General features: G+C 34.2%; 105 protein-coding genes, 6 tRNA genes and 1 pseudogene (1 of these 112 only partly in view). 66 read left to right on the forward strand and 46 right to left on the reverse strand.

Annotated features, from left to right (window positions below; translation table 11 throughout):
• Positions 1-73 (reverse strand) — tRNA-Met (locus ABEB18_RS06535).
• Between the two features lie 35 nt (positions 74-108).
• A tRNA-Met gene (locus tag ABEB18_RS06540) sits at positions 109-181 on the reverse strand.
• A 116-nt stretch (positions 182-297) separates the two neighbouring features.
• Between ABEB18_RS06540 and era the strand changes: the two genes are divergently transcribed.
• Complete coding sequence (gene era / locus ABEB18_RS06545) at positions 298-1182, forward strand: GTPase Era (protein ID WP_348798383.1); 885 nt, start codon at positions 298-300, stop codon at positions 1180-1182.
• 288 nt (positions 1183-1470) lie between these two features.
• Positions 1471-2781: a ribosome biogenesis GTPase Der gene (der, locus tag ABEB18_RS06550; protein ID WP_348798384.1), complete on the forward strand. Its 1311-nt coding sequence runs from the start codon at positions 1471-1473 to the stop codon at positions 2779-2781.
• A gap of 39 nt (positions 2782-2820) precedes the next feature.
• Here der and ABEB18_RS06555 read toward each other — a convergent pair whose 3' ends face one another.
• Complete coding sequence (locus ABEB18_RS06555; RefSeq protein ID WP_348798385.1) at positions 2821-3576, reverse strand: DUF2490 domain-containing protein; 756 nt, start codon at positions 3574-3576, stop codon at positions 2821-2823.
• Positions 3577-3777: 201 nt separating this feature from the next.
• Here ABEB18_RS06555 and ABEB18_RS06560 point away from each other — a divergent pair, with 201 nt between their 5' ends.
• On the forward strand, positions 3778-6555 hold the full coding sequence (locus ABEB18_RS06560) for an outer membrane beta-barrel protein (protein ID WP_348798386.1): 2778 nt from the start codon (positions 3778-3780) through the stop codon (positions 6553-6555).
• A gap of 279 nt (positions 6556-6834) precedes the next feature.
• Positions 6835-7365 (forward strand): Spy/CpxP family protein refolding chaperone, encoded by a 531-nt coding sequence (locus ABEB18_RS06565; protein ID WP_348798387.1) that lies wholly within the window; start codon positions 6835-6837, stop codon positions 7363-7365.
• A 94-nt stretch (positions 7366-7459) separates the two neighbouring features.
• Here ABEB18_RS06565 and ABEB18_RS06570 read toward each other — a convergent pair whose 3' ends face one another.
• Positions 7460-10021: a TonB-dependent receptor gene (locus tag ABEB18_RS06570; RefSeq protein ID WP_348798388.1), complete on the reverse strand. Its 2562-nt coding sequence runs from the start codon at positions 10019-10021 to the stop codon at positions 7460-7462.
• A gap of 386 nt (positions 10022-10407) precedes the next feature.
• Here ABEB18_RS06570 and ABEB18_RS06575 point away from each other — a divergent pair, with 386 nt between their 5' ends.
• Positions 10408-12867 (forward strand): mechanosensitive ion channel domain-containing protein, encoded by a 2460-nt coding sequence (locus ABEB18_RS06575; protein ID WP_348798389.1) that lies wholly within the window; start codon positions 10408-10410, stop codon positions 12865-12867.
• A 58-nt stretch (positions 12868-12925) separates the two neighbouring features.
• Here the strand turns inward: ABEB18_RS06575 and ABEB18_RS06580 are convergent, their stop codons facing one another.
• From ABEB18_RS06580 to ABEB18_RS06625, 10 genes and pseudogenes are all read right to left on the reverse strand, one after another.
• Positions 12926-13339 carry an RrF2 family transcriptional regulator gene (locus tag ABEB18_RS06580; protein WP_348798390.1) on the reverse strand — a complete coding sequence of 138 codons (414 nt, stop codon included), beginning with the start codon at positions 13337-13339 and terminating at the stop codon, positions 12926-12928.
• 125 nt (positions 13340-13464) lie between these two features.
• Positions 13465-15723, reverse strand: coding sequence for a glycoside hydrolase family 3 N-terminal domain-containing protein (locus ABEB18_RS06585; RefSeq protein WP_348798391.1), 2259 nt, complete (start codon positions 15721-15723; stop codon positions 13465-13467).
• Positions 15724-16107: 384 nt separating this feature from the next.
• Complete coding sequence (locus ABEB18_RS06590; RefSeq protein ID WP_348798393.1) at positions 16108-16413, reverse strand: helix-turn-helix domain-containing protein; 306 nt, start codon at positions 16411-16413, stop codon at positions 16108-16110.
• A complete protein-coding gene (locus ABEB18_RS06595) occupies positions 16397-16735 on the reverse strand; it encodes a type II toxin-antitoxin system RelE/ParE family toxin (RefSeq protein ID WP_348798394.1) in 339 nt (112 codons plus the stop codon). The genes ABEB18_RS06590 and ABEB18_RS06595 overlap by 17 nt, the downstream gene beginning before the upstream one ends.
• Positions 16736-17375: 640 nt before the next feature.
• Positions 17376-18209: pseudogene (locus ABEB18_RS06600) on the reverse strand (RHS repeat-associated core domain-containing protein); the annotation flags it as partial.
• A gap of 27 nt (positions 18210-18236) precedes the next feature.
• Positions 18237-19079: a TPM domain-containing protein gene (locus ABEB18_RS06605; protein ID WP_348798395.1), complete on the reverse strand. Its 843-nt coding sequence runs from the start codon at positions 19077-19079 to the stop codon at positions 18237-18239.
• 4 nt (positions 19080-19083) lie between these two features.
• Entirely contained in the window at positions 19084-19521 is a 438-nt protein-coding gene (locus ABEB18_RS06610; RefSeq protein WP_348798396.1) for a TPM domain-containing protein, read from the reverse strand.
• Positions 19522-19562: 41 nt separating this feature from the next.
• On the reverse strand, positions 19563-20144 hold the full coding sequence (locus ABEB18_RS06615) for a LemA family protein (RefSeq protein WP_348798398.1): 582 nt from the start codon (positions 20142-20144) through the stop codon (positions 19563-19565).
• A 34-nt stretch (positions 20145-20178) separates the two neighbouring features.
• Positions 20179-20511, reverse strand: coding sequence for a MerR family transcriptional regulator (locus ABEB18_RS06620; RefSeq protein ID WP_348798399.1), 333 nt, complete (start codon positions 20509-20511; stop codon positions 20179-20181).
• 77 nt (positions 20512-20588) lie between these two features.
• Positions 20589-21566, reverse strand: coding sequence for a M23 family metallopeptidase (locus tag ABEB18_RS06625; RefSeq protein WP_348798400.1), 978 nt, complete (start codon positions 21564-21566; stop codon positions 20589-20591).
• 350 nt (positions 21567-21916) lie between these two features.
• Here ABEB18_RS06625 and alaS point away from each other — a divergent pair, with 350 nt between their 5' ends.
• The 3 genes from alaS (at position 21917) to ABEB18_RS06640 (ending at position 26244) form a co-directional block, all read left to right on the forward strand.
• On the forward strand, positions 21917-24547 hold the full coding sequence (gene alaS, locus ABEB18_RS06630) for an alanine--tRNA ligase (RefSeq protein ID WP_348798401.1): 2631 nt from the start codon (positions 21917-21919) through the stop codon (positions 24545-24547).
• A 120-nt stretch (positions 24548-24667) separates the two neighbouring features.
• Positions 24668-25621 carry a GSCFA domain-containing protein gene (locus tag ABEB18_RS06635; RefSeq protein WP_348798402.1) on the forward strand — a complete coding sequence of 318 codons (954 nt, stop codon included), beginning with the start codon at positions 24668-24670 and terminating at the stop codon, positions 25619-25621.
• Positions 25622-25623: 2 nt separating this feature from the next.
• Complete coding sequence (locus ABEB18_RS06640; protein WP_348798403.1) at positions 25624-26244, forward strand: DUF4230 domain-containing protein; 621 nt, start codon at positions 25624-25626, stop codon at positions 26242-26244.
• Positions 26245-26302: 58 nt separating this feature from the next.
• Here the strand turns inward: ABEB18_RS06640 and ABEB18_RS06645 are convergent, their stop codons facing one another.
• Entirely contained in the window at positions 26303-28066 is a 1764-nt protein-coding gene (locus ABEB18_RS06645; protein WP_348798404.1) for an aromatic amino acid hydroxylase, read from the reverse strand.
• A gap of 300 nt (positions 28067-28366) precedes the next feature.
• On the opposite strand from ABEB18_RS06645, the gene ABEB18_RS06650 reads away from it, so the two are divergent.
• Positions 28367-29704: a pectate lyase family protein gene (locus tag ABEB18_RS06650; RefSeq protein WP_348798405.1), complete on the forward strand. Its 1338-nt coding sequence runs from the start codon at positions 28367-28369 to the stop codon at positions 29702-29704.
• Between the two features lie 49 nt (positions 29705-29753).
• On the opposite strand, the gene ABEB18_RS06655 is transcribed toward ABEB18_RS06650, so the two are convergent.
• The 6 genes from ABEB18_RS06655 to ABEB18_RS06680 all read right to left on the reverse strand — a co-directional run bounded on the left by ABEB18_RS06655 (position 29754) and on the right by ABEB18_RS06680 (position 35690).
• Positions 29754-30146: a group III truncated hemoglobin gene (locus ABEB18_RS06655; RefSeq protein WP_348798406.1), complete on the reverse strand. Its 393-nt coding sequence runs from the start codon at positions 30144-30146 to the stop codon at positions 29754-29756.
• Positions 30147-30215: 69 nt separating this feature from the next.
• Positions 30216-31460: a threonine ammonia-lyase IlvA gene (gene ilvA / locus ABEB18_RS06660; RefSeq protein ID WP_348798407.1), complete on the reverse strand. Its 1245-nt coding sequence runs from the start codon at positions 31458-31460 to the stop codon at positions 30216-30218.
• 214 nt (positions 31461-31674) lie between these two features.
• Entirely contained in the window at positions 31675-32226 is a 552-nt protein-coding gene (locus ABEB18_RS06665) for a DUF4136 domain-containing protein (RefSeq protein WP_348798408.1), read from the reverse strand.
• 100 nt (positions 32227-32326) lie between these two features.
• Positions 32327-34306 carry a urocanate hydratase gene (gene hutU / locus ABEB18_RS06670; protein ID WP_348798409.1) on the reverse strand — a complete coding sequence of 660 codons (1980 nt, stop codon included), beginning with the start codon at positions 34304-34306 and terminating at the stop codon, positions 32327-32329.
• A 209-nt stretch (positions 34307-34515) separates the two neighbouring features.
• Complete coding sequence (locus ABEB18_RS06675) at positions 34516-35490, reverse strand: 2-hydroxyacid dehydrogenase (protein ID WP_348798410.1); 975 nt, start codon at positions 35488-35490, stop codon at positions 34516-34518.
• Positions 35491-35507: 17 nt separating this feature from the next.
• A complete protein-coding gene (locus tag ABEB18_RS06680) occupies positions 35508-35690 on the reverse strand; it encodes a C1orf53 family protein (protein WP_348798411.1) in 183 nt (60 codons plus the stop codon).
• Positions 35691-35794: 104 nt separating this feature from the next.
• Between ABEB18_RS06680 and ABEB18_RS06685 the strand changes: the two genes are divergently transcribed.
• From ABEB18_RS06685 to hemL, 7 genes are all read left to right on the forward strand, one after another.
• On the forward strand, positions 35795-36139 hold the full coding sequence (locus tag ABEB18_RS06685; protein ID WP_348798412.1) for a hypothetical protein: 345 nt from the start codon (positions 35795-35797) through the stop codon (positions 36137-36139).
• Between the two features lie 69 nt (positions 36140-36208).
• The gene (locus ABEB18_RS06690) at positions 36209-37099 is read left to right on the forward strand and encodes a 1-aminocyclopropane-1-carboxylate deaminase/D-cysteine desulfhydrase (protein WP_348798414.1); all 891 of its coding nucleotides are present in this window, start codon (positions 36209-36211) and stop codon (positions 37097-37099) included.
• Between the two features lie 55 nt (positions 37100-37154).
• Positions 37155-37988 (forward strand): glucosaminidase domain-containing protein, encoded by an 834-nt coding sequence (locus ABEB18_RS06695; protein ID WP_348798415.1) that lies wholly within the window; start codon positions 37155-37157, stop codon positions 37986-37988.
• A 322-nt stretch (positions 37989-38310) separates the two neighbouring features.
• On the forward strand, positions 38311-38526 hold the full coding sequence (locus tag ABEB18_RS06700; RefSeq protein ID WP_348798417.1) for a hypothetical protein: 216 nt from the start codon (positions 38311-38313) through the stop codon (positions 38524-38526).
• Positions 38510-39280 (forward strand): HNH endonuclease, encoded by a 771-nt coding sequence (locus ABEB18_RS06705; RefSeq protein ID WP_348798418.1) that lies wholly within the window; start codon positions 38510-38512, stop codon positions 39278-39280. The genes ABEB18_RS06700 and ABEB18_RS06705 overlap by 17 nt, the downstream gene beginning before the upstream one ends.
• A 38-nt stretch (positions 39281-39318) precedes the next feature.
• Positions 39319-39501, forward strand: coding sequence for an HpaII family restriction endonuclease (locus tag ABEB18_RS17470; protein WP_369077089.1), 183 nt, complete (start codon positions 39319-39321; stop codon positions 39499-39501).
• Between the two features lie 180 nt (positions 39502-39681).
• Positions 39682-40968, forward strand: coding sequence for a glutamate-1-semialdehyde 2,1-aminomutase (gene hemL, locus ABEB18_RS06710; RefSeq protein ID WP_348798419.1), 1287 nt, complete (start codon positions 39682-39684; stop codon positions 40966-40968).
• A gap of 77 nt (positions 40969-41045) precedes the next feature.
• Here hemL and ABEB18_RS06715 read toward each other — a convergent pair whose 3' ends face one another.
• Positions 41046-41534, reverse strand: a complete 489-nt coding sequence (locus ABEB18_RS06715; RefSeq protein WP_348798420.1) for a DUF4890 domain-containing protein — start codon at positions 41532-41534, stop codon at positions 41046-41048.
• Between the two features lie 213 nt (positions 41535-41747).
• Between ABEB18_RS06715 and ABEB18_RS06720 the strand changes: the two genes are divergently transcribed.
• A complete protein-coding gene (locus tag ABEB18_RS06720; protein WP_348798421.1) occupies positions 41748-42917 on the forward strand; it encodes a molybdopterin molybdotransferase MoeA in 1170 nt (389 codons plus the stop codon).
• A gap of 31 nt (positions 42918-42948) precedes the next feature.
• Here ABEB18_RS06720 and ABEB18_RS06725 read toward each other — a convergent pair whose 3' ends face one another.
• The 6 genes from ABEB18_RS06725 to ABEB18_RS06750 form a co-directional block, all read right to left on the reverse strand.
• The gene (locus ABEB18_RS06725; protein WP_348798422.1) at positions 42949-43464 is read right to left on the reverse strand and encodes a GNAT family N-acetyltransferase; all 516 of its coding nucleotides are present in this window, start codon (positions 43462-43464) and stop codon (positions 42949-42951) included.
• 49 nt (positions 43465-43513) lie between these two features.
• Positions 43514-43876, reverse strand: coding sequence for a DUF2200 domain-containing protein (locus ABEB18_RS06730; protein WP_348798423.1), 363 nt, complete (start codon positions 43874-43876; stop codon positions 43514-43516).
• A gap of 21 nt (positions 43877-43897) precedes the next feature.
• Positions 43898-44290 carry a DUF1801 domain-containing protein gene (locus tag ABEB18_RS06735; RefSeq protein ID WP_348798424.1) on the reverse strand — a complete coding sequence of 131 codons (393 nt, stop codon included), beginning with the start codon at positions 44288-44290 and terminating at the stop codon, positions 43898-43900.
• 97 nt (positions 44291-44387) lie between these two features.
• On the reverse strand, positions 44388-44819 hold the full coding sequence (locus tag ABEB18_RS06740) for a VOC family protein (protein ID WP_348798425.1): 432 nt from the start codon (positions 44817-44819) through the stop codon (positions 44388-44390).
• A gap of 197 nt (positions 44820-45016) precedes the next feature.
• Positions 45017-45304 carry a YciI family protein gene (locus ABEB18_RS06745; RefSeq protein WP_348798426.1) on the reverse strand — a complete coding sequence of 96 codons (288 nt, stop codon included), beginning with the start codon at positions 45302-45304 and terminating at the stop codon, positions 45017-45019.
• A gap of 35 nt (positions 45305-45339) precedes the next feature.
• Positions 45340-46431 carry an AI-2E family transporter gene (locus ABEB18_RS06750; protein WP_348798427.1) on the reverse strand — a complete coding sequence of 364 codons (1092 nt, stop codon included), beginning with the start codon at positions 46429-46431 and terminating at the stop codon, positions 45340-45342.
• A gap of 274 nt (positions 46432-46705) precedes the next feature.
• On the opposite strand from ABEB18_RS06750, the gene glgA reads away from it, so the two are divergent.
• The gene (glgA, locus tag ABEB18_RS06755; protein WP_348798429.1) at positions 46706-47932 is read left to right on the forward strand and encodes a glycogen synthase; all 1227 of its coding nucleotides are present in this window, start codon (positions 46706-46708) and stop codon (positions 47930-47932) included.
• Between the two features lie 5 nt (positions 47933-47937).
• On the opposite strand, the gene ABEB18_RS06760 is transcribed toward glgA, so the two are convergent.
• Genes ABEB18_RS06760 through ABEB18_RS06775 form a run of 4 tightly spaced genes read right to left on the reverse strand, consistent with a single transcriptional unit; the run spans position 47938 to position 50998 of the window.
• Positions 47938-48753: a DUF5995 family protein gene (locus ABEB18_RS06760; RefSeq protein WP_348798430.1), complete on the reverse strand. Its 816-nt coding sequence runs from the start codon at positions 48751-48753 to the stop codon at positions 47938-47940.
• Positions 48754-48807: 54 nt separating this feature from the next.
• Complete coding sequence (locus ABEB18_RS06765) at positions 48808-49821, reverse strand: DUF481 domain-containing protein (protein ID WP_348798431.1); 1014 nt, start codon at positions 49819-49821, stop codon at positions 48808-48810.
• Between the two features lie 32 nt (positions 49822-49853).
• Positions 49854-50390: a hypothetical protein gene (locus ABEB18_RS06770; protein WP_348798432.1), complete on the reverse strand. Its 537-nt coding sequence runs from the start codon at positions 50388-50390 to the stop codon at positions 49854-49856.
• Positions 50391-50422: 32 nt separating this feature from the next.
• Positions 50423-50998: a hypothetical protein gene (locus ABEB18_RS06775; protein ID WP_348798434.1), complete on the reverse strand. Its 576-nt coding sequence runs from the start codon at positions 50996-50998 to the stop codon at positions 50423-50425.
• Between the two features lie 314 nt (positions 50999-51312).
• Here ABEB18_RS06775 and ABEB18_RS06780 point away from each other — a divergent pair, with 314 nt between their 5' ends.
• From ABEB18_RS06780 to ABEB18_RS06820, 9 genes are all read left to right on the forward strand, one after another.
• Positions 51313-51642, forward strand: coding sequence for a winged helix-turn-helix domain-containing protein (locus ABEB18_RS06780; RefSeq protein ID WP_348798435.1), 330 nt, complete (start codon positions 51313-51315; stop codon positions 51640-51642).
• A gap of 33 nt (positions 51643-51675) precedes the next feature.
• On the forward strand, positions 51676-52248 hold the full coding sequence (gene mobA / locus ABEB18_RS06785; protein ID WP_348798436.1) for a molybdenum cofactor guanylyltransferase: 573 nt from the start codon (positions 51676-51678) through the stop codon (positions 52246-52248).
• Positions 52245-52487 carry a MoaD/ThiS family protein gene (locus tag ABEB18_RS06790; protein WP_348798437.1) on the forward strand — a complete coding sequence of 81 codons (243 nt, stop codon included), beginning with the start codon at positions 52245-52247 and terminating at the stop codon, positions 52485-52487. The genes mobA and ABEB18_RS06790 overlap by 4 nt, the downstream gene beginning before the upstream one ends.
• A 76-nt stretch (positions 52488-52563) precedes the next feature.
• Positions 52564-53619: a ThiF family adenylyltransferase gene (locus ABEB18_RS06795; protein ID WP_348798438.1), complete on the forward strand. Its 1056-nt coding sequence runs from the start codon at positions 52564-52566 to the stop codon at positions 53617-53619.
• Positions 53620-53681: 62 nt separating this feature from the next.
• Positions 53682-54125, forward strand: coding sequence for a molybdenum cofactor biosynthesis protein MoaE (locus ABEB18_RS06800; protein ID WP_348798439.1), 444 nt, complete (start codon positions 53682-53684; stop codon positions 54123-54125).
• A gap of 121 nt (positions 54126-54246) precedes the next feature.
• On the forward strand, positions 54247-55161 hold the full coding sequence (gene moaCB, locus ABEB18_RS06805; protein WP_348798440.1) for a bifunctional molybdenum cofactor biosynthesis protein MoaC/MoaB: 915 nt from the start codon (positions 54247-54249) through the stop codon (positions 55159-55161).
• A 25-nt stretch (positions 55162-55186) separates the two neighbouring features.
• Complete coding sequence (gene moaA, locus ABEB18_RS06810; protein ID WP_348798442.1) at positions 55187-56173, forward strand: GTP 3',8-cyclase MoaA; 987 nt, start codon at positions 55187-55189, stop codon at positions 56171-56173.
• Positions 56174-56264: 91 nt separating this feature from the next.
• Positions 56265-57281 carry a 2-hydroxyacid dehydrogenase gene (locus ABEB18_RS06815; protein ID WP_348798443.1) on the forward strand — a complete coding sequence of 339 codons (1017 nt, stop codon included), beginning with the start codon at positions 56265-56267 and terminating at the stop codon, positions 57279-57281.
• A 10-nt stretch (positions 57282-57291) separates the two neighbouring features.
• Positions 57292-58818 (forward strand): glycosyltransferase family 39 protein, encoded by a 1527-nt coding sequence (locus tag ABEB18_RS06820; RefSeq protein ID WP_348798445.1) that lies wholly within the window; start codon positions 57292-57294, stop codon positions 58816-58818.
• A gap of 69 nt (positions 58819-58887) precedes the next feature.
• Here ABEB18_RS06820 and nadB read toward each other — a convergent pair whose 3' ends face one another.
• Both nadB and nadA read right to left on the reverse strand, forming a co-directional pair.
• On the reverse strand, positions 58888-60423 hold the full coding sequence (nadB, locus tag ABEB18_RS06825) for an L-aspartate oxidase (RefSeq protein ID WP_348798446.1): 1536 nt from the start codon (positions 60421-60423) through the stop codon (positions 58888-58890).
• A gap of 3 nt (positions 60424-60426) precedes the next feature.
• Positions 60427-61353 (reverse strand): quinolinate synthase NadA, encoded by a 927-nt coding sequence (gene nadA / locus ABEB18_RS06830; RefSeq protein WP_348798447.1) that lies wholly within the window; start codon positions 61351-61353, stop codon positions 60427-60429.
• A 245-nt stretch (positions 61354-61598) separates the two neighbouring features.
• Between nadA and ABEB18_RS06835 the strand changes: the two genes are divergently transcribed.
• On the forward strand, positions 61599-63413 hold the full coding sequence (locus ABEB18_RS06835) for a hypothetical protein (RefSeq protein WP_348798448.1): 1815 nt from the start codon (positions 61599-61601) through the stop codon (positions 63411-63413).
• A gap of 75 nt (positions 63414-63488) precedes the next feature.
• Here ABEB18_RS06835 and ABEB18_RS06840 read toward each other — a convergent pair whose 3' ends face one another.
• The 8 genes from ABEB18_RS06840 to ric all read right to left on the reverse strand — a co-directional run bounded on the left by ABEB18_RS06840 (position 63489) and on the right by ric (position 70184).
• Entirely contained in the window at positions 63489-64217 is a 729-nt protein-coding gene (locus tag ABEB18_RS06840) for a hypothetical protein (RefSeq protein ID WP_348798449.1), read from the reverse strand.
• Between the two features lie 50 nt (positions 64218-64267).
• Entirely contained in the window at positions 64268-64702 is a 435-nt protein-coding gene (locus ABEB18_RS06845) for an RrF2 family transcriptional regulator (RefSeq protein ID WP_348798450.1), read from the reverse strand.
• A 34-nt stretch (positions 64703-64736) separates the two neighbouring features.
• On the reverse strand, positions 64737-65918 hold the full coding sequence (locus tag ABEB18_RS06850; protein WP_348798452.1) for a hypothetical protein: 1182 nt from the start codon (positions 65916-65918) through the stop codon (positions 64737-64739).
• Between the two features lie 78 nt (positions 65919-65996).
• Positions 65997-66446: a CopD family protein gene (locus ABEB18_RS06855; protein ID WP_438861437.1), complete on the reverse strand. Its 450-nt coding sequence runs from the start codon at positions 66444-66446 to the stop codon at positions 65997-65999.
• 18 nt (positions 66447-66464) lie between these two features.
• On the reverse strand, positions 66465-67181 hold the full coding sequence (locus tag ABEB18_RS06860; RefSeq protein ID WP_348798453.1) for an anaerobic ribonucleoside-triphosphate reductase activating protein: 717 nt from the start codon (positions 67179-67181) through the stop codon (positions 66465-66467).
• Positions 67135-67302, reverse strand: a complete 168-nt coding sequence (nrdD, locus tag ABEB18_RS06865; protein ID WP_348798455.1) for an anaerobic ribonucleoside-triphosphate reductase — start codon at positions 67300-67302, stop codon at positions 67135-67137. The genes ABEB18_RS06860 and nrdD overlap by 47 nt, the downstream gene beginning before the upstream one ends.
• 10 nt (positions 67303-67312) lie before the next feature.
• Positions 67313-69424 (reverse strand): ribonucleoside triphosphate reductase, encoded by a 2112-nt coding sequence (locus tag ABEB18_RS06870; protein WP_348798456.1) that lies wholly within the window; start codon positions 69422-69424, stop codon positions 67313-67315.
• A gap of 28 nt (positions 69425-69452) precedes the next feature.
• Entirely contained in the window at positions 69453-70184 is a 732-nt protein-coding gene (gene ric, locus ABEB18_RS06875; RefSeq protein ID WP_348798457.1) for an iron-sulfur cluster repair di-iron protein, read from the reverse strand.
• A 424-nt stretch (positions 70185-70608) separates the two neighbouring features.
• Here ric and ABEB18_RS06880 point away from each other — a divergent pair, with 424 nt between their 5' ends.
• From ABEB18_RS06880 to ABEB18_RS06935, 12 genes are all read left to right on the forward strand, one after another.
• Entirely contained in the window at positions 70609-71574 is a 966-nt protein-coding gene (locus tag ABEB18_RS06880) for a DUF438 domain-containing protein (RefSeq protein WP_348798458.1), read from the forward strand.
• A 553-nt stretch (positions 71575-72127) separates the two neighbouring features.
• The gene (gene nirK, locus ABEB18_RS06885) at positions 72128-73591 is read left to right on the forward strand and encodes a copper-containing nitrite reductase (RefSeq protein ID WP_348798460.1); all 1464 of its coding nucleotides are present in this window, start codon (positions 72128-72130) and stop codon (positions 73589-73591) included.
• Between the two features lie 35 nt (positions 73592-73626).
• Positions 73627-74004 (forward strand): c-type cytochrome, encoded by a 378-nt coding sequence (locus tag ABEB18_RS06890; protein ID WP_348798461.1) that lies wholly within the window; start codon positions 73627-73629, stop codon positions 74002-74004.
• A gap of 29 nt (positions 74005-74033) precedes the next feature.
• Complete coding sequence (locus ABEB18_RS06895) at positions 74034-74795, forward strand: formylglycine-generating enzyme family protein (protein ID WP_348798462.1); 762 nt, start codon at positions 74034-74036, stop codon at positions 74793-74795.
• A 107-nt stretch (positions 74796-74902) separates the two neighbouring features.
• A complete protein-coding gene (locus ABEB18_RS06900) occupies positions 74903-75472 on the forward strand; it encodes an SCO family protein (RefSeq protein ID WP_348798724.1) in 570 nt (189 codons plus the stop codon).
• 11 nt (positions 75473-75483) lie between these two features.
• Positions 75484-76761 carry an alginate export family protein gene (locus tag ABEB18_RS06905; protein ID WP_348798464.1) on the forward strand — a complete coding sequence of 426 codons (1278 nt, stop codon included), beginning with the start codon at positions 75484-75486 and terminating at the stop codon, positions 76759-76761.
• Positions 76762-76950: 189 nt separating this feature from the next.
• Positions 76951-78438 (forward strand): MFS transporter, encoded by a 1488-nt coding sequence (locus ABEB18_RS06910; RefSeq protein ID WP_348798466.1) that lies wholly within the window; start codon positions 76951-76953, stop codon positions 78436-78438.
• Between the two features lie 172 nt (positions 78439-78610).
• On the forward strand, positions 78611-79660 hold the full coding sequence (locus ABEB18_RS06915; RefSeq protein WP_348798467.1) for an MFS transporter: 1050 nt from the start codon (positions 78611-78613) through the stop codon (positions 79658-79660).
• Between the two features lie 48 nt (positions 79661-79708).
• The gene (locus tag ABEB18_RS06920; protein ID WP_348798469.1) at positions 79709-81925 is read left to right on the forward strand and encodes a molybdopterin oxidoreductase family protein; all 2217 of its coding nucleotides are present in this window, start codon (positions 79709-79711) and stop codon (positions 81923-81925) included.
• Positions 81926-81942: 17 nt separating this feature from the next.
• A complete protein-coding gene (locus ABEB18_RS06925) occupies positions 81943-82512 on the forward strand; it encodes a 4Fe-4S dicluster domain-containing protein (protein ID WP_348798471.1) in 570 nt (189 codons plus the stop codon).
• A 10-nt stretch (positions 82513-82522) separates the two neighbouring features.
• Positions 82523-83044: a Rieske (2Fe-2S) protein gene (locus tag ABEB18_RS06930; RefSeq protein ID WP_348798472.1), complete on the forward strand. Its 522-nt coding sequence runs from the start codon at positions 82523-82525 to the stop codon at positions 83042-83044.
• A gap of 20 nt (positions 83045-83064) precedes the next feature.
• A complete protein-coding gene (locus ABEB18_RS06935; protein WP_348798473.1) occupies positions 83065-83319 on the forward strand; it encodes a DUF6755 family protein in 255 nt (84 codons plus the stop codon).
• A 69-nt stretch (positions 83320-83388) separates the two neighbouring features.
• Here ABEB18_RS06935 and lysS read toward each other — a convergent pair whose 3' ends face one another.
• Positions 83389-85089, reverse strand: coding sequence for a lysine--tRNA ligase (gene lysS / locus ABEB18_RS06940; protein ID WP_348798474.1), 1701 nt, complete (start codon positions 85087-85089; stop codon positions 83389-83391).
• 242 nt (positions 85090-85331) lie between these two features.
• Between lysS and ABEB18_RS06945 the strand changes: the two genes are divergently transcribed.
• On the forward strand, positions 85332-86084 hold the full coding sequence (locus tag ABEB18_RS06945; RefSeq protein ID WP_348798475.1) for a hypothetical protein: 753 nt from the start codon (positions 85332-85334) through the stop codon (positions 86082-86084).
• 171 nt (positions 86085-86255) lie between these two features.
• Here the strand turns inward: ABEB18_RS06945 and ABEB18_RS06950 are convergent, their stop codons facing one another.
• Positions 86256-87479 (reverse strand): hypothetical protein, encoded by a 1224-nt coding sequence (locus ABEB18_RS06950; RefSeq protein ID WP_348798476.1) that lies wholly within the window; start codon positions 87477-87479, stop codon positions 86256-86258.
• A 214-nt stretch (positions 87480-87693) separates the two neighbouring features.
• Here ABEB18_RS06950 and lipB point away from each other — a divergent pair, with 214 nt between their 5' ends.
• The 3 genes from lipB to ABEB18_RS06965 all read left to right on the forward strand — a co-directional run bounded on the left by lipB (position 87694) and on the right by ABEB18_RS06965 (position 91564).
• Entirely contained in the window at positions 87694-88395 is a 702-nt protein-coding gene (gene lipB, locus ABEB18_RS06955; protein ID WP_348798477.1) for a lipoyl(octanoyl) transferase LipB, read from the forward strand.
• Between the two features lie 144 nt (positions 88396-88539).
• Complete coding sequence (locus ABEB18_RS06960; RefSeq protein ID WP_348798478.1) at positions 88540-89121, forward strand: Crp/Fnr family transcriptional regulator; 582 nt, start codon at positions 88540-88542, stop codon at positions 89119-89121.
• A gap of 67 nt (positions 89122-89188) precedes the next feature.
• Positions 89189-91564: a TonB-dependent receptor gene (locus ABEB18_RS06965; protein ID WP_348798480.1), complete on the forward strand. Its 2376-nt coding sequence runs from the start codon at positions 89189-89191 to the stop codon at positions 91562-91564.
• Between the two features lie 160 nt (positions 91565-91724).
• Here ABEB18_RS06965 and rnhB read toward each other — a convergent pair whose 3' ends face one another.
• A complete protein-coding gene (rnhB, locus tag ABEB18_RS06970; RefSeq protein ID WP_348798481.1) occupies positions 91725-92384 on the reverse strand; it encodes a ribonuclease HII in 660 nt (219 codons plus the stop codon).
• Between the two features lie 330 nt (positions 92385-92714).
• On the opposite strand from rnhB, the gene ABEB18_RS06975 reads away from it, so the two are divergent.
• The 4 genes from ABEB18_RS06975 to ABEB18_RS06990 all read left to right on the forward strand — a co-directional run bounded on the left by ABEB18_RS06975 (position 92715) and on the right by ABEB18_RS06990 (position 96835).
• Entirely contained in the window at positions 92715-94679 is a 1965-nt protein-coding gene (locus ABEB18_RS06975; RefSeq protein WP_348798482.1) for a putative porin, read from the forward strand.
• 8 nt (positions 94680-94687) lie between these two features.
• The gene (locus ABEB18_RS06980; RefSeq protein WP_348798483.1) at positions 94688-95170 is read left to right on the forward strand and encodes a 3'-5' exonuclease; all 483 of its coding nucleotides are present in this window, start codon (positions 94688-94690) and stop codon (positions 95168-95170) included.
• 82 nt (positions 95171-95252) lie between these two features.
• Complete coding sequence (locus tag ABEB18_RS06985) at positions 95253-96524, forward strand: DUF2851 family protein (RefSeq protein ID WP_348798484.1); 1272 nt, start codon at positions 95253-95255, stop codon at positions 96522-96524.
• Between the two features lie 83 nt (positions 96525-96607).
• Entirely contained in the window at positions 96608-96835 is a 228-nt protein-coding gene (locus ABEB18_RS06990) for a PspC domain-containing protein (protein ID WP_348798485.1), read from the forward strand.
• A gap of 79 nt (positions 96836-96914) precedes the next feature.
• Here the strand turns inward: ABEB18_RS06990 and ABEB18_RS06995 are convergent, their stop codons facing one another.
• Positions 96915-98366: an amino acid permease gene (locus tag ABEB18_RS06995; RefSeq protein WP_348798486.1), complete on the reverse strand. Its 1452-nt coding sequence runs from the start codon at positions 98364-98366 to the stop codon at positions 96915-96917.
• A gap of 457 nt (positions 98367-98823) precedes the next feature.
• On the opposite strand from ABEB18_RS06995, the gene ABEB18_RS07000 reads away from it, so the two are divergent.
• The 18 genes from ABEB18_RS07000 to rpoC form a co-directional block, all read left to right on the forward strand.
• Positions 98824-99525, forward strand: coding sequence for a ComEA family DNA-binding protein (locus ABEB18_RS07000; RefSeq protein ID WP_348798487.1), 702 nt, complete (start codon positions 98824-98826; stop codon positions 99523-99525).
• Between the two features lie 18 nt (positions 99526-99543).
• Positions 99544-100686 (forward strand): acyl-CoA dehydrogenase family protein, encoded by a 1143-nt coding sequence (locus ABEB18_RS07005; protein WP_348798488.1) that lies wholly within the window; start codon positions 99544-99546, stop codon positions 100684-100686.
• A 118-nt stretch (positions 100687-100804) separates the two neighbouring features.
• Positions 100805-101002: a 30S ribosomal protein S21 gene (rpsU, locus tag ABEB18_RS07010; protein ID WP_348798490.1), complete on the forward strand. Its 198-nt coding sequence runs from the start codon at positions 100805-100807 to the stop codon at positions 101000-101002.
• Positions 101003-101076: 74 nt separating this feature from the next.
• The gene (locus ABEB18_RS07015) at positions 101077-101976 is read left to right on the forward strand and encodes a tyrosine-type recombinase/integrase (protein WP_348798492.1); all 900 of its coding nucleotides are present in this window, start codon (positions 101077-101079) and stop codon (positions 101974-101976) included.
• A 35-nt stretch (positions 101977-102011) separates the two neighbouring features.
• A complete protein-coding gene (hpf, locus tag ABEB18_RS07020) occupies positions 102012-102314 on the forward strand; it encodes a ribosome hibernation-promoting factor, HPF/YfiA family (protein WP_348798493.1) in 303 nt (100 codons plus the stop codon).
• Positions 102315-102404: 90 nt separating this feature from the next.
• Positions 102405-102478 (forward strand) — tRNA-Thr (locus ABEB18_RS07025).
• 29 nt (positions 102479-102507) lie between these two features.
• A tRNA-Tyr gene (locus ABEB18_RS07030) sits at positions 102508-102588 on the forward strand.
• A 91-nt stretch (positions 102589-102679) separates the two neighbouring features.
• Positions 102680-102751, forward strand: a tRNA-Thr gene (locus ABEB18_RS07035).
• Positions 102752-102805: 54 nt separating this feature from the next.
• On the forward strand, positions 102806-103993 hold the full coding sequence (gene tuf, locus ABEB18_RS07040; RefSeq protein WP_348798495.1) for an elongation factor Tu: 1188 nt from the start codon (positions 102806-102808) through the stop codon (positions 103991-103993).
• Positions 103994-104045: 52 nt separating this feature from the next.
• Positions 104046-104116, forward strand: a tRNA-Trp gene (locus ABEB18_RS07045).
• An 18-nt stretch (positions 104117-104134) separates the two neighbouring features.
• Positions 104135-104332 (forward strand): preprotein translocase subunit SecE, encoded by a 198-nt coding sequence (gene secE, locus ABEB18_RS07050; RefSeq protein ID WP_348798496.1) that lies wholly within the window; start codon positions 104135-104137, stop codon positions 104330-104332.
• 10 nt (positions 104333-104342) lie between these two features.
• Positions 104343-104894: a transcription termination/antitermination protein NusG gene (gene nusG / locus ABEB18_RS07055; protein ID WP_348798497.1), complete on the forward strand. Its 552-nt coding sequence runs from the start codon at positions 104343-104345 to the stop codon at positions 104892-104894.
• A gap of 69 nt (positions 104895-104963) precedes the next feature.
• Complete coding sequence (gene rplK, locus ABEB18_RS07060) at positions 104964-105401, forward strand: 50S ribosomal protein L11 (RefSeq protein WP_115813558.1); 438 nt, start codon at positions 104964-104966, stop codon at positions 105399-105401.
• 13 nt (positions 105402-105414) lie between these two features.
• Positions 105415-106104, forward strand: coding sequence for a 50S ribosomal protein L1 (rplA, locus tag ABEB18_RS07065; RefSeq protein ID WP_281226531.1), 690 nt, complete (start codon positions 105415-105417; stop codon positions 106102-106104).
• A gap of 22 nt (positions 106105-106126) precedes the next feature.
• Positions 106127-106627, forward strand: coding sequence for a 50S ribosomal protein L10 (gene rplJ, locus ABEB18_RS07070; protein WP_348798498.1), 501 nt, complete (start codon positions 106127-106129; stop codon positions 106625-106627).
• A 94-nt stretch (positions 106628-106721) separates the two neighbouring features.
• The gene (rplL, locus tag ABEB18_RS07075; protein ID WP_025572412.1) at positions 106722-107093 is read left to right on the forward strand and encodes a 50S ribosomal protein L7/L12; all 372 of its coding nucleotides are present in this window, start codon (positions 106722-106724) and stop codon (positions 107091-107093) included.
• Between the two features lie 254 nt (positions 107094-107347).
• Positions 107348-111160, forward strand: a complete 3813-nt coding sequence (rpoB, locus tag ABEB18_RS07080) for a DNA-directed RNA polymerase subunit beta (RefSeq protein WP_348798500.1) — start codon at positions 107348-107350, stop codon at positions 111158-111160.
• 263 nt (positions 111161-111423) lie between these two features.
• Positions 111424-115343, forward strand: the 5' portion of a protein-coding gene (gene rpoC / locus ABEB18_RS07085) for a DNA-directed RNA polymerase subunit beta' (protein WP_348798501.1). 388 nt of this gene lie beyond the right edge of the window; the window shows 3920 of its 4308 coding nt (coding positions 1-3920); its start codon is at positions 111424-111426; the stop codon falls past the right edge of the window.

The following is a 115343-nucleotide window of genomic DNA, read 5'->3' on the forward strand; positions in this document are numbered from 1 at the left end:
TAGCGGGAACAGGACTCGAACCTGTGACCTTCGGGTTATGAGCCCGACGAGCTGCCTACTGCTCTATCCCGCGATGTGCGTTTTGTAATCTCAATAAGGCTATCTTAGTAGCGGGAACAGGACTCGAACCTGTGACCTTCGGGTTATGAGCCCGACGAGCTGCCTACTGCTCTATCCCGCGATGTTTCGGGTGCAAAGATACGTTGAATTTATAGAAAAACAAGAAAAACTTTAAAAAATGTTTTATTTCTTGTATTGACTTGATATAACTACCTTTGCGGAATAAATTTTATTCAAATGTCACATAAAGCAGGTTTTGTAAATATCATAGGGAATCCAAATGTTGGAAAATCAACCTTAATGAATGCCTTTGTTGGGGAAAGATTATCAATTATTACTTCAAAAGCACAAACGACTCGTCATCGTATTCTTGGGATTGTAAATGGAGAGGATTTTCAAATGGTATTGTCGGATACTCCTGGGATCATAAAACCAGCTTACGAGATGCAAGAGGCTATGATGGATTTTGTGAAATCGGCCTTTGAAGATGCAGATGTCTTGATTTACATGGTCGAAATTGGTGAGCAGGACTTAAAAGACGAAGCTTTTTTTAATAAAATAATCCATTCTAAAATTCCAGTTTTGTTGTTGTTGAATAAAATTGACAATTCGAATCAAGAACAACTAGAGGAGCAGGTGGCTTTTTGGACGGCTAAAGTACCAAATGCCGAAATTTACCCAATATCGGCTTTACAGAATTTTAATGTTCCTGAGGTTTTTCAGAGAATCATTTCGTTATTGCCTGAATCACCAGCATATTATCCGAAAGATCAATTGACGGACAAGCCAGAACGTTTTTTTGTTAACGAAACCATTCGTGAAAAAATTCTTTTGAATTACAGTAAAGAAATTCCGTATGCCGTAGAAATTGTAACCGAAGAATTTTTGGAAGATGATAAAATTATCCGAATCCGTTCGGTAATTATGGTGGAGCGCGATACGCAAAAAGGAATTATCATTGGACATAAAGGCGCAGCTTTGAAGAAAGTTGGAACCGATGCCCGTGCTGATTTAGAGAAATTTTTCGGAAAACAAATTCACATTGAACTTTATGTAAAAGTGAACAAAAACTGGAGAAGCAACGCCAATATGTTGAAACGATTCGGGTACAATCAGAAATAGTTTTTGTTAAATTGATTAATAAAAATTTATTGTAACCGTGATGCCTTAGCCCAGATGGGAACGGCATCCTTATGTGGCGGGGTTCGCCACATAAGATAGAGTGGACAGCTGGAAATAGCTCCTAAAAAATATGAAAATCTAGGTACTTAGTCTTGATAGTTATCGGGATAGCAAATAAGTGGTTTTTTTAACTACCTTTGCAAAAAATTTAAAGAAAGTATTTTGGATTTATAAATTAATGTGAATTAATTGATAAAATCTAAAAATCGAAATCTAAAATTCAAAAAAATGAATAACATTGTTGCGATAGTAGGAAGACCTAATGTGGGGAAATCGACCCTGTTTAATAGGCTGATACAAAGAAGAGAGGCTATTGTAGATTCAGTATCTGGGGTGACCCGTGATAGAAACTATGGTAAAAGCGAGTGGAACGGAAAAGAGTTTTCTGTGATTGATACCGGAGGATACGTTCGCGGGTCTGATGACGTTTTCGAAGGCGAAATCCGTAAACAAGTGGAGCTTGCTATCGACGAAGCCGATGTTATTATTTTTGTGGTAGATGTTGAAGAAGGTATTACACCTATGGATGAAACGGTTGCCAAATTACTTCGTAAAGTAACAAAACCAGTTTTATTGGCTGTAAACAAAGTTGACAACGCCATGCGTGAGAAAGATGCTGTGGAGTTTTACAATCTTGGTTTGGGTGATTATTACACATTCGCCAGTATTTCTGGAAGCGGGACAGGGGATTTATTAGATGCTTTGATTGATGCTTTTCCAGAAAAACCAGAACCTGTAAAAGAAGAAGTTGCTTTGCCACGTTTTGCAGTTGTAGGTCGTCCTAATGCTGGGAAATCTAGTTTTATCAATGCGCTTATTGGTAAAGATAGATTTATGGTTACCGATATTGCGGGAACTACTCGTGATGCTATTGATACTAAATTTGACCGTTTTGGTTTTGAATTTAACTTGGTGGACACGGCTGGTATTCGTCGTAAAGCTAAGGTTAAAGAGGATTTAGAGTTTTACTCCGTAATGCGTTCTGTTCGTGCCATTGAGCATGCTGATATTTGTATTTTGGTAATAGATGCTACTCGTGGTTTTGAAAGCCAGGACCAAAATATTTTTTGGTTAGCTGCTAAGAACCGAAAAGGTGTGGTGGTCTTGGTTAACAAATGGGATTTGGTCGAAAAAGATACCATGTCAACTCGTGATTATGCTGAAAAGATTAAAAAAGAGTTAATGCCATTTACCGATGTGCCGATTTTGTTCGTTTCGGCATTAACCAAACAACGTTTGTTGAAAGCATTGGAAACTTCGGTTCAGGTTTTTGAAAACAGAAAACAACGTATTTCAACTTCAAAATTCAACGAATACATGTTGAAGGTGATAGAGTCTTATCCGCCACCAGCCACTAAAGGGAAATATGTAAAAATTAAATATTGTATGCAGTTACCAACTGATACACCGCAATTTGTGTTTTTTGCCAACTTACCACAATACGTAAAAGAACCTTACAAACGTTATCTCGAAAATAAGATTAGAGAAAATTGGGATTTTGCAGGAGTGCCAATTGATATTTATATTAGAGAAAAATAAAAATTTTAAAGTCCCCGATAGGGGATTTTTTTATGGTATTTAGTTAGTTTGTTCTTTAGGTTTTCCTTTTAGATTTATTTTGTGGTACAAACTAAAACGCAAAATATCTCGGTCATAATAATCAACTCCGCTGGCCCGTTGTTGAAAACTATTGAGATACCCCAATTCTAAAGCGATATTTTTGTTAAGTCCATATTGAAATGCAGTATAAAAACGATTCTGATCAAAAGTGTTATGGGCTACATTTTTGCCAGCATTGATCATGATTTCGTCAGAAGCAATTGCTTTTAGGTATTGCTTGTCTTTTTTCCAAAACGTATATTCTCCATGCAAGCGGTATCGAAATCTCCAGTAAAAAGTTGTTCCAGGAAGCAATTCGGTTTTGTTTGCATTATGAATGAATCGTTCTTCTACTTGAAATCTCTGGTAAAGAGAAAAGTTATTGAAAATTTGTTTCCAAACTATATCTTGTTGGGCTCTGTATTCAGGGACTTGAAAATTGTAGCTAATTTCAGGATTTTGAGTAAATACTTTAAAATGTGCATATCCAGCCCCTATTTCAAAATTTTTATTGATTTTGTAACGCCCTTGAATTCGGAAAACATAAATATTTTCCTTAGTTGGATTAATGAAAATACGATTGTCAAATTCGGTATGAACTGACCATTTTTCAGTAACGGATAGTATGTTGTAGTAGCGGAACCAGAGTAGGTTCTGATGTTCAACGTTTTTTTCGGTTTGGGCTCTTGAAATAAAACAGACGAATAAAAAAAATAATAATTTGATGGTTTTCATTAAGGCAATTTCAAATTTTCGGCAAATGTACACAAACGCTATAATTTTTATAGAGTTATTAGTGATTGTGTTTGCAACATAATAGCTTTAATTTGTTGATAAAAGGAGAAATAAGCAATTTGCTTAAGAAATGTTAAAAAGACAATTAAACCTTTTAGGGAATTTGTGGTCTTATTCGCAATACATGCTTAAAATGGAATTATGAATAAGATTTACTTTTCTTTCTTTTTTTTACTAATTGTTTTTACTGTTAGAGCCCAAAATACAATTGTAATCAAAGGTGGTGTTTATGATAGTGGAACAAAAAAACCAATAGAATTGGCTACAGTTTATTTATCAAATGTCAAGGATTCGACAGTTATCGAATATGCTACTACAGATAAGGATGGAATCTTTAAGATAACAACCAGAAAATACGAAAAACCATTTTTTCTAAAAATAAGCTATGTGGGGTACCAACAGTATGTTGAGCAGCAAAATGGAATTTTGGCCAATAAGGATTTTGGAAAATTATATTTGACAGAAAATCCAAAAGAACTCAATGAAGTCATCATAAAAAGTGAAGCTCCTCCTATTAGAATTAAAAAAGATACGTTAGAGTTTAATGCTTCTTCCTATAAAGTGCGTCCAGATGCAAATGTTGAAACGTTGCTGAAACAATTGCCAGGAGTTGAGGTTGATACTGATGGAAATGTTACCGTAAATGGAAAAGGGGTCACGCAGTTTTTGGTAAACGGAAAAGCTTTTTTTAATAAAGATGGGTCTATTTTGTTAAAAAATATGCCAGCTGATATGATTAAAAAAGTGCAAGTATCCGACTTTAAAACCAAAAAAGAAGAACTGTCCAGACAAGAGGCAAGCTCCGATGATGCCAGTATCAATTTTACTGTTGATGAAAAGAAAAACAAAGGCTACTTCGGAAAATTTTCTGGCGGATACGGAACAGATGATCGTTATGAGGCGAGTTTTATCCTAAATTATTTTAATAATAATCAAAAAATAAGTTTACTAGGTTCTTCAAATAATATAAATTCAACTGGTTTTTCTATGGATCAAGTTTTTGATAACATGGGAGGCGGACGTAATACCAGTTCTAATAACAGAGCATCGGGAACAGGCAAGGGGATTACTACTTCTAATTTGTTAGGATTTAATTATACTGATGAATGGGCCAAAGGCTTAGATGCTTCGGCTAGTTATAATTTTTCGAATACCATCAATAAAAATGAAACCAAATCCAATCAGGCCAATTTTATGCCTACTGGAACTATTTTTACCGAAGCCGATTCGAAAGCCAGAAATGAAAACACTGGTAACAAAGCCAATTTTGAGTTCGAATACAAAATGAATCCTACTACACGAATAGTAGTTACTCCCAAAATAGAGCAAGGTCGTACCAATAGCTTGTCTGAATCTTCGAGTTTTTCTACCGATGAAAATGGAAATGATCTAAACGAGAGTTCTGCCAAGTCCTATAAGGAAAACTCATCTACCAATTTTGGTAATACGATAAACTTTAATAAAGCTTTTGAAAGAAAGGCTAGAAATTTGAGTTTCGTTTTTACTAACAGTAACAACAAAAGTGATTCTGAAGCTATAAATATTTCGAATACCACATTTTATCAAGGAGGTAAACCTAATGATGATCGAAATCAAAACGGATTGTCTAATAATACCGATGATTCGTATTCACTTGAAGTCGAATTTACCGAACCAATAACCGATTCGTTACGCATTCGTTTTGGTTCTGAATTTGGTTGGCAAAACGAGGTAAACGATGTAAAAACGTATGATTTTGATGATAGTTCGCAAACCTATTCTTTCCTAAATGATTTGCAAACCAATTATACAACCTCAAGTCAGAACTCGATTACTCCAAAAGTGGGACTTTCATTCGAAAAAAATAAGTTTACTTTCAATTTAAATTCGAGTACTTCAATTGTAGATTTTGATAATCATTCTTTGTATTTAAACAATACTACCGATTTGAATAAAAAGTATGTTTTGCCATACGGTAGAGCTCAAGTTCGATACAGAATGGATAAAACAAAATTCCTTGTTTTGAGATACGATTATTCCAGTACGCTTCCTTCAACTAGCCAGTTGCTGCCTGTGGCCAATTTGGCCAATCCGTTAAATACCATTATTGGTAATCCAGATTTAAATTTGAATAAAAAAAATAGTGTCAATATCAATTATAGAAATTTTGATATGCGCACTCGTTCTGGTTTTTTTCTGTTCGCAAGAGGTGATTTTTATGATAGCCAAATTGCTGTTACTTCAATTTACGATGATAGCGGCAAAAGAACCACAACCTATAAAAATGTTGAGGGAACTTATACTACTTCGGCAGGAGGAAATTGGAACAAAACAATAAAAAACAATGCACATGTTTTTAGATTTGGCTTTGGTTTAAACGGTTCTTATGCGCTAGACAAAGGATTTACCAATGCAGTTTTGTACGAAGCTAAATCTTTAGGAATCTCTCCGAGAGTCAATTTTACTTATGAGTATGGCGAATTGCTTATTCTTTCCCCAAATTATAGTTTGTCCTACAATGAATCTCGATATACCAATTCCTCCTTAAATGCCAGCTCCAATGTAGTGCACAGAATCAATTTGCAAACGACCAGTTATTGGCCAAAAAATTGGATTTGGGGCAATGATTTTGGCTATACTTACAATTCTAATATTTCGGGTGACTTCAAAAAAGATTTCTATTTATGGAACACCAGTTTGTCTTATGGTTTTTTTGATAAAAAAATGTACTTAAAAGTAAAGGTTTACGATATCTTAAATCAAAACCAAAGTGCCACAAGAACCATTTCGGCAACAACCATTCGTGACGAAGAAAACGTCGTTTTAAAACGATATGCAATGTTTTCTGTAACCTATGATTTGGGAAGCATTAAACCAAAGGACAGAAGAGGTGGCCCAAACGGTGGTGGATTTAGAAGAGGCCCCGATAATATGAATTAATTTTTTAGGAGCAGGAAAATAAGGCAATTTCAGAAAGAGGATTCCTGCTATCCGTTGCAATCTTTTGTAGAGACGGGTTTCAAACCCGTCTCCTGTTTCAAACCCGTCTCTACAAAAGGATTTTCACTGCTATCAGGGCTAGGGAGAGAGATAGTGTTTTTTTGTTGTGATTTTTAATTTTTGATATGAATAAAAATTTAGTAAAAAATTAAGTATTAATCTGTTAAACTATTTAATGTCTAAATAGTCTTATGCTTATAATCTTAAAAAATAAATAAAATGAAATCACAGATCTTAGTAAATCCTAAAAACAATTTCAAAATTGTGGGACAAAAGTTAATCGTTGCAGCATTGTTGGTCGTAGGTGTTTCATCTTTTGCACAAGACCAAGTTCAAGGAAACAAAAAGTTGGATAAACCTAAAAGAGAAAAAATGTCTCCAGAACAAAGAAATCAGGCACAGTTAGACCGAATGACCAAGGAGTTGAATTTGACTCCTCAACAACAAGAACAAATAAAACCGATTCTTGCAGAACAAAGTGCAAAAATGGATGCCTTGAGACAAGAACGAATGGGAGAGAAACCCAAAAAAATGACTGCTGAAGAAAGAGAAGCCTTGAAAGCCAAAAGACAAGAAGAAAAAAAAGCAAACGATGCTAAACTTCAAACGATTTTAACTGTAGAGCAGTATAAAAAAATGAAAGCCAATGAAGCTGCTGCTAGAGATAGAATGAGAGAATCTAGAGATAATTGGGGTAATGGCGACGGGAATAGAGGTGATGATGCAGGAGGCAATACCGATATGAATTAATCAAAATTATTTTAATTTGAAAACAAAGACCCAAACACTGTTAAGGAGTGTTTGGGTCTTATTGATTCAGATTTTCAATATATAAAATTGATAATTATAAGGAATATTTCAAAGTAACACCATATGTTAATTGATCTCCCAACACAGCAGCATATTGTCCTGCATTTCCTCCAGCGGGTAATAATTGCTCGTAATAATCTTTGTTGAACAAGTTGCGCCCCCATAAACTAACCGATAAGCCTTCGGACGCACGGAATCCTAAGCGACCATTAAAAATAGCATATCCTGGTACTATTAAATATTTTGATGCAGATGCACTTGATGAAAATTCAGAGCGAGCATAAGAGTCTATTCCTAAAAATATTCTACCCGAATTACCAAAGAATTTTGCTTTGTCTGAAAGTTCAGCTCCAAAACTTCCCGCCCATCTCGATACCCCTGGTAAATCTGTTCCGGAAACATCTTTATACGCTACCGAAGCACCAGTTTCTTCTAAAGGTAGTGGAGCATTTGTAAACTTTTGGTAAATACCTTCAGTATAGGTAGCAGCACCATTAATAGTTAGGTATTTGTTTACAACAAAACTAGCATCTAGTTCTGCACCTCTTACACGAACTTTATCAGCATTGGCAAGATATCCACGGTTTACACCTAATTCAGCCGCTTGAACATTAGTTTGATAATCTTTGATTTCAGTATTAAACAAGGTCAAGTTTAAAATAGAATTTTTGAATGGAGTTGTTTTGATTCCTATTTCATAATGATTTACATCTTCTGGTTTTATCACTGCAAGTTCTAGCATTGGTTGCCCTGCAAGAGTTGGAAGCCCAGCTACATTTACACCAATAGGTTTATAACTTTTGGCATAAGTAGCATAAGTGTTGATTTTATCCGAAACTTTATAAGTAACCGTTATGTTTCCAGAAAAGTCGGTGTCGCTTTTCCCAGTTACAAAAGCTTGATCGGAGTAAACCGATTTTTGTAATGCTATTAAAGCAGGATCTGTAGTTTGCAAGCCGCCGTATGTTTTACGGTTATAATCAGCATCTTTTTTGTCATAATTATATCTCAAGCCTGGTAATACATGCAAGCGTTCGGTAATAGCCCAATCCAATTGACCAAATACTGCAGCACTAGTCGATTTAATACTTGATTTGGTATTGATTCCGTAACCTTCAAATAGCCCTGGAGTTGACCATAATTCGGTATTGGTGGTGTTTTGTGAAAATCGCCATTGAGCATCTCCTGATTCTTCAGTTCCTCTTGTTTTTACTTCTTGGTCTATAAAGAATACTCCTGCAACACCACTTAATTTTGAGGTAATTTGTCCTGCATAACGAATTTCTTGGGTAAATTGTGTTTGTCTAGAAGGGTTTTGTGATTTGGCTAATACCTGTAAACCTGTAAAATCTCTATCATTTGATGGATCCCATGTCCAAAAACGCCATGCTGTTGTTGAAGTCAGGGTACCTTTTCCAATTTTGGTATCAACATTTAAAGAAGCACCACCCAAATCTTGTCCTGATCTCCAAGGTGTATCGTGGTCAATCTTACGATCAAAAGCGTTTAAACTTGGAAGTTGATAATTTAAATCGGCAATAATAGCATTAAACTGACGATAAGCAGCTCTTTGTGTAGGAGCAACTCCAGCTACTACTTGAGCATATCCGTCTGGGCGCTGTGTAGTAAGGTCGGCTGCCAATGTAAGGTTAGTGTTCTCTGTTGGAGTATAAAGTAATTGTCCTCTAAAACCCTGATTGTTCAGTGTGTTGGTAGGTCTTCCTGTAGCAATATTGTCTATTAAGCCATCACGTTGTGTACCCGAAAAGGATAAACGTCCTGCTATTTTTTCGGTCAATGCTCCTGTTACAGAGGCTTTGGCTTGTAGGTAAGCATAATTTCCATAACTCACTTCAAAATCAGCTCCTGAGGTAAAACTTGGCTTGCGTGACGTGATATTAAAAGTTCCTGAAGTTGTATTTTTTCCAAATAAAGATCCTTGTGGACCACGTAATACCTCTATTCGTTCTACATCAATAAAGTCTAAAGTGGTAGCTGCTGGTCGCGCATAATAGACACCGTCAACATAAAATCCTACTCCTGGATCGATACCGTCATTGGTAAGTCCGTAGGGTGAACCAAGACTACGAATGTTTATTCCTGTATTTCGTGGATTTGAAGAATAGAGTTGTACGGCAGGTATAAGTTCTTTGATACGATTTACATTAAAAGCTCCTGCTTGTTCAGCTTGTTTTCCGGTTACTACCGATACAGCAATCGGAATATCCTGCGCTTTTTCTATTCTACGTCTGGAGGTAACTACTACTTCCGAAAGTACTTTTTCTTCTCCTGTAGAAATAGTTATTTGCAACGGACGAGAATTAGCTGGTAACTCAGAAACTTTAATTTCTTTTGTGGTGTATCCTGCATATTGCACGATAATGGTAAACGGTAATTCTTTGGCATCAATCGTAAACAAACCATTTATATCTGATGTTGCATTATTGGTTGTTCCTTTTACGACAATATTAACTCCTTCTATTGGGGAGTCCTGATCGTCTTTTACAACTCCCTCCAAACGATTTTGTGCAAATGATGTTGCTGTTATGAATACTAATAGTAAGCTAGTAATTGTTTTGGTATAGATATTTTTCATTTTTATATAAATTATATGTAATTAGTAGAGTTTAAAATTATTTTTTTTTTTTTTGGCTTCTAATAACACATACACATATTATGAATATTTACTGTTTCAATTGATCCAATTTCTTTTTTTAAGGACACATTTCCTATAAAAGTAAATTTACTTTGGTACGTTTTCATACGTTTCATTTTTGATAGGTTGTTGTTTATTTTGATGCAAAAATATAATTAATTCTATGTAATTAGTAGAATTTAAAAATATTTTTTTAAAATAATCTATTTTATATTGATAATCAGTCATTTAAAATGTTTGTTTTGTTGTTTTTTTTGCATTTGAATTGTTTGCATTATTTTTTTTATTAATTTAATTTCAGCTTTCAACTAAATAACCGCTTCCTTATGGCTTCAATTCAGAATCAGTTTAGAATTGTTTTTGTACTATTACTACAAGTTTGTTTTTTTTCAGCTTTGGCTCAAAAGGTTGTACCTCAAAATGATACTTTGTCGAATGTTGAGAAAATTGAAGAATATTTGAGTTTGGGTCCCGAAAAAAGTAAGGAAGTTTTTTATGAAAATACAATACGCAGAAAGCAAAAAGTTGTTTTTGATGCCATAGAAAAAGAAATTCAAAATGCCGATTTCATTCTTAAAACAGGATTAGATTATAAGAGTTTCACCCAAGAGCTTGCTACAATAATTCGCTTGAAAAAGAAAGCAATAGATGGTGTAATAAATAATAGAAATGACTTTCAGACTATCAGAAATATAACCGTTACGACTGTAATGTTAAAAGAATTGCAGATACGTATCGATAAGCAAATGGCTAATATTCAAAATAATAATGCTGCATTAACTTTGGTACAAAATAAAATTGATTCTTTAACTCTCGATGAATCCATTTATGTTGTTCCAAAAGATACCGTGATTAAAGTTTTGTATTACAACAAGTTTAAATCGATGAGTCAAGAAACGGCACTTATCAATAAGAAATTTAAAGATGCTTTTGATAGTATCGCTAAACTTGAAGTTAAGGGGAATCAGCTTAAATTTTCCTTGCAAAATGATATAATCGAAATTGATAATATTCGAAAAGACGAGTTTACCCATTTATTTTCTACTTCTGATGATATTTTTGTTCGAGATCCGGGAGAAAAAACATTTTATGAATCATTTGTATATTCTTTTGAAAAGGAAATGATTAGTTTGTTGTTTTTTATTTCGAACCATATCGATGCAATTTCATTAATGGTTTTGTTTGTAATTTGTATAATTGTTTATTTGTTATTTTTAAGAAACAAATATCAAAGTGCTGGTATTTATAATAAAATAGAGCATTCTAAACAAATTTTTAGACATCCAATAGCTTCTGCTCTATTAATTTCATTTACTCTTTTTAACTTCTTTTTTATTTTCCCGCCTTTTGCTTTTACAGCATTTATATGGATGATTTCGATTTTTGCCTTAACGTTTGTAAATAGGGAAGTAAATAATAATAATGAGAAAAGAATTTGGAGAGTTTATGCTATCTTACTCCTTTTAGGGTTTTATGATAATAATATATTAATACATTCGGTAGTAGAGGTTTATTTTATTTTGTTTTTGGCATTGACCACCTTATTTTTTAGTTGGTTTTCATTTATCAAAAGTAAAATGGTTTTAAGCAACTTATATAAATGTACTCTTTATGTTGTGATTGGTTTTGAGCTGTTGTCCGTTGTTTTTATCTTATTAGGTAATTATAGTTTAGGAAAATTATTAATGGTAAATGGTTTGATAACGGTTTTAATGTGTTATTTGTTTACTAATACTTACAAGCTAATTATTTTAGTGATTAATTATTCCAAATATTTAAGCGAAACCGACGAGGAAAAGAAAATTGATATTAGAACCATTGAAGAGGTAAATCATTCCTCATTTATCATTTTTATTTTTGTTTTAGGATGGATAGTTTCTATTGGTAAGAACTCCTATTTGTTTCAATTAATTGTTGATCCCTTCGCAGATTTTTTTACGACCAACAGGTCATTAGGAGATATTACATATACATATTCAAGTATTTTTATTTTCTTTTTGATTTTAATCATTTCTGTTTTTTTGGCAAAGATTGTTTCTTTTTTATCCAGTAGCCATTCAATTTCTAGTACAGGTGTAAAAGGGAATCAGTTAGGAAGTTGGTTGTTGCTTATTCAAATTGTTATTTTTACGATAGGTATCATTATAGCTTTTGCATCGGCAGGAATCCCAATAGATAGACTAACCATTATAATTAGTGCTTTGGGAGTTGGTATTGGTTTTGGTTTGCAGGCATTGGTTAATAACTTAGTGAGCGGACTCATTATTGCATTCGAAAAGCCCGTTAATATTGGCGATATTATTGAGGTGGGTAGTCAAATGGGTAAAATGAAATCTATCGGAATACGAAGTAGTGTTGTGACTACTTTTGATGGAGCAGATGTAATTATTCCAAATGGAGATTTATTAAATCAGCATTTGACCAATTGGACATTAGGGAATAATAAAAGAAGAGTCGAAATAGCCGTGGGGGTAGCTTATGGTACTGATCTTGAAAACGCAAAACAACTGTTGTTAGATGTAGTCGAAAAACATTCTTTAATTCTGTCAAGACCTGCACCAATTGTTTGGGTTACTAATTTTAATGATAGCTCAATTGATTTTGCTGTAAAATTTTGGGTTGCTAATGTTGATTATGCTAATGATGTACGAAGTGATATGTTTATTGCGATTGATACTATTTTCAAGGAAAATAATATAGAGATTCCTTTTCCGCAACAAGATGTTTATATCAAAAAAGTTGTTACAGATAGTCAATTTAAAACAACGGAAGAGTCTAAGGAATAATGAAGGTATATAAAATAGAAAACCGTTCTTAGTAAAATTGAGAACGGTTTTCTGTTTTTTATTTATTTACCAATGAGGCTATTGTAATTCCTTGCATGGCTTTTAGGGTTTCATCTCTGATAATCATCAATCCATGGCGCAAATTGCACTCGGATTCGGTCTTGCAATCCGAACAAGGTTCGTAAAAATTTAAAGAAGCACAGGGTAGTAAAGCTATGGCTCCATCAAATAGGCGATGTATATCAGCTAATGTAATAGAATTTTTGTCTTTTAAGAGATAATAACCTCCAAATTTTCCTTGCTTGCTTCCTACCAAATGTCCTCTTTTTAAATCCAAAAGAATTTGTTCCAAAAACTTTTTAGGAATTTGGGCTTCTTCTGCAATTTCAATTGTTCTTGAGATATGGTTCTCATCTTGCTGAGCTAAATACAGAAGTGCTTTAAGGGCATATTTAGTTTTATGTGAAAGCATATGAGCAGATTAGTTTTTTGTGTTGTATATGATATTTGTAAAATTCTTACTAAAGAATTGTTTTACGGAATCAAATATAGCTTTTTTTTTATTTTAAAGGAGGAGTATTCTAAAAATTGGCAAAATTATTCAACCTTGAAATTCTCTTCTAAACCATTTTCAGCATGCGAAGCAATCCATATTTTAAAGTCACCAGGTTCTACTTTTAATTCCATTTTGTCGTTGTAAAAAGCCAGTTCCGAAACTGGAATGTCAAATTGTACCGTTTTCGATTCCTTTGGTCGTAATTCGATTTGAACAAAATCTTTAAGTTCCCTAATAGGTCTTACAATACTTCCTGCAATGTCTCGAACATATAATTGAACAGTTTCTACTCCTGTTAAGTCACCTGAATTGGTAATTGTTGCTGAAACCGAAACTGTTTCGTTACTTTTGAATGTGTTTTTATTGATTTTTAAATTTTCATATTTAAAGGAAGTGTAGCTCAATCCAAATCCAAATGGGAATTGCGGTTCATAACCAGCATCTAGATAATGTGAATTGTTGCCTAATGAGCTTTGCCACGCTTCGATAGGAATGTCTTGAATGGCCACAAAAGTTTTTGGATCTGCTGGTCGTCCCGTATTAGGATGGTTGTAATAAATAGGAATCTGCCCCACCTCTTTAGGCCAAGTAACTGGAAGTTTACCAGACGGGTTTGCTAATCCCAAAAGGATATCCGAAATTGCTGGCCCAGCCATAGTTCCTGGATGCCAAGCCATAATTACGGCATTTACTTTTGGTAGAACTGCACCCAAAGTGATGGGTCTTCCGGCCATTAGAACCAAAACAATTGGTTTGCCTGCTTTTTGTAATTCGGATATTAATTTTTCTTGTAATCCTGGTAAATTAATATTGGCTCTAGAATGTGCTTCACCAGATAAAATAGCTTCCTCTCCTCCAAAAAACACAATTATATCGGCTTTTTTGGCTTCTTTTATTGCCAATTCAAATCCTTCTTCAGATAATGATCTACTGTGCGAAAGTCCATTGGAATAGAAAATATTGCTAGCTCCAAAACTGTTTTGCAATGCTTTTAGAGGAGTCTGAGAATCTTCTTTATTACCATCAAATGTCCAAGTTCCCAACTGTTCACGAGGAGCATCTGCAAGAGGACCGATTACCGCTATTTTTTGATTCGATTTCAAAGGCAAAATTTGATTGTCATTTTTTAATAAAACACAACTTTTTATGGCTGCTATTTTAGACGTTTGTAAAGCATCGGCATTTAATAGTGAAAATTTTTCACGATCCTTGAAATAGGGATTTTCAAAAATACCAGCTTTGAATTTCATTCTAAGAATATTACGAACCATTTCGTCTAATTGTTTTTCAGAAATTTTATTTTCCTTGATTAATGTTTTTAAATGATGCGCATAAGACAAACTGGTCATTTCCATATCAAGTCCAGCCGAGGCCGATTTTAGAGCGGCATCTTTTTCATCAACGGCATATCCGTGATTGATCATTTCGGTAACCGAATTCCAATCACTAACCACAAACCCACTATATTTCCATTCGTCTCTTAATATTTTTTTTAGTAAAAACGAATTTCCAGAAGCTGGGACACCGTTGAGGTCATTAAATGATGTCATAAAAGTTGCTGCTCCAGCTTTTGCAGCTGCTTCAAATGGTTTTAGATATACATTTCGAAGTAACGATTCGGCCATACTAACCGTATTGTAGTCTCTTCCTCCTTCAGCGGCTCCATAGGCAGCAAAATGTTTTGCACATGCCAAAATTTGACCTGGGACAGAAGGATCGGAACCTTGAAACCCTTTTATATAGGCCTCTCCTAATCTTGAAGCTAATAATGGATCTTCACCTGGCGATTCTGCTATTCTTCCCCAACGGGCATCTCGGGCGATATCAACCATTGGAGCATATGTCCAATTGATGCATCGTGAGTAGGATTCGTTTGCTGCTATTTTTGATGTTTTCTCTACTAATTGCATATCCCAAGAAGCAGCTAAGCCTAACGGAATTGGGAAAATGGTTTTGTATCCGTGAATGACGTCTCTACCAAATAATAGCGGAATATGATTTGGACTTTCTTCGACAGCAATTTTTTGTATTTCAAATACAAGTGAGGGGTCTGTCAGGTTTAATATTGCTCCAACAAGACCTTGTCGAACCTCATTTTTTAGTTCTTCAGACAAACCTTTGCTTCTGCTCGAAGTCCCTTTTAAACAAGCTTGACCTATTTTTTGTTCAAGGCTCATGCTTTTTAGTAATAAGTCAATTTTTTTTTCGATTGATGGATTTAATTCTTGGCTATGACTGATAAACGATATGCTAAAAGTAATTAAGGTGTAAAAAATAATAGAGGGGGTTAATGATTTCATTATTAGTGGTTTTAGGTGCTAAATATATAAAAAAGTACAAAATATTTTACATGGTGTCTTTTTTTTGATTACCTAATAATCTTTTGTAAAATTCCTGTTATTGGATTAAAAACCAAAAGCCACTCCGTTATTGAAGTGGCTTTTTTGATTCTCTTTGTGTGCACAGATTGCAAATCTGCGCTATCGTTGCGTTGATATATCCGAGCCATCGGGCTTTTGCAAACCTGTCAATACTACATAGAAGCAGTGTTAAAACTAGCTAAATCCAATATATACAAGAACTTTTATCAATCACGAAAATAAGTTTTAGTTATGTTAATATCCTAATTGAAGGAATAAAAAAAGCTCTCAATTCGAGAGCTTAAAGAATTCATTTATGATTTATTATATCTTAATGGACAATTCCAAATGCCCACCCAAGCCAAGTTCTACAATCTTTTGAAGTGTTGAGAATCTTGCTTCCTTTACATTGTTTTCGATTTTAGAAATATACGATTTAGTTGTTCCCACTTTTTCGGCAAGTTCTTCCTGTGTTAAACCTTTTTGGATTCTGGCATCATGAATCATTGCCCCAATTCGAAAATTTTCATAACCAGCTTCCAATTCATCACGTTTGACAGTTCCCAATTCACCGTAATGTTTACTTTTAAACTGGTCTAATGTTTTGATGTTATTATTTTTCGTTTTCATATTCATTTTTAATTTTCATTGCTCTTTCAATTTCGTTTTTTTGCGTTTTCTGTGTTTTCTTTTGGAATCCATTTGCTAACACTACCAATTGCCCGTCATCGAAAAAACAAAAGATTCTAAAAATATCGCTACCCTGTTGAATTCTGATTTCAAATAATCCGTCTGTATTTTCAATATGTTTAAGATACGTTTCGGGAATTCTTTCTAGTTCTTCAATTACTTGTAACGTCCAGATAATTTTGTCTTTTACTTTATCTCGTTGTTTTACAAAGAATTCTTCAAAATAATCTTTATAAAAAATGATTGTTCTTTGTTTTTTCATTTTACAAATATACAAAAGTTGTACTAAAGTGAAACTTATGTCATTAAAATAAATTACAAAGGAAAAAATCTATTTATCATTTCCCGTTGCAGTAAACTATCCACTTTGATATATTTCTCCGTAGTCCCAGAAGATTTGTGTCCTGCTAGTTCCTAAAACTTCTCGAGAGGGAGTTTAAAGATTTCTTTCAGAAAAATGTAGCAACACTATAAAACCAAAAGCCACTCCGTAATAGAAGAGGCTTTTTTGATTTTCCTTGAATTTACTAGCGGGGAATATTTTAAAGTACAAGCATAAAAAGGACAATAGAAATTATCCAAAAAATAGCATTAAACCATCCATCAGTATACAAACTTCTGTCCATTGTCCAAAATGTATCATTTGAATTTCTTTCATATCTCATATAATACCATTTATTCATAAAATAGTATATCGATTGACTAATTAAAGGAATAAATAGTGATCGTATAGCTGTGTTAGAAGCTACGTTGCTTAATAAAAGTATTGATGTGATTAAAAACAATAATATATTAATAACTAATAATACATTAAAATACTTTTTTACATCAAGTATCCTCTTATCAAAGAGAAACACTATTGATACATTCATTCCGATAATAATAAAAATAATATTCATAATTTAATCAAATTTTTCATAAACTCCATCAAAAGCTCCTACACCATCTAAAACTCCTAACCCAACAGATAAAAATGGACCCACAACTGGAATAAATGCTGATCCTGTAATTAATGCAGCTCCAGCTAAGCGGGCTTTATCTGCACCAGAGCCGTCACTTTGATAATATGTATATAGAGAAGCTGCTGCTCCTGCAACTTGAAAAACTTTTCCTGTAGTTTTTAGGGTTTTTGTAAAACTAGTATTCAAATTGGCTGTTTGCATAGCCTTAAAAGTTTCCTTAAAGCGAGCCTTCATAACTGCATCTCCCACTGTACTTGCTAATCCAACGGCTCCCGCATGAACTGAATTAGGAATACCTTCGTCGTCATATTCTTGATTGTTAGAATATATTGTACCATCGAATGATTGGATTTTCTTTTGAGATTCCCCTATTTGTCCAAGAACATTTTCATGAAGATCATTTTCAGATTTTTTACTACCACTTTGAATTACAACTTCCTTTAGTTCATATGCAAATCCGTTATCTGCATCGAAAATATGCTCAGACATTTCATTAACAGATGCTTTTTGGTTATTTTTTAAATATTCCGTAAACATCTTAATCTCTTTTTTGTCTGTTATGGTAATGTTTCCATTTCCATCAACTTCATACAATCCAGTTGGATCGCTAAAAAAAATGGGATTATTATATGCAAAACGATAAGGCGTGATTGAGTGTGATAATTCAGCCAAGACATCGGGACTATAAAATCTACCTATTGCAGCATCATATTGACGGTAATCCATTGCTGTAACATTCAGTCCCAGCTCGTCCTGCAACTCTTTCCCGTTGTATTTATACTTGTAATCAGACCATCATAACTACCAACTTCCGCTAGAACCACCGCCAGAGAATCCGCCTCCGCCGAAACCTCCGCCGAAACCTCCGCCAAAGCCTCCACCTCCGAAGCCTCCGCCTGATGATCCTCCAAATCCTCCTCCTCCGAAACCGCTACCGCCTCGTCCGAGATTGCTAAGTATGATAACGTCAAGTAGGCTAGGACCACCGCCACCGCCATGATTGCCAGAGTTGCCACCGCCTTTGTTTCTGGATAATAGTATCAAAACAATGATTGCAATAAAAATTAAAGGAAAAATAGGGAAGCTATTTCCTTTGTTTTGTTTTCTTTCTCCTTTGTATTTTCCTTTGAAAACATCAAAAAGAGCATCTGTTCCTTTATCAAGTCCACGATAATAGCTGCCCGCTTTGAATTCGGGAATAATGATGTTTCGAATAATCTCACCACCAATACCGGCTGTAAGTCTGTCTTCGAGTCCGTATCCAGGGTTTATGGCTATTTTTCGTTCTTTTTTGGCCAAAAGAATAATAACGCCATTGTCGTCTTTTTGGGTTCCGCCAACACCCCATTTTTGCCCCCAATTGGTTGCTAGGATATTGATATTTTCATTTTGAAGGCTTTCTATGGTAATTACAACAATTTGGGTAGTTGTCGTATCGGCATATTTAATCAGTTTTTGTTCGAGTTGGGCTTTTTCTTCGGGCGCCAAAACATTAGCATAATCATAAACTGATGTTTGAAAACTGGGTTTTTCGGGAATGGTAAATTGAGAAAAAATAGGATTGCTCGAAAAAAGAACAATCAGCAAAAGTGTTAACTTAAAAATTCCTTTGGAATTTATTTTTTTTAAGAATGGAATTTTCATTTGTTTATCCTTTTGATATTTCGTTAGATAATTCGTCTGTATCGCCCTCTTGCCAAGGGAAATATTTTTTCAATCGTTCTCCTGCTCTTAGGATTCCGTCAACAAGACCTTGTTTGAAGTCTCCTTTTTTAAATTGGGATACCATTGCATCACGAGTGCAATCCCAAAAATCGGGTTCTACTAAATCGTTTATACCTTTGTCGCCACAAATAACAAAAGTCTTATCTTCTACAGCCACATAAATTAGGACACCATTTTGTAATTGAGTTTCATCCATACGCAAATCGTGAAAAACTTCCATGGCACGATCATAGGGATCGAGGGAAGTTGTTTTTTCGATATGTACACGGATTTCTCCAGAAGTGTTTTTTTCGGCTGTGCGAATCGCTTCAACAATTTCCTGTTCTTGTTCAGGTGTTAAAAAATCTTCTACCTTAGACATCGTATTGTTTTTAAAAACCCCGCCGAAGCGGGGTTTGGTTTTTAGAATTTTACTTCAACAGGTTTTTCTGCGCCTTCGACCGCTTTGAAATACGGTTTTTCTTTGTATTTGCCTAAAAAGAAACTTTGCGGCATTGCCAAGACATAACCGTTATAGTCTTGAACAGATTCGTTAAAACGAGTTCTGGCGGTAAGAATTTGATTCTCGGTACTGGCCAGTTCATCTTGTAATTTCAAGAAATTTTGGTTGGCTTTTAGGTCAGGATATTTTTCTACGCTTACTAAAAGTTTAGATAATGAACTGCTAACACCACTTTGAGCCGAGTTGAAGGCTGCCAATTGTTCTGGAGTTACATTTGCAGGATCTATGGTTACCGATGTAGCTTTTGCTCTAGCTTCGATTACAGCCGTTAAAGTGCTTTTTTCAAAATCTGCAGCTCCTTTTACGGTATTTACCAAGTTTCCAATAAGGTCATTTCGTCTTTGATAAGCTGTGTTTACATTTCCCCATTCTTTGTTTACCGCTTGGTCTTTTTGTAGTCCTTTGTTCATTACACCCATTACCCAAAAAGCAATGATTGCTATTATTCCAATTCCGATAATCCAAGGCAAAAATCTTCTCATGTTAATTTAATTTAAGGTTTGTTTTTTGTTTTAATTATAATTCGTTTTTAATACTAATAAGTTGTGATTTGATAGTTTCTAATTTACTGATAATTTCATATTTGTCTAAAGTTTTCTTTTGGCCTTCTTTCAAATGGATTTTGGCCCCCTCCAGTGTAAACCCTCGTTCTTTTACCAAATGGTAAATCAATTGCAGGTTTTTGATGTCTTCAGGGGTAAACATCCTGTTGCCTTTGGCGTTTTTTTTGGGTTTGAGAATGTCAAATTCACTATCCCAAAAGCGTATTAGCGAGGCATTCACATTAAATGCTTTGGCTACTTCGCCTATGCTATAATATCGTTTATCTGGAGATAAGTCTATGTGCATTTTTTTCTTTTGTAATTAGTTCTAAGTGATTAGCTCTTAGTTTTCTTCTATAATCTGTTTTCAGTAATCTAAAATCGTTAATCCAACGATTGATTCTCTTGGTTGGCAATCTTAGAAATCGCAACATATTCGACCGCCGAAATATTTCCGTAATAAAAATTAAGAGGATTCACCACTTTTCCGTTTTTATGAACCTCATAATGCAAGTGAGGAGCTTCAGATCTTCCCGTGCTACCCACATATCCAATAATATCACCTCTTTTAACGGTTTTTCCAGGGCGACAATTGTATTTGCTCAAATGCGCATACAAAGTTTGATAACCATAACCATGTCGTATTACAATATGGTTACCATAGCCCGAGGCTGTATTATCGGCTCTAGCCACAACTCCGTCGCCAGTTGCATATACTGGAGTTCCTGTCTTGGCCGTAAAATCCATCCCTTCATGCATTTTTCTGGCCTTGGTAAACGGATCTGTTCTGTATCCAAAACCCGAAGCCATTTGTTTCAAATTTTCATTTTTTACAGGTTGAATAGCTGGAATTGCAGACAATAACTTGCTTTTTGCTTTTGCTAATTTCAAAATCTCATCCAATGATTTAGATTGAACAGCCAATTCTTTACGCAACGCATCTATTCTCTTTGTAGTGCTTATTACTAGTTTCGAATTGTCATAGCCCTGTAACGATGCATAATGATCAATTTTAGAATACCCAACTTTTCGTTCCTCTATCGGGATAGCTGGAGTGTTAAAATAAACACGATAGACAGTATTGTCCCTTTCCTCAATATCTTCGATCACATCATCTACTTGATCCATTTTTTTGCTCAAAATGGCATAGTTCAATTTCAAATTTTCAATTTCTCGTGCCTGCAAACGCTCCTTTGGAGTATCAAAGTAAGGGGTGTTCAATAAAATCACAAAAGTCAAAAAACCAAAAAGCGCCGAAGCCAATAAAAACAGAACAGCATAGCCAAATTTCTTTCTTTTTCTAATTTTTATTTTCCTATAGGCCAGATTTACTGAATCGTAATAATATTTTACTTTCGCCATATTTTAAAATACCCTATTTTTGCAAACTAGTTATAAGGTAAGTCGAACAAATTTAATAAATGTTTCAAATGTTCGACTCTTTTTTTAATAATAAATAAAATAATGTGCCTTATCCAGCTAACCGTTACAAGTTCTCGTTTAGAAACCTTTTTTTTCTAATGAGCCGTCAGGAGCTTCCGTTGGTCGCTCTGCCTGCTCAAGAAAAAATAAGGTTCTAAATCTCGAAGCTTTCCACTTTTATCTGGGGCAAGAAAATAGATTGAAAGATTAAATGATTCAAAGATTGAAATATTCAATCCCAAAATCCTTAATCTTTAAATTTTTAAATCTTTAAATTTTTAAATTTCAAAATGAAATCACAAGACATTCGCAAGCAATTCCTAGATTTTTTCGAGAGCAAAGGACATCTTATTGTTCCATCAGCTCCAATCGTTCTTAAAGATGATCCAACCCTAATGTTCAATAACTCTGGAATGGCACAGTTCAAAGAATATTTTTTAGGTCTTGGAACTCCAAAAAGCAACAGAATTGCCGATACCCAAAAATGTCTTCGTGTTTCAGGAAAACATAACGACCTCGAAGAGGTAGGTATCGATACCTATCATCACACCATGTTCGAAATGTTGGGAAATTGGTCTTTTGGCGATTATTTCAAAAAAGAAGCCATTCACTGGGCATGGGAATTATTAACGGAAGTTTATAAAATACCAAAAGACATTCTGTATGTATCAGTTTTCGAAGGAAACCCTGATGAAAATGTTCCTTTCGATCAAGAAGCTTGGGATATTTGGAAAACATTAATCGATGAGGACCGAATTATCCTTGGTAACAAAAAAGATAATTTCTGGGAAATGGGAGACCAAGGGCCATGCGGGCCTTGTTCTGAAATTCATGTAGATATCCGTTCTGCTGAAGAAAAAGCGATTACTCCAGGAAAACAATTGGTAAATGCCGATCATCCACATGTGGTAGAAATCTGGAATAATGTATTTATGGAATTCAACCGTAAAGCCGATGGTTCTTTAGAGAAATTACCAGCACAACACGTCGATACCGGAATGGGATTCGAGCGTTTGTGTATGGTTTTGCAAGGTGTGCAATCAAATTATGATACTGATGTTTTTACTCCGCTAATTCGTGAAATTGAGACCATTACGGGTACAAAATACACGGTTAAAGCGGTAAACGAAGCCGAAGAAAAAATAAACATTGCCATTCGTGTAATTGCGGATCACGTTCGTGCGGTTGCTTTTGCCATTGCCGATGGACAATTGCCCTCTAACACAGGCGCAGGTTATGTGATTCGTAGAATCTTGCGTCGTGCCATTCGTTACGGATTTACTTTCTTAGATACCAAAGAACCTTTTATCTATAAATTGGTCGAAACCCTAAGCGCACAAATGAGCGGTTCGTTCCCAGAGATTAGAACTCAAAAAGCATTATGTTCTAACGTAATTCGGGAAGAAGAAAGTTCTTTCTTAAGAACATTAGACCAAGGATTGGTGTTACTTGATGCTGTAATCAGTACGACTTCAAGTAAGATAATCGATGGAAAAAAAGCGTTTGAGTTGTATGACACGTATGGTTTTCCGATTGATTTAACAGCTTTGATTTTATCCGAAAAAGGTTTGCAATTGGATGAGAAAGGTTTCCAAGAGCAATTACAATTACAAAAAGAGCGCTCTCGTGCTGCTTCAAAAGTTACGGCTGGTGATTGGAATGTTTTGGTTGAGGATGATGTACAGGAATTTGTAGGTTACGATAGATTGAAGCACACCGTTAAAATCACAAAATACAGAAGAGTAGAGAGTGCCAAAGATGGAGAAATCTTTCAATTGGTTTTCAACGCTACACCATTTTATGGAGAAAGCGGAGGACAAACGGGAGACAAAGGATATCTTGAATCACAAAACGGAGATATTATTTATATCATCGATACCAAAAAAGAGAACAATCAAACCATACATTTAGCACAGTCGTTACCAGATAATTTAACTGATAGTTTTACTGCTGTTGTCGATGAGAAGCAGCGTTTTAAAACATCGGCAAACCACTCTGCGACACACTTATTGCACCAAGGATTGCGTAAAATATTGGGTACTCATATCGAACAAAAAGGATCGATGGTGCGTAATGCTTCATTGCGTTTTGACTTTTCTCACTTCTCAAAAGTAACCGATGAAGAACTGAAAGAAGTAGAAGATTTCGTAAATGCCAGAATCCGCGAAAGTTTACCATTGGTAGAAAAAAGAGCGATACCAAAAGACCAAGCCCTTGAAGAAGGTGCCATGGCATTGTTTGGAGAAAAATACGGAGATTTGGTTCGTATGATAAAATTTGGGGACTCAGTAGAGTTGTGCGGAGGAACGCACGTGGCAAATACCAGTGATATTTGGCATTTCAAAATTGTTTCAGAAGGAGCTGTAGCAGCTGGAATTCGTCGTATAGAAGCGATTACTAGTGAAGCTGCCAAAGACTTTTTTGAATCACAATTGATAACGTTTCATGAAATTAAAGAAGTGCTTAAAAACGCCGTAGATCCTGTGAAAGCGATTCAATTGATGCAAGACGAAAACGCTTCACTTAAGAAACAGTTGGAAGTTTTATTGAAAGATAAAGCTAAAAATATGAAAGGCGAGTTGGCGGCAGCATTACAAGATGTAAATGGTGTTCAATTCTTAGCAAAACAAGTCGATTTAACTCCAGAAGGAGCTAAAGATTTGGCTTATGAATTGGGTAATTTAGGTACAAATTTATTCTTGGTTTTGGCAACCGCCGATGCAGGAAAGCCAATGCTAACGTGCTATATCTCGAAAGAATTAGTAGCTGACAAAAAACTAAACGCTGGTCAAGTAGTTCGTGAATTAGGAAAATACATCCAAGGTGGAGGAGGAGGGCAGCCGTTCTTCGCTACTGCAGGAGGTAAAAATGTGGACGGAATTGCAGAAGCTTTGGCTAAAGCAGTTGAATTTGTGAAATAGTGATCAATTAGGATTTGTTTTTCACAAATTATAATCAAAAAATAGGAGCCTTTTCAAAGTTCAAAACTTTGAAAGGGTTTTTTTATAATAATAAAATTAAATTTGTGTAAAACTATTCTAATGCAATTCACAACCAAAATACCCATTCTTAAAAATGAAATTCCAATCGAATATAATTCGAAAATACTTTCTTTAGGTTCCTGTTTTGCCGAAAATATAGGGGATAAATTCCAGTATTTTAAGTTTCAAAGCGAGACCAATCCATTCGGAATTATTTTTAATCCGGTTTCTATTGAGAAGATTATCAATCGAGTGGTCAATGGAGATTTGTTTACAGAAGAAGATATTTTTTTTCACAACGAACGTTGGCAGTCTTTTGAAGTACATTCGGATTTAAGTTGTTCCGATGCAGCGGAATTTTTGACAAGTTTGAACCGGGTTTTGAAAGAGACAAAAAATCACTTACAAGAAGCAACGCATATCATTATCACTTACGGAACTTCTTGGGTGTATAGAAATAATGAAAGCAACAAAATAGTTGCCAATTGCCATAAAGTACCTCAAAAACAATTTACCAAAGAATTATTGTCTGTTGAGATTATTCAGGAAAGTATTCAAAATACAATTGGGTCAATTCAGACTTTAAATCCAAATGTGAATTTCGTTTTTACAGTTTCGCCAGTACGTCACCTCAAGGATGGTTTTGTCGAAAATCAAAGAAGTAAATCTCATTTAATTACTGCAATTCACAATTTGTTATCTGAAAACTGTATTTTGCAATCGGATTACTTTCCAAGCTATGAAATAATGGTGGATGAGCTACGTGACTATCGTTTTTATGCGGAAGACATGTTGCATCCGAGTCAGGTTGCCATCAATTATATCTGGAAACGATTCAAGGAATCTAGTATTTCAGAAACGGTTTATAGTATTATGGATGCTGTAGAGGGTGTTCAAAAAAGTTTGCAACATCGACCTTTTGATCCAAATTCTGAAAGTCATCAAAAATTCGTTACTAATTTGAAAGAAAAAATCACGAAATTAGTAGTTCATTTTCCACATATGAAATTTTAAATATGATAAAAAAAATAATCATTGGTGCTATTCTTCTTGTAGGAATCCTTTTGGTATTCAAATTTTGTACATTTAAAAAAGATGATGATACAACAGTAGAATACAATACCAACTTGATTCAACAACAAATCCTGAATGTTGGGAAATTGGTGGTGACCGAAGGACATTTTGCAGAAGTGATTACCTATAAAAACCAACAAAAATATATGATGGATATGCTTTCGTTCGAGAAGAAAGCCATCGTGATTGTTAATGCTGATGTTACAGTTTCGTATGATTTGCATCAAATGAAATATGATATTGATGAGACGACTAAAACCATCACTATTACCAATATTCCTAAACAGGAAATAAAAATTAGTCCCGATATTAAGTTTTATGATGTACAGCAAAGCCAAATGAATGAGTTTTCAGGAGAGGATTACAATGCCATAAACAAGACAGTAAGAGCAAATTTGGCTAAAAAAATTAATAATTCTTCTTTAAAATCGAATGCTCAAAATCGTTTGATAAGTGAGCTTTCCAAAATCTTGATTCTGACCAATACGATGGGATGGAAATTACAATACAACGGGAAAGTCATTGGTAATGAAAAAGAACTGCAACGAGATTTGAAATTGTAGGCTATTAAGACACGAATTTCTCGAATTGTATTTATTTAATTCGTAAAATTCATATTTATTAATGTGTTGTGTTTTGTTTTTCAAAAATCAATTCCAATCCATAGTCGATTAGTTTGGTAATTTCGGGACGTTGTTTTTTAAGGTTTTCTAAATGTAAGAGTACTTCCTTCATTAAACTAGGTTCGTTTCTGGTATTTAAAAGTTCAATCAATTCAACCGAAAGCAACCAATCGGTTGGGTGATTTTCTTGAATTTTTTTAAAAATTGGTTCTAATGAAGTCGTTGAGTCGTTGGTTTCTCTAATGTTTCGGATGCTTTGGTATAAAATTTCCAAGTCGTCTCTTTCGGCTGTTTGTTTGGCTTTAATGGTTTTGGTTGAAGGAACATGTGAAATTAAATCGAAGCTGTTTACATCGGCAGGACCTGAGAAAGCCGAAACCAGTTTTTTACCTACCGCCATATCGTAATTTCCCCATTCTGGTTGGAACAAAACTGTTTCACCGTGAGTAACGGTGCAATTTTTGAAACAGATTAAAATAATTTCCCCGTGTAGATTTCTTTTTCCAGTGATAATTTCGCCAACCACCTTTATATCGCCTTCAAATTCTAGAGTAACACTAAGTCCTTCATAAATTCCATACGCTTTTAAGTCCCGTGGACTCATTTCTTCAATGGCTAAATTGATTCCTTTTAGTTTTCCAATCGGGCTGCCAAAACCATGAGGATGCGTTTCGATTCCGTGGCCTACCAATTCTTTTTCACGATAAGATAAAGCTGTTTTGCCTATGGTTTGAAAGTAAATAGGTTTTCCGTCCTGCTCAATCACATTGCTGAAAATCCCTGAAATTTGTAAGCCTGTACTCAACTCAATAGTTCCTAATGCTTTCGAATTTATGAGTTTTTGAATGCCAGACAAGCCACCTGTGCGAAGTGCCATAGTGTTGGCAAATTCTTCCAGTATCAAACTCAAATATGCAAAATCGGGTGTTACATACAATTGCGGTTGCAATTTGGTGATGTCAAAACTTTGATGTACAGCTGAAAAATCGTAAGGGATTTTCTTTACATTATCCGTCATACACCAAGCACTTTCACCTATCGAAGACAGCAAACCGGCTCCATAAATTTTTGGATTTTCCAAAGTTCCTATCAGTCCGTATTCTACCGTCCACCAATGCAGATTCCTGATTTGCGCCATTTCGGATAATTCGCCCATATTGTTTTGCAGATCTTCAACTGCTTTTTCGGCTGCTTCAATTTTGGATTGTGGTGTATCTTCGGCTTCTTTTAAAATAGAAAGTAACCGAATTGCCTCGTACATTTCATAATCTTTATGGGATGAAATTGCTTTACAACCTATTTCACCAAAACGGCGCAAATATTCGGCATACTCAGGATTGGCGATGATAGGGGCATGTCCAGCACCTTCGTGAATGATATCAGGAGCAGGTGTGTATTCTATATGTTCTAATTGGCGAATGTCTGAAGCAATCACCAAAACATTATAGGCTTGAAATTCCATAAATGCATTTGGCGGAATAAAACCATCTACCGCAACCGCAGCCCAGCCAATCTCACGCAATATGCGGTTCATTCCGTACATACTCGGAATGGTATCAATTTCAATCCCTGTTTTTTTCAATCCCTCTAAATAGGAATTATGGGCAACCTTTGATAGATAGTTTACATTTTTGCGCATCACATAACGCCAAACGGCTTGATTTATAGGAGTGTAGTTACTGTATTCCTGCGGTTTGATAAACTGTTTTAAATGCTTTGGTAAACGATCTAAAAGAGGATTGCTTTTTATTTTAGAGTTCATAGCGAAAACGATATAGTTTTAGCAAATTTACATTTTTTTGCTGTTTATAAAGCTATTTTGTATCGGATTTGTAAAAACACGCTTCTGGAGACTGTTTGTTTTAAGCAGTGTTATTCTTTTAATTTTAATTTTTTAGAGGGTTTTCGCTTCTAGTAGAAGTATTATGAATGCTTTTTGGGATAAAATAACACTAATTATGCGAATTATGTGATATAAAGTAAAAGTGGTTTTTTTAATTTGTTTGTAATCGATTACATTTAACTATCTTTAAATTAATTTAATTCATTTAATACCCCAATTATGAAACATAAATTACTAAACGGAATCTTATTGCTGCTTTGTTGTTTTACGGTAAAGACTTATTCTCAAACACCTGATTTTTCTTTGGTTGGTTTTGCGACCGAAAACGGAGGTACAACAGGAGGCCAAGGAGGTACAGAAGTTGTGGTAACTACTTTTGCAGATCTTAAGAAGTATGCTGAAACAAAGGATACAAAATACATTATTAAAATAGCTGGAACCATAACGGGTTCTGGTAGTGTTGCCGAAAAGAATTATGTTGGTTCTATCAAAGTAACATCAAATAAAAGTATTATAGGAGTTGATGATAGCGCTTTTCTTGATGGAGTTGGTTTTACGGTTAAAGATGCCAAAAATATTATTATACAGAATATCAAATTTTCATTGATCTCTGTGGCCAAAGCTATTCCTGCTAATTCTGAGGATATAGCAAACATATACAGTAAATTAGGAGATGAAAGACGACCACAGATTTTGGTGAATGGAGGAGATTTAATTTCAGTTTCTGGTGCAAGTACTAATATCTGGATTGATCATTGTGAGTTTTATCAGGAAGATCCTCGAGTACAAACAAATCAAGATTTGTACGATGGATTGGTAGATGTAAAGGATGATAGCGGATTTATTACGATTTCTTGGTGTTATTTTCATGACCATCATAAATGTAGTTTGATTGGTAGTTCCGACACAAATTTATTTGCGGATAGAAAAATCACTTTTCATCATAATTATTATAAAACCATTCAAGAACGCGTGCCTTTGTATAGAGGTGCAGAAGCTCATTTTTTTAATAATTATACGTATGATGTTTACAGTGGGATTGTGAATACTCGTGTAAATGCTTGTGTAAAAGTCGAAAGAAATTACTTTGAAAAGTCTAAAAATACGGTGTATTCTAAGAATAGTACAATTTTAGGAACGGCTGAAATTGTCAATAATAAAGAGGTAGATTGTACTAGTAGCGAAGCTTATCCTACAAGTTGTGAAGCTAATATTCCATACGATTATTCTACTGTTCTTAATTTAAATGCCGATGATGTAAAAAATATAGTGACTACTTATTCAGGAGTAGGAAAATTGAGCGAAAATTTAGGTATGGATGAGGTAAGGTATGTTAGTGATGATAAAATTGCTTATCCGAATCCATTCCATAAAACAATTACAGTAAAGCATTTAGGAGCTTTTGATTATTTAGTTTATAATATGGCTGGTGTTGAGATTGAGAGAGGAAAATCTATTGATTTGGTAACATTTGGAGCAAACTACCCTGATGGTTTTTATATCGTGAAATTAATTTCTGATGATGGCGTTTCTTTTCTTAAAATCATTAAACAATAAAATAAAATTCCTAACAGGATTATGTGGCATGTTAGGAATATAATGCGTCTTACAAAAGGGGATGTTTGCCTTCGTGTCTGAAATATTCAATTTTGTAATTGAACATTTCGGCCATGTTTTTGGCTCTAAGTTTAGCTTCTTCAGCTATAGATCCTGCGAACAAAGTGTCAACCGTTTGGGTAAAAATTTCCATCCAACGGGTAAAATGTTTTTTTTCGACAGGGAGCTGTCGGTGAGGCGGAAATGGGCTCCCAGAATACGTATGCTCTTCTAATAAAATGGTTTGCCAAAAGCGGTACATTTTCTCTAAATGTTCAGGCCAACGGTCTCTAATTTTTTCGTTGAAAATTGCCCCAATCAAATCATCTTTTTGAACCTTGGCATAAAAAGTATCTACTAATAATTTTATATCGTCAATATTTGAAATGTCTTTGTTAGTCATGGTTTTGAGTCTTAATAATGTATCAAAGATAGGCTATAATTAAAGAGTCGATAGAAAAGAATTGTTAATTTATCCTATCAGCTGAGTGAAAAGGTCGTGTCTTTCGTTGAGGTAACGGTATTCAAAACCTTTGGTATTCATATTATTTTTGATGGCATGAATGTCGTTTGGATTTTTCAATTCTAATCCCACAACTACAGATCCTACTTCGCGACTATTCTTCTTAGCAAACTGAAAATAAGTGATATCGTCATCTGGTCCTAGAATTTCATTTACAAATTCCTTTAGGGCTCCTGGACGTTGCGGGAATTGGATCATAAAATAATGCATTAAACCTTCATAAAGTAGTGAACGTTCTTTTATTTCGGCCGTTCTTTCGATATCATTGTTGCTGCCACTTACAATACAAACTACCGTTTTGCCTTTTATTTCTTCTTTGTAAAAATCTAAAGCAGCAATAGTCAATGCGCCAGCTGGTTCTACTACCATTGCTTCTTCATTGTACAAACGCAGAATGGTGGTGCATACTTTTCCTTCGGGAACTAGGATGATGTCTTCTAAGTTTTTTTGGCAAATATCAAATGTTAAGTCGCCTACTTGTTTTACGGCTGCACCATCAACAAATTTGTCTATAGATTGTAGTGGTGTGTTTTTTTTATGAGCAATAGAAGTTTTCATAGAAGGGGCTCCTTGTGGTTCTACACCAATTATTTTGGTGCTGGGACTTAATTGCTTGAAAACAGTAGATAAACCCGATGCTAGACCGCCTCCGCCAATAGGAATAAAGACATAATCGATAGGTTTGTGGTAAGTGTCGAGAATTTCTAGGCCAACAGTTCCTTGTCCTGCTATCACTTCAAGATCATCAAAAGGATGAATAAAAGGTTTATCGTTTTGAGAGGCATCTTCCAAAGCTTTGGCATAGGCATCATCAAAAGTATCTCCTGTTAAAACAATTTCGACATATTTTTTTCCAAATAATTGAACTTGTTTAATTTTTTGTTTGGGTGTCGTTTTGGGCATATAAATTTTGCCCATCATTTTTAATATTTGGCAAGAATAGGCCACACCTTGAGCGTGATTTCCTGCACTGGCACAAATAACTCCTCGTTCTTTTTCAGAATTAGTAAGGTTACTCATTTTATTATAAGCCCCTCTTATTTTGTAAGAGCGTACTATTTGTAAATCTTCACGTTTTAACAATACAGTCGCTCCAAACTCTTGCGATATATTTAAATTTTCTAGTAATGGAGTAGGAGAGATTACGTGTTCTAGATTTTTTTGGGCCTCTTGAATTGTTTTAAATAAATTCATTTTTGAAATTGTTTTATTGCTTTAGTCAAAAAAAAACCTCCCGCATTGGGAGGTTTATAAATATATTAATTACTTAATTTATGCAACACCTCGCCATAGTTATCAAATGATAATGATACTAATGATAATGATAACGATGATGTTGATTAAGTTTTTCATTGTTTTAATTGAATGCACAAATGTATTGATTTTTGAAATAGCAAAAGAAATCGTGTTATTTTTTCTTTTCTTTTTCTGGAGCAGGTGGATATTGTGCCAAAATTTGAGTCACGATATCATTGACAATTTCGTCTTTTCTGTTCATGTCTTTGCTAAGTGTTCCAGTTCCTTCTCCTTGCCAAATTAGTTCTTTCTTTTTAGCATCGATAAGGTCAATGTACAATGTCCCTTCGGTAGATGAAGTCACTGTTGTTTGTCCTCCGTACATGTAAGGATTCCAACCCCATCCCCATCCGTAGCCCCATCCAGCATTGAACTGGTTTACGCTTACTTCTTCACGAGATTTGGTAAAAATATTTACGAGTAAATCGGGATTTTCACTTTTGGTCAACCCTTTAGCTTGTAATTGTTGATCGATTGCGTTTAGAATTCTTTTTTTATCCAAATCAGAAATCTCTACTTTGTCTATGCCAGATTTCATAAAGGCAAAAGTTTTGTAGGGCGCAAAATTGACTGATCTGTCATAATCAGAATATACTTGTACTGAATCACAAGAAACAACTACAACTAGTAATAAGATGGGTAATAAGAATCTAAATGTTTTCATATTTTCGAGTTTTACGTTGAAAATTAACTGACTACAAAAATCATACCAGTTAACCCTGTGAAGTTAGCTGATTTTTTTTGTTTTTTTTCTTAAAAAAGAATTAATTTAAAAGGCCATCGTCAACAAGGTTTGGGAGTGTTACTTTTAATAATGGTTCTGCTTCCATGGCTCGTTTTATGGCAAAAATAGCTCCTTCATTTCGAGCCCAACTACGTCTAGAAATTCCATTATTGACATCCCAAAATAACATCGATTTTAAACGGCGTGAAGCTTCGGGACTACCGTCTAAAACCATTCCAAAACCGCCATTAATTACTTCTCCCCAGCCAACTCCACCACCATTGTGAATAGAAACCCAAGTAGCTCCTCGGAAACTATCTCCAATCACGTTGTGAATCGCCATATCAGCAGTAAAACGAGAACCGTCATAAATGTTGGAAGTTTCACGGTAAGGCGAATCTGTTCCTGAAACATCGTGATGGTCACGACCTAAAACTACTGGGCCAATTTCGCCTTTTGCTATGGCTTGGTTAAATGCTTCTGCAATTTTTATTCGGCCCTCGGCATCAGCATAGAGGATTCTGGCTTGAGAACCAACAACCAATTTATTTTCCTGAGCTCCTTTTATCCACTGAATATTATCCTGCATTTGCTGTTGAATTTCATTTGGAGCATTTGTTGCCATTTCTTCAAGGACATGACAAGCAATGTTATCTGTTTTAGCTAAATCTTCTGGTCTTCCTGAGGTACAAACCCAACGGAAAGGGCCAAAGCCATAATCAAAACACATAGGGCCCATGATGTCTTGGACATAACTAGGATATCTAAAATCGATATTGTTTTCGGCCATAACAGCAGCTCCAGCACGAGAAGCTTCTAGCAAAAAGGCATTTCCGTAGTCAAAAAAGTAGGTTCCTTTGGCGGTGTGTTTGTTGATGGCAGTTGCGTGACGGCGCAAGGTTTCTTGTACTTTCGCCTTAAATAATTCAGGGTTGTTAGCCATCATTTCATTAGCTTCTTCAAAAGAAAGATCAACAGGATAATAACCACCAGCCCAAGGATTGTGAAGCGAAGTTTGGTCGGAACCCAAATCGATATACAAATTTTCTCGGTCAAATCGTTCCCAAACATCCACCACGTTTCCGAGATAAGCGATAGAAACGGTTTCGTTATTGGTTTTGGCCAATTTAATTCGTTCTACCAATTTTTCTAAGTCTTCTATGATTTCATTTATCCAACCCTGACTGTGGCGTATGTGAGTGATTTTTGGGTTTACTTCGGCACAAACGGTAATACAACCAGCAATATTTCCAGCTTTGGGTTGAGCGCCACTCATTCCGCCTAATCCCGAAGTTACAAATAAACCACCTTTTGGACTGCGTTTTATTTTTCGAAATCCATTCAAAACGGTGATGGTTGTTCCGTGTACAATTCCTTGTGGGCCAATGTACATATAACTTCCTGCAGTCATTTGTCCGTATTGCGAAACCCCTAAAACATTCATACGTTCCCAATCATCGGGTTGAGAGTAATTCGGGATTACCATTCCGTTGGTAACCACAACTCTTGGTGCTTCTTTGTGCGAAGGGAATAACCCCATCGGATGTCCGGAATACATGGTTAAGGTTTGCTCATCGGTCATTTCCGATAAATATTTCATCGTTAATAAATACTGAGCCCAGTTCTGGAAAACCGCTCCGTTACCGCCATAGGTAATCAATTCGTGAGGATGTTGCGCCACAGCATAATCCAGATTGTTTTGAATCATCAGCATAATGGCTTTGGCTTGTTGGCTTTTACCAGGATATTCATCTATTGGGCGAGCATACATTTTGTAATCGGGACGCAAACGATACATATAGATACGGCCGTAAGTAGCTAATTCATTTTTGAATTCAGGAATCAACTCGGCATGATGTTTTGGATCAAAATAGCGAAGTGCATTTTTGAGTGCTAGTTTTTTCTCTTCGCCGGTCAATATTTCTTTTCGTTTTGGCGCATGATTAATGGAAGAATCATATGGTTTGGCCTGAGGTAATATATTGGGAATTCCTTGTTGTATTTGTTCTTGAAATGTCATTTTTTTTAAATTTTAAAGATTAAAAGATTTAAAATTGAAAAATTTATTGGAGATTTTTCTAATTTTAAAATCGACTTGTTTTTAATGAGAAATGACAAGCTAGGGATAGCGGATATCCGACCTATGATAGGACTTGTGGATTTTAATCCTAAACTTTTTTGAGTGAATATCCATTTTGTTATATTTTAAATTTATTGAGTGTTTTTTAATTAAAAATAAACTTCTTTATTTACACAAAACGGCATTTTTTTATTTTCAAAAAGGGCCAATAGGTTTTGTGCTGCGCAAATAGCCATTCCATTTCGTGCTTCATACGTAGCCGAACCTATATGTGGTAAAACACAACAGTTTGGTAATGATAATATAGGATTGTTTGGTTGCATGGGTTCTGGATTAGTAACATCAAGGCCAGCACCCCAAATTGTTCCATTAGTTAAAGCATCAAAAAGATCAGCTTCATTGTGAAATTTTCCTCTAGCGGTATTAATGAAAATGGAGTTGCGTTTCATTTTAACAAAAGCATTTTTATTGAAGATTTCGGTGTTCTCTGCGCTGAAATTAGAATGAACACTTAAAACGTCACTTTTTGATAGTAAAGTTTCAAAATCAACATATTTTGCATCTAGTTCTTTTTCGGCTTTTTCGTTACGAGAACGATTGTGATACATAATGTTCATCTCGAAAGCCGCTTTGCATTTTTTTGCCATTTCAAAACCGATTCTACCTAAACCGAAAATCCCAAGTGTTTTACCATAAAGTTCCTGACCTAAATTGGCCATTGGGTCAAAACTGGTCCAACCGTTGTTTAAAATTCTTTTATGATTGTAAAATGATTTTCGAGCAACGTTCTGCATTAATAAAAAAGCGACATCCGAAGTAGCTTTGCTTAAAACATCAGGAGTGTTTCCAATTGGGATTTTACGTTTGTTTGCTGATAGAATGTTAACAAAATCATATCCAACGGAAAATAATGCAATCCCTTTCAAATTAGAACATTGTTCAAAAAAATCTTCATCAAAATTGTTTGTGCCTACGTTGAGAATAGCGTCATTTTTTTTGCAAATTTCTATGAATTCAGTTCTAGATAAAATGTTTTCTGTTGGATTTATGGTAAGGTTGATCCCTTCTTTTTGAAGTAAAAGAATCCCGACTTCAGGAATATTTTTAGTAACAAAAACGTTCATTTTGAGTAATACTAAACTTATGATTTTTTTCTTATTTCACCTGTTTTTTTATCAAAACCATAAGGGCAATGCCTACAACCACTTTTGCAACAATACCCTCTTTTGAGATGGTGTTTTTCAGTAAAGCATTTGTAGCCTTCGGGGGTATAATAAAAATCTTCGCCCTCTATTAATTTATTTTCATTACTTTGTTCTGTCATTCTTTCGCTAGTTGTAGAAGGTTTTTTTGCTTTGCTGTTGTGGAATTGTGATTTTCTTTAATTTAAGCTAAATTGCCTTTACAAATCTATAAATTTTATAAACAATGTTTGTTATTGTTGCCAAATATTTAATTCCAAAGGGATATCGAGGGATGACTGTTTTTCCTTTTGTCTTTTTAAAATATGGAGATGATGTTCAGAACAATGCTTTGGTAAATCATGAAAAAATCCATATCCGACAGCAGTTGGAATTACTTTTGGCTCCTTTTTTTCTTTGGTATTTTATAGAATTTTCGATACGCTTATTTCAGTACAAAAATGTTCATTTGGCCTATAGAAATATTAGTTTTGAAAGAGAGGCTTACAATAATGAACTGGATTTGGATTATCTGATGAAAAGAAGATTTTTTAGTTTTTTTAAGTATTTAAATGAGAAAAGAAAAGTTTGAATAGTTAAAATGTTGAGAAAACTAAATCAAGAATTTGCGTATTCTGTGTGCTATTAATAAAATTAAAAATTGAACCAAAAACTCACCTACAATCTCCCTAACGGAATTTTACTCGAAATCAAGCGAGATGATTTGTTGCATCCCTTTGTTTCGGGAAATAAATTCAGAAAAATGAAGTACAATCTTCTTCAAGCTAAAACCGAACGCCAAAATACATTACTCACTTTTGGGGGTGCTTATTCTAATCATATTGCAGCTGTAGCTTATGCGGGAAAAGAACAAGGTTTTAAAACAATTGGGATAATTCGCGGTGATGAACTTGGAGATAAAATCACAGAAAATCCTACCCTGAAGTTCGCACAAGATTGTGGAATGCAATTTGAATTTGTGACTAGAGAAGCGTATCGAAACAAAACAGAGCCTGATTTTATCGAAAAATTGAAGCATAAATTTGACTCCTTTTTTTTGGTTCCCGAAGGAGGAACTAATAGATATGCAATAAAAGGGTGCGAAGAAATTTTGACAGCTGAGGATGCTCAATTTGATTTTATTTGTTGTGCTGTTGGAACTGGCGGAACAATTTCGGGGCTCATCAATAGCGCTTTGCCACATCAGAAAGTTTTGGGATTTCCAGCCTTAAAAGGCGATTTTTTAACAGATGAAATTCGTAAATTTGCCACCAAGCAAAATTGGGAATTAAATACGGATTATCATTTTGGAGGCTACGGAAAAATAAGCGACGAATTAATTCAGTTTATAAATCAGTTTTACCATCAAACTCAGATTCCATTAGATCCTGTTTATACAGGAAAAATGGTTTTCGGCGTTATGGATTTAATACATAAAAACTTTTTTCCCAATAACAGTAAGATTTTATTGATTCATACAGGAGGATTACAGGGAATTCAGGGAATGAATGCGCTTTTGAAAAGCAAAAACAAAACATTGATAGAGATTTAATGACTGTTAACTCTAAAATGATGGATACGATAAAACCAAAAAAATAGCATAATATATGGTCAAGAAACTATTTTTATTTCTTTTTATAGCCACTCTAACGAGTTGTGGTTCATCAAAATCAAAAATACAAACTACCAAAAAACCAGTTGGATGGAAATATTCTAAACCAATTCAAAACGGGAATACAGGCAAAACCATTTCGCAACCTTCTCAGGCTGTATCCAAACCAATGTCAACCAATGAAGCTGTAAAGGGATATATTGCCCAATACAATCAAGTAGCAATGGGAAATATGAATACGTACGGAATTCCTGCAAGTATTATTTTGGCACAAGGAATACTTGAATCGGGGGCAGGACAAAGTGATTTGGCTAAAAATGCCAACAATCATTTTGGAATAAAATGCCATAATGATTGGACTGGAGATAAGGTATATAAAGACGACGATTCGGCTAATGAGTGTTTTAGAAAATACGATCAGGTTTCAGAATCCTATAGAGATCATGCAATGGTTTTGACAGGTAAGAAAAGATATGCCAACTTGTTTACCTTGGCAAAAGGAGATTATAAAGCATGGGCAAAAGGATTGCGTGAAGCGGGATATGCCACAGATCCTAGATATCCCGAAAAATTAATTGGTTATATAGAAACCTATAATTTACATGAATACGATAACAAAGTATTGGGCAAAAAATCTAAAAAAGAGGAAACGAAAGTGTTAGTTAATGATGATTTTAGCACCCCCAAAAGCGATTGGTATGAAATACAAAAAGGAGATACTTTTTATTCGGTTTCTAGAAAATTCAATTTGACAGTTGAAGAATTAAAACAAAAAAATAATTTATCAGACAATACACTTTCTATTGGTCAGAAATTGAAAGTGAAGTAGTCTTTATCGTAATTAAAAATTAAGTTCAATTTTGTTAATTTAGACTTAATTTATCGTTGACTAAAATGTAACAATAATGCAATTAAAAGAGAAAATATCGCTTGAAAAAGTATTTGAGAGAGAATACAAAATAAAGCATGTTGAATGTGAAAACAACAAAGAGGCTGTTATCACTCATTTTTTGCATAATAGTAAACTTTTGAAAAAATATTTTTTGTAGGTATGAAAGAAAATGAATATTTGGACATTCACTTCTGCGGACTTTCCATTCTATTTTTTTAACTCGTTTCCTATAAAAAAAACTAAAGAAGAGTCGTTTAAAATGGAAAAATATCAAAAAATATCAAGAGAAGATTTTATGGGGTTTTTTCGTGATACTGAAAAAATAAATGAACTAACTGTTAATGATAGAATTGAAATTTTCAGAACAATTTTAGTTGGTAATTCAGATATAACTGCAGATTTATTAAATGAAATTTTAGAAGATTATTGTGTTAGTAATCTTGAAGTAATAGATAGAAATGATGAAAAAAAGTAATAATTGGACAAAAGAAGAAACGATTGTTGCTTTTAATGTTTATTGTAAAGTCCCTTTCAAAAATAGTAGTAAAAATAACCCTATAATAATTAAATATGCCAATATAATTGGTAGAAGTCCTTCAGCCCTAAATATGAAAGTTGGAAATTTTGGAAGACTTGATCCAGAATTGAGAAAAAAGGGAATTGTTGGATTAGGAAACGGAAGCAAACTTGATGAAATTGTTTGGAATGAATTTAATGGTAATTGGGAAAAATTAGCATATGAAAGCGAGTTATTGGTAGCTGAATTTCAAAACAAGAAAGTTGAAGAAATTATTGATGATGAAGTTTTTGAATTTCCACTTGGAACAGAAAGAGAAACGATAATTAGACAAAGAGTAAATCAGATTTTTTTCCGTTCTACAATACTTTCATCTTATAATTTAAAATGTTGTATTACAGGGTTGTCAATTCCTGAATTTTTAGTAGCAAGTCATATAATTCCTTGGAAGAAAGATGAAAACAATCGTTTAAATCCTCATAATGGTTTATGTCTAAATTCAATTCACGATAAAGCTTTTGATAAAGGATTTATAACCATTACACCTGATTACAAAATAAAAGTTTCAAAATGTTTTGATGATTTAAAAAAAGACGAAGCAGTTCCTGATTTCTTTTTAAAACATGAGAATCAAACTATTATTTTGCCTGATAGATTCATTCCTTCTAAAGAATTTTTAGAATGGCATTATACAAATGTTTTCATGAAATGATTGGAGAAACAGTATAAAAAAACATTGGAGAAAATGAAATTTACACGCTTTTAAAAGTCATTTCAGGTAAGGAACTTTACACAAGTGATAGCAATTTAAATAGAATAGAGGCTTTAATGTTCTTAATTATCAAAGTGCTTCACAATGAAACAAATGGAGTGTTTGAGTTTAGTTATGATAATAATTTAGTAGTTGTAAGAAATACAAATGGAGAAAGTTAAATATCAATTTTGAGTTCCTGAAACAATCTTATTTTTTGTTAACAAAGTTTTAAAAAACAAATGATGGTTTTTAAATTAAATTTGCAAATTCGATTTAAATAAAAACTAAATTAAAATAGAATTACTCTCTGTTCAAGGAGTGAGTTTGTTAAAATTAAAATAATAAATAGTAAATAAATAATGATTTATAAAAGAAGCAGTCAGCTTTTTGCTGAAGCAGAAAAAGTAATACCAGGGGGTGTAAACTCGCCAGTAAGAGCTTTTAAAGCAGTGGGAGGAACTCCAATATTTGTAAAAAGTGCCAAAGGTGCTTATTTGTATGACGAAGACGGTAACCGATTAATAGATTATATTAACTCTTGGGGACCAATGATTTTGGGACATGCTTATGAACCTGTGGTAAGCTCAGTGATTGAAAGAGCTAAATTAGGGACTTCGTTTGGAATGCCAACCGAATTAGAAACTCAAATCGCTGCTTTGGCCGTTTCGATGGTTCCGAATATTGATAAAATTAGATTCGTGAACTCAGGAACAGAAGCTTGTATGAGCGCCGTACGTTTGGCTCGTGGTTTTACCAAAAGAGATAAGATTATCAAATTTGCAGGATGTTATCACGGACATTCTGATTCTTTTTTGATACAAGCGGGAAGTGGAGCCATTACTTTTGGTTCTCCAAATAGTCCTGGGGTTACCGCAGGAACAGCCAAAGATACTTTGCTAGCAAAATACAATGATTTAGAAAATGTTTCAGCTTTAATAGAAGCCAATAAAAATGAAATTGCGGCCATCATTATTGAGCCAGTTGCAGGAAACATGGGATGTATTCCACCTGCCAAAGGTTTCTTAGGAGGTTTACGTCAATTGTGTACCGATAACGGAATTTTGTTAATTTTTGATGAGGTGATGACTGGTTTCAGATTGGCAAGAGGGGGAGCTCAAGAACTATTGAAAATTGATGCTGATGTCGTTTGTTTCGGAAAAGTTATTGGTGGAGGTTTACCAGTTGGTGCATTTGCAGCTCGTGCCGAAATTATGAATTTCCTTGCTCCTCTTGGGCCTGTTTACCAAGCCGGAACGTTATCAGGAAATCCATTGGCAATGGCAGCTGGTTTGGCAATGTTACAAGCGTTGGATGCTGATCGTGAAATTTTCAAAAGGTTGGAGGACAAAACAGCATATTTGGCAGCTGGAATTGAAAAGGTTTTAAAAAATAATAATGTAGAATTTACTATCAACCGAGTGGGTTCTATGATTTCGGTTCATTTTGATGCGAATCCTGTGACTGATTTTCAAACTGCTGGTAAAGGTGATAATGAAACCTTCAAAAAGTTCTTCCATGGGTTGGTGGCTGAAGGAGTTTATATCGCACCATCTGCTTACGAAACATGGTTTATAACAGATGCTTTGACTTATGAAGATTTAGATTTTACAATTCGAGCTATTGATAAAGTGTCTAAAACGTTTTAATAAATCAAAAGAATTCAATACAAAAATTCCACAAGTGATTCCGAATTATTTTCGTGAACATTCGTGGAATTTATTTTTTACAATGCTCTTTTTTCCCTACGACGCTCTTTGAATTTCTCTTTTTTGTCTTCTCTCAATGTTATCCATTTTGCATATTGATCCGAAGATAGTATGGCTTTCATTTGCGCTTCGGTGTCTGCTTTTTCTGCTTTCAATTTTGTTTTGAGGGCTTTCTTCTCTTGTTGTGTCCATCTTTTTCCACTAATTTGTCTAGCTTCTTTTTCGGCTTTCAATTTTTCGGCTTTCTCGCTTTTTTCAGCCAAAATTTTTGCAACCATAACTTGTTGATCGGTATTTAGGTTTAGTTCTTTCGTAAGATGATTTATGTATTTTTCTTGTCTTTCAGCTGGAGTTAGTTCCTCAATGGTCGTTTTAGGATCACCAGGCTGTGGAGTACTTACTTGTGCTAAAATTGAGAAATGAATGCCGAATAGTAAGACTATAAATACTGCTGTGTTTTTAAATTTAAAATAGCCTTTAGTGTTATTGTAAATTTGTGATTTCATTTTTTTTTTTTTTTTTTTTTTTTTTTTTTTTGATTACAAGTTCAAAATGCACTGTTTTAGTGGTTTACGGATTGTGTTGAATAAAGATAATAATAATTTGGATGCTTCGCAATACGGTTAGTAGGATAGAATTGAGTCATTTTTTATTTCAGAGAAGTGTGTGAAATCATTTTCGAATTGTATTTTTGAAAATATAATTAATTCCAACTGCTTATGATTTCGGTTTCAGAAGCCTTTTCGATTTTACAAAATAATTTGCCTGTACTTTCAGAAGTAAGCTATTCCTTGGCTCAAGCCAGAAAGCATATTTTGGCGCAGTCTTTACATTCTCCTATAAATATGCCTCCTTTTCGTCAATCGGCGATGGATGGTTTTGCTTTAGGTTTGCACGATACTTTGGTTTACGAAATTATAGGCGAAATAAAAGCAGGCGATTCGCATCAGGTAACATTACTTCCGGGGCAAGCCATAAAAATTTTTACAGGAGCTGCAATACCCGATTCAGCACAAGCTGTTATTCAGATAGAGAAAGTGTTGGTAAATGGAAATCAATTACAATTACAAGATTTGGTTCCTCCTAATACGAATGTTAGACCCATTGGAGAGCAAATTTCAACTGGTGATTTGGCTTTAGAAAAAGGAACAATTTTAAATGCAGCTGCGATTGGATTTTTGGCAGGATTGGGTTTTACCGAAGTCAAAGTTTATCCCAAACCAAGAATTGGAATAGTGGTTACTGGTAATGAGTTGTCTAAACCAGGAACGCCACTAGAATATGGGAAAGTGTATGAAAGTAACGGAATTATGCTGCAATCAGCTTTGAAAGATAATTTTTATGACGAAGTTTCTTTGTATGCTGTAGATGATAGTTTTATAAATACCAAAAATAAACTTGAAGAAGCTTTTTCGAATAATGATGTAGTGTTGGTTTCTGGAGGAATATCGGTTGGAGATTATGATTTTGTTGCTCAAGCCTTGAAAGAACTTGAAGTCGAAACTTTGTTTTATAAAGTCAATCAAAAACCTGGAAAGCCTTTGTTTTCAGGAAAGTTAGGAAATAAAATGGTTTTTGCATTACCTGGAAACCCCGCAGCTAGTCTCACTTGTTTTTATGTATATGTTTTGCCAACATTAAATGTAATTTCGGGAGCCAAAGCCAATTACCAACAAGCAGTTAGGCTGCCTATTGCACATGATTACAATGTAAAAAATTCCCGAGCTCAGTTTTTGAAAGCTAATGTTAAAAATACTGAAGTTCAAGTTTTGAGCCATCAAGCTTCCTCGATGCTAAATTCTTTTTCAATTTCAAATGGATTGATTTATGTTCCAGATGGGAATTATGACTTGAAAAAAGGAGACGAAGTTGAAGTGTATTTGTTGTAAAAAGAGGGATGAGTAGTTTCGAATGAAATGGTTAGCTGAGTTGAGGTAAGATTTTTTCAAAAGCTAATCTTTCACCTCCTCTAAAGTATACTTTTCCACAAAGTACATAACCCATTTTTTCAAAGATTTTCAACATAGCAACATTATCAAAATTGGTGTCCGCTTTGATGCTGTAAACTTGATGTTGATTGGCAAATTCTTCAATAAATTCAAATATTTTTTTTGCCAAACCTTTACCAATATGTTTTTCAGAAAGAGCTACGCGATGAAAGACTACAAAATCATCGTTAGATAACCATTTGCCTTTAATGTTTGCATACTCTGGTTCATCGTTGATTAAAATTGCAGTATATCCAACTATTGTTTCTCCTTCGGTTAGTACAAATCCAGCACCTTTATTAATGTCATTTTGTACGACAGTTGGGTTTGGATAGCCATCTTGCCATTGTTGGCTGCCATCTTGTTTTCTGCGAAGTATTGCTTGTTGCAAAATTTCCCATATTTCAGGAATTTCGGCTATTGTTGCTTTTCTAAAAGAGTAATTCATTTCGCAAATATAACCATTTGCGTTTCTAGAAGAAACAGGATTTGATTTTCTAATTTGTTAAAATTTTTTCGATGGCTTTTCCTTTGGCTAATTCGTCAACCAATTTATCTAAATAGCGTACTTTTTGCGTTAGTTTGTTTTCGATATCTTCTATTCTATATCCGCAGATTACACCAGTTATGAGGTGTGCATTTGGATTTAGTGTTGCCTTTTCGAAGAACTGTTCGAAAGTAGTTTTGCTTTCAATTTGTTGTTCGATTGTAGGAGTGTCAAATCCCGTTAGCCATTCGATAATTTGGTGTAGTTCTGCCTGAGTTTTGCCTTTTTTTTCAACTTTTGTTACATAATGCGGATATACAGAAGCAAATGTCATTTTTGCAATTCGGTCATCATGTTTGCTCGTGTCTTTCAAATTTAGATTGAAATCGTAATGTTATTTTAATCTTTCTAGTAATCCCTTTCTTTTTACAATGTTTTTATAATCCCATTGTATTTCTTTTGATTTTTCTAACCAACGAATCAAATCAGCAGGTATAATTTCAGTAATATTATTATAAAAAATTGAAGCATCTTTGAATTTTTCGCCAATAATTGCCAAGCTTTTTTCTTCAAAGCTGGCACCACTCCAAAACATCAATCGGATTCCTCTTTTTTGTTTGCTGTATCCCACAATTGGATTTTCGTCTAAAAACCAAACAGGATGTGCATGCCAAATTTTGTTTTTAGCCTCGTTTAGTTCACGGTCAATAATTGTTGCAAGACAATCGCAAATTTCTTTGTCAGTATTGATTTGTGTGCTGTTATAGGTTTTAATTTCTGGGTTCATTGCCATAAGGGTTAAAGATGTTCAGATCTTAATTTGAATTTTGACCAAATACAATTACTTTTCCAAAAAAAAGAAATGGATTTGTTGCTTTTTAAGATTAGGCAATTTCATTAGGGTCAAAATTCACCATCCATTCAATACCATATTTGTCTCGAAACATTGCAAAATAAGAACCCCAAGGGCTTTCTGCAATTGGCATTTCAATTTGTCCACCTACAGAAAGTCCGTTGAATAATCTACTGGCTTCTTCTTTGCTTTCTGTTTGAATTGAAATCTTACTTCTGTTTTCGTTTTCATTTGTTCGTCCTAAAATTTCAGGAACATCATTTGCCATTAAAACATTAGCTCCAATGGGTAAAGCAATGTGCATTATTTTGTTAGCTTCATTTTCAGATAATGGGAATTCGATAGTAGGAAGGTCTTTAAATCGAACAATTTTTGTGAATTCTCCACCAAAAACGGATTTGTAAAATGTAAATGCTTCTTCGGCATTTCCATTAAAATTAATATGTGGGTTTATCTTTGCCATTATGCCTTTTACTTATTACGTTATTACTAAATCTATTTGACAGCAGTAGGTAAGTGGTCAAGAAACTAATTCGATTTTTAAGTATTTTCGAAGTTGCAGAAACTAGGGGCAGAATTCTAACCGCTAAGTTACTGTTTTTTGCTTTTGAAATTTATTTTGCCTCCTTAAACCTCTTTCTATCGGGTGTAATAATATTTTTATTCAATGAAACTGGCAAAGTTTTCGACGTATTTTGTCGGAATTACTTCTGTTATCTCAAAGTCGGCAATTTGGTTTGTATAGAAAGGATCTTGTTCAATAATTTTTGACAATGTTTCTTTGTCTATGTTGTGTGCTAAAATTACACCACCTGTTCTTGGGTTTTTTGGACCAGAGAAAATAAATTTCTTTTCTGCAAAGTATTTGTCTAAAAATTGAAGATGCTCTTCGATATAAATTTCTACTTCGTTAATGTCTTTTTTGTAAGTCAATGAAACTATAAACATGTAATTTTTTTTGTAATGATTTAAAAAGGTTGATTTTAGTCGTCTATTTTAGGTTCTTCGTTTTCCATATCGATCCAAGTGAGAAAGAATTTGTATCCCAATGTCAAGATAACGGCACCGAGAAATAAACCAATGAATCCATTAAAAATAAATCCACCGATGGCACCTAAAAAAATTACTAGCATAGGAGCTGGAGGATTACCTCGTCCTAACAGGATTGGTTTTAGAATATTATCAGAGATCAATGTTATCCCGGTCCAAATAGCCAGTAGGGTTGCTGTTGTGGTATCGGTAATCGAAAACATATAAATCACGACAGGAATGGCAACAGGACCAATTCCGATTTGGATAATGGCTAGAAAAAGACAAATTACGGTGAAAATACCCGCAAAAGGAACACCTGCAGTAAAGAATCCTAAACCAATCATTAAGGACTGAATTAAGGCTACTCCAATAAATCCTCTAACCACGTTGCGAATGGTGATTACGGTAACATCTGCATAATGTTCGCCATTAGAACCTATTAGTTTGATAAAGATGTTTTTGGAAACCTTCGTTAATGAATCCGAATACAATAATAATCCCATTGCAATGATAGTTGATGCTATAAATTGTAATAATCCTTTCCCAATTCCGGCCAAGGAAAGCAACAACCATTCGCCAACAACTTTTAACTGGTCGGCATATTTTAGAATAACTTTAGAAATATCTTCGGATGCAGCAGTCCAGATTTCAACTATAGGTTTGGTTATTGTGGGCCAACTTTTTGTGGATTCACTTGGGGGCGGAATCAAATGTTCTCCCGACTGATAATGTAGTGTTAAATTATGAATTTCGTCATATAAAGATTGAGTTATCAACACGCTGGGTGTAATTAGAGTAGTCAGTAACACGATCGAAATAAAGAGAATTGCCCATATTTTTTTTCCTCTAAATAGTTTCACTATTTTTTCGTAAACAGGATTAAAGGCAATTGCAATAACAATAGACCAAACTATAATTAAGATAAAGGGTTTAAGAATGTCATAACACCAACCAATTAACAAAAATAATATTCCAAGGCGAATAAGGGTATCGGCAATTTTCCCGAAATTGTTACTGTCAAAAACGGATTTACTTTGTTTCATATTTCAACTTTTAGACGGTTTAATTGGTGTTGGTTTTTTATAGCTAATCTAGTTAAATTATCATAAAAATTGCTATTAAGTAATTATTTATTTTATGAAAACTTAATGTTTTTTTATTAATTGGTGTAAAATGCTGAAAAAATAATTAAGCGTTTCTGTTTAAAAATAGATTGTGGTTTCGTATTTTTACTTTAACACCTTAGAAAGTTGTTTCGTTTTTTTTTTTAAAGAAAAATTTTCTATCGATTTATTCTATAAATTTAAAATTGTCCAAATGAAAATAGCACTTTATTCTAATGAATTTCCACCTAATATTTATGGTGGAGCTGGAGTTCATATTGATTTTTTGAGTCATGAGTTGGCTAAGTTAGGTCAAGTTGAGGTTAGATGTTTTGGGGATCAAAAAGAAGACAAAGGGTCTATGCATGTTGAAGGAATTCAGTCTTGCTTGACCAAAATGGTGGATCCCGAAAATGAACACATCAAGATGTTTCATAATTTAAGCCGAAATGTCGAAATGTCTCAAGCCACTCCAAAAGCAGATATTGTGCATTGTCATACTTGGTACACCCATTTAGCCGGAGTTTTTACAAGAGAGTTGTTGCAAATTCCCTTGATTTTGACTACTCATAGTCTAGAAACTCATCGCCCTTGGAAGGTAGAACAATTGGGTAACGGTTATTTTATGTCCCGATGGATTGAAACCACCGCTTATAAAATTGCGGACGGGGTTATTGCAGTGAGCGAACAAATGAAAGCCGATGTGGTTGAAGCTTATGGAGTAGATCCCAAAAAAGTAACGGTTATTCATAACGGAATTGATCCTGAGTTTTACAAGCCTACTTTTGATGATAATTTGTTACTAGAATACGGAATAGATCCGAAGATTCCTTTTGTTCTTTTTGTGGGAAGAATTACTCGTCAAAAAGGAATTTCTCAATTAATTGAAGCTGCACAATATTTCAACGAAGATTGTCAAATCGTACTTTGTGCAGGCGCTCCAGATACCGAAGAAATTGCTCTAGAAACAGAAACATTAATTAATGAGCTCAAAGCAAAAAGAAATGGAGTAATTCTGATTTCGGAAATGTTACCTCGTGACAAAGTCAAAGTGTTGTATTCTCATGCTAGAGTGTTTGCTTGTCCGTCTTTATATGAACCTTTTGGAATTATTAATCTTGAAGCCATGGCTTGCGAAACACCTGTTGTTGGGAGTCATGTAGGTGGAATTCCGGAGATTATTGTCGAAGGAGAAACGGGTCACTTGATTCCGCTGGAAAGTGTGTCTAGAACCAATTTCAATCCATTAAATCCAGTAGCATTTCAAAAAGCATTTGCTGCCAAAATCAATGCATTGTTAGAAAATGAAGAATTGGCAACCCAGATGGGTAAATTGGGTCGTGTAAGAGTGTTAGAAAAATTTAGCTGGGAATCGATAGCTAAAACGACTTTTAATTACTATCAGGAAGTTATGGCTCGATTCGAAAAGGAAAAAGCTTAACAGCTTTAAGTTAATAACACTTTATTCGCAATTTCGATTGGTTTTTTATTTGGGATATAATGAACTTTGCCCAGATCTATTATTTTTTGGGCAACTGTACCTCTTTCAAATAATCGAATAAATTTGAAAATGGTATTCACAAAAAAGCCTGGATTGGTAATTAATTTTGCAATTTTGGTGACTTTTTTATCTCTTTCGACTATAGAAGCAGCTCTTTGGTTTTCGGGAAGTAGAACAAATTCGGTAGCGTATTTCCATGCACCATCTCTAGCGGTTTTCATACTGAAATCAATAAAAAAGTTATCAATTTTTCCCGAGAATTTTAAGATATACGTTAGTGTTGGCCAAACTTTAACCAGATATTCTTCGACACTATTAACAAGGTCACTTAGTATTTGGTTGATTTTATTATAATCAGAATGCAAGTCAAAAATACTTTCGGGTGTGCTTACTTGTGCACACGCAATTCCTAAGTCTAAATTGATATGAGCATTAATTCCTAATAATAAATGTTGTACCACTATTGGCCAATATTCTTCTCCTTTGCTAAATGAAAACGCCCAACAATCTGATGGCATTTCGCCAGCTTTGTATTGGTAATAGGCTTTCAAATAACGATTAGCAAACACAACATCCAACTTTTCCATTCGTTCTGGATTTTCAAATAAACCAGTTTCGATACCATTTTTTATTTGCATCGTAACTTCTCTATATAAGGTTGGGAATAAACCTATGGCCGATTGTTCTAATTTAGAATTCTCGATTATTAGATCTAAACATTGAATAACTTCGTTTATAGTAGAGGCTTCTTTTGTGTTCATTTTTAGTTGGTTATGTTGTAAATAAAAAACGAATGTAATGTTTTTTTGAATAATTTATTTTAATTCCCAACCAAATCCTGTAGAGAAAACATAATCATTTTTTATAGCCGAAGCGACGGGCTGATTGTCAAAGTTGGCTTGTAACTCGGTTTTGATATAGAAATCGAAAGGTAAATCATATTTGATTTTAAAACTGTAATCGGCTCTGAATCTTCCTTTTTCAGATAAACTAGGGTATCCTATTGCCGATGCATATAGATCTATGTTTTTAAAATTGAACATATTGAACTGTGTGATTATTTGCATCTCGGTAGATTCTTTGTCATCTGCCGAATTGTAATATTTCTCTATGTTGTAAGTTATTCCTGTTCCGACCAGAAAGAATAATTTATTATTTCGAACCAAATAATTACCAGCTCCAATGCTTGGAGTAATCTTCGCATCGAGTTCTTGACTGGTATTGGATAAAAAGGATAGATTGGAAGAAAGGAACCAATTATGAGCAAGGTATCTTTTGCTGTCAACAGACCAATCAACCCTTTTAATGTCATCTACATCATCTTGAGTGGTGTACAATTGGTTGTATTGTGCTCGATGAATCCATTTTTCACTTATATAATTTAAAGCTCCAGCAAAATTGAGTTGCTGACTATTATTGGATCTGGTAATTACATAGCCAAAATCAATCGTACCTTTAAAGTGATTCCAAAATCCAGCTTCGACTTTTTTTAACGTGACAATTTGATTCATTTGTACCATAACAGTTGTGCCGTCTTCTTGTGTGATTTTGATCGTGTTGTCAGGTGGTACAGTTTGTATAGTCCCATAAACCCTTTGACCGTTCGAAAGCGCTACAGAGTAACGGTGCTCTAAGTTTAATGACTCGACTTTGTCAAAAGTAATGTTGAAATCGCTATCGCTATAAGGTGTTTTTACAATCAAAATATTGCTAGTCATTTCTTTGAGTTCGCCCACAATTATATCTTTATTTTTAAAAGTAATGGTGTCTTTTTGAGCAAATGCTGTTATGAATAATAGTCCAAAAAAAAGGAGTAATGCGTTTCTCATGATTCTTGAATTTGATTGTTATTTGTTTAGATTTATTTACCGAATTTTTTTGCTACACCAATGCCTAAGCAAAAACTATCGTAAGTTCCCCATTTGTTGTCATAAACTACATTGACAAGAAATTCCCATTCGTCAGGAAGCTCTACACTATATTCAACACCTAATCTGGTTACAAATAGGTTTTCTTCTTTGGCAAATTCACCTCCTAAACCCGCTTGAAAGGTAAAATGTTTTCCAGGTTTGTAACCTCCTGTCAAAATACTGGCAATAGGTCTGCTTCGTTCAATTATTTCGTTGTCTTCATCTTCAACTTTAAAATTTTCGATGACCATGTCATTGTGCAGTCCAATGCTCCATTTTTCAGAAAAAACATAATTATAATCTAATCCGATCGAAGGTACGGCAAGCCATTTTTTATTTCCATCAATTTCTCCTTCTCTAAGATGAGTGTGACCTAGCATTAATCCTATAGAATGATGAGGTTTAAAAGGTTCTTCGCTATTTTCTTTTTCTTGAGCAATACCTAGAGAAGTTAGCAATATAAAAAGGTGTAAAGTATATGATTTCATTTTTTCTATTTTAAATTTCCAATAAGAAGTTTTTATTTTTCGATAGTAATCCCTTTTCCGTATCGTTTAACAATGGCAACAACATCGCTTACAGACATATCCGAAGCTTTGATTTTAGATTCGTGTATGAGTTTTATTTCTCCAGATTTTGCATCTGGTGGTTCTGGAAAAAATACAATACTAAAATTGTCGGTTCTTTTTTCAATTTCGATACCAATTTTCCAATCTTCACCATCGTTGATCAAGACTGTTTTCCAGGTTTCATCCTCATTGCCAATGGTTTCATTGGCTCTGGTTTTTAGTAAATTATAACTTGGAATAAGTAATGTTAATACGTTTTCAATGGAATTGATGAATTTTTTAATTTTCTTTTTTTCTATGAGAATTCCAGCTATATAGCAAATAAGGAGAATGAAAAGTAAGCTTACGATGGTAAAAATTCCAATTCCAAAAAAATGTAAATCAGGAAGATGATTTTTTATGGGTTCAATTATTTTTTGAATCAGTGATAATGCTTTTTGTAGTATAAAAAGCAAAAAGATTAATGGCATCAAAAAAATGATAATTCCATTAAAAATTCGTTCAAAAATTTTTTCATGCCACTTCATGTTGATTTTTTTTAAGAATTTATAGTAAATGTTTTATAATCTTGAGTAGGTAAGGTAATTACGTTTCATTCGATTGTTTTGATAAGTAATTAGTAAGATTATTGGAGGTACTCAAATTTAGTTTTTTTTAGTTCTTTTAACAATATAAATAGGAAAAAAAATAATGTTGCAAATGCAATAATTGATTTTTTGGTTTGATCTATTTGTGGTTTTTGATATTTAAAATTGGATTTGTAACAATAATGTTGTCATATTGGTTTTTCTATACAAATTGGTTTCGTTATCTTTGTGGAAGTATAACGAAAAAAGAAAACTTGAAAATTAAGAGCAAAATCTGGATCGAAACCGAAGATGGAATTGTCATTAGCGAAGGCCGAATTCAATTATTAAGGTTAATTGAATCTACGGGTTCTTTGAGTAAAGCTGCCAAAGAGATGAATATTTCGTATCAAAAAGCGTGGAAATTAGTAGATGCCTCTAATAAAGCTTCCAAAAAACCGCTTGTCGAAACTCAGATTGGAGGGAATAAAGGTGGCGGAACTTGTGTAACTCCTTATGGTAAAATGCTGATCGATTCTTTTGAGAAAATTAATGTTGCTTGTTGGGATTTTCTAGATTCGCAATTAGAGAAGCATTCGTTGTAAATACTAATTAACCAAACCAACTATAAAACCAAAATGACACAAAAAGAAAGAACTGCCATAATCTTAGCAGGCGGCAAAAGCCAGCGGATGGGAACAGATAAAGGATTGCTGGATTTCAAAGGAAAACCATTTATTCAGCATATTTGCGATGCCTTGTATCCCATTTTCGGAAACAATATTTTGATTATTTCCGGAAACAAAGATTATGATGCATTTGGTTATACCAGAGTTGAAGATATTATAGAAAATAAAGGGCCTGTTGGCGGACTTTATGCTGCTATGAGTGCATCTAAAACGAAAGTAAATTTGGTTTTGAGTGTAGATGTGCCAATGATTTCGACCGAATTACTTCAGTGGTTGCTAGACAATCATGAAGAAACAGACATGGTTACGCAAATTTCGGCCAATGGAAAAATTTGTCCTTTAATTGCAGTTTATGACCGATCTATGCGAACTGTTTTTGGGGAATATATTGCAGGTAATCAATTGAAATTAAAAACAGTAATTGATGATGTGAAACACCAAACTATTCTGATTCCAGAAAAATGGAATGATCAAGTACAAAATATAAATACACAAGAAGAATATCAAAATTTAATTAAATGACTGTAACTCTTAAATATTTTGGTTCCATCGTTGATATTACTCAGAAAAAAGAAGAATCTTTTTTTGCAGAGGAGCCTATATTGCCTGTGTCAGTTTTGAAAAATAAACTAGAGACAGCTTACGAAGAATTAAAAAGGACCAATTATTCTATTGCGGTCAATCAAGCAATGAGTAGTTTGGATACTAAGCTAAAAGATCAGGATGTAATTGCTTTTTTGCCTCCTTTTGCGGGAGGTTAAATTTGTTTGATGTTTAGAGTTTAAGGGGTTAATCTCACTTGACTTTAAACTTTAAGCCATTAAATATTTAAAACATATGAGATATTCCAGACAAATGATGCTTCCAGAAATTGGGAAATCCGGTCAGCAAAAAATACAAGATGCTCGTGTTTTGGTAATTGGTGCTGGAGGATTGGGATGTCCTGTTTTGCAAAATTTGGCAGGAGCTGGAGTTGGGACAATCGGTATTGTGGATGGTGATGTGGTAGAGGAAACCAATTTGCATCGACAAGTATTATATACCTTGCAAGATTGTGGTAAGAGTAAAGCTGAAATAGCTCAAAAAGCAATTCTAAAATTGAATCCAGAGCTAACGGTTGATGTCTTTGCTGATTTTTTTACTTCTCAAAATGCAATCGAAATTATTCAGGATTATCAAATAATAGTAGATTGTACCGATACTCTTGCTGTTCGTTATTTGATTAATGATGTGGCTGTGGTCAAAAAAATTCCTGTTGTCTATGCTTCTATTTATAAATTTGAAGGACAAGTTTCGGTTTTTAATTATAAAAATGGTCCAAGTTACCGTTGTTTGTTTCCAGAAAAAACAAATGTCAATACGGTTCAAAATTGTGTAGAATCTGGTGTTTTAGGAGTTTTGCCTAATACTTTGGGAACTTTGCAAGCAACCGAAGTTTTGAAAATAATTTTAGAAATAGGAACTGTCTTGTCTGGAAAATTATTGATTTATGATGCATTACACTTTCAAACGCAGATTATCGATTTTGTCAAAAATCCGAAAGAGATAGAGAAAGGATTTATTAAGGGAAGTCAACTTTTACATCAGAAAAAAACAATAGAAGATTTGAGTCCTGAAGCTTTTTTAGACAAATGCAACCAATTAGGAATTGTAGTAGTCGATGTTCGAGAATCTGATGAAAATGTTACTTTTAATAGAGAAAATGTGATTCAGATTCCGTTGAGCGAATTGGAAGCCTACAGTAAGAATTGGCATAAAAACCAAGAAATAGTTTTGTTTTGCCAAACAGGTCAGCGTAGTTTAGCAGCGATGAGATTTTTGAAAAAATCAGGATTTGTAGGTGTTTTTCATTTAGGAAGAGGAATTGAATCGTTGAAAAAACAATTTCAATAAAATAAAAAACTATCGGTGAAAATCCGTTTAATCCATGCCATCGGTGGCTAAAAAAAATTATAATGACAGATAAACCAAAAAAGAGTTCCTTTATTCAAGGGCAGATAACATCAGAGTTCATTGGGAATTCAATTGCTAAGCACCAAAGCAAAACAACTATTGGGGCACATAATATTTTTTTAGGCCAAGTTCGTGCCGATGTGATCGAAGGTAAAACTGTAAAGGCAATAGAATATACGGCTTACGAAGAAATGGCAGAACAAAGTTTTTATGAAATTAGAGAGGCTGCTTTTGCCAAATACGATTTGACATGTTTACATATTTACCACAGTTTGGGCACGGTACAAACAGGTGAGATTTGTTTGTTCATTTTTGTTTCGGCTCCAAGACGTAAAGTTGTCTATAAAGCTTTAGAATTTTTGGTAGAAGAAGTAAAAGAAAAAGTAGCCATTTTTGGGAAAGAACTTTTTGAAGACGAAAGTTATACTTGGAAAGTAAATAGTTAGACTGTTACGCAGAGTCACACAGAGAATTCACAGAGATAGGCAAAGAGAAATAAAATCTCTGCGCGACTTTGTGTAATCTTTGCGAATCTCTGCGAAATAGAAAATTAAATAAAACAAAATAATGGTAGATATAACTCATAAAATAATTACACAAAGAACAGCAACAGCTCAGGCAATCGTAAAAGTTGGTTCGCCAGCGACAATGCAAGCTATTGTAAACAAAACGGTTCCTAAAGGCGATGTACTGGAAGTGGCGCGAACTGCTGGTTTGTTTGCTGTAAAAAATACATCCAACTCTATTCCAGATTGTCATCCGATGCCGATAGAATATACTGGAATTGAATACCAGTTATTAGAAGATTCAATCGTGATTCAGATTACTGTAAAAGCGATTTACAGAACAGGTGTAGAGGTTGAGGCAATGCACGGAGCCTCTATTGTAGCTTTGACAATGTACGATATGCTAAAACCGATTGATAAACAAGTAGAGATTTCGACTATAAAATTATTGCATAAAAAAGGTGGAAAATCAGACTTTAGAACAAAAGAAAAACTCGATTTATCTGTTGCTGTAATGGTTTGTTCAGACAGTGTGGCGAGTGGTAAAAAAGAAGATAGAGCAGGTAAAGTCATTACCGATAAAATAAAAAAACTAGGTTTAAGTGTTTCGAGTTATACGGTAATTCCAGATGAGATTAATGATATTCAAGAGGCAATTACTACGTTTTGTGAGAAAAATAAGGATTTAGTTGTTATTACAGGAGGAACAGGATTGTCTAATCGAGATGTTACTCCAGAAGCGGTTATTCCTATGTTGGACAGACGCATTCCGGGAATCGAAGAGGCGATTCGTTCCTACGGGCAAGATCGAACACCTTATGCAATGTTATCTCGCTCGGTGGTGGGGTTTAAAGGAAATACCTTGATTATGGCTCTTCCAGGTTCGACGGCAGGAGCTAGCGAATCGATGGATGCCGTTTTTCCGTCTGTTTTGCATTTGTTTAAAATATTAAATGGGTTTAATCACGGAGCTTAAAAAATAAAACTATAATACGATTAGCATGCAAGATACTCACGGCAGAAAACACAATTATTTACGCATCTCAATTACAGAACATTGTAATTTGAGGTGTACATACTGTATGCCAGCAGAGGGTGTTGCCTTGACCCCGAGAGCACATTTGATGTCTGCTGATGAGATAGTAACAATTGCTGAAACTTTTGTCAAACTTGGGGTAACTAAAATAAGATTGACTGGAGGCGAACCTTTAGTCCGTAAAGATGCCAAAGACATTATGCAAAGGTTAGGAAAATTAGGTGTAGAATTGACTCTAACAACCAACGGAATCTTGGTTCATGATTTTATTGATACCTTCAAAGAAGCCGGAATTACAGCATTGAATGTGAGTATTGATAGTTTAGAAAAAGAAAAATTCAATCAAATCACGAGACGTAATTATTTTGAGAAAGTAATCGAAAATATCGATTTGCTGGAAAATAATGGTTTCAAAGTAAAACTGAACATTGTGTTGATAAAAGGGTTTAACGATAATGAAATTGTTGATTTTATTGAGTTGACCAAGGAACGAAATGTTCAAATACGGTTTATAGAATTTATGCCTTTTGATGATAATCGATGGAATAAGGATAAGTTGGTTTCGTATTCTGAAATTCTTACAAAGGTGAATGCTTTTTACACTGACAAAAAAGTAAATCGATTACAGGATAGTCCAAACGATACTTCCAAAAATCATAAAATAAAGGACTATCAAGGAAGTTTTGCTGTAATTAGTTCGGTTACAAACCCTTTTTGTAGTACCTGTAACCGAATTCGATTGACTGCTGATGGAAAACTCAAAAATTGCTTGTTCTCTAATACCGAAACCTCATTGTTAGATACACTTAGAGCGGGTGAGCCTATAGAACCACTCATTTTTCAGAACATAAAATCCAAATTTGCTATGCGAGGTGGTATGGATGATGATACTAAATTTCAAAACCCCGAATTGTTTTCTCAAAATCGAAGTATGATTATGATTGGGGGGTGATTTTTAGGGTATTAGTGGCAAATCTTCATTTGTTTTTAGTAGCTTTGTTATTCATGAGAATAGTTTTTAAAAAAAAATAGTATAAAAGCTTATGAATACAAATCTTACCCAACACAAAATTTCCTTTTTTTCTGCACAACCTTACGATAAAAATTTCTTTAATAAATACAATGAGTTTGGTTTTCAATTAGATTATTTCGAAACCCAACTCAATCCACAAACCGTAAGTTTAATTCAAGATTCTGCGATTGTTTGTGTCTTTGTTAATGATGTTGTAAATGAGTCTGTCATTGAACAGTTGGCCAATAAAAATGTAAAAATTATTGCATTGCGTTGTGCTGGTTTTAATAATGTCGATTTAGAAGCAGCCCGAAAACACAATATTAAAGTTTGTCGTGTTCCTGCCTATTCGCCTGAAGCAGTTGCAGAGCATGCGATGGCTATGATTTTGACATTAAATAGGAAAACCAATAAAGCTTACAATCGAGTTCGAGAACAAAATTTTTCATTAAATGGATTATTAGGATTCGATTTGCACGGTAAAACAATAGGTATTATTGGGACTGGAAATATCGGTAAGACCTTTTCTAAAATAGCTTTGGGATTTGGATGCAGAGTTTTGGCTTATGATATTGTAGCCAATTCTGATATGGAAAAAGATGGTGTCGAATTTGTTGACTTAAATACCGTATTCAAAGAGAGTGATGTTATTTCCTTGCATTGCCCTTTGAATAATGCAACAAAGCATATCATCAATAAAAATTCTATTGCTTTGATGAAAAATACAGTTATGATTATTAATACCAGTCGTGGTGGGTTGATTAACACTTCGGATATAATTTTAGCTCTCAAAAAAGAGGCAGTTGGTTATCTTGGAATTGATGTTTACGAACAGGAAGAAAAACTGTTTTTCCGAGATTTGTCTGACGATATCATTCAAGACGACGCTATTCAAAGGTTGATGAGTTTTCCAAACGTTTTGGTGACAGCGCATCAGGCCTTTTTTACCAATGAAGCATTAACTCAAATTGCATTGGTGACCTATAATAATATTGAATCTTTATTGGTAAAAAATGATATAGAGAATAAATCGGCTTTGTTGGTATAATACAAATTAGATGACAAAACAAACAGCACTTTTACTAGGCTTTATTCTACTCAAATTTGTGTTGCAATATTCATTGATAAGTCCTGATTATGACTTGCAGCGTGATGAGTTTTTGCACTTAGATCAAGCGCATCATTTGGCTTGGGGGTATTTATCGGTTCCGCCCTTGACATCTTGGATTTCGCTTTTAATTTATGGTTTAGGGAATTCTGTTTTTTGGGTAAAATTTTTTCCTGCTTTGTTTGGAGCCTTGACGATTGTTGTAGTTTGGAAAACAATTAAGGAATTAAAAGGAAGCTTATTGGCTTTGATTTTGGGAGCCACTAGTATTTTGTTTTCATGTCTTTTGCGATTGAATACTCTGTTTCAGCCCAATTCTTTGGATGTTTTGTGTTGGACAACCTTTTATTTTATTCTAATCAAATATATCAATACCGAAAAAATAAAATGGCTTTTAATTGGCGCATTTGTATTTGCCTACGGATTTCTCAACAAATACAATATTGTCTTTTTATTAATCGGATTGGTTCCAGCTGTTTTATTGACCCAACAGCGTAAAATATTTATCGAACCAAAATTTCATGTCGCATTTGTTTTTGGTTTACTGCTAATTGCGCCCAATGTGTTATGGCAACTTGATAATGATTTTCCAGTCATTCATCATTTAAAAGAATTGGCAGATACTCAATTGGTGCATGTTGACAGGGTAGGTTTTTTGAAATCGCAGTTGCTTTTTTTTATTGGTTCAATTTTGGTGATTGTTAGTGGTTGGATCGCTTTGATGATTTATAAACCGTTTGAGAATTACAAATTCTTTTTTTGGTCACTCATTTTTACATTGTTCGTTTTTATTTATTTAAGAGCCAAAGATTATTATGCCATTGGTTTGTATCCAATATATATTGCTTTTGGATCAGTTTTTTTAGCCGAAAAATTAAAAGAAGGTAAGAAGAGATATCTTCTCCTAATTTTGATAGGAATTCCAATACTGTCATTTATCCCGCTATATAAAGTTGCATTTCCAAATCAAAGTCCAAAATATATTGTAGCCCATAGTAAGTTTTATGAAGACTTAGGGTTGCTTAGATGGGAAGATGGAAAAAATCATGCTTTGCCACAGGATTTTGCCGATATGTTGGGGTGGAAAGAATTGGCAATCAAAGTTGATTCTGTTTGTGCCACGATGCCAGATTTAGAACACACTTTAATTCTTTGTGATAATTATGGGCAAGCTGGGGCGATAAATTATTATAGTAGAAATAAAAAAGTAAATGCTAATTCTTTTAATGCTGATTATATCGACTGGATTGTGTTGGATAAGAAGATAAAGGATGTCATTTTGGTAAAAGAAGAAGGGGATCGGGACAAAGAACGTAAAATAGAAAAACCTTTTTTTGATACCATTTATTTGGCAAGCAAAAGAATCAATGTTTATGCTTTGGAGCGAGAAATTTCGATTTATGTATTAAAAGGGGCTAAAATAGACATTAACAAAAGAATAAAAGCTGAAATAGAAAAGAAGAAAAATTATAAGTGACTCTATTTGTATTGAATAAAAAAGATCTAATTGAATTTTAAATAATTAGATCTTTTTTTATGGAAAGAATTAAATGTCTTTTGAAGAATATTTCACAAAACCACCACAATTACCGTTACGTTCAATAGAATGTTGTACGATAAGGGTTCCAATGTTAATCATGTTGTTTAGTTCGTATAAATCTTTACAAACAATATGGTTTTGAATTGCGTCATTGATTTCTTTTTGCAGTTTTTGGAGCGTTTCTTGGGTGGGTACTAAATCCGAATCAAAACGGACAATTCCTGCATTTTGGCGCATTAACAATTGTAATTTTGCTTTGGTTTGGACAATGTATTCTGGAGCTATTTTAGTTTTGCCCTGTTTTGTCCAGCTTTGAATAGGATTTGCTTGTTTTGAAGATACAAATGAATTTTCGGCTAGATAATGATAAATTTTGTCTGAATAAACCAAAGCCTCTAATAAAGAGTTTGATGCTAATCTATTAGCTCCATGTAAACCTGTTCTAGAACATTCGCCACAGGCAAATAAATTTTCGATAGATGTTTTACCGTCACGATCTACCACAATTCCGCCACACAAATAATGTTGAGCTGGCACTACTGGAATCCAATCTTTTTCAATATCAATTCCCAAATTTTTGCAATGATTGTAAATCATTGGGAAATGTTTTTTAAAACCTATGATATCAAGATGTGTACAATCAAGATAAACACATTCATCTCCTGATTTTTTGAGTTCCAAATCGATACTTTGCGAAACAATATCTCTAGAAGCCAAATCGCCTCTTGAATCATATTTCTGCATGAATAAATCTCCTTTTTTGGTTCTCAATCGAGCGCCAAAACCACGAACAGCTTCGGAGATTAAAAATTTAGAACCGCTACTGTTGTCAAACAAGGCTGTTGGGTGAAATTGAATGAACTCCATATCTTGTATGGCAGCCTGGGCTCGGTAAGCCATCGCAATACCATCTCCTGTTGCAATAATTGGATTGGTAGTATGACCGTACAAATGTCCGATTCCGCCAGTGGCTAGTAAGGTATAATCGGATTGATAGGTCAGTATTTCGTTTGTTTTTTCGTCAAGCACATAAGTGCCAATACAACGATTGTCTTGTGTTATTAATTCTAATGCAAAATGATGATCCAGAACACTAATGTTCTCTTTTTGCATTACTTGTTCCAAAATAGCACGTTGAATTTCATAACCAGTTTGGTCTTTGTGATGCACTACTCTGTTTTCAGAATGTCCTCCTTCTTTGCCTAAATCAAAAGTGCCTTTGGCATTTTTATCAAATTGAGCTCCCCATTCAACTAATTCATTTAATCGTTTAGGACCTTCGGTTACCACCATTTTTACGACATCTTCATCGCATAAACCGTCACCACAGATTAAAGTGTCTTGAATGTGCTTTTGATATGAGTCTTCGGTTTTGTCGGTAACAATTGCAATTCCGCCTTGAGCATATTTAGTGTTTGACTCGTCAGCTGTAGCTTTTGTTACTATGGTAATGTTTCTTTCGGGAAAACGGTTGGCCATTTTGAGTGCAAAAGTTAAACCTGCAACTCCAGAACCTATAATTAAATAATTGGTTGTACTCATTGATTATGATAATTCGAGCATGCGTTCGATAGGGATTAATGCTTTTTCTCTAATGTCATCAGGGACATTTACTTCTGGAGTTTCATTCAATAAGCAATCATATACTTTTTGCAATGTATTCATTTTCATATATCCGCATTCGCTACAAGCACAAGTGTTATCCTCATTTGAAGGTGCTGGGATTAAAATTTTATCCGGAACTTCTTGTTTCATTTTGTGTAGAATACCTGCTTCGGTAGCTACAATAAATTTATTACTTGGATTGTTTTTTACATAACTAATCATTCCTGCGGTAGAACCGATGTAGTTAGCTGTTTTTAGAATATGTGTCTCAGATTCGGGATGTGCTATGATTTGAGCATCAGGATTTTGATTGTACAAAGACACTAATTTATCCAATGAAAATGCTTCATGAACCACACATGATCCGTCCCAAAGCAGCATTTGTCTGCCAGTTTGTTCCATTACATATTTACCTAAATTCTTATCTGGAGCAAAAATAATTGGTTTGTCTTTTGGGATAGACTCAACAATTTTTACGGCATTAGATGAGGTAACTACAATATCAGTCAAAGCTTTAACTTCGGCAGAACAGTTTACATAGGTAATAACAATATGATCTGGGTGTGCATCTGTAAATTTCTTAAAATCTTCTGGAGGACATGAATCAGCAAGTGAACAACCCGCTTTTAAATCTGGTAATATTACTTTTTTAGTTGGGTTTAATATTTTGGCAGTTTCAGCCATAAAATGTACTCCAGCAAAAAGAATAATATCGGCATCAACTTTTGCTGCTTCTTGAGATAATCCCAAACTGTCTCCCACATAATCAGCTACATCTTGTATATCGGATTCTTGATAATAATGCGCTAAGATTACCGCATTTTTTTCTTTCTTCAATTCCAATATACGCTCTTTAAGACTTTTCATTTGTATTATAACTTTAATGGTGTTTTTATGATTGAATAGTAATTCAATGCAAATATAGGGTAAAACTTTGAAGCTACATCTTTAGAAAAGCTTTCTAAAAGGTTCAAAAAAAATGTTTTTGTTAAAAAAAATGCAGTTGGAGTTTTTGCAATCTCCAAATGTATTAGGATCTGTTTGATTGGAGTATGACATTTATCAGGTTTTAAGCAAATTTCTATAATGATATTTGTGCAAAATTTATATTTATGACGACTAAAAAAAACCAACATACTTTTCATATACCAGTAATGGGTCTGGGTTATACGATTGATAGTCCAATACGTGTAGCTCAGTATGGTATATCTTCTGTAGTTTCTATTATAGATGATGATTTGATGGAAAAAATGAATGCTTTTTACAGCAAAAAATTTAAAATCCCATATCAGGAAATTAGCGAAAAAATTCATGATTTTAGAGCCAAACGCGTTACTTCCTATCTAAATTTGATGGATACCATAGTCAAAGAAAAATTCGAAAATTTTAAAATAGAATTGTCCGAAAGCAAGCAGACATTAGAAAACTACATTGCAATGTTACCCAATAAATCGGAAATTAGACAAGGACTTCAAAATCTTATAGACGAAGGAATAGCTGTAAAAGAAACGGTCAAAAAGTATGTTGAAGAACATCTTACACTGGGAGAAATTGATGTAAACATTATGACCAAAGTAGATAAGGATAATTTTGTAAAAAACGAACAATTGCCTGTTGAGTTCAACGATGCTCATGCATCATTGCGTGGTTTTGCCAATAGTAAATTGACATCGTCTGTGGTGCTTTCAGCAGGAATGAATCCTAGATTGTACGCTTACTTTGAGAACTTTCCAGTGTTTTATCCCGATGCAAACGGTAAGTTGCAAAAGAAAATTATTTTGAAAGTAAGTGATTTTCGTTCGGCTATGATTCAAGGGAATTTCTTAGCCAAAAAAGGACTTTGGGTTTCTGAGTACCGCATCGAATCAGGGTTAAATTGTGGTGGACATGCTTTTGCTACCGATGGTTATTTATTAGGGCCAATATTAGAAGAATTCAAACAAAAGAAAGATCAGTTGATCCAATCTGCTCATGATTTGATGGTAAAGGCATTAGAGCTAAAAGGGGTCGCAATTCCTCATCAACCGTTAGAATTAAAAATTACGGTGCAGGGAGGTGTTGGTACTGCTGAGGAGCATAACTTTTTATTAGAACATTATCAAGTAGATTCTGTAGGTTGGGGGTCGCCATTTTTATTGGTTCCTGAGGCCACTTCGGTTGATCCGGAAACTAGAGCGCTACTAGAAAAAGCTAAAGAAGATGATTTTTATTTGAGTGACCTTTCGCCTCTAGGAATTCCTTTTAACGCTGTAAAAGGTACAACAAATGACTTTTACAAAAACAAACGTATTCAAGAAGATAAAGCAGGAAGCTCCTGTCCTAAAAAATATTTAGCTTTGAGCAAAGAATATGGTCCTAAAGGAATGTGTCCAGCGTCAAAAAAATATCAGGATTTAAAACTAGAAGAGTTGGATGCCGTAAAGGATTCTTTGTCTGCTGATGTTTATACAAAACGAAAAGAGGCGATAACCGTAAAAGCTTGTCTTTGTGTAGGTTTGGCAAATGCTTCGTATCTTGAGAATAATATTAAAATAAAAGGTCAGGCACAAGGAGTTGTGATTTGTCCAGGACCAAATTTGGCTTATTTTGATAAAGAAGTTTCGCTTTTAGAAATGGTGAGACATATTTATGGAAATACTTCTGTACTTGGAAATATTGATCGCCCAAATGTTGTTATCAATGAGTTGAAAATGTATATGGATTACTTAAAAAAGGAAATAGATTCTTTTTCGGAACAAATTACCTTGGCTCAAGCCAAAAAGCTGAATACATTTAAGCGTAATTTATATGATGGGATTGAGTATTATCAGTCTTTGTTTGCTACTCATAATTGGTTCGAAAAAGGAAAACAAACCTTAGAAATACAATTGAATAAATATAAAAATGAACTTCAGTCCATAGGTATTCCTGAGGTTGCAACGGTTTAAATAGCAAACGATTTGATAAAATAAATATAGAGAATTAGTAGTGAGGCCCAGCATTTAGGTTGGGTCTTTTTTTATTTAATCTTTAAATAACGTTTCTCCTTTTATCAGCCAGGCAAAACCAAAAGATTCTATAGCGATAGTTTCGGCCCAAAAAGTTATGGGGTAGGTTTCAAAATAAATTTCGGGTATTATTTCTAATAATCCAGCAAGTGGAATTAGCAAAGAAAAGATTATTAGCAATGCGCAGGTCCTGTAAATTCTATTCCGAATTGTTTTTTGTTTTCCTCTTGCTCTTGCTGATTTGTCAGATTTTGTAAATATAAAAAATGACATATAGGCCAAACACATAAAAAAGAGTCCTGCCATTGCATAATGAAAATACATTCTGAAATCACTTTCGGGTAAAATAGTGACAGCATATTTTTTGGCCACATCACCACATTGATTTGTAATGTTGTTGGTAGGAAATAATAAGACCAAAAGTGCAAATATCCCTGCGAAAAAAGAAACATAAAAATCGACAATATCTTTGCCTTTATAAACAATCAAAAAAAAGGCTTGTAGGCTGAGTATTATTACAAATATACTGCTAACACGAGTATAGTAATAATGGCTAATGGATTCTAAAGGATATTGAAAACCATTATCCAAATACAAAAATGTATATAACAATAAGGGTAAGGCCATTCCTAATACTCCAATCATTTTGCGGAGTGTTAAACTATTAGTGAGCCAAATGGAGTTGTCTTCTTTATAGTCAATCTTCAAAAGTGTTTTCAAAGCAGGAGTTTTGTTTTGGCTCATAATAGTTAGGAATTACATTTTTTATTTGAAAAATTTAACTAAACTATTTTTTAATATCTCAAAAAAGTGTCTCCTTTTTTTATTCCTTGAGCCAGTTCCTCGAGGTTGGTTGTTTCAAGCATATGAGCTAGTTCATTCCGAATGGCTTTGAATTTGTCGTGCATGGGGCAAGGATGTTCTTCGGAACAATGCGATAAACCTAAACCACAACCTGTAAATACACTATCGCCTTCTAGTGCTGTAACAATTTGTGATAGTTTGATGTCTTTCATGCTTTCTTTTGGGATATCAAAACCGCCTCCAACTCCTTTTATAGATTTGATAATGTTGTTTCTTGACAAAATCTGTAGAATTTTGGCTGTAAAAGCTTCGGGCGAATCAATTTTTTTGGCAATATCTTTCAGTCCAACTCTTTTGTTTTGATAGGATTCTGATGCTATAAAAATTGTTGCTCTAATGCCGTATTCACAGGTTTTTGAAAACATAATTAACTTTTTTTACAAATTTAGAAAATAAGTTCTATACTCGATTTAAATTCTGTTGTTTGAATTTTTTTCCATTGATAATAAATTCACCCAAAACAATACCCAAAAGCCCTAAAGGGAGCGGAATGCTAACGATAAATACATTCAAATAATAATCCGGAAGCGTTTCTTGATTGATTAACAAATAAGTCCCTTGCAAAAATAATAGTATTTCGGTAGCCGCATAGCCTAATAAAAAGAATCCAATTCCCCATTTTACAACAGTATTTTCTGCTGAGATAAAATTGTTTTGCAAAACCAATCCAAACAAAAATCCCGTTATAATCCCGAGCATTGTTAAGTGGATATACCCTACAACAAAATTCCTGATTTGATGTGAAATATGTGCCATTTCGGGAATTAAAACTACCAATTGAATGACGATTTTTAGCCCCAAAGAAAAAAGGGTAAATAGATATACTGTTCTTTCTATCTTGGATAAGGAGCTATAAAATCTTGAAAATTGGGGTTGCAATTGTTTTACGAAAAGAATCGCAGCCAGTAACTGAATAACAACTCCAACTGCGTTTATCCAGTAAAAAATAGCATGCGAAAGATACCAACTTACAGGCAATGCGAGTGTCATTATGGTAGCAATGACAAGCAAATTAAAACTCAAACGGAATGTATGTTCTTCAATTTTTAATTGATATTGTTTGAAAAATAATGCCAATACAGCAAATAAAAACCAACCATTAAATTGAAAATGAAGAAAAAATTGAATCGCTATTTGATAAAATGCACTTGCTTTTCCTAACATTCCAACTGCGGGGCCTAAACACCAAACTCCAAAGGTCGAAATCACCATAAAGAACAATGCTGCTCGAAGCATTTTTTGTTCTGCCACAGTGTTGGTTTTGGCTTTTTTCCAAATTAGGAATACAAAATAATAGCTGCAAAAAATATGTAAGGTTGAAAAAAATATCGAGATAAAAGCATAACCCTGAACCGGAAAATCGACCATCATTCCGATAACGGCGATTTGGGTAATCCAAAATAAGCGATTAAAAACGGGCTTTTCTTGTTCTTTTTTCGGAATATAAAAATGAATAATCAAACAATACAATATCAAGTACACCCAGCCCAACATGGCTACATGCGAATGTCCGTGCATCAAGAACTGAAAATTGATTCCTTCTACAGGCCAAACGTAAACAAAACGTAACAGTAACCCCATAAGGGATGCAACGAAAAAGTTGAAAAAGCAAGTTAGAATCCATGATTTTTGCATAACGGTAGGCAGTTGCAATTGTGTTTAAAAACCTCCAAAACGAATAAAAGACCCAAAAATAAGCATCAAAATTCCGATTGTTGTTACGGATATAATGTGAAAAGCCATTTCGGGTAATTTGGCTGCATTTTTTCTAAGTTCTGGCAAAACTCTAAATTGTGCGCTTAATGCAAATGCAACAGTGGTTAATAGCAATGCCAGTTTAGACGAAACCACTTTTTCGATTGGAGTTTCAAATTGAAACCAATATTCTATAGAAACTCCATATTGATAAGCCATCAAAATTCCTGTAATGACTAGTAATACTAATGAAGTCATTCCGATAGGCTCATATTTTTTTTCGAAATTCAAAATGATGCTTGGATTTTTTTCCTTTAATGCTTTTGGCAAATACCCCAATGCAATTAAGATATGTCCACCAACCCAAATGGCAGCACTTAAAAGATGAATGATTAGTAAAAAATGATGGTTCATAATTTATAGTGTATTGAATTATCCTCTAAAAATTACTTTTATTTTTGGAGTTGATAAAGATTCGTTCTCTAATTCCTGTACCGAATAGCCTAACGGTTCTATGGTTGAACTCCCATTTACAAAATGCTGAATGTAATAATTCCCGCTGTATCCTTTTTTTTCTAAATAGTCGATCATCATACAAATGTCCTCTTTTTTTAATAAATCGGAATGAACAGTTGTTCGAACTTCAAACGGCAATTGGCTTTGAATTAATAAATGTAATGACTTTTCGAAAGGAATAAAAAGTTTAGACTGTGTTATTTTTTCAAAATGAATAGGCATCGCTTTAAAATCTAATGCCACATAATCGATTTGTTTTTGATCGAGAAGTTCTTTTAGGATTTGAGGTTGGGAACCATTGGTGTCTATTTTGACTAAAAATCCCATTTTTTTGATTTCTTCAATAAATGAAATATTTTTTTTGTGCAATAAGCATTCACCCCCGCTAAAAACAACTGCGTCTAATAATTGTTTTCTTTTTTTTAAAAATTCGGTCGCCTTTGCAAATGAAATTTTTCCTTTACCAAAAACAATTTCGGGATTATAACAATACAAACACCGCATATTACAGCCTGCAAACCAAACAATGCAAGCTGATTTATGCGGATAGTCTAACAAAGTAAAAGGTGTTATGCTATAAATGGGTTTAGCAACATTTTCTTTCGGTAAAATGTGTTCGTTGTTTGTGTTCACCTTTTTTGCCTATGTTAAAACTTTCTACTGGTCTGTGGTAGCCCATTACTCTTGTGTACACCAAACATTTGGTACGCAATTCTTGGTTTTCTTCTAAAATTTGATTGGTTGATGGTTTCATTTTTTTAGGTTTAAGTTGTTTGAGTTACTAGATTTTGTTTTTCGGTTATTAATATTTCGTCGCATTTGGGGCAAAATTCGTGTTCACCATTCAAATAACCGTGTTTTGGACAAACGCTAAATACGGGTGTAACGGTGATATAAGGCAATTTGAAATTGGATATCACTTTTTTGACAAACTGTTTGCAAGCTTCCGAAGAGCTTATTTTTTCGCTCATGTACAAATGCAAAACGGTTCCTCCGGTATATTTGCATTGCAGTTGGTCTTGCAATAACAAAGCTTCAAAAGGGTCTTGAGTAAAATCGACTGGTATTTGCGAACTGTTGGTATAGTATATATTTTCGCCATTACCAGCCTGAATAATATCGTCAAAACGTTTTCGGTCTTCTTTGGCAAAACGATAGGTGGTTCCCTCTGCAGGAGTTGCTTCAAGATTGTAAAGATTTCCTGTTTCTTCTTGAAATTCTTTCATTCGATTGCGAATATGATCTAGGATTTCGGCTGCAAATTCTATCCCTGAATCCGATGCGATACTGTCTTTATTATCGGTAAAATTTTGTATCATTTCATTCATTCCATTTACGCCAATGGTCGAAAAATGATTTCTAAAATGCGACAAATAGCGCTTGGTGTAAGGATACAAACCGCGATCATACATTTCTTGAATGAAAATTCTTTTTTTCTCCAAAGTCGATTTGGCTATCTGCAAAAGCTGATCTAAGTCGGCGTATAATTGTTTTTTATCGCCAATATTCAAATACCCTAATCGCGCCATGTTGATAGTTACCACTCCAATACTTCCAGTCATTTCGGCACTACCAAAGAGACCATTACCTCGTTTTAATAATTCTCGTAAATCCAATTGTAATCGGCAACACATACTGCGGACAGCATTGGGTTTATAGGCACTCTCGTTTTCGATTTGGTTTCCGTTTTCGTCCAAAACATATTGACTCCCAATAAAATTTTGAAAATAGGACGAACCAATTTTGGCCGTATTTTCAAAAAGTAAATCGGTATTTTCGCCTTCCCAATCAAATTCTTCGGTGATATTTACCGTTGGAATTGGGAAGGTAAAGGGTTGACCATTGGCATCGCCTTCGGTCATAACTGTGTAATATGCTTTATTGATGAGGTTCATCTCCTCTTGAAAATGCTCGTATCTTAAGTCGGTAAGTTTTGTAACACCTCTTTTTTTGGCACGAACCAAAAGGAAATAGTCGATGTTATTTTCAAAAAAATGATGATCGTTTTTGGTCGGAATTTGTTGCTTTAAATCCTCGGGAACTACCCAGTCTAATGTAATATTGGTAAAAGGCGATTGTCCCCAACGCGCAGGAACATTCAGATTATAAACAAAACTACGAACGGCTTTTAGGATTTCATCAAATGTCAAGTCATCGGCAAAAACATAAGGAGCCAAATAGGTGTCAAAAGAACTGAATGCTTGTGCACCAGCCCATTCGCTTTGTAAAATTCCTAAAAAGTTGGCCATTTGTCCCAAAGCTTCTCTAAAATGAGATGGAGCCTTACTCTCTACGCGACCTCGAACACCATTAAAACCTTCGTTTAGTAATGCTCGCAAACTCCAGCCTGCACAATAGCCCGTGAGGCAATCTAAGTCATGAATGTGTATGTCGCCGTTGCGATGTGCATAGCCTTCTTCTTTGTTGTAAACTTTATCCAGCCAATAATTAGCTATTATTTTACCGGCTACATTATTGACCAAACCAGCGTTAGAATAAGAAGTATTAGCATTGGCATTGATTCTCCAATCGGTTTCTTTAATATATTCTTCAATAGTTTGTGTGCTATCTACATAAGTGGTATCATCGTTTAAACCGTTAATATGTTCTCGCTGTAATTTTCGGGTATGGCGATGTAACATAAAGGAACGCATTACTTCAAAATGTTGTTTATCAAAAAGTTTTTTCTCTATTAAATCCTGAATATCTTCTACAGCCCATATTTGTTCAGTGTCCAGAATTTGGCTAATTTCCTGATAAACACTTCCATCAACGACTACGGAAACGCTTTTGAAACTTTTTTCAATTGCGTCTTTGATTTTATAGGGCTCAAAGGGTTTGTGTTTTCCATTTCTTTTGATAACATATTTTCCCATAGTTGTTGATGTTTAGTGTTTGTGGTTATTATAATTGAGCAGAAAAATTTTTCTCTAGTTTGATTGCTTTTGGAAATAAGATATTATTTTCTAAATGGATGTGTTTGTGTAAATCCTGTTCAAATTCTTGCAACATAGCAAAAGTTACTTTGTAAGTATTACAAGCATCTGCTGGGGGTGTGTAGTTATTAGTCAGTTCGGCTATTTTTCTAAAACGTTCCCCTTCGGCATCGTGCTCGTGTTTCATCATTTCGATTGGGTTTTCGACTGTTCCAAAATGAGGTTGAGCAATCAATTCGTCTGTAATAGTGGCTTGTACCATTTTTTTGATAAAAGGAAACAAAATCAGTTCTTCTTTTTTCATGTGTTGAGCCAATTCGCCAGCACAACCTATAAATAGTTCGTTGATGGCAAATAATTCAGGATGATGAGCTCCGTGTACTTTGCAAAGTTTGTCTAAAAACGGAAGAATGATTTGTGTTTTTTCTTCTACATAACGATGGTGTTTTTTCTCGATATAATCTGCTAATAAATCCAACGGCCAAGAATTAAAATCGATTCCTTCGTCGCTTTTGGTGTTCAAAATGGCTTCGATTTCTTGCAATAAATCATCAGGATTCACCTCTTTTTTTTCGCAAACTTGTTCCAAAGTTCTATCTCCTTTACAGCAAAAATCTATTCCGTATTTTGAAAACAAAGCTGCTGTTCTAAAGTCTTTTGCTACATATTCTCCTACTGTTGTTTTTTCTAGAATTTCCATGATCTTAATTTTAATGTTGATATTTTATGAGTACAAAGATAATGTTTTTTAATAATAAAAGACAACTTTATCCTTTATTAAATATTTTCAATTTATTTTTTTTATTGTTTTGAAAATAAATGCTTTATTGCTCAATTTTAGAATTGTAATACTAAGAATGTTTATGTAAAAAGAATATGATTTAAATCATGTTACATGAAAATTTTATTGCTATTTTGTATGTGTTTTACAACAAGTTGTTTTCTTTTTTTGTCATAAAGTTTTCAGAAAAAAAGTAAAATCAAATAAAAGACAAAAATATCTTTTATATATTTGCGATTCAATAAAAGATAAAAATATCCTTTATTGGTAAAAAGATTTTGTATTCTGTTATTCATATTTTATCCTGATTATATAATTTAAAAAAGAAACTAACCAAAATGCTATGATAAATACAGCCAATATGCCAACAGTACCAGAGGGTCATCCAGTGTGGAATTATTTTTTAGAAAAAGAATTGATTACATCGCTTTTGAAGGAATTAAAAGAGGTCAATCCTTTGACAGATTTACCAAAATACATCAATATATTTAATCACTTGTTTACGATAGAAAAGCGTTTTGAGCGAAAAGAAAATCAACTTTTTCCTTTTTTAGAAAAAAAAGGTTGGGTTGGTCCCTCTCAAGGAATGTGGTCATTTCACGATAATCTAAGGGAACAATTTCGATTGATTCAGTATTATATCAAGATGCATAATGCAGAACGTATCAAGATAAATACACCGCTTCTTCTGGAAGGAATTTATAGATTGCTAACCGTTGAAGAGGATGTTTTGTTTCCAAATTCACTTGAACTCTTAACAGAGGGAGATTGGATTGAAATGAGAAAAGGAGAGGATGAAATTGGCTGGATGCTATCGCAAGCACCACCAGCTTATCCTAAAGAAGAGTATGTGCATCCAAGCGAAGACTTTACCATTAGAGAATTGCCTTTTTCTTTAGAGAATACTTCACATTATGATGAAGGTTATATGACCGTAGAGCAGGTTAATTTACTTTTTAGAACGATGCCTGTAGATTTGACCTATGTGGATGAGAACGACAAGGTGATTTTTTACAATCGTGGCGAAGAACGCGTTTTCCCTAGAAGTGCCGGAATCATTGGTCGTGAGGTAAAGTTTTGTCATCCTCCTAAAAGTGTTGGAACAGTTTTAAGAATTTTGGACGAATTTAGAAAAGGAACTAAAAATGAATCTTCATTTTGGATAAATTATAAAGAGCGATTGATTTATATCCGCTATTTTGCTGTAAGAGATGCTAATAAAATCTACAGAGGTGTAATCGAAATGTCTCAGGATATTACCGATATCAAAAATATTGAAGGAGAAAAAAGATTATTAGATTGGAATTGAAAAACAATTGTCTAATGAGAATTAATGATCTCAATAATCTAAATAGTAACAATTATAAATAGTCTACATAAGGAGTAATTTTGAAAAAAATGGTTAAAACATTTTAGCCAATACTGCAAAAAGGAATTACTTCTTGCGCAAAATATGGGTCTGGTATATCGAGATAATTTTGTAATGAAGTATGTAAAAGATCGAATTATTAGTTGATTTTTTTTATGAATTATACTGCTGGAATTCAGTATTTTGTACTATATTTATAAGAAGAATAATTTTTAAGCCAATTTTAATTGAATTTAGTCATCTTATTATTATTTGTAATTGTTGCTTTTTATTTTCTTATTTTTTTCATAGAACACCTGTTTTAAAGCAGCAATTTGTAAGCAGTTTTTAGGTTGATTTTTAATTTTTTTTGACATAAGAATGAAATTCTTAAATAAAGGTTAAAGAACATGACTTTTATCATTCTTTTTCAAGTAAGTAGTTTTTAATTTTACATTATAAATAAAAGATAAAATTATCCTTAATTAAATATCACTTTTAAACTAAAAAAACTATGAAAAAAAGACTCAAACTTTGTTATCCACTTACAGTCAGTATTTTTATGCTGCTTATTGCTGTAAGTTTCTTTTCTTGTGGTCATAAAGATGAAGAAAAAAATGCTGATTATTATCAGGATGTAAAAATGGAAGGCCAAAAAGAAGCTGAACTCACTGCTCCACCATTTGTCCCTAAACCAGTAGGTGATAGACCCGCAATGCGATTGTTTGTCAATATGGAAATTAAAGAGGAAGAAGGAGAAATGATGGACGGTACCAAATATTTGTATTGGACATTTGGAGGTACAGTTCCTGGAAGTTTTATTAGAACAAGAGCTGGCGATGAGGTCGAATTTCATTTAAAAAACCATCCAGATAATAAATTACCTCACAATATAGATTTGCATGCTGTAACTGGTGAAGGGGGAGGGGCTGCTTCTTCTGTGGTTGCTCCAGGACACGAAAAAGTGTTTAATTTCAAGACTTTAAATCCTGGTTTGTATGTGTATCACTGTGCAACTGCACCCGTTGGGATGCATATTGCTAACGGGATGTATGGGCTAATTTTGGTAGAACCAGAAGGAGGATTACCACCTGTGGATAGAGAATATTACGTAATGCAGGGTGATTTTTATACCAAAGGTGCTTATGGAGCACAAGGTTTACAACCATTTGATATGAATAAAGCTGTAGAAGAGAAACCAGATTATGTAGTGTTTAATGGTAAAGTTGGAGGAATTTCTGGAGATAATGCCTTAACAGCAAAAGTGGGTGAAACAGTTCGTCTTTATATCGGAAATGGTGGTCCAGGATTGGTGTCTTCTTTCCATGTAATTGGAGAAATTTTTGATAAAGTTCATGTTGAAGGTGGAGATCTTATTAATAAAAACGTACAAACAACATTGATTCCTGCAGGAGGTGCTGCCATTGTTGAAATGAAAGTTGAGGTTCCTGGAACATTCATTTTAGTAGATCACTCTATTTTTAGAGCTTTCAATAAAGGAGCATTGGGAATGCTTAAAGTTGAAGGTAAAGAGAGTAAAAAAATCTATTCAGGTACTACTCAAGAAGGTATTTATTTGCCAGAAGGAGGAACTATCCAAACTATGCCTGCTGAAAAAGTTGCTGCTAAACCAGTAGTTGCAAAATCACTTCCGGAACAAATTAAAGCTGGTAAAGCCATCTATGGAACTACTTGTTTTGCCTGTCATCAGTCAGAAGGGCAAGGGGTGCCAAATGCTTTCCCTCCATTGGCAAAATCAGACTACTTAAATGCTGATCCAAATAGAGCCATTCATACTGTAATTAGAGGTTTAAGCGGTGAAATTACCGTAAATGGCAAAAAAATTAATAGTGTGATGCCAAGTCAAAATTTATCTGATGAGGAAGTGGCAGACGTATTGACCTATGTCTATAACAGTTGGGGAAATAGTAAAAAAGTAATTACACCAGCTATGGTAAAAGCTGAAAGAGGAAAATAAAATTAAAAATAATTTAAAAAAAAATAAATCAAGTAATGAAAACTTATATTTTGGGAATAGCATTGATTGGATTATGCTTCAAAGGGTTTAGTCAAGATGTAAATAAAGGAAAAAGCGTATATACCAAAACCTGTATAGCCTGTCATCAAGCAAATGGAGCTGGAGTTCCTAATGCGTTCCCACCACTGGCAAAATCAGATTATTTAAATGCTAATGTAAATCTTAGTATTCAACAAGTAATCAAGGGTTCACCAGGGAAACTTACCGTAAATGGTAAAAAATACAAAATGGCTATGCCACCACAAGCATTAACAGACCAACAAATTGCAGATGTATTAACGTATGTTTATGCTAGTTGGGGGAATGCAAAAAAGGTAATAACACCAGCAATGGTAAAAGCTCAAAGAAAATAATTATTAATTTTTTTAAAAAGTCTCTCCCTATGTTTCTACTCAAAAAATTTTTTTTAATACTCATCTTCATAGGGGGAACTTTTTATGCTCAAGAAACTAAAATGGTTACGATAAGCGGAGGAAGTTTTGTCCCTCTTTATGGAGCCACTACTGAAAAACCAGTCAAGATAGATCCTTTTAAGATTGATATTTATCCTGTTACCAATGCACAGTTTCTTCAATTTGTAAAAAAATACCCAGCATATAGCCGTTCCAAAATAAAAGGGCTATTTGCCGATAAAAGTTATCTCAATCAATGGACAAGTGATTTTAATTACGGTTCTGTTCTAAGCAATAGTCCTGTAACTAACGTGTCTTGGTTTGCCGCCAAAAAATATTGCGAATGTCAAGGAAAGCGTTTGCCTACAATGGATGAATGGGAGTTTGTGGCAATGGCCGATGAAAAACGTAGCGATGCTCGTACCAAAGAAGAATTCAATAAGTTTATCCTGTCTTGGTATGAAAAATCTAAAACATATACCAATCCAGTAGGACAAACTTTTAAGAATTATTGGGGGGTTTATGATATGCATGGATTGGTTTGGGAATGGACTTCGGACTTCAACAGTATTTTTCTTTCTGGTGAATCAAGAAAAGATAAAGATACCGATAAAAATCTCTTTTGCGGAAGCGGATCTGTAAACGCTACCGATTTAATGAACTATGCAGCCTTTATGAGATATGCTTTTAGAGCAAGCCTTAAAGCAAATTATACCACTAAAAATTTAGGTTTCCGATGTGCACAAGATTAAAGAAAGCCATCGTGAGCTAATTAAAATCGAACGTAATGAAATTTCTACCTATTTATAAAAACAATCGTTTTCTTTTAAAAATGAAAACAATGCTACCAGCAGTTTTTATGTTGTTATTCCTATTTAGTTTAGGAAGCTGCCAAAAAAAAGAAAAAGCGACAAACGACAAACCAATATCGGATTTATCTATTTATAATTTGCCTTCAAAATGGACCAATCAAAACGGTCAAAATATCGAAATGAAGGATCTAAGAGGTAAAGTACTCGTGATGGTTATGATTTATACTTCCTGCAAAGCGGCTTGTCCTCGTTTGGTTGCCGATATGCGAAATATAGAAAAACGCCTGCCTAGTTCGATAAAAAGTGACGTTAAACTTATTTTGGTAAGTATCGATCCAGAAGTAGATACACCAAAAAGATTAAAAGAGTTTGCAATTGCCAATAAAATGGACAGTGATCAATGGGAATTTTTGCGTTCCAGCGAAGAAAACACTAGAGAATTTGCAGCTGTTTTAGCAGTCAATTATAAAAAAATATCTCCTATAGATTTTTCACACTCCAACATAATTAGTGTCTTTAATACCGAAGGGGAGTTGGTGTATCAACAAGAAGGATTGGGTGTAAATTCTGATCCTACCATCGAAAAAATTAAGGAAGAAGCTGCCAAAATTAATTAAAAATTTAGCTTATGAATAATTTCAAAAAAATGAGTATTGGATTTTTTTTAATACTCTGTGGGAGTGCTTTTGCTCAAGAGTTTGATGTCAATTTACAAATTAGACCTCGTTATGAATTTAGAAATGGTTACCATTCTCCAATTCCGTATGGTGAGACAGCAGCTCAATTTGTATCCAATAGAACACGCTTAGGGGTAAATTTTAAGTTAGACGATAAGTTGGTTACCAAATTAACCTTTCAAAATATTCGTGTTTGGGGAGATGTGGTAACAAACACAAAATCGGATGTAAATGGAATCCAGATTTTTGAGGCTTGGGCGCAATACAATTTTAATGAAAAATGGAGTACTCGATTAGGTCGTCAAGTAATGTCGTATGACAATCAACGTATTCTTGGAGAAATCGATTGGGCACAACAAGGACAAAGCCATGATGCTGCTTTGGTGTCTTTTAAAGATAATAAAAACCAGCTAGATGTTGCATTGGCCTATAATGCCAATTCCGAAACTGATATTGCTACTCCTTATACTGTTTCAACTTATAAGACAATGCAATATGCATGGTTTCATACTGCTTTTGGTAAGCTGAACGCCAGTTTTTTGTTTTTGAATACAGGTTACGAAAATAAATTGCCAGATCCGATCCCAACACCTATACCAGATTTAAAGGTAGATTATATGCAAACCTTTGGAACCTATTTTGACTCCAAAAATACTAAGTGGGAATGTAATGGATGGTTTTACGGTCAAACTGGCCAAAGTAATACCAATACTGTTAGTGCTTTTAATGCAGCCCTTAGCTTTAATTATGCAGTTACCGATAGATTCAAAACGGGACTAGGATATGAATTTGTATCTGGTAAAAGTCAAAATGATTTGAGTACTGATGTTAAATCGTTTAACCCTCTTTTTGGAACCAATCATGCTTTTAATGGCTATATGGACTATTTTTATGTAGGAAATTATAAAAACACTGTAGGTTTACAAGATGCTTACCTGAATTTTGGTTATTCAATCGATAAGTTGAAAATTAATTTATTGCCTCATTTTTTTAGTGCTGCCAATACCGTTATCGATTTAAATGGCCAAAAAATGAATAACTATTTGGGGACCGAAATAGATTTAACCTTTTCTTATGCTGTTTATAAATACGTAAGCGTTCAAGGAGGATACTCACAAATGTTTGGAACCGATACTTTACAAAGAGTAAAATCTGGCGATGTTGATCATACCAACAATTGGGCCTGGCTAATGATCAATGTAAATCCTCAGATTTTTAAGTTTCAATAATTTTGAATAAATTAAAGAATTGCATTTTTTTTAAAATGTTGTTATTCAATCAAGAAAATTAAATATTGTTATTTTATTTGTTTAAGTATAAATACTTAAGTGCTTTTTCTTAGTTTTGTATCATTCAAAAGGCCTTGTATGAGGCCTTAATTTATTATATTTATAGGACAAGATTAAATCACAAAAAGCATGGACAATTTATCAAAATCTCATAGAATCCTTTTTTTAAACACGCTCGCTTTTACAGTTTGTTTTGGTTGTTGGACTTTAAATGGTGTTCTTGTTACCTTTTTGGTAGATCAAGGGATTTTCAATTGGAGCATGGTTCAAATAGGGTGGTTGTTAGGTATTCCAGTACTAACAGGGTCTATTATGAGACTACCAATGGGGATTTTGACAGATAAATTTGGGGGGCGCATCGTATTCTCTGCATTGTTAATTTTAGCATCAATTCCACTTTTTTTACTACCCTTTGCTACCAATTTTTGGATGTTTGCAATTTTGAGTTTTTTGTTTGGGATGGTGGGTACTGGTTTTGCTGTGGGAGTTGCTTATACTTCACTTTGGTATCCAAAAGAATGGCAAGGAAGAGCACTTGGGATTTTTGGTATGGGAAATGCTGGTGCCTCAATTACTCCTTTTATAGCCCCAAGTTTACTTGAGTATTTTTCAGAATCGGATCCAATAAATGGGTGGAAATGGTTGCCAGTGCTTTATGGTGCTATTCTGTTAGTAATGGGAATTATTTTTGTCCTTTTTTCAAAAACCAAAAAAGTTGATGCCAAACCCAAAACAGCCAAAGAATTCTTAGAACCACTTAAAGAAATTCGTGTTTGGCGATTTGGTACGTATTACTTTTTAGTGTTTGGTTCTTTTGTGTCTTTTTCACAGTGGTTATTGCCTAATTTTATGAATGTCTATGGAACATCTTTAATTTTAGGAGGAATATTTACTTCTTGTTTTAGTTTACCAGCTGGAGTAATTAGAGCATTTGGAGGTTATCTTTCGGATAAATTTGGTGCTAGAAAAGTCATGTATTGGGTTTTGGGTAGTTCTGTGGTTTTGAGTTTTCTATTGCTATTCCCTAAAATGTATATTGTGACTTCTGGAGAAGGAATGATTGCCAAAAAAGCAGGAACAGTTACTCTGGTTACTCCTTCCAAAATTGTTGTTGGCGAAACAGATTATCAAATTCAACCCAAAGATATTGAGGCTGAAACTAGTCAGTTTTTGCCTTCTAAAACCAGTTGGCAAGAAGTTGTAGTCAAAGAGAATCAGGCTGTTCACAAAAAAGAATTAATTGCCAAAGGAATTACCAAAATAAATTTTGAAGCGAATATGTGGGTGTATTTGGTTTTGGTGATTTTAATTGGAGCTTGTTGGGGAATTGGAGCTGCTGCTGTGTACAAACATATACCTGAATATTTCCCTACTCAAGTTGGAGTTATTGGAGGTATGGTTGGAATGATTGGTGGTTTAGGAGGGTTCATCGGTCCTATTGTTTTTGGGTATCTACTTTCGTTTACTGGATTTTGGACTAGTTCATGGCTTTTTATTTTGACACTATCTTTAGTTTGCCTGATTTGGATGCATCGCGTTATTGTAAAAATGACCAAAGAAAAATTACCAGAAATTGCCAAAGATATTGATAGAAAAAACAAGAAAAATTTAATGTAATGCTTATTATTGACCAAAAAATGTGTTTTTGTTAATATATATGATATTATCCAGCTTACGTAAAATAGCTACGTATTTTTTCTTAGTTTTGTGTTTAGGGTTGAAGCGGATAAAGAGAGTTAATTGTTAAGTTAGTGTGGGTTGTACAGCAACTCAGTTTAATATAGAACAGATGAAAGACAAAAAATTCAATACCAAAGCGTTACTCATAGCAACAGCATTGTCAGTTTTGATGATAGTGTTGGTGTTTTATGGTTCTAGAAAATTGCAAAATTTTGATGCCGCATTGGTTACTTACTTATTTGGAACCGTATTTGCTTTTTTTGGAATAGTTTACCGATATTCTGTTTGGTTACAAAGACCGCCAACTTGGTTGTATTTCAAACGAAGTATGTATTTTTTGTTTACCGGAAAAGTGTTTAACCATTTTTTGTTTTTGGGAAAAGAAACTATAGAAAACATCGCATTTCAAAAATTTATTTATCCAAGGGGAAAATACCGTTGGATAGCCCACTTTTGTATCGCAGTAGGATGTATGTCTGCTTTTGCTATTACTTTTCCATTAACCTTTGGTTGGATTCACTTTACACTTGCAGCTGATTCTATTTCGGTTTATGAAGCGCATTTTTTTGGATTTAAGGTTTTCGAATTTCAATTAGGCTCTGTAATAGCTTTTTTAACATTTCATGCCCTCAATTGGTCGTCATGGTTGGTAATTATTGGGTCGGTTTATTATCTGAGAAGACGATTAACAAACCCTGGATTGATAGCGACTCAATCGTTCGAAGGCGATTTATTGCCACTTATTTTATTGATAGCGATTTCGGTAACTGGATTGTTTTTAACCTATTCGTATCAATTCATGAAGGGATTTGCTTTCGATTTTATGGCTGTTTTACACGCCGTAACAGTAATTATGTTTTTAATCTGGATTCCATTTGGAAAATTTTTTCATATTATTCAGCGTCCAGCTCAAATAGCAGCTCACATTTATAAAAGAGAAGGAATCAAAAGAGGGATGGCTGTTTGTGAGCATACAGGATCTGAGTTTACTACTCAATTGCATGTTGATGATTTGAAAGAATTAACGAAAGAGTTAGGATTTAATTTTGATAGACCAGATGGAACTTCTCATCTGGATTTGAGCCCAGAAGGGAAACGTTCTCGTTTGGCACAAGCACATTTAAGAGCAAGACAAGAAGGCGGAAATTTATTTGGATAAATTTTCTAAGTTGTTTTTAAATCAAAAACTAAATTTAAAAGAGAAGACATGGCAAAATTACCTGTTTCGGCTGAGAATATTGTAAAACTTTTTGGACCACACAAAAATTATAGCCCCAAAGAAGGTTTTGAAGGTAGAGATGAACCCGATAAAATAGTAGACACGCATTGTTGTTTTTGCGGAATGCAATGCGGCATTAAATTATTGGTAAAAGAAAATAAAGTCGTTGGTTTTGATCCTTGGATGGAATTCCCATTCAACGAAGGAAGATTATGTCCAAAAGGAGTACAGCGTTATTTGCAAAACAACCATCCAGATAGATTGTTAAGCCCTTTGAAAAGAGTCGAAGGACAAGGTTTCGTTCCAACTTCATGGGATGATTCGATGAATAAAGTGATTACCGAAATCAATAGAATTCAATTAAAATACGGCCATGATGCATTTGCAATGCTCTCTGGTGTATCGTTAACGAATGAAAAAAGTTATTTGGTTGGAAAATTTGCTCGTGTGGCTTTAAAAACCAAAAACTTAGATTATAATGGACGTTTGTGTATGGTAAGTGCGGGAGCGGGTAATAAAAAAGCTTTTGGTTTAGATAGAGCTTCCAATAATTATTCAGATCTCGAATATGCCGAAGTAATAATTGTTGCTGGTGCAAATATCAGTGAAACTTTCCCAACTTTGACCCATTGGATTTGGAAAGCTAGAGATAGAGGTGCTAAATTGATTGTAGTAGATCCAAGATTAATTCCGTTGGCAAGAACTGCAGATATTCATCTAGACGTAAAACCCGGTACAGATTCAGCTTTGTATGGGGCAATGCTAAAATATTTAGCAGATCATGATATGCTCGATCATGATTTTATAGACAATCATACTTCGGGATTTGTCGAAACCTTAGACTCTGTTAAGGATTATACTTTAGAATGGGCTGAAGAAATTACCGGAATCAAGAAAGAAAAGATAAAAGCGGCTGCCGAATTGTGGGGCAAAGCCAAAACCAGTTTCCTTTTGCATGCACGAGGAATAGAGCATCACTCAAAAGGAGTTGATAATGTCTTGGGCTGTATCAATTTGGTATTGGCAACTGGACGAATAGGAAAACCATATTGTGGTTACGGTACAATTACAGGACAAGGAAACGGACAAGGTGGTCGTGAACACGGTCATAAATGCGATCAATTGCCAGGGAATAGAGATATCGAAAATCCAGAGCATCGAAAATATATTGCTGGTGTTTGGGGGATAGATGAAAAAGATTTACCAGGAAAAGGGCTTTCGGCCTATGAAATTATAGAAGCGATTCACAGAGGAGAAATTAGAGGATTAATCTCAATTTGTTTTAATCCGTTGGTTTCTTTGCCAAACAGTAATTATGTTCGTGAGGCATTAGAAAAACTCGAATTTTACGTTTGCATCGACTTTTTCTTAAACGAAACAGCTAGACATGCCGATATTATTTTGCCTGGATCTTTACAGGAAGAGGAAGATGGAACTACAACTTCGGCAGAAGGAAGAGTAATTCGTATTCGTCAAGCTGTAACTCCACCAGGAGATGCACGTACAGATACTTCTATTATATTGGATTTGGCTAGAAGATTAGGCGAAAAAAAACGTTTTACTTACGATAATAGTGAAGCCATTTTTAATGAATTACGAATTGCATCAAAAGGGGGAACTGCAGATTATAACGGAATAACCTATAAACGAGTTGAGGAAGAAATGGGAGTTTTCTGGCCATGTCCAACAGAAGATCATCCAGGAACTCCTCGTTTGTGGGAAGATAGAAAGTTTAAAACCCCTGATGGGAAGGCTCATTTTAACCCAGCTCCGTATAAATTACCAGGCGAAGTTACCGATGAGGAATATCCTGTAGTTTTAACCACAGGGCGTGTAGTGTCACAATATTTAAGTGGTACTCAAACCCGAAGAATTGGTAAATTGGTCGATCAGTTTCCTGAGCCGTTGCTAGAGATTCATCCCACTATGGCTAAACAGTACGGAATCAAACAAAGAGAATTGGTTCGTGTTGCAACCCGAAGAGGCGAAGGAGTTTTTCCAGCTAATATAGTCGAAACCATTCGAGAGGATACCGTTTTTATACCTTATCATTGGTCTGGAAAAAAATCAGCCAATCAGTTAACCATCGGAACTTTAGATCCTATTTCTAAAATACCGGAATTCAAAGTTTGCGCTTGTAAATTAGAACCCTTGAGAGAGATAGCTCCTCCGCCAAGTGAATCAACAGCTTTTGCAAGTGTTTAATGAATTAATGTGTACATATGAATTATACAAATTATAATAAACACGAAGAATTTTTTGTAGATATGCAACGTTGCATTGGTTGTAAAGCCTGCGAAATGGCTTGTGCCGAATGTGAAACAAACGGGCAGGAAACGATGATACATGTCAATTATGTAGATCGTGCCACTACTGTTCAAACAACAGTTCAGGTTTGTATGCATTGTGAAGATCCCGTTTGTGCCAATGTTTGTCCCGCTGATGCAATTTCGCAAGATGAATTTGGTATTGTGCATACGGCAAATACAGAGCGTTGTATAGGTTGTTCTAACTGTGTTATGGCTTGCCCTTTTGGGGTCCCTAAAAAAGAAGAATCCTTTGATTTGATGATGAAATGCACCATGTGTTATGATCGAACTAGTGTTGGAAAAAAACCAATGTGCGCAACAGTTTGTCCGAGTGGGGCTTTGTTTTATGGAACCAAAGACGAAATCGAAGAAATGCGACCTAATAGTTCTCCTGTAAATTCATTTATTTTTGGCGAAGAAATTGTTAATACTAAAGTCAATATTATGATGCCAAAGGGAAGCAAAGAATTGAGAATTTTTTAAAAATGACTTCATGAAAAAAGAAGATAATCTTAAAGAAAACTGGAAAAAAGATTTTCCATACGAAAAACTACAAGCAACTCACGTTAATAGACGAGATTTTGCAAAATTCTTGACTCTTGTTTCTGGAGGATTAGTTGTGGGTAGTGGCTTAGTAGCTGCCAAAGCATATTTGATGCCTAAAGAGGAAGTACAAGGGGAACATTTTATATGCAAAAAAAATGAAGTTCCAGTAGGTGGTACTAGAGGTTTTGTAATCGAAGGAAGTACAATTCCGTATATTTTGATTCATCTAGAAAATGGCGATTTTAAGGCTTATGAGCAAAAGTGTACACACTTATCGTGTTCTGTTTTTTACAAACCAGGAACAGGAATTATTCACTGCCCTTGTCACGAAGGTTCTTTTGATGCTAAAACTGGAGAAGTATTGGCAGGACCGCCACCAAGAGATTTGCCGAGTCTTGAAGTTTTTTTTAAAGGCGATGATGTCTTTGTAAAAAGCTTCGTTAAGACTAAAGAAGAGCATAGCGTTTAATTACAGTAAAATAAGAAAATATGAGTACTTTTAGAAGAGGACAAAATAGTGCCAATCCCAATAAACTTAATGTTATTTTATCTACATTGATATTTGTTTTGATCTTGAATGTAGCCATACAGATTTGGTTATTATATACTGCTTTAAATAATGCATTAGAAAATAATACCGAAATTTTAATACCTGCCTTTATAGCCTCATTGTTTTTATTTTTGATTGGTTTTGGCTGGTTGTATTATTTGCCAGACGCAAATTATAATAAGAATAAGAAATAATTTTTGATATATACACAAAAGGAACTCAATACGAGTTCCTTTTTTAGTTTATATAGGCAAAATAGAATATTACTCTACTAATTCTACCATTTTGCTATCACCGTCAACAACAACTTTTGTTAAACCGTGTTTTGATAAGTTTTTCATAGAAGCATCCCATTTTTTACCGCTCAAATTAGCAGAGATTTTTAGCTGCGTTAAATCCATTTTATTTTCATTTTTGGTAAGCAAATCAACAATGAATTTTTCTTCGTCAGAAAGCTCAATGGTTTGTTTTTTCTCTGGACGCATTTGAGGGAACAATAAAACTTCCTGAATAGAAGGATTGTTTGTTAAAAACATAATCAAACGATCCATTCCAATACCCATTCCAGAAGTAGGAGGCATACCGTACTCAAGGGCTCTTAAGAAATCTTCGTCTATGATTCCGTTTGCTTCATCATCACCTTTTGCAGCTAAACGCATTTGGTCTTCAAAACGTTCACGTTGATCAATTGGGTCATTCAATTCTGAATAGGCATTGGCAATTTCTTTACCGCAAACCATTAATTCAAAACGTTCTGTCAAGTCCGGATTGTCGCGGTGCTCTTTACAAAGCGGAGACATTTCTTTTGGATAATCAGTAATGAAAGTTGGTTGAATATAATTTCCTTCACATTTTGCTCCAAAAATCTCATCAATCAATTTTCCTTTACCCATAGTGGCGTCAACCTCGATTCCCATACCTTTGGCAGCTTCAAACAACTCTTGTTCTGTTTTTCCAGAAATATCAAAACCTGTAAAATGTTTGATAGAATCGGTCATGGTTACACGAGCATAAGGTGCTTTGAAATTGATTTTATGTTCACCAAAAGTAACTTCGCTTGTACCATTTACAGCAATGGCACAATGCTCTAATAAACCTTCGGCAAAATCCATCATCCAGTTGTAGTCTTTATAGGCTACGTATATTTCCATTGCAGTAAATTCTGGATTATGAGTTCTGTCCATTCCCTCGTTACGGAAGTTTCTAGAGAACTCATATACACCTTCAAATCCACCAACAATCAGTCTTTTTAAATATAATTCATTCGCAATACGCATATACAACGGAATGTCTAGTGAATTGTGATGCGTGATAAAAGGTCTAGCCGAAGCTCCTCCTGGAATCGATTGTAAAACAGGAGTGTCAACTTCAAGATATCCTGCGTTGTTGAAATAACCACGCATAGCCGTGAATAATTTTGTACGCTTGATGAATGTTTCTTTAACTTGAGGGTTAACGGTTAGATCTACATAACGCATACGGTAACGTAGTTCAGCATCTGTAAAAGCATCAAATACTTTTCCGTCTTCATCTACTTTTGGTAATGGTAACGGGCGTAATGTTTTACTCAAAAACGTAAAACCACTTACTCGAATACATTTTGCACCTACTTGTGTGGTAAATAATTCTCCTTCGATACCGATAAAGTCACCTAAGTCGGTTAGTTTTTTGAATACTTGGTTGTATAATGTTTTATCGTCGCCTTCGCATAAAACATCTCGGTTTACGTAGAGTTGAATACGTCCTTCGCTGTCTTGTAATTCAGCAAAACAAGCTTTTCCTTGATCTCTCACACTCATTAAACGTCCGGCAACAATCACTTTCTTACCTTCTTCAAAGGTTTCTTTTATTTGCTTTGAAGTATGGTTAACTGGGAAAAGATTGGCAGGATAAGGATTGATCCCTAAGTTGCGTAATGCTTGAAGTTTTTCTCTACGGATTATTTCTTGTTCTGATAAGGCCATTATATACTGATTTTTAAGTGTGCAAAGATAACAAAAGAATACAGATTACATAAAGCAGATTTTAGATTTTTTAGAAGTTAAAACTCTCTTTTTTTAGATCTCTTCTCTTATACTATTGATAGCCAATGTCAGATTTTATTTATCATTGTTGAGAGCAAAAGTTTGGTTTTGATTCGATTAAAAAGCTTATGCGGATTTAGTTATTCTAAATTCTCTTTGTATCTTTAAAATAAAAAAGTTGTATGAGAGGGTATTTTCTATTGTTTGTTGTTTTAGCTTTTGTCATAGTAAGTTGCACTTTTACAGAGAATATATACATCAGTGAAAATGGAACGGGTAAGTTTTCGGTCGATATTGATGGTTCTGCTTTCTTACAAATATCAGGTGATCAAACGGATGGGCAAATAGGGACTGAGTCTAAAAACGAAGTTGATTCTACTTTTACATTCAAACAGCTTTTTGAAGATAAAAAAGATAGCATTGCCCAATTGTCACCAGAGGAGCAAAAGGAGCTTAAAAAACTCGAAAATGTCGTGATTACGACAAAAATGAACACGCATAAAAAGCAGTTCTTGATGACACTTTCTTCCGATTTTAAGAAAGTTTCGGATTTACAGGATATGTTGCAAGCCATGAGTAAATTGAAAGAGATTGGGAAAGATTCTAAACTCTACCAAATGATTCCGATGGATAATAATCTTAGTAATCATAGTACTTTGAGTTATAGTTTTGATAAAAAGGAATTTAGTCGAAAGGCAATTATTGATAAAGCAAAAAAGCCTGTAGCAGTTAATGATTCTATCGAAGATATGGCCAAAATGTTCTTTGCATCCTCTAAATATATTTTGAACTATCATTTCCCAAAAACCATAAAAAACGTTTCGAGTACCAATGCTGTAATTAGCGATGATAGAAGGTCTGTTACTATAGAGTACCCTCTGACGCTGTATTTAGATACTCCAGAAAAACTTGATTTGAAAATAGAGTTTGAGTAGTATAAAAACAAAAGAGGCTGTTCAAAAAGACATAATCTTGTCAAGCTGAACTTGTTTTAGCTTCTTTAGACGCTTGATTATCATTTGTTTTTTAGATTCCGAAATAAATTCGGAATGACAAAACAAGACTTTTAGGACAGCCTCTTTTGGTATGAAATGGTTTTTAGGGTGTTATTGCCATGCACCTGCACCTTTGTATTTTACTAAAAATGGATTTTTAGCATCAATCGAGAAAACGGGTTTGCTGTAATCTTTTTTGTTTAAATAGGTTGACTTGGTCCAGGTTTTTAAAATTTCGGGATTTGTAAAAGGAAGATCTTTCAAATACATTAGATACGCATAAAAATTTGACATCATTTTTTGTTGTCCGCCTCCTTGACCACTATTAGCCAAGTTACTGTCGTGGTTGTAACCAGTGTGGTGAGAGTATTCGTGTGACCATGCAGAAACATCCCCTAACCAATGCGCTGTTACATAGCTGGATTCCCACACCGAAACCAAAGCTCCTCCCCCTAGTGCTGAACTTCCACCGACCATTGCAGGATAAATTTTTCGGCTATCGATGTATTTATTATATTGTTGTTCTATTTGGGTTTGAGTATAGTAATCGTAATTTCCATCTACATCAGCATTGTTTCCGTGCCAATTTGTTGCACCAGTTACTGTGCTTTCCTGAATTGCAGCTTGTTCTTGAAGGTAAGTGTCAAAGTGCATAAAAGTTTCATAATATATAGGATGACTCAATGCGTATGAAAAATTAAGCATCAATGTTATAACCTCTTTTGCTAAGGCTGGATTCATGGGTAAAAATTTACCCGGCTCATCTACATGATAAGAATCGTCAAATTGTACTAATTGAGAAGATTTAATTTTTTTGAATTTTGCAAACAAAGGATCGCTAGAGGCTGTTGTAAGCTGGATCGTTTCCTCGCTAAAGTCACTCATCTGTTCTATCGTGATGGTTTCACCAGTTTCGGATAAATAATTATTACTCCCTGTTGCTAACGGAATTTTGTGAAAAGAACGATGAAATGCAGGAATGTTTGTAAAGTGAAATAAGACAATTTTTTTTTCTTGATTTGGTATTTGAGCATAAATTTTTACATCTGTAAGAGGTAAAGGAGAGTATAGTGATAATTGTATAGAATCTTTTCCTTTTAAAATAACTTGTAAAGGTTCATTAACACGAAACCAACGATCCGTTTTGTCGTACATCTTAGAGATATTTTCATCATCTGCAAACATCGTCATAGGTCTGTTGGCAGCTGGTAAATTGGCAGCGTCAATACTTGGTTGAAAACCAGAACCATTTTCGTCATTTGAACAGTTACAAAGGATTAAAAAAAGTGCTACCGAGATTTTAGTCAATACATTTTGAATTGTTTTTGCAATCATTTTTGTAGGTTTATAAGTTATAAAGATTAATAGGTAGACCAAAAATCTGAACTTCTTTTGGAATTAAAAAATGGGATTTAAGAAAAAAATTTTTAAGTTGTAGGACAGTTCTAGATACAGTTGCGTAATGGAAAATCAGAATAATAAATTGTACTTTTGCAACTCATTAAAATAGCGAATGATAACAAATCGTTTCGTTTCAAAGAAATGCAGAATGAGCAAAATTGTCCAAATACAAGACCTAGGAGCTAAAGATTACAAAACGACTTGGGAATATCAAGAAGAATTATTCAAAGCAATAGTCGATTTGAAAATTAAGAATAGACGGGAAGATACTGAAATCCCTACTCCCAATTACTTATTATTTGTAGAGCATCCACACGTTTATACTTTAGGAAAAAGTGGAGATTTTGAGAATTTATTGTTGAATGAAAAACAACTTGAAGCCAAAGGAGCTTCATTTTTCAAAATTAACAGAGGTGGCGATGTTACTTATCACGGCCCTGGACAAATAGTAGGATATCCTATTTTGGATTTAGAAAATTTCTTTACCGATATCCATAAATATTTGCGTTTTCTGGAGGAAGCTATCATTTTGACACTTGCTGATTATGGTGTACAGTCCGAACGAAGTGAAGGAGAAACTGGTGTTTGGTTAGGTGTTGGAACTCCATTTGCGCGTAAAATTTGTGCTATGGGTGTTCGTGCCTCTCGTTGGGTTACCATGCACGGATTTGCTTTGAACGTAAATGTTGATTTAGGATATTTTGATAATATTATCCCTTGTGGAATCCGGGGCAAAGCAGTGACTTCATTAAATGTAGAATTGGGTGTTGAAAAAGTAGATGAAGCCGAAGTGAAGGTCAAAATTTTAAAACATTTCAAAGACTTATTTGAAGCTGAGTTTCAATTTTAAGTTTGTATTGAAAAATCTAGCAAAGTAGAAATGTAACTACCTGTTTCGAAAATACAATTTGTCCGTTGATTTTAATTTTGATTACAATTTTTTTAAATAGTTGTAGTTGTTTAATTTTGAATAAATTAGACTAAATTTTAGAACATGCATAAAGTGATTTCCAGTCTGTTAGAGTTTGTGGAGTTGACCGAAGAAGAAAGCCAAGCATTTGAAAATATCCTAAAACCCAAAACACTCAAAAAAAACGAGCATTTACTTGTCGAGGGTGAGTTTTGTAATTTTGGAGTTTATATTGAAAAAGGTTGTATCCGACATTACTATTTAAATGATGGAATAGAATCGACAGGAAATTTTTTCTTTGAAAATGGTTGGTATGCTGATTTTGAAAGTTATTTGTACGGAAAACCTTCAAAACTAAATATAGAAGCACTCGAAGATTGCGAATTGTTATTGGCTTACAAAGACGATTTTGATAAAGTTGTTGAGCAATATCCAGTTTTTAATAATTTTATTCGCGAAATGATGGAACGAACCATCAAAGGTTTGACGGGCAAAGGGATGTCGATGACTTTGTTGAATCCTGAAGAGCGCTATTTAGCTTTGATAAAACATCGCCCAAAAGTTGTCGAAAGAGTTTCTCTTAAATATATTGCCAGTTATTTAGGTGTAAAACCCGAAAGTTTAAGCCGAATTCGAACTCGATTGACTAAGAATAGTAAATCTTAACTTAAGTCAATTTTTAAGAAAAATCCTCTCTTTATTTTTGCTTGCATAATTATAAAGCAAAATACAAATGAGAAAATTCCCCCTCTTGATTTTAAGCTTTTTTAGCTTAATTTCCTACTCTCAGATCGGAGTCATTAAAGGAAAAATTATCGACAAACAATCCGAGAAACCCATAATTGGTGCTACAGTTTCGTTAGTAAGTGATGAGAATATAGGCACAGTGACCGATAGTGATGGAAATTTTAAAATGAACAATGTGCCAATAGGAAGACAAAATTTGAATGTTAGTTTTGTTGGATATGAAAACACTTCTGTCTCGGATATTGATGTAACCACTGGAAAAGACAACCTTTTGGTTATTTCGATGATTGAAAAATTTAGTAAGCTAGATGAAGTTGTGATTACTTCTGGTGCTAACAAATCGAAACCTATCAATAAAATGGCGATGGTTTCGGCCAAGCAATTTAGCCCTGAAGAAGTAAATCGTTTTGCAGGAGGCCGAAGTGATGTAGCTCGATTAGTTTCTAATTTCGCAGGTGTTTCTACTGCCGATGATAGTCGAAACGACATTGTGGTTCGAGGAAATTCTCCTTCGGGGATGTTATGGCGAATAGAAGGAATCCCTGTGCCCAATCCGAATCATTTTGCAACTTTGGGAACTACTGGAGGTCCCGTTTCAGCACTCAATCCAAATCTTTTAGCTAATTCTGATTTTATAACATCGGCATTTCCGGCGGAATACGGTAATGCAATTGCTGGTGTTTTTGATTTGAGTTTCAGAAAAGGGAATCCTGACGATTATGAATTTATGATTAGCGCAGGAGCTTATCCAGGATTAGAATTTTTGGCCGAAGGTCCTCTCGGGAAAAAAAGAGGTTCATTTGTCGCTGCCGCTAGATATGGTTTTGTGGGCGTAACTGGATTGGCAGGAACTGATGCACAACCCAATTATAGTGATATTAGTTTTAATGTGGATTTTGGTAAAAGCAAGCTGGGCAATTTTTCTGTTTTTGGAATTTATGGAACTTCGGATATTGATTTTTTAGGAAGTAAAATTGATAAAGAAGATCCTTTTGCCGCACAAGATGAAGATGCTTATGTTACCTCGTCTTTTGGTTCGGTTGGACTGAAACATAATATTGAAATAGGTTCTAATTCCTATTTAAAAACAATTTTGGGCTATTCAGAAGCGGGTAATACCTACAAGAATTACAGGTATTATGATTTTGATACACCACAAGAAAATAGATTGCAGTTTATGAATATTGACAATGCCGAAAATAGATTTACTTTTTCGACTTTGTTCAACTCTAAAATTAATTCAAAAATTACCGTAAGAGCAGGTTTGTTATACGAAAATTATTCGGTCAATGCTGTGTTAACTTCTAGAGAACAACAACAAGATCAAGATGGAGATGGTTATCCTGATTATGTTTCGCTCATTGATAATGATGGAAATTACAATTTGATTCAGCCTTTTGTACAAGGACAATTCCGATTGACCGAAAAACTAACGTTCAATGCAGGATTGCATGGTCAATATTTTTCTATGAATGAAGAATTTGTTCTAGAACCAAGAACCGCTTTGTCTTACACTTTCAATCCTAAGAATATTGTAAGTTTTGGTTACGGTTTGCATCATCAAAATGTTCCTGCTCCTATTTTACTTTTGAATGAATATGTAAAGGGTATTCCAACTCAAACCAATAAAGATTTGGATTTGGTGCAAAGCCAGCATTTTGTTTTGGGCTATGATTTGAAATTTGCAAGCAAATGGAGAGGGAAACTTGAGTTGTATTACCAAGATATTAAAAAAGCTGGTGTAGAATCATTTGCGAGTAGTTACTCAACACTAACTGAGGGAGCTGATTTTGGGTATTCTATTGATAAAACCTCTTTGGTTAGTAAGGGAACTGGATTCAATCAAGGGGTAGAACTTACTGTTGAGAAATTTTTTAGTAAAGGCTATTATGCTATGTTTACTTCTTCTCTTTTTGAAAGCAAGTACAAAGGAAGCGATGGAATAGAAAGAAATTCGCCTTTTAATAACGGATATGTTTTAAATCTTTTGGGAGGAAAAGAATTTAAAATTGGTAAAGAAAAGAAGAACGTTTTTTCAATCGATACCAAGTTTACAACGGCTGGCGGTCGATATTATACGCCAGTAGATCTTGCTGCTTCTAATGCTGCGGGTTACGAAATAAGAGATGATGCCAATGCATTTAGCCAACAATACAGTGATTATTTAAGGCTGGATATTAAATTTGGAATAAAAATCAATAGTAAAACCAAAAAGAGATTCCATCAGTTTTATGTCGATTTTCAAAACGTAACCAATCATACCAATATTTTTACTTTGGAGTACAATCGTTTGACCAATAGTATCGATCAGAAAGATCAGATAGGGTTTTCACCCGATTTTGGATATAAATTTCAGTTTTAATCTAAAAAAAATATTTCCCATATAGGTCATATACGTTTTTTAAGATATCACTTTGTGCATGTTTAAAGCTTTAATGGGCTTTTGAAGAAATAGTTAATTTTGGGTTACAAATAGGAGCTTTGACTTGTATAACTTATATGTTTTAATCTAAAAAAAAAAATCATAAATCCAATGTGAGTTGTTCTGGTAATAATCGAAAACTCATTCGGTGGTATTTGGTTGAGCCGTATTTTTCAATGGCTTCCCGATGTTCTTTGGTTGGGTAGCCTTTGTTTTTTTTCCAGTTGTACATTGGGAATTCCTCGTGAATTTTATCCATGTATTCATCACGGTAGGTTTTGGCCAACACTGATGCGGCTGCGATGCTTAAATATTTAGAATCTCCTTTGATGATGCTTTGGTTTGGAATCGATTTTAGTAATTCGATTTCGGTTTTAGAAAATTGTTTGCCAGAATTGTTTTTTAGTCCCAATTTGGCATTCAACGAACGATTACCGTCAACGATAATAAACTCTGGAGTTGGATTTAATTGTAAAATGCTTTCCTGCATTCCTTTCATCGAAGCATTTAGAATATTGATTTCGTCAATTTCATTCGGAAATAAATGTGTTACAGCAAAAGTTAGGGCTTGTTGTTCGATAATTGGTCTTAGTTTTTCTCTTACTTTCTCTGATAATTGTTTACTGTCATTTAAAATTTCATTGTCAAAATCAGGAGGCAAAATGACAGCAGCGGCCGTTACAGGACCAGCTAGACAGCCGCGTCCAGCTTCGTCGGTGCCAGCTTCGAGTAAAAAGGATGAAAAGTTTTTTTGGAGCATAAGGCTTGTTTTTTAAAAGACAAATATTGCGATTTTTTATTGATTAAAGGTTTTGCGGATACCAAAATGTTGTTGTTATATAGATTGGTTGTTGCGAACTGCGAGAAGGATGGAAGCAAGTTACCAAAGTAACGCGTACAGCCTGACAGTCCCGAAGAAAAAGAGCGTGTAATCGCAATTTTGGTTTGCTCTTTTTTTTCGGGAGTGGCTCGCCCTAATTGTTTGAGAAAGTTGTGTTGTGGTTTGGGTGACTAAATTGAGGTGTTTTTTTATTTATATGTTTTTATCGTTTACCTTTGCCCAATAATCGCCTAATTATAATTTTTTCAGATGAGGATTTTCTTTTCGTTATTTTTTTTAGCTTTTCCAGTTCTTTTGTTTTCGCAGAAAAATAAGCAGGTAAATAGTGCTAAAGAAATTGATTACAATAGTACATACAATGCAACGGATTCGATTAAGAAGAAAAAAGCACCCGAGGCAACTTATGATATGTATCAGATTGTTACTTTGGATAGGGATACAACTTATATTGATACGACACAATCGATCCGAAAAGCATACGGTCATAATTATTTGAGAAAAGATATTTTTGGGTTGTTGCGTTTTCCTAATTTGGGACAAACTTATAATACCTTGCAATACGGATTAAACGGGTTTTCGGCCTATCCTGAATTTGGTTTTACCGCCAAGCAGTTTAATTACATGAAAGCTCACGAGGTTAGATATGCCAATGTTGCTACGCCTGTTACAGAATTGTATTTTAAAACGACGATTCAAAGAGGGCAATCGGCAGATTCTTATTTTACATTGAATGTTTCTCCAAGGCTTAATTTTTCTATTTCCTATAAAGCCTTGCGTTCTGAAGGGCGATACATCAACCAAGAGTCGAAATCTGGGAATTTTAAATTTACTACCAGTTATAACTCTAAAGACGGGCGCTACATTGCCAATATGCATTATATGTCTCAGAAGATTGATAATGAAGAAAATGGTGGTATAACCAATGTTGAGGATTTTACCAGTGAGGATCCTTCATTTGACAATAGAGCTCGTTTGGGAGTTTATTTTGAAGATGCTAATTCGGTTTTAAAGGGGAAACGAATTTTCTTGGATCATGCATTTCGAATTAATAAAACTAAAGGAGAAAATAATTTATACATTACCGATCAGTTTAGTTATGATGATATGTATTATAATTTCAACCAGCAAACTATAGCATCATCTGTTGATGGAGAATCTATAATTCGTTTTGGGGAATCGTTTGTAACGAGTAATCTTAATAATACAACAAACTATAACAGGATGTATAACAAACTTGGAGCGGTTTATGAGAACATGACTTTGGGGAAGTTTACTTTTTTTGTAGATGATGTTCGCTCTAATTATTTTTATAACAACATTTTATACATAAATGGTGTTACAATTGGGAATTTGTTGAGCCAAAAAATCAATACTTTCGGAGGACAATATAATTATAGCAAAGACAAATGGAACGGAAAGTTTTTATATTCTAAATCGGTAACCGATCAAAATTTATTAAATCTTGAGGCTTCTGCTACTTATGATATAAATGATGAGAATAAGCTTTCGGTAGCTTATCAGAGTATGAATAAATTGCCAAATAATAATTATAATTTATTTCAAAGTAGTTATAGAGAATACAATTGGTCTAATGATTTTGTTAATGAAAAAATCAATTCGATTAGTGCTACGGCCGATACAAAATGGGTAACGTTATCGATGCAGTTAAATACAATACAAGATCATTTATATTTTACCGATAAAGATGCTTTGACCCGAAATGATACTACACAAATAGTCAAGCCTTATCAGTACAATAGTTCCATTAATTACGCTTCATTAAAAGTAGCCAGGGAGTTTGTTGTCGGAAAATTTGCTTTGGATAATACGTTATTATTTCAAAAAGTGGATCAATCGGATGCTATTTTGAATGTGCCAGAATTTGTTACCAGAAACACATTGTACTTTACGGATACCTTCTTTAAGAAAAATTTATTTTTTCAGACTGGGGTAGAACTTAATTATTTTTCAAGTTATTATGCCAATACTTACAATCCGATGATTGGTGAATTTTTTGTTCAGGATAATGTAAAAATTGGAAATTATCCGTTACTTGATTTTTTTGTTAATGCCAAGATTCAACGCACCCGAATTTATTTAAAAGCGGAACATTTTAACACTTTGTTTTCTAAGAATAATTATTTCTCTGATGCCAATAATCCTTATAGAGATTTCTTGATTCGTTTTGGTTTGGTTTGGAATTTCTTTAATTAATTTGTGACATGAATTTTGTAGCAATCGATTTTGAAACGGCAACAGGGTATCATCCTTGTTCTGTTGGTATTGTAACTGTTGAGAACGGTATAATTGTCGATGAGTTTGTTACTCTTATTCAACCTCCAAATAACCTATACAATCCTTATACAATCAAGGTGCATGGTATTTATCCCAGAGATACCGCTAATGCAAAATCTTTTATCGAGGTTTATCCAGAAATTCAAAAGCGATTACAAAATCAGCTTGTGGTGGCACATAATGAAAGTTTTGATCGGAATGTTTTGTCTAAATCTATGACGTTTTACGGACTCAATTATGATGAATTGAATATTGGATCTCGTTGGGAATGTACCGTAAAAATTTATAAATCCAAAGGGCTTAAACCTACCACCTTGAGCGATTGCTGTAGAGCCATGCAGATAGAATTAAATCATCATGAAGCCTTATCAGATGCACTCGCTTGTGCCAAACTCTTTATTTTGAAGTAATATTTTTCTTTTTTTATTTTGTAGGTTAATTATTAATTTTAATTTAATGATTAATTTACAACTCGCTTAAAAAGAGAATGATATGAAAGAAGATTTTCTGCATTACATTTGGAAGTATAAACAGTTTGATACACTATTTTTAAAAACTTCAAATCAAGAAGAGGTAATAATTGGTAATGTTGGTCAGTACCTAGAGTTGAGCGGCCCCGATTTTTTTAATGCTCAAATTACAATTGGTACTCAAAAATGGGCAGGAAATGTAGAAATTCATATCAAATCATCTGATTGGTATTTACATCATCATGAAGAAGATAGTAATTATGAAAATGTAATTCTACATGTTGTTTGGGAACATGATTTGGATATCTACCGAAAAGATAATACTGAAATTCCAGTTTTAGAACTGAAAAATTACGTTAGCAAAGAAACTATTGCGAATTATCATAAATTAATAAGCCCAAAGTCCTGGATTTTTTGCGAAAAGCAAATTAACACTATTCCGCAATTCATACTCCTTAATTGGCAAGAGCGTTTGTTTTTTGAAAGATTAGAACGTAAATCAAAACCAATATTAGATATGTTAAGTCTAACTAATAATGATTGGGAAGCTGTTTTGTATTTATTATTGGCAAAAAATTTCGGACTGAATACGAATGGGGAAATTTTTCTGAGTATTGCCCAATCAATCCCTTTTTTAGTGTTGCGAAAAGAAAGTTTTGAAGTCGAAAATATCGAAGCTTTATTGTTGGGAACCGCTGGATTACTTGATAATGAGAATGAAGATGTTTATTTTAAGGACTTAAAGTTTAGATATTTTTATTTGATTCATAAATATCAAATCGAAAAGAATTTTATAACTCCTGTTCAGTTTTTTAAACATAGGCCTGATAATTTTCCAACCATTAGACTTTCGCAATTGGCTAGTTTGTATCATAAAGAACAAAATTTATTTTCAAAACTTATTGGCTTAAATAATCTCGAAAGTATCTACGAATTATTTGATGTTTCGGTTACAATGTATTGGCAAACTCATTATCAGTTTGGAAAAGAAAGCAAAAAGAAGCGAAAAGTATTGTCTAAACCATTCATAGATTTATTAATCTTAAATACTATAGTGCCACTGCAATTTGCATATGCTAAAAGTAAAGGTGAAGAAGTTTCTGAAGATTTAATAGGGCTTCTAAATGAAATGGAACCCGAAAATAATTCGATAATAGATAAGTTTAATTCTTTTGAAATAAAAGCTAAAAGTGCATTTGAAACCCAGTCTTTGTTGCAATTGAAAAATGAATACTGTAATAAATTTAAATGTCTAAATTGCGCAATTGGTATCGAACTCTTAAAACAGAATTGAGTTCGTTTCTTGCTTTAATTCAAAGAAATCTTGAATTGTCAATGGAATAAATTTGTATTTTTGTCGCAATCAATTTCAAAAAAATGCAAGCAATAGTCCGATTAAAATTTTTTTTAGAAAAATATGGCTTTCATGTTTCTTCTCGATTAGCTGATAAATTAGGTATGCGAGTTACTAATGTTCGTTTATTTTTTATTTACATTTCGTTTGTAACTGTAGGTTTAGGATTTGGAATTTATTTGACTTTGGCATTTTGGATCAAACTAAAAGATTTAGTGCGGGCAAAACGAACATCAGTTTTTGATTTGTAAACTATGACTATTGAAATAAAAAAGGATTATAAAGTTTTGAACTCTATAATCCTTTTTAGTATTTATGTCCCGAGGAAATTTAATTTTCTGGGTTGTTCAATTTACTGTTCTTCTTGCCGTATAAGAAGTAAATAGCAACTCCTAAAGCCATCCAAACTACAAGCCTAATCCAGCTTTCGTTTGGTAAAGAATACATCAAAGCTAAACAGATGATAATTCCTGCAATAGGCACGAAGGGTACAAATGGAGTTTTGAAAGCTCTTGGAGCGTCTGGCATACTTTTGCGCATTACCATTACACCAATACATACTAAAACGAATGCTAACAAAGTTCCGATACTTACCATATGCCCCAAATCACTTACGGGTACAAATCCTGCAAAAAGGCTTACAAAAACCAAAAAGAAAATATTAGTTTTCCATGGAGTTCTAAATTTGTTGTGAATAGAACTGAAAAAAGGAGGTAGTAAACCATCTTTACTCATTGTATAAAACACACGACTTTGTCCCATAAGCATCACTAGAATTACGGATGTGTATCCTGCTAAAATAGCTACAATCAAACCAGTCTGTAAAAAATCATATCCTGTTTTTGCAAAAGCTGTTGCAGCAGGTTTTGCATCACCTACAAAGTCTTTGTAGTTTACCAAACCAGTCATTACATGTGCAAATAATACATATAACATAGTACAAACAATTAATGAACCTAATATACCGATAGGCATTCCTTTTTGTGGATCTTTGGCTTCTTGGGCAGCTGTTGATACAGCATCAAAACCAATAAAAGCGAAAAATACTGTTCCAGCTCCAGCTGCAATTCCTGTCCAACCAAATTCACCAAAAACGCCTGTGTTTTCAGGGATGTAAGGTGTGTAGTTTGCGGTGTCTATGTAGCTCCATCCCAAAACAATAAAAACAATTACTACAGCTACTTTTAATACAACCAAGAAGTTGTTTATAGAAGCAGATTCTTTTGTTCCTCTAATTAGTAATAATGATAATAAGGCTACAATAAAAATTGCGGGTAAGTTTATTATTCCGCCATTTATTACTTCGCCATTGCTTAGTTTTAAGGTTTCCCAAGGTGAACAAATATATTCCGGAGGAAGATGTATTCCGTATTTGTTTAATAATTCTAACAAATATCGTGACCAACTAACGCCTACTGTGGCAGCTCCTAATGCGTATTCAAGAACTAAATCCCAACCAATAATCCATGCCATAAACTCGCCCATTGTTGCATAGGAATAGGTGTATGCACTACCTGCAACTGGAATCATCGAAGCAAATTCGGCATAGCAAAGACCAGCAAATGCACAACCAATGGCAGCAAGTATAAACGAAAGTGTAACAGCAGGTCCAGAGTGTTCAGCAGCTGCAATACCAGTAAGTGAGAATAATCCGGCTCCAATAATGGCTCCAACTCCTAGCGCAACTAGTGATCGAGAAGATAATGTTCTTTTTAAGCCTTTTTCAGATTCGGATGCTTCTTCAAGCAGTACCGAAAGAGGTTTTGTTTTCCAAATTGACATACTTTTATATATAGGTTTATTGTTATTAAGCTCCAAATGTATCGTTTTTTGAAAAAAATAAAAACAAATCTTTATTTTTAAGTTAGAAAAATTTTAAATTTTAAGAAAGATTATGTGGTTTTGTTGGTTAGGTGTTGAAAATCACTTATTTATTTTTAAATTAATCAATTGTAAGATTTTATTTGCAACATATTGAATTTTATTATTTTTCCTAATAAATTGATTTTAATTGTGTTAATTTATATTTCGAACAAAAAATTAGCTGTTTTGCTATATGGGTTTTAGAAAGCACATCGATATTTTAAAATTTACTAATGACCAGCGAAAAGGTCTTTGTTTATTATTTATAATTATTATTGTTTTACAGCTAATATGCTTTTTTGCCGATTTTACTAGTATTCCCAAAGAAAATCCAGAAAAACAGCAGTGGATTTCGTTGCAGGCAGATATCGATTCGATGAAAATTCAAAAGTTTAGAGGTAAGCCCACTATGTATCCATTTAATCCAAATTTTATATCCGATTACAAAGGATACAAATTAGGGATGTCTGTTGAGGAAATTGATAGGCTTTTGGCTTTTAGAAAAGAAAATAAATATGTTAATTCAGCTGAAGGGTTTCAGAGGGTTACTAAAGTTTCGGATTCGTTGTTAAAAACGATCGCTCCATTTTTTAAATTCCCTGATTGGATCGCTCGTAAAGGTAAGATGGTTAATACAAATTATTTTTCTAATTCAAAATCCATTAAAAAAGAAACAATAGTGCATTTGGATATTAATCAAGCTACACAAGAAGATTTAATTAAAATTAATGGTGTTGGCGAAGTGATATCGTCACGAATTTTGAGTCAAAAAAATAAACTTGGAGGTTTTGTTTCTATGGAACAACTTAAAGAAGTCTGGGGTTTATCACCAGAGGTTTTGCTTGTTATAAATAAAAATTTTGCTGTTTTAAAACAACCTGAATTAAAAAAGATCGACATTAATAATGCTTCTTTAAAAGAGTTATATCAATTTTTTTATTTTAAAAATGATCTAGCTAGACAGATAATAAAACATAGAAGTATGTATGGTGATTTTAAGAATATTGATGATTTGGCAAAAATTAAAGATTTTCCTATTGATAAAGCAAATATTATTAACTTATATTTGAGCTTTTAATGCAAAATGTTATTTAAGATGAATTTTGATTATAATGAAACGCAAAATTTAGTAATTCAGTCTATTAGGGATTTTGCTGAGAAAAATATAAGACCTCATATTATGGATTGGGATGAATCTCAAATTTTTCCAGTTGAGTTGTTTAAGCGATTGGGTGATATGGGATTTATGGGGGTCTTGGTTCCTGTTGAGTATGGAGGTTCAGGTTTAGGTTACCATGAGTATGTTACAATAGTTGAGGAAATTTCAAAAGTAGATCCTTCTATAGGGTTGTCAGTTGCTGCTCATAATTCATTATGTACAAATCATATTCTAACTTTCGGTAATGAAGAACAAAAAAAGAAATGGCTGCCAAAATTAGCTACTGGTCAATATATAGGAGCATGGGGCTTGACGGAACATAACACAGGATCTGATGCTGGAGGTATGAATACAACGGCTGTTCGTGATGGAGATTACTGGGTGGTTAATGGAGCTAAAAATTTTATAACCCATGCAATTTCAGGAGATTTGGCAGTGGTGGTGGTTCGAACTGGAAAGAAAGGGGATTCTAAAGCAATGACAGCATTTGTTTTTGAAAAAGGAACAGTTGGATTTACTTCTGGTAAAAAGGAAAATAAATTAGGGATGCGTGCTAGTGAAACGGCTGAATTAATTTTTGATAATTGTCGGATTCCTGATGCTAATAGATTGGGTGAGGTGGGACAAGGTTTTGTTCAAGCAATGAAAATTTTGGATGGCGGACGTATTTCAATTGGTGCGTTGTCGTTGGGGATTGCAAAAGGAGCTTTTGAAGCGGCTTTGAAGTATTCTAAAGAAAGACATCAGTTTGGTCGGCCAATATCTGATTTTCAGGCAATCTCTTTTAAGTTGGCTGATATGGCTACCGAAATTGAAGCATCGGAATTGTTGTTGCATAAAGCAGCTTTCTTAAAGGATCAAAACCGACCTGTGACAACTCAGGGAGCAATGGCAAAAATGTATTCGTCTGAAATGTGCGTAAAAGTAGCTAATGAAGCTGTGCAAATTCATGGAGGTTATGGTTATACCAAAGATTATCCAGTTGAAAAGTTTTATAGAGATTCCAAATTGTGTACAATTGGAGAGGGGACTACAGAGATTCAAAAACTAGTGATTTCTAGAAATTTATTAAAGAATTAAAAGTTTAGATTTTTTATTTTGTTGAGATTTTTATTTAGGTAAAATAATTTTAAATATAATTTATTATTTGAAAATAATTTTTAACTTTGCGGTCTTAACGAAAGGAGGTGATAAAATTATGTTAATTATACCAATTAAAGACGGAGAAAATATCGATAGAGCACTAAAGCGCTATAAAAGAAAATTTGATAAAACTGGAACTGTTAGACAGTTGAGAGCTCGTACGGCTTTTATAAAACCATCAGTTATCAATAGAATGAAAATTCAAAAAGCGGCTTATATCCAAGCATTAAAAGATAGTATAGAGAATATCTAATAATATTAGTGCTGTTTAAATAAAATTACCGTTAGTGGTTAAAGTTTCTTAACTTTGATGCTAACGGTTTTTTTATGGCTACAAATAATATAAATGCATTTCGAGATTATCTTCAATTTGAAAAAAAATATTCTCCTCATACAGTAAATGCATATTTAAATGATATTTCTTATTTTCAGATTTTTAACAAAGAGGTTTTTGGTCAGGAAACAATTGATCGGGTGAATTACAGTCAAATTAGAAGTTGGATTGTTTCGCTTGTGAATGATGGGGTTTCGAATGTTACAGTGAATAGAAAAATCGCTTCTTTGAAAGCTTTTTATAGATTTCTTTTAAAAATTAAGCAAATAGAGATTAATCCGTTATTGAAGCATAAGGCTTTGAAAACGGAAAAAAAACTTCAAATTCCATTTTCTGAAAAAGAACTTGCAAATGCTTTGTCACAGGATTTATCTGTTGATGGGTTTCTTCAAGTGCGGGATAGGTTGATAGTAGAATTGTTTTATTCTTCTGGAATACGTAGAACCGAACTTATTCATTTGAAAATTTCGAATATAAATACGGTTGATAAGACTATAAAAGTACAAGGCAAAAGAAATAAAGAAAGGATTTTGCCTGTTTTGCCAGTGGTTGTAGAGCAATTTCAGGTTTATATCAAAGAGCGTTCTTTGATGGAAAACGTGGTAGATAGTGATTATTTATTTGTTTCTCAAAAAGGGTTAAAATTAAGTGATTCTTTTGTGTATCGATTAATAAATTCATACTTTAGTAGTGTCTCAAGTAAAACAAAAAAAAGTCCACATGTATTAAGACATACATTTGCGACTCATCTATTGAATAACGGGGCAGATTTGAATTCGGTTAAAGAATTATTAGGTCATTCGAGTTTGGCTTCAACACAAATATATACTCATAGTAGTTTAAATGAGCTTAAAAAAGTGTACAAAGAGGCACATCCTCGGAATAAAAAATAATTCTATTGTGTTTAATTTTTTTAAATAGATTGATTATGAAGGTAAATGTTCATGCTGTTAACTTTAATGTTGACAAAAAACTAGTAGATTTTGTTCATGAAAGAATGGATAAGTTGGAAAAATACTATGATAGAGTCGTTGCTTCGGATGTTTTTTTAAAAGTAGAAAAGACAAGTGAGAAGGAAAATAAAATTGTTGAAATAAAAATAAATGTTCCTGGAGATGATTTTTTGGTAAAAAAACAATGCAAGTCTTTTGAGGAAGCAGTAGAACAATCGGCGGAATCGCTAGAGCGATTGCTGGTAAAACGTAAAGAAAAGTTAAGAACATATAATTAATTTAAAATTTTTTCAAAAAATGTTTTGATTAAAGGATAAAATCTATACATTTGCAGTCCGTTAGAAATAGCGGACTTTTTTTTTGAAAATGCCGATGTAGCTCAGCTGGCTAGAGCAGCTGATTTGTAATCAGCAGGTCGTGGGTTCGAGTCCCTCTATCGGCTCTTTTTTTTTGAAATATTGTTTAAGGTCAGGGGAGATACTCAAGCGGCCAACGAGGGCAGACTGTAAATCTGCTGTGAAAACTTCGCAGGTTCGAATCCTGCTCTCCCCACAAATAAGAAAGTAAGATTTTGGATTGTAAATTTTGGGTTTTGAATAAAATCTCAAAATTTAAATTCAGGAGTCTAGAATCAGAACTCTCTGCCGGTGTAGCTCAGGGGTAGAGTGCTTCCTTGGTAAGGAAGAGGTCTCGGGTTCAAATCCCGACATTGGCTCAATTAAGTAGGAAATTGAAATAAATATATAAACTAGATTAAAAATTAAGTAAAATGGCAAAAGAAACCTTTAACCGTTCGAAACCACACTTAAATATTGGTACGATCGGACACGTAGATCACGGTAAAACTACTTTAACAGCAGCAATCACAAAAGTGTTATCTGATGCTGGATACTGTCAAGCAAAATCATTTGATCAAATTGATAATGCTCCTGAAGAAAAAGAAAGAGGTATTACTATTAATACATCACACGTTGAGTACGAAACTGCTAACCGTCACTACGCTCACGTTGACTGTCCAGGTCACGCGGATTACGTAAAAAACATGGTTACTGGTGCTGCTCAAATGGATGGAGCTATCCTTGTTGTAGCTGCAACTGACGGACCAATGCCACAAACTCGTGAGCATATCCTTTTAGGACGTCAAGTAGGTATTCCACGTATTGTTGTTTTTATGAACAAAGTGGATATGGTTGATGATGCTGAGTTGTTGGAATTAGTTGAAATGGAAATCAGAGACTTATTGTCTTTCTATGAATATGATGGTGATAATTGTCCAGTTATCCAAGGTTCTGCTTTGGGAGGATTGAACAATGACGCTGCTTGGGTTCCTAAAATTATTGAATTGATGGAAGCTGTTGATGCTTGGATCGAAGAGCCAGAGCGTGATGTTAACAAACCTTTCTTGATGCCAGTTGAGGACGTATTTACAATTACAGGACGTGGAACTGTTGCTACAGGTCGTATCGAAACTGGAGTTGCTAACACTGGAGATCCAGTAGAGATCATTGGTATGGGAGCTGAAAAATTAACTTCTACTATTACAGGGGTTGAGATGTTCCGTAAAATCCTTGATAGAGGTGAGGCTGGTGATAACGTAGGTTTATTGTTAAGAGGTATTGATAAAGAATCTATCAAAAGAGGTATGGTTATTATCAAACCAGGTTCAGTAAAACCACACAAAAAATTCAAAGCTGAAGTTTATATCTTGAAAAAAGAAGAAGGTGGACGTCATACTCCATTCCACAATAACTACCGTCCACAGTTCTACGTACGTACAACTGACGTAACTGGAGTTATTTCTTTACCAGAAGGTGTAGAGATGGTAATGCCTGGGGATAACTTAACGATCAATGTTGAGTTGTTAAGCCCAATCGCAATGAGCGTTGGTTTACGTTTTGCTATCCGTGAAGGAGGTAGAACAGTAGGTGCAGGTCAGGTTACTGAGATTGTAGAATAATTCTAATATAATACGAAACCAGTGTCGTGTTATAATGACACTGGTTTTTTCTACGGGCGTAGTTCAAGGGTAGAATAGCGGTCTCCAAAACCGTTGATGGGGGTTCGAATCCCTCCGCCCGTGCAAAATAAACGAATCACTATGACAAAAGTTGTTAATTATATATCGGAATCATTTGAGGAATTAAAATCAAATGTAACTTGGCCTGAGTGGGCTGAAGTACAACGTCTTACGATTGTTGTCGCTGTCTTTTCAGTGGTATTTGCTTTAGCAACATGGGGAGTAGATGAAGCATGTGCAAAAATATTATCTGTATTTTTTAATTGGATAAAAGCATAATTTTTTTGTAATGGCAGAAAATAATATTAAGAAGTGGTATGTAGTTCGTGCGGTAAGCGGACAAGAAAACAAAGTAAAAGCTTATATCGAAACAGAAATAGCTCGTTTAGGAATGAGTGATTATGTTTCGCAAGTTCTTGTGCCTACTGAAAAAATAGTAACTGTAAAAGAGGGGAAAAAATTATCAAAAGATAAAGTTTACTTTCCTGGATATGTTATGTTGGAGGCTAATTTAGTTGGTGAAATTCCGCATATCATTAAATCTATCACTAGTGTTATTGGATTCTTAGGAGAAACAAAAGGAGGTGAGCCTGTTCCCTTAAGAATGTCAGAAGTAAATAGAATGTTAGGTAAAGTGGATGAGTTAGCTGTAAATACAGATACTCGTTCAATACCATTCAGCTTAGGAGAAACTATTAAAGTGATAGATGGTCCATTTAATGGATTTAACGGTACAGTTGAAAAAATAAATGAAGAAAAGCGTAAACTTGAGGTAATGGTGAAAATTTTCGGAAGAAAAACTCCTTTAGAATTGAGTTTTATGCAAGTTGAAAAAGTATAATTTTTGTTACATCTATAATAATCACTACAATCGCTTCCAATGATTGTTGTGTTAAATTTTTTTTAAAAAATGGCTAAAGAAATTAGTAAGGTAGTTAAACTACAAGTTAAGGGAGGTGCTGCGAACCCGTCGCCACCGGTTGGACCTGCTTTAGGAGCTGCTGGGGTGAACATCATGGAGTTCTGTAAGCAATTTAATGCTAGAACACAAGATAAACCTGGCAAAATATGCCCAGTACAAATTACTGTGTATAAAGACAAATCATTTGATTTTGTTGTTAAGACTCCTCCAGCGGCAGTACAGTTAATGGAAGCTGCGAAGCTAAAGTCAGGATCAGGTGAGCCAAATCGTAAAAAAGTAGCTAGTGTTACTTGGGATGTTATCAAGGCAATTGCTGAAGATAAAATGGTAGATTTAAATGCATTCACAATCGAATCTGCAATGAGTATGATTGCTGGAACAGCTAGATCTATGGGTATAACTGTATCAGGAGATTCTCCTTTTTAATTAAGAAAAAGACATGGCAAAATTGACGAAAAAGCAAAAAGTGGCTGCTTCAAAAATTGAAAAGAACAAATTGTACTCTTTAAAAGATGCTGCTGCATTAATTAAAGAAGTTGCTTCTGCAAAATTTGATGAGTCTGTTGATATCGCTGTTCGTTTGGGTGTAGATCCAAGAAAAGCAAATCAAATGGTGAGAGGTGTGGTTACATTGCCTCATGGAACAGGAAAGGATGTTAAAGTGTTAGCATTGGTTACTCCAGATAAAGAAGCGGAAGCTAAAGAGGCTGGAGCAGATCATGTTGGTCTTGATGATTACTTACAAAAAATTAAAGACGGTTGGACAGATGTAGATGTAATTATCACTATGCCAGCAGTTATGGGTAAATTAGGACCGTTAGGACGTATTTTAGGGCCTAGAGGTTTAATGCCAAACCCTAAAACAGGAACAGTAACAATGGATGTTGCTAAAGCTGTTGCAGAGGTTAAAGCTGGTAAAATTGACTTCAAAGTTGATAAAACTGGTATCGTACATGCAGGAATTGGTAAAGTTTCTTTTGGAGCTGAACAAATTGTTGACAATGCACACGAAATTATTCAAACATTAATCAAACTTAAACCAACTGCTGCTAAAGGTACCTACATTAAAGGTATTCACCTTACAAGCACAATGAGTCCTGCAATTGCTTTGGACCCAAAAGCAGTATAATTGGTAGTTAAAAATTTTTAGTATGACTAGAGAAGAAAAATCAATCGCGATTGAAGATTTAACTGCACAGTTAGCTGGTACAAACATTATATATGTATCTGATATTTCTGGATTAGACGCAGAAACAACTTCAAGCTTGAGAAGAGCTTGTTTTAAAGCTGGAGTTAAATTAGAGGTAGTTAAGAATACATTGCTTGCTAAAGCAATGGAAGCTTCAGATAATGATTATGGTGATTTACCTTCTGTATTGGCAGGTAATAGTGCTATATTTATTTCAGATGTAGCAAATGCTCCTGGGAAAATCATTAAAGATTTTAGAAAAAAATCATCTAAGCCTGTATTGAAAGGTGCTTACATCAATTCTGAAATTTATCTTGGAGATGATCAATTAGAAGCATTATCTACAATTAAATCTAAAGAAGAGCTTATTGGTGAAATCATCGGATTATTACAATCACCAGCTCAAAGAGTTATTTCTGCTTTGCAAAACCAATTCGCAGGTAGCGAAGAGGCAGAAGCTTAATACTCAAAGCAAGGGATTTTACTTCCTTGTTGCTTAAAATAGCGCACAATAAATAAATTATATTTTTACAAATCATTTTAAAAAGATAGAAAAAATGGCAGATTTGAAACAATTCGCAGAGCAATTAGTTAATTTAACAGTAAAAGAAGTTAACGAATTAGCAACAATATTAAAAGATGAGTACGGTATCGAACCAGCTGCTGCAGCTGTTGTAGTTGCTGCTGGTGGTGGAGAAGGTGCTGCTGAAGAGGCTCAAACAGAATTTACAGTTGTATTGAAAGAGGCTGGTGCTTCTAAATTAGCTGTTGTTAAATTAGTAAAAGAACTTACAGGTTTAGGTTTGAAAGAAGCTAAAGATGTAGTTGACGGAGCTCCAAGTACTGTTAAAGAAGGTGTTTCTAAAGAAGAGGCTGAAGGTCTTAAAAAATCTTTAGAAGAGGCTGGAGCTGTTGTTGAGTTAAAATAACAAAATACCAGTTTAGATCTAGGTTTAGACCTTGGACAAAAGTGTCCAAGGGTCTAAACCATTTTTCGTATAATAAAATATATCAAGTTTTATTATAAAATAGTTTAAAATACGAAAAAGTTTTTAATCGATACGAAGAAAGAAAATGAACGCCTTGTTGATTTTTAAAGATGTATAGATTATAAAAGAAAAGTATAATTAAACCGTGTTTTTACACAAAAAACTACTTTTTTTAATCAAAATTTTGTTCATTGATGATAACAAATCAGACTGAAAGATTGAATTTTGCCTCTACAAAAAATATACCTCAGTATCCAGATTTTCTAGATGTTCAGGTAAAATCGTTTAAAGATTTTTTTCAATTAGAAACTAAATCTGACGAAAGGGGCGACGAAGGATTATACAATACCTTCATGGAAAATTTTCCAATTACAGATACAAGAAATAACTTTGTATTGGAATTCCTAGACTACTTTGTAGATCCACCACGTTACACCATTCAAGAATGTATAGAGAGAGGTCTTACTTATAGTGTGCCTTTAAAAGCTAGATTAAAGCTATATTGTACAGATCCGGAACACGAAGATTTTGAAACTATTGTACAAGATGTTTATCTTGGTACAATTCCTTACATGACACCAAGTGGTACTTTTGTAATCAACGGAGCAGAGCGAGTTGTGGTATCACAATTGCACCGTTCTCCAGGTGTTTTCTTTGGACAATCATTCCATGCAAATGGAACTAAATTATATTCTGCCAGAGTAATCCCTTTTAAAGGTTCTTGGATAGAATTTTCTACAGATATTAACAGCGTTATGTACGCATATATCGATAGAAAGAAGAAATTACCAGTGACAACTTTATTCCGTGCTATTGGATTCGAAAGAGATAAAGATATTCTTGAAATTTTCGACCTTGCCGAAGAAATTAAAGTTTCTAAAACAGGATTAAAAAAATATATTGGTAGAAAATTAGCTGCTCGTGTATTGAACACTTGGCACGAAGATTTCGTTGACGAAGATACTGGAGAAGTTGTTTCTATCGAGCGTAACGAAATTATTCTTGATAGAGATACAATTATCGATAAAGATAATGTTGAAGAAATCATCGATTCTAATGTAAAATCTATTTTGTTACATAAGGAAGATAATAATGCAGTTGATTATTCTATCATCCACAATACATTACAAAAAGATCCAACAAACTCAGAAAAAGAAGCTGTTGAGCATATCTACAGACAGTTGCGTAACGCAGAACCGCCTGATGAAGAAACTGCTCGTGGTATTATAGATAAATTATTTTTCTCTGATCAACGTTATAACTTAGGTGAAGTTGGTCGTTATAGAATTAACAAAAAACTTGGTCTTGATACTCCTATGGAAAAGCAAGTGCTTACCAAAGAAGATATCATTACTATCGTAAAATATTTGATCGAATTAATTAACTCTAAAGCAGAGATTGATGATATTGATCACTTATCTAACCGTCGTGTTAGAACAGTTGGAGAGCAATTGTCTCAACAATTCGGTGTTGGTTTGGCTCGTATGGCTAGAACTATTCGTGAGAGAATGAACGTTAGAGATAACGAGGTGTTTACACCAATTGATTTGATCAATGCTAAAACATTATCATCAGTTATCAATTCTTTCTTTGGAACAAATCAGTTATCTCAATTTATGGATCAAACGAATCCATTAGCAGAGATTACGCACAAAAGAAGACTTTCTGCACTTGGACCAGGTGGACTTTCGAGAGAAAGAGCTGGATTCGAGGTACGTGACGTTCACTACACGCACTATGGGCGTTTATGTCCAATTGAAACTCCTGAGGGACCAAACATTGGTTTGATTTCTTCTCTTGGTGTTTATGCGAAAGTAAATGGAATGGGATTCATCGAAACACCTTACCGTAAAGTAACAAATGGTGTTGTTGATTTAGAATCTACTCCTATCTACTTGAGTGCTGAAGAGGAAGAAGGAATGTTGATTGCACAAGCTAACATTAAAATGGAAGCTTCAGGAGAGATTACTGCCGAAAACGTAATTGCACGTCAAGAAGGGGATTTCCCTGTAATTGACCCGTCTCAAGTTGATTATACGGACGTTGCTCCAAATCAAATTGCTTCTATTTCGGCTTCTTTGATTCCTTTCTTAGAGCATGATGATGCGAACCGTGCATTGATGGGATCTAACATGATGCGTCAGGCTGTACCATTGATACGTCCTGAAGCTCCAATTGTAGGTACTGGTTTAGAGCGTCAAGTAGCTTCAGATTCTAGAGTATTGATTAATGCTGAAGGACATGGAGTTGTAGAATATGTTGATGCAAATATTATTACTATCAAATACGATCGTTCTGAAGAAGAAAGAATGGTAAGTTTTGATGCTGATGAGAAAACATATAACTTAATTAAATTTAGAAAAACCAACCAAGGAACCAGTATCAATCTTAAACCAATCGTAAGAAAAGGGGATAGAGTTGTTCCTGGACAAGTACTTTCTGAAGGATATGCTACTCAAAATGGAGAATTAGCTTTAGGTAGAAACCTTAAAGTTGCCTTCATGCCATGGAAAGGGTATAACTTCGAGGATGCGATAGTGATTTCTGAAAAAGTTGTTCGTGATGATATCTTTACTTCTATCCACGTAGATGATTATTCATTAGAAGTTAGAGATACTAAATTAGGTAACGAAGAATTAACGAATGATATTCCGAATGTTTCTGAAGAGGCTACCAAAGACTTAGATGAAAACGGAATGATTAGAATTGGTGCCGAGGTTAAGCCTGGTGATATTTTGATCGGAAAAATTACTCCAAAAGGAGAATCTGATCCAACACCAGAAGAGAAATTGTTAAGAGCTATCTTCGGGGATAAAGCTGGTGATGTGAAAGACGCTTCATTAAAAGCTTCTCCATCATTACATGGTGTAGTTTTAGATAAAAAATTATTTGCAAGAGCTGTAAAAGACAAACGTAAACGTACTCAGGATAAAGATGCTTTAGGAGCACTTGAAATGGAGTTCGAAGTGAAATTTGTTGAGCTTAAAGATAGATTGATTGAGAAACTTTTCAATATTGTAAACGGAAAAACTTCTCAAGGTGTAATGAATGATTTGGGTGAAGAAGTTCTTCCAAAAGGTAAAAAATACACCCAAAAAATGCTTTATGCAGTTGAAGATTTCGCTCACTTAAGTAAAGGTCAATGGGTTGCTGATGATGCAACTAATACAATGGTTAATGATTTGATTCATAACTATAAAATTAAATTGAACGATTTACAAGGAGCTTTACGTAGAGAGAAATTTACAATTACTGTTGGGGATGAATTGCCATCTGGTATATTGAAATTGGCTAAAGTTTACATTGCCAAAAAACGTAAGTTGAAAGTTGGGGATAAAATGGCGGGACGTCACGGAAACAAAGGTATTGTTGCTCGTATTGTTCGTCATGAAGATATGCCTTTCTTGGAAGACGGAACACCTGTTGATATCGTATTGAACCCACTTGGGGTACCTTCACGTATGAACATCGGTCAGATTTACGAAACAGTATTAGGTTGGGCTGGTATGAATTTGGGTAGAAAATTTGCTACTCCAATTTTTGACGGTGCTTCTCTTGATGAAATCAATGCTTTAACTGATGAAGCTGGGGTGCCACGTTTTGGACATACTCATCTTTACGATGGAGGTACTGGAGAGCGTTTCCACCAAGCAGCAACAGTTGGAGTTATCTATATGTTGAAATTAGGACATATGGTTGATGATAAGATGCACGCACGTTCGATCGGACCATACTCGTTGATTACGCAACAACCACTTGGAGGTAAAGCTCAATTTGGAGGTCAACGTTTTGGAGAGATGGAGGTTTGGGCACTTGAAGCTTATGGAGCATCAAGTACATTACGTGAAATCTTGACTGTTAAGTCTGATGATGTTATTGGTAGAGCTAAATCTTACGAGGCTATCGTAAAAGGTGAATCTATGCCAGAACCAGGATTGCCAGAATCTTTCAATGTATTAATGCATGAGTTGAAAGGTCTCGGACTTGACCTTCGTTTAGAAGAATAATATTTTAGTATTCAGTGTTCAGATATTTAGTAATCAGTGATAAACTGAATGTTAAATTCTGAATACTGAACACTTTTTTTAAAGAGTTTTTAGGATTTATACCCGTAAACCGTTCCGATTTTTTATTCACCCAAGGGGTCAATAATTAGCACTTCAAAAAGGATTTGAAGTTTAGAGAAGTAATTCGAGGTGAGGGATACCGAAAAAAAGGTGTCTCTGTACAAAATCAATTTTTAATTGCAAATAAATCAATAGTAAAAACTATGATGAACAATAGAAACAATAAGGAAAAAAATCTTGTAAAAAGATTTGATAAAATATCAATAGGATTAGCGTCTCCAGAATCTATCTTGAAAGAATCAAGAGGAGAGGTGTTGAAACCTGAGACTATTAACTACAGAACTCACAAGCCAGAACGTGATGGTCTTTTTTGTGAAAGGATCTTTGGTCCAGTTAAAGATTTTGAATGTGCTTGTGGTAAATACAAAAGAATACGTTACAAAGGAATCATTTGTGATCGTTGTGGTGTAGAAGTTACTGAAAAGAAAGTGCGTAGAGATAGAGTAGGTCACATCAATCTTGTTGTGCCTATCGCTCATATTTGGTATTTCCGTTCTCTTCCTAACAAAATTGGCTATATTCTTGGACTTCCATCTAAGAAATTAGATATGATTATCTACTACGAAAGATATGTCGTAATTCAACCAGGTATAGCTAAAAATGCTGATGGTGAATCAATCGAAAGATTAGATTTCTTAACTGAAGAAGAATATTTGAATATTTTAGATACTCTTCCAGCTGATAACCAATATTTAGATGATTATGATCCTAATAAATTTGTTGCCAAAATGGGAGCAGAGTGTATTATGGATTTGTTGGCTCGTATTGATCTTGATGAATTGTCATATGATTTAAGACACAAAGCTAACAACGAAACATCGAAACAACGTAAAACTGAAGCGTTAAAGAGATTACAAGTTGTAGAATCTTTCCGTGAGTCTACGTTAAACAGAGAGAATCGTCCTGAGTGGATGATCATGAAAGTGATTCCAGTTATCCCACCAGAATTGCGTCCTCTTGTGCCACTTGATGGTGGACGTTTTGCAACTTCGGATTTGAATGATTTATACCGTCGTGTAATCATTCGTAACAATCGTTTGAAAAGATTGATCGAGATTAAAGCTCCTGAAGTAATCTTAAGAAATGAGAAACGTATGTTGCAAGAGTCAGTAGATTCGCTTTTCGATAATACTCGTAAAGCCTCTGCTGTAAAAACAGAATCTAACAGACCTTTGAAATCATTATCTGATTCGCTTAAAGGTAAACAAGGACGTTTCCGTCAAAACTTACTTGGAAAACGTGTGGATTATTCTGCTCGTTCGGTAATTGTTGTTGGCCCTGAGTTGAAATTGTTTGAATGTGGATTGCCAAAAGATATGGCAGCTGAATTATACAAACCTTTCGTTATCCGTAAATTGATAGAAAGAGGTATTGTAAAAACAGTTAAATCTGCTAAAAAAATAATAGATAAGAAAGAGCCTGTTGTATGGGATATTCTTGAAAATGTAATCAAAGGACATCCAGTACTATTGAACCGTGCTCCTACTTTGCACAGATTAGGTATTCAAGCTTTCCAACCAAAATTGATTGAAGGTAAAGCGATTCAATTGCACCCATTAGTGTGTACGGCGTTTAATGCGGATTTCGATGGTGACCAGATGGCAGTTCACTTGCCATTAGGACCTGAAGCTATTTTGGAAGCTCAATTATTGATGTTGGCTTCTCACAATATCTTGAATCCTGCAAATGGTGCACCTATTACAGTACCTTCTCAAGACATGGTTTTGGGTCTTTATTATATGACCAAAGAACGTTTGTCAACACCTGAGAAAACTATTTTAGGAGAAGGAATTACTTTCTATTCTGCTGAAGAAGTAAATATTGCACTAAATGAAGGAAGATTAGAATTGAATGCTCGTGTAAAAATCAGAGCAAAAGATTTTAATGAAAATGGTGAATTAGTGTATCAAATTATCCAAACTACTGCTGGACGTGTATTGTTTAATGAAGTAGTTCCTGAAGCAGCTGGATATATCAATGATGTATTGACTAAGAAAAACTTAAGAGATATTATCGGTCACGTATTAAGTTCGACTGATGTACCTACTACAGCGGCTTTCTTGGACAATATGAAAGATATGGGTTATAAATTTGCATTTAAAGGAGGATTGTCATTCTCTCTTGGTGATATTAGAATACCAGATCAAAAACCAAAATTAATTGCAGATGCTAGAGAGCAAGTTGAAGGTATTTCTGCTAATTATAACATGGGACTTATTACCAATAACGAACGTTACAACCAAGTTATTGACGTATGGACTTCTGCAAATGCTCAATTAACAGAATTAGCAATGAAAAACATTAGAGAAGACCAACAAGGTTTCAACTCTGTGTATATGATGCTTGACTCTGGAGCGCGTGGATCTAAGGAGCAAATTCGTCAGTTAACTGGTATGCGTGGTTTGATGGCTAAGCCTAAAAAATCTACAGCAGGTGGTGGTGAGATTATTGAAAACCCAATTCTTTCTAACTTTAAAGAAGGTCTTTCTATCCTTGAGTACTTTATTTCTACTCACGGTGCTCGTAAAGGTCTTGCGGATACGGCTCTTAAAACGGCCGACGCTGGATACTTGACAAGAAGATTACATGACGTTTCTCAAGATGTTATTGTTAATGTTGAAGATTGTGGTACTCTTAGAGGTATTGAAGTTTCTGCATTGAAGAAAAACGAAGAAATTGTTGAGACATTAGGAGAGAGAATTTTAGGACGTGTTGCATTGCAAGATGTGATTAATCCTTTAACAAGCGAGATTTTAGTTCACGCTGGTGAACAAATCACAGAAGCATTGGTAAAAGGTATTGAAGCTTCTCCAGTAGAGAAAGTTGAAGTGCGCTCGCCATTGGTTTGCGAAGCTACTAAAGGAATTTGTGCTAAATGTTACGGTAGAAACTTAGCTACTGGTAAAATGACTCAAAGAGGAGAGGCTGTTGGTGTAATTGCTGCACAGTCAATTGGAGAGCCAGGTACACAGTTGACATTACGTACTTTCCACGTTGGAGGGGTTGCAGGAGGTATTTCTGAAGACTCTAGCATTATTACTCGTTTTGCAGGTAAATTAGAAATCGAAGATTTGAAAACTGTAAAAGGTGAAGATGGTGAAGGAAATTCAGTTGATATTGTAGTTTCTCGTTCTACTGAACTTAAATTAATTGATGAAAAAACAGGTATTCTATTAAGTACGCATAACATTCCTTACGGATCTAGTATATTTGTAAATGATGGAGACTCAGTTGCAAAAGGAACAGTAATTTGTAAATGGGATCCATATAACGGGGTTATTGTTTCTGAATTTACTGGTAAAATTGCTTATGAAGATTTAGAACAAGGACAAACGTTCATGGTTGAAATTGATGAGCAAACAGGTTTCCAAGAAAAAGTAATTTCTGAAGCAAGAAACAAAAAATTAATTCCAACTTTATTGGTTTACGGTAAAGAAGGAGAGTTGATTCGTTCTTACAACTTACCAGTTGGAGCACACTTGATGGTTGAAAACGGTGAAAAAATTAAAGCTGGTAAAGTTTTAGTTAAGATTCCTCGTCGTTCTTCTAAATCTGGGGATATTACAGGAGGTTTACCAAGAATTACAGAGTTGTTAGAAGCTCGTAATCCTTCAAATCCAGCTGTAGTTTCTGAGATTGATGGTGTTGTAACGTTTGGAAAGATTAAAAGAGGTAACCGAGAAATTATCATTGAATCTAAATTTGGTGATGTTAGAAAATACTTGGTTAAATTATCAAGCCAAATCTTAGTTCAAGAAAATGACTTCGTAAGAGCTGGTTCACCACTATCTGATGGAGCGATCACTCCAGATGATATCTTAAGAATTCAAGGTCCATCTGCTGTACAACAATACTTAGTGAATGAAATTCAAGAAGTGTATCGTCTTCAAGGGGTAAAAATTAATGACAAGCACTTTGAGGTTGTAATTCGTCAAATGATGCGTAAAGTACAAGTTGAAGATCCAGGAGATACATTATTCTTAGAAGATCAATTGATTCATACCAAAGATTTTATCTATGAAAATGATAAATTGTACGGTATGAAAGTGGTTGAAGATGCTGG

The sequence above is a fragment of the Flavobacterium adhaerens genome, from assembly GCF_040045115.1.
Taxonomy (GTDB): Bacteria; Bacteroidota; Bacteroidia; order Flavobacteriales; family Flavobacteriaceae; genus Flavobacterium; species Flavobacterium adhaerens.

What these genes read in the sequence shown, in the direction of transcription:
- ABEB18_RS06720 (WP_348798421.1), top strand. Translation starts at nt 41,748, where the DNA reads ATGATTTCGGTTTCAGAAGCCTTTTCGATTTTACAAAATAATTTGCCT.
- ABEB18_RS06740 (WP_348798425.1), bottom strand. Translation starts at nt 44,819, where the DNA reads ATGGCAAAGATAAACCCACATATTAATTTTAATGGAAATGCCGAAGAA.
- ABEB18_RS06555 (WP_348798385.1), bottom strand. Translation starts at nt 3,576, where the DNA reads ATGAAAACCATCAAATTATTATTTTTTTTATTCGTCTGTTTTATTTCA.
- hutU (WP_348798409.1), bottom strand. Translation starts at nt 34,306, where the DNA reads ATGACATTTCAAGAACAAATACAACAAGGAATTCCCAATATATTACCT.
- ABEB18_RS06820 (WP_348798445.1), top strand. Translation starts at nt 57,292, where the DNA reads ATGACAAAACAAACAGCACTTTTACTAGGCTTTATTCTACTCAAATTT.
- ABEB18_RS06985 (WP_348798484.1), top strand. Translation starts at nt 95,253, where the DNA reads ATGAAAGAAGATTTTCTGCATTACATTTGGAAGTATAAACAGTTTGAT.
- ABEB18_RS06845 (WP_348798450.1), bottom strand. Translation starts at nt 64,702, where the DNA reads ATGTTTTCAAAAACCTGTGAATACGGCATTAGAGCAACAATTTTTATA.
- glgA (WP_348798429.1), top strand. Translation starts at nt 46,706, where the DNA reads ATGAAAATAGCACTTTATTCTAATGAATTTCCACCTAATATTTATGGT.
- ABEB18_RS06765 (WP_348798431.1), bottom strand. Translation starts at nt 49,821, where the DNA reads ATGAGAAACGCATTACTCCTTTTTTTTGGACTATTATTCATAACAGCA.
- ABEB18_RS06770 (WP_348798432.1), bottom strand. Translation starts at nt 50,390, where the DNA reads ATGAAATCATATACTTTACACCTTTTTATATTGCTAACTTCTCTAGGT.
- ABEB18_RS06615 (WP_348798398.1), bottom strand. Translation starts at nt 20,144, where the DNA reads ATGAGAAGATTTTTGCCTTGGATTATCGGAATTGGAATAATAGCAATC.
- nrdD (WP_348798455.1), bottom strand. Translation starts at nt 67,302, where the DNA reads ATGAAACCATCAACCAATCAAATTTTAGAAGAAAACCAAGAATTGCGT.
- secE (WP_348798496.1), top strand. Translation starts at nt 104,135, where the DNA reads ATGACAAAAGTTGTTAATTATATATCGGAATCATTTGAGGAATTAAAA.
- ABEB18_RS06665 (WP_348798408.1), bottom strand. Translation starts at nt 32,226, where the DNA reads ATGAAAACATTTAGATTCTTATTACCCATCTTATTACTAGTTGTAGTT.
- ABEB18_RS06595 (WP_348798394.1), bottom strand. Translation starts at nt 16,735, where the DNA reads ATGAAAAAACAAAGAACAATCATTTTTTATAAAGATTATTTTGAAGAA.
- alaS (WP_348798401.1), top strand. Translation starts at nt 21,917, where the DNA reads ATGAAATCACAAGACATTCGCAAGCAATTCCTAGATTTTTTCGAGAGC.
- ABEB18_RS06910 (WP_348798466.1), top strand. Translation starts at nt 76,951, where the DNA reads ATGGACAATTTATCAAAATCTCATAGAATCCTTTTTTTAAACACGCTC.
- ABEB18_RS06935 (WP_348798473.1), top strand. Translation starts at nt 83,065, where the DNA reads ATGAGTACTTTTAGAAGAGGACAAAATAGTGCCAATCCCAATAAACTT.
- ABEB18_RS06870 (WP_348798456.1), bottom strand. Translation starts at nt 69,424, where the DNA reads ATGGGAAAATATGTTATCAAAAGAAATGGAAAACACAAACCCTTTGAG.
- ABEB18_RS06585 (WP_348798391.1), bottom strand. Translation starts at nt 15,723, where the DNA reads ATGAAATCATTAACCCCCTCTATTATTTTTTACACCTTAATTACTTTT.
- ABEB18_RS06795 (WP_348798438.1), top strand. Translation starts at nt 52,564, where the DNA reads ATGAGATATTCCAGACAAATGATGCTTCCAGAAATTGGGAAATCCGGT.
- ABEB18_RS06695 (WP_348798415.1), top strand. Translation starts at nt 37,155, where the DNA reads ATGGTCAAGAAACTATTTTTATTTCTTTTTATAGCCACTCTAACGAGT.
- ABEB18_RS06565 (WP_348798387.1), top strand. Translation starts at nt 6,835, where the DNA reads ATGAAATCACAGATCTTAGTAAATCCTAAAAACAATTTCAAAATTGTG.
- ABEB18_RS06840 (WP_348798449.1), bottom strand. Translation starts at nt 64,217, where the DNA reads ATGAGCCAAAACAAAACTCCTGCTTTGAAAACACTTTTGAAGATTGAC.
- rplJ (WP_348798498.1), top strand. Translation starts at nt 106,127, where the DNA reads ATGACTAGAGAAGAAAAATCAATCGCGATTGAAGATTTAACTGCACAG.
- ABEB18_RS06850 (WP_348798452.1), bottom strand. Translation starts at nt 65,918, where the DNA reads ATGGGGTTACTGTTACGTTTTGTTTACGTTTGGCCTGTAGAAGGAATC.
- rpsU (WP_348798490.1), top strand. Translation starts at nt 100,805, where the DNA reads ATGTTAATTATACCAATTAAAGACGGAGAAAATATCGATAGAGCACTA.
- ABEB18_RS06610 (WP_348798396.1), bottom strand. Translation starts at nt 19,521, where the DNA reads ATGTCTAAGGTAGAAGATTTTTTAACACCTGAACAAGAACAGGAAATT.
- nirK (WP_348798460.1), top strand. Translation starts at nt 72,128, where the DNA reads ATGAAAAAAAGACTCAAACTTTGTTATCCACTTACAGTCAGTATTTTT.
- ABEB18_RS06905 (WP_348798464.1), top strand. Translation starts at nt 75,484, where the DNA reads ATGAATAATTTCAAAAAAATGAGTATTGGATTTTTTTTAATACTCTGT.
- tuf (WP_348798495.1), top strand. Translation starts at nt 102,806, where the DNA reads ATGGCAAAAGAAACCTTTAACCGTTCGAAACCACACTTAAATATTGGT.
- ABEB18_RS06855 (WP_438861437.1), bottom strand. Translation starts at nt 66,446, where the DNA reads ATGAACCATCATTTTTTACTAATCATTCATCTTTTAAGTGCTGCCATT.
- ABEB18_RS06680 (WP_348798411.1), bottom strand. Translation starts at nt 35,690, where the DNA reads ATGACAGAACAAAGTAATGAAAATAAATTAATAGAGGGCGAAGATTTT.
- ABEB18_RS07015 (WP_348798492.1), top strand. Translation starts at nt 101,077, where the DNA reads ATGGCTACAAATAATATAAATGCATTTCGAGATTATCTTCAATTTGAA.
- ABEB18_RS06945 (WP_348798475.1), top strand. Translation starts at nt 85,332, where the DNA reads ATGAGAGGGTATTTTCTATTGTTTGTTGTTTTAGCTTTTGTCATAGTA.
- moaA (WP_348798442.1), top strand. Translation starts at nt 55,187, where the DNA reads ATGCAAGATACTCACGGCAGAAAACACAATTATTTACGCATCTCAATT.
- ABEB18_RS06835 (WP_348798448.1), top strand. Translation starts at nt 61,599, where the DNA reads ATGACGACTAAAAAAAACCAACATACTTTTCATATACCAGTAATGGGT.
- rplA (WP_281226531.1), top strand. Translation starts at nt 105,415, where the DNA reads ATGGCAAAATTGACGAAAAAGCAAAAAGTGGCTGCTTCAAAAATTGAA.
- ABEB18_RS06915 (WP_348798467.1), top strand. Translation starts at nt 78,611, where the DNA reads ATGAAAGACAAAAAATTCAATACCAAAGCGTTACTCATAGCAACAGCA.
- der (WP_348798384.1), top strand. Translation starts at nt 1,471, where the DNA reads ATGAATAACATTGTTGCGATAGTAGGAAGACCTAATGTGGGGAAATCG.
- ABEB18_RS06570 (WP_348798388.1), bottom strand. Translation starts at nt 10,021, where the DNA reads ATGAAAAATATCTATACCAAAACAATTACTAGCTTACTATTAGTATTC.
- ABEB18_RS06605 (WP_348798395.1), bottom strand. Translation starts at nt 19,079, where the DNA reads ATGAAAATTCCATTCTTAAAAAAAATAAATTCCAAAGGAATTTTTAAG.
- ABEB18_RS06675 (WP_348798410.1), bottom strand. Translation starts at nt 35,490, where the DNA reads ATGAACGTTTTTGTTACTAAAAATATTCCTGAAGTCGGGATTCTTTTA.
- ABEB18_RS06650 (WP_348798405.1), top strand. Translation starts at nt 28,367, where the DNA reads ATGAAACATAAATTACTAAACGGAATCTTATTGCTGCTTTGTTGTTTT.
- ABEB18_RS06965 (WP_348798480.1), top strand. Translation starts at nt 89,189, where the DNA reads ATGAGAAAATTCCCCCTCTTGATTTTAAGCTTTTTTAGCTTAATTTCC.
- ABEB18_RS06685 (WP_348798412.1), top strand. Translation starts at nt 35,795, where the DNA reads ATGTTTGTTATTGTTGCCAAATATTTAATTCCAAAGGGATATCGAGGG.
- ABEB18_RS06620 (WP_348798399.1), bottom strand. Translation starts at nt 20,511, where the DNA reads ATGCACATAGACTTATCTCCAGATAAACGATATTATAGCATAGGCGAA.
- ABEB18_RS06575 (WP_348798389.1), top strand. Translation starts at nt 10,408, where the DNA reads ATGGCTTCAATTCAGAATCAGTTTAGAATTGTTTTTGTACTATTACTA.
- ABEB18_RS06950 (WP_348798476.1), bottom strand. Translation starts at nt 87,479, where the DNA reads ATGATTGCAAAAACAATTCAAAATGTATTGACTAAAATCTCGGTAGCA.
- ABEB18_RS06790 (WP_348798437.1), top strand. Translation starts at nt 52,245, where the DNA reads ATGACTGTAACTCTTAAATATTTTGGTTCCATCGTTGATATTACTCAG.
- ABEB18_RS06960 (WP_348798478.1), top strand. Translation starts at nt 88,540, where the DNA reads ATGCATAAAGTGATTTCCAGTCTGTTAGAGTTTGTGGAGTTGACCGAA.
- ABEB18_RS06980 (WP_348798483.1), top strand. Translation starts at nt 94,688, where the DNA reads ATGAATTTTGTAGCAATCGATTTTGAAACGGCAACAGGGTATCATCCT.
- ABEB18_RS07005 (WP_348798488.1), top strand. Translation starts at nt 99,544, where the DNA reads ATGAATTTTGATTATAATGAAACGCAAAATTTAGTAATTCAGTCTATT.
- ABEB18_RS06590 (WP_348798393.1), bottom strand. Translation starts at nt 16,413, where the DNA reads ATGAAAACGAAAAATAATAACATCAAAACATTAGACCAGTTTAAAAGT.
- nadB (WP_348798446.1), bottom strand. Translation starts at nt 60,423, where the DNA reads ATGAGTACAACCAATTATTTAATTATAGGTTCTGGAGTTGCAGGTTTA.
- nadA (WP_348798447.1), bottom strand. Translation starts at nt 61,353, where the DNA reads ATGAAAAGTCTTAAAGAGCGTATATTGGAATTGAAGAAAGAAAAAAAT.
- ABEB18_RS06815 (WP_348798443.1), top strand. Translation starts at nt 56,265, where the DNA reads ATGAATACAAATCTTACCCAACACAAAATTTCCTTTTTTTCTGCACAA.
- ABEB18_RS06700 (WP_348798417.1), top strand. Translation starts at nt 38,311, where the DNA reads ATGGAAAAATATCAAAAAATATCAAGAGAAGATTTTATGGGGTTTTTT.
- ABEB18_RS06975 (WP_348798482.1), top strand. Translation starts at nt 92,715, where the DNA reads ATGAGGATTTTCTTTTCGTTATTTTTTTTAGCTTTTCCAGTTCTTTTG.
- rplK (WP_115813558.1), top strand. Translation starts at nt 104,964, where the DNA reads ATGGCTAAAGAAATTAGTAAGGTAGTTAAACTACAAGTTAAGGGAGGT.
- ABEB18_RS06930 (WP_348798472.1), top strand. Translation starts at nt 82,523, where the DNA reads ATGAAAAAAGAAGATAATCTTAAAGAAAACTGGAAAAAAGATTTTCCA.
- moaCB (WP_348798440.1), top strand. Translation starts at nt 54,247, where the DNA reads ATGGTAGATATAACTCATAAAATAATTACACAAAGAACAGCAACAGCT.
- ric (WP_348798457.1), bottom strand. Translation starts at nt 70,184, where the DNA reads ATGGAAATTCTAGAAAAAACAACAGTAGGAGAATATGTAGCAAAAGAC.
- lipB (WP_348798477.1), top strand. Translation starts at nt 87,694, where the DNA reads ATGAGCAAAATTGTCCAAATACAAGACCTAGGAGCTAAAGATTACAAA.
- ABEB18_RS06880 (WP_348798458.1), top strand. Translation starts at nt 70,609, where the DNA reads ATGATAAATACAGCCAATATGCCAACAGTACCAGAGGGTCATCCAGTG.
- ABEB18_RS06775 (WP_348798434.1), bottom strand. Translation starts at nt 50,998, where the DNA reads ATGAAGTGGCATGAAAAAATTTTTGAACGAATTTTTAATGGAATTATC.
- ilvA (WP_348798407.1), bottom strand. Translation starts at nt 31,460, where the DNA reads ATGAATTTATTTAAAACAATTCAAGAGGCCCAAAAAAATCTAGAACAC.
- ABEB18_RS07000 (WP_348798487.1), top strand. Translation starts at nt 98,824, where the DNA reads ATGAAAATTCAAAAGTTTAGAGGTAAGCCCACTATGTATCCATTTAAT.
- ABEB18_RS06625 (WP_348798400.1), bottom strand. Translation starts at nt 21,566, where the DNA reads ATGGCGAAAGTAAAATATTATTACGATTCAGTAAATCTGGCCTATAGG.
- ABEB18_RS06715 (WP_348798420.1), bottom strand. Translation starts at nt 41,534, where the DNA reads ATGAAATCACAAATTTACAATAACACTAAAGGCTATTTTAAATTTAAA.
- rpoB (WP_348798500.1), top strand. Translation starts at nt 107,348, where the DNA reads ATGATAACAAATCAGACTGAAAGATTGAATTTTGCCTCTACAAAAAAT.
- ABEB18_RS06995 (WP_348798486.1), bottom strand. Translation starts at nt 98,366, where the DNA reads ATGTCAATTTGGAAAACAAAACCTCTTTCGGTACTGCTTGAAGAAGCA.
- ABEB18_RS06990 (WP_348798485.1), top strand. Translation starts at nt 96,608, where the DNA reads ATGCAAGCAATAGTCCGATTAAAATTTTTTTTAGAAAAATATGGCTTT.
- ABEB18_RS06800 (WP_348798439.1), top strand. Translation starts at nt 53,682, where the DNA reads ATGACAGATAAACCAAAAAAGAGTTCCTTTATTCAAGGGCAGATAACA.
- hpf (WP_348798493.1), top strand. Translation starts at nt 102,012, where the DNA reads ATGAAGGTAAATGTTCATGCTGTTAACTTTAATGTTGACAAAAAACTA.
- ABEB18_RS06645 (WP_348798404.1), bottom strand. Translation starts at nt 28,066, where the DNA reads ATGAACTCTAAAATAAAAAGCAATCCTCTTTTAGATCGTTTACCAAAG.
- ABEB18_RS06760 (WP_348798430.1), bottom strand. Translation starts at nt 48,753, where the DNA reads ATGAACACAAAAGAAGCCTCTACTATAAACGAAGTTATTCAATGTTTA.
- ABEB18_RS06745 (WP_348798426.1), bottom strand. Translation starts at nt 45,304, where the DNA reads ATGTTTATAGTTTCATTGACTTACAAAAAAGACATTAACGAAGTAGAA.
- mobA (WP_348798436.1), top strand. Translation starts at nt 51,676, where the DNA reads ATGACACAAAAAGAAAGAACTGCCATAATCTTAGCAGGCGGCAAAAGC.
- rplL (WP_025572412.1), top strand. Translation starts at nt 106,722, where the DNA reads ATGGCAGATTTGAAACAATTCGCAGAGCAATTAGTTAATTTAACAGTA.
- ABEB18_RS06560 (WP_348798386.1), top strand. Translation starts at nt 3,778, where the DNA reads ATGAATAAGATTTACTTTTCTTTCTTTTTTTTACTAATTGTTTTTACT.
- ABEB18_RS06920 (WP_348798469.1), top strand. Translation starts at nt 79,709, where the DNA reads ATGGCAAAATTACCTGTTTCGGCTGAGAATATTGTAAAACTTTTTGGA.
- ABEB18_RS06735 (WP_348798424.1), bottom strand. Translation starts at nt 44,290, where the DNA reads ATGAACCCAGAAATTAAAACCTATAACAGCACACAAATCAATACTGAC.
- ABEB18_RS06900 (WP_348798724.1), top strand. Translation starts at nt 74,903, where the DNA reads ATGTTGTTATTCCTATTTAGTTTAGGAAGCTGCCAAAAAAAAGAAAAA.
- rnhB (WP_348798481.1), bottom strand. Translation starts at nt 92,384, where the DNA reads ATGCTCCAAAAAAACTTTTCATCCTTTTTACTCGAAGCTGGCACCGAC.
- ABEB18_RS06890 (WP_348798461.1), top strand. Translation starts at nt 73,627, where the DNA reads ATGAAAACTTATATTTTGGGAATAGCATTGATTGGATTATGCTTCAAA.
- ABEB18_RS06580 (WP_348798390.1), bottom strand. Translation starts at nt 13,339, where the DNA reads ATGCTTTCACATAAAACTAAATATGCCCTTAAAGCACTTCTGTATTTA.
- nusG (WP_348798497.1), top strand. Translation starts at nt 104,343, where the DNA reads ATGGCAGAAAATAATATTAAGAAGTGGTATGTAGTTCGTGCGGTAAGC.
- era (WP_348798383.1), top strand. Translation starts at nt 298, where the DNA reads ATGTCACATAAAGCAGGTTTTGTAAATATCATAGGGAATCCAAATGTT.
- ABEB18_RS06895 (WP_348798462.1), top strand. Translation starts at nt 74,034, where the DNA reads ATGTTTCTACTCAAAAAATTTTTTTTAATACTCATCTTCATAGGGGGA.
- ABEB18_RS06655 (WP_348798406.1), bottom strand. Translation starts at nt 30,146, where the DNA reads ATGACTAACAAAGACATTTCAAATATTGACGATATAAAATTATTAGTA.
- ABEB18_RS06750 (WP_348798427.1), bottom strand. Translation starts at nt 46,431, where the DNA reads ATGAAACAAAGTAAATCCGTTTTTGACAGTAACAATTTCGGGAAAATT.
- ABEB18_RS06725 (WP_348798422.1), bottom strand. Translation starts at nt 43,464, where the DNA reads ATGAATTACTCTTTTAGAAAAGCAACAATAGCCGAAATTCCTGAAATA.
- ABEB18_RS06640 (WP_348798403.1), top strand. Translation starts at nt 25,624, where the DNA reads ATGATAAAAAAAATAATCATTGGTGCTATTCTTCTTGTAGGAATCCTT.
- ABEB18_RS06705 (WP_348798418.1), top strand. Translation starts at nt 38,510, where the DNA reads ATGATGAAAAAAAGTAATAATTGGACAAAAGAAGAAACGATTGTTGCT.
- hemL (WP_348798419.1), top strand. Translation starts at nt 39,682, where the DNA reads ATGATTTATAAAAGAAGCAGTCAGCTTTTTGCTGAAGCAGAAAAAGTA.
- ABEB18_RS06925 (WP_348798471.1), top strand. Translation starts at nt 81,943, where the DNA reads ATGAATTATACAAATTATAATAAACACGAAGAATTTTTTGTAGATATG.
- ABEB18_RS06635 (WP_348798402.1), top strand. Translation starts at nt 24,668, where the DNA reads ATGCAATTCACAACCAAAATACCCATTCTTAAAAATGAAATTCCAATC.
- lysS (WP_348798474.1), bottom strand. Translation starts at nt 85,089, where the DNA reads ATGGCCTTATCAGAACAAGAAATAATCCGTAGAGAAAAACTTCAAGCA.